This is a genomic window from Marisediminitalea oceani, from assembly GCF_003731635.1.
Lineage (GTDB): Bacteria > Pseudomonadota > Gammaproteobacteria > Enterobacterales > Alteromonadaceae > Alteromonas > Alteromonas oceani.
The window spans coordinates 59,733-170,210 of sequence record NZ_RCUA01000078.1 but is presented as its reverse complement, the minus strand read 5'-3'; the positions used below and the strand labels follow the sequence as shown (position 1 = coordinate 170,210).

The following is a 110,478-nucleotide window of genomic DNA, read 5'->3' as shown; positions in this document are numbered from 1 at the left end:
CCTAGCCAGAAAGCCTGACAGTCTTGCTGAGTGGGCAAACTTCTATGCGGATTGGTATGATTAACTGGCGCTGAATTCCACCTCGTAGCCTGCATATTTACGAATATTAATCACCCGGTCACCATCGAGCATCCAGTACTGGCCTTTGATGCCGGTTAATACGCCGCTGAATTCCGGGGTTTTATCCAGGTTTATGGATTTAATCTTAACCGGGTAGTCCTCAACCGGATAGCCGATTTCATGGCTTACATCATCCACTGTAGTTACTGCCTGAATCCCTTTATCGGCGGTTATCTGAGCTAAATCATCGGCCAGTTTTTCGAGCATCTGATGTTTCAGAGCAATCAGATCCTGTTGGTCTGGTTGCCCCTTCAGCATGGTCCGCCAGTTGGTTTTATCACCAATATACTGCGTACATAATTGTTCAACCTTGCCGCTGGTGAGCCGGTCGGGCACTCTGAGCATAACGGTTGCCTGGCTGGCACCCTGATCGATCCAGCGGCTGGATATGCCGTCGGTGACGTGGCGGGTAATACCCACTTTCAGGTTACCGGTATTGGCCAGATAAACAAAGTGGTCGGAAAAACAGTTTTCTTCTCCCCACTCGGGCTCGCGGCAGGTGCCTTCGTGGTAGTGGCACTTTTCTGGTTTGATGATACAGGTATCGCACTGAGCCAGTGAGATCACGCAGGGATAACAATAGCCCTGATTAAAACTTTTTTTGGTTTTGCGCTGGCAATGGGTGCAATAAATGTTGCCCGTGTGCACTATGCTGACCGACTTGCCGATCAGCGGATTCATGGCCACTGAATCGTCACCTACCGGCAATTCGTAGTGAGCAACATGATCGGCATCGGTGCTGACGCGCATTTTTCTGAGAGTTCCTGAATACTGCATGTTTGTGTGTTCCTGTTAATTACTCAGTTCACCCTGCAAGCTCTGGCCAAGCTGGCCTTTAAGCTCGTCGAATGACAGTGACTGGCTGAGCAGGTAATGTAATTTTGCTAACGTGGCCTCCGGCGTCATGTCAAAACCGGAAACTACCCCAGCCTGAGAGAGGCCGTGCCCGGTTTTATAACCACCCATATTAACCCGGCCTTTAAAGCACTGGGTGCAGTTAACTACCACAATTTCTCTGGTCGCAGCGGTTTCCAGCTGGGTTAGCAGTTGTTTGTTCTGGGGGGCGTTACCCACGCCATAGCTAAGTAAAATGAGCGCATTGACCGGCTGTTGCAAGGTATTCTCAATCACCATAGGCGAGATCCCCGGATACAGACTCACTAAACCAATTGGTTGGGCGGTTACCTTGCTTACCTTCAGTTCGGTGTTGTCAGGCTCGGCAATTTTGCCAGCTTTAACCCGGATATTAATACCCGCTTCAAGCAGAGGCGGGAAGTTGGGAGAGTCGAAAGCATCGAAGCCATCCGCATCAACCTTGCGGCTGCGGTTACCGCGAAACAGCTTGTTATTAAAAAACAGGCTGACTTCAGCGATAGGATAATTGGCGGCAATGTACAGTGCATTTAATAAATTCACCTGACCATCAGAGCGCAGTTCCGCCAGCGGAATTTGCGAGCCGGTTACAATCACCGGTTTACTCAGTCCCTGCAGCATAAAGCTTAGTGCTGAAGCGGTATACGCCATGGTGTCGGTGCCGTGAAGGATGATAAAGCCATCAAACTTGTGATAATTCGCTGCGATATCATCGGCGATAAATTGCCAGTCGGCCGGGCTCATGTCTGATGAGTCCATCAGCTCGTCATATTCACGTAGCGTGAACTGCGGCATCTCCGGGCGATGAAATTCCGGCATCGAGGCCAGAGTTTTGGCCAGGAAGCCAGCCGCAGGCACGTAGCCCTGGGATGAAGGCCGCATTCCGATAGTACCGCCGGTATAGGCGATGTAAATCTGTTTACGCATGGTTTTACCATAAAGTACTGTTATTGGCGTGATTGTAACAAGGGATTGGTGGTTGGCTAAATGCTTAATGTCGCTATTAGTCAATTGATGAGTTCACAATGGTGAAAAGTTAACTGATAATAAACACAATTTTTGCAGTAATAGCAGGGGAGAGGATGAATAATAACGGATCTTTGGTGTGTGTCGGGCCCGGCATGATACTCGGAGCACATATGACAGAGCGTTGTAAAAATCATATCCAGCAGGCCGATGTGGTGTTTACCAGTTGTCATCCGGTTATTGAGAAATGGCTGGCGACGCTCAATCCCTGTACCCATTCGTTACAGCATTTGTATGCCGACAATAAAGATCGTCGCAATACCTACCGCCAGATGCAGGACACCTTGCTCAAAGAAGTCCGTAACAAGAAAAAAGTCGTTGGTGTTTTTTATGGTCACCCGGGAGTGTTTGCTCAGGTGCCTCACCGTGCTATTCAACAGGCTATTGATGAAGGTTATCAGGCGTGGATGGAGCCGGGGATTTCAGCCGACGCCTGCTTGTATGCTGATATGGGCATCGACCCCGGGGCTTATGGTTGCCAGCAGTTTGAGGCAAGTCAATTTATGTTTTATCAACGCCAGCTCGATCCCAGTGCCTATGTTATATTGTGGCAGTTGGGTCATGCAGGCGACTTATCTCTCACGCCGCGTCTGACCGGCGCGCCGGAAAGACAGGTATTGGTGGATATGCTGTTTAAGTATTATGCGCCTTCACATCAGGTGGCGATATATGAGTCGCCTTTTCTGCCCACTCAGCAACCGCGGATCATCTGGCAACGCCTGGATGGACTGCCTGAGGCGGATATATCTTTAATATCGACGCTGGTGATCCCGCCCGGGCGACGGTTAATCCCGAATGATGAAATTGTCACACGATTAAAGTCGATTTATCCGCCGTCACATGATAAAAATACAGCTAAAGCAGAAGGCTTATAATAAGGAGCAAAATATGGGTGCAATCTCTCTGTTAGAAAAATTAGGTGCCGACCCGAGCCTGAATATCAATGATCTATCGCCAGCAGAGCGCACCGAAGTGGAGCAGTTGTTAGCCACCTTAGCGCAGGAAAAAAACAACCCTACGCTTTCTATTAATGAGCCGACCGACCCGGATGATGACGATAACGTGCCATCCGAAGAGCCAGCTAAAAACGCTTAAACTGATTTTCCAATAACAGTAAGGTAAGAACGGTACAGATGCGACGTTTTTTTTGGTTCGGTTTTCTTCTGTGCGTGAGTTGGCCTGTATTGAGTTCAGAGCATATTGATAAGCTGCGGCATATCGATAGTGTTCGCCTCTCCGATCACCAAACGGCGAAAGCCGAACTGGCGAGTATTCCGGTGTCGGCTCTGGATACTGATGAAGTGCACTACTACCGCTATCTGCAATGTTTAATCCTAACCGTAGATAGTGAACTCACCGATATTATCGCCCGTTACGATAGCCTGCTGGAAGAATCGGTGCAGCCGGAGTTACGGATCCGCGTGCTGGGCTCGCTGATTAATTTACTTGGCGTAAAGCGCGACTGGAAAAGTGGCTTACAACGGGTTGAGGAGTTGTTGGCCCTGTTGCAGGAAATCCCGGATTCCACCTACAAGCCGGATGCCTATCTGAACCTCGCACACTTTCACCTGAATATTGGCCAACCCGAAACCGCCTTGCACTTTGCTGAAAGAGCATTCTCCAGTGAAACCTTAGTGCCACGTATTCGCTGCGGTTTGCACTTGGTGGTTATTTCAACCAAGTCCAAATTGCAACTCGATTCACTTAACCTTGCTGAGTTCACTGAGGCAGACCGGGTTTGTAATAATGCCGGTCAGAATTACACCATAGTCAATATCAACATTTGGAAAGCCAAGTGGTTGTTACAACAGAACCGTCTGGATGAAGCGCAGACCGTGCTAACGACCACGTTGATGAAAGCCGAAAACTTTCCTGCCAGCGGGCAGTTGATCGAAATTTACAGCTTATTTGCAATGGTTTACTGGGCCAATGAGGAGTATGACAATGCTAATGTTTACGCCGATAAAGTCATGGCAGTGGAATTTAAGGAAGATTTCCCGCAGCCGCTCATTGACACCTATGACATAAAACGGCAACTGGCCGAACGCAATGGCAATTACCAACAGGCCTACCAGTATCTGACAACCCGCCAGCAACTGGAACAGAATATGTACGAACGGCAACTGGCGGATGAAATTGCTATCCAGCAGGCACGTTTTGACATTGATGCCAAACAAAGTGAAATAGAGTTACTGGATAAACAGAATGAATTGCTAAAAGCCGAATCTATGCTTATTAACGAGCGTTTGGAAAATTCATTACTGGCACTGGCGTTGGTATCGATTCTGTTGTCATCGTTGTTATTCTGGTCGTACCGCAGCCGTAAAGTGCAGTCAAAATTAAAGATGTTTGCACAAACTGACGCGCTTACCCAGATTGCTAATCGTGGACACTTTACCGATTGTCTGACCGAAAGGTTAACTCAGGCGCAGAAAAACGGCAGCCTGGTTGGTTTGATCCTGCTCGACCTTGACCATTTTAAAAATATTAATGACACCTATGGCCACCAGGTCGGAGACTGGGCATTAATTCAAACCGCTAAAGCCATTAAAGAAAGTGTTGGCGACGATAACATTGTGGGCAGGTTAGGCGGCGAGGAGTTCGGTGCGGTGATTACCGGTAAGCTGGAGGGCGAAATTATGCACATTGCCGAACGTTGCCGGGTGGCGATTGAGAACATTCAGTCAACCATGAGTGAGTATCAATTTAAGTTAACCGTGAGTGCCGGCGTAAGTAATTCCTCTCAGGCAGGTTATAAGCTTGAAAACCTTTATGCTGCAGCCGATTTAGCACTCTATCAGTCCAAACATTATGGTCGCAACCGGGTTTACGAATACTCGTCAACATTGGTAGGTTAATTCTTTACATTTACTGCTATATTTACCCCTGCGAGCGTGCCTGGCAAGCATCGTAAACTGCGCGGGGATTTATCCTTAATTGTCCGTGCAATGATTAATAAGTCCGTCTGTCTGAAGTTAAGGCAAGTTATTTGGTATTGCGAGTAATTCCCGGGCCGTTATGGCAGCTATCCGGTGTCATTGGATTGCTGATAGTAATGCTTTCGTTGCCGGTCAGCGCAACAGAAACCCCAGCACAGTTGTTGGCGCAAGCCGACACGCTGCGAGTCAGCGATCCCGCCAGGTCACGGCAGATTTTACAGGCACTAAACAACCAGTCTTTAACGCCGGATGAGCAGGATTACCGAGATTATCTGTTCGGATTTCATGCTGCAATAGCCAGTGATTCTGACGGCGCAGTTAGCATTATAGAGCCTATAAGTCGCAGACACCCGGCTGATGAGCTTGGCTTACGCGCCAGAGCTACATTACTCAGTATTTACTATGGTTATCGGGAATGGTCAGAGGGTTTGCTGCTTTCTGTCGAACTAAAGGCACTGTTAGGCCAATTGCCGCGGAACAATACCTGGTATACAGCGAACATTAGTGTGGTGAATTACTATATCAACCTGCAGATGTACGACGAAGCGCTGCAGTTACTTGAACGGGTTACTGGCTCTGAACTAGCACAGGTGAGTGGCGTGATGCGATGCCGTTATATTGGGCAGGAATTTAGAGCTCAGAAAGGGCTTGATGTTAATGCAATTACGCCTCGCTGGCTGGCAACGCTGGAAGCTGCTTGTCTGTCATTGCCAAAAACACTTTATACCATTGAGCCCTTTTTGAACTGGACGCGGTATTTACTCGATTCCGGGCAGCATGAGGCCGTTTTAGCTGCAGTCAGGCGTCATGAACAGGCCGTTAAAGCACTCAACTATTTTTACTATTGGGTTGTGCTTAAAAACATTGAAGCACAGGCTCTCTATGCATTAGGCCAATACGATAAAGCCGAAGCTAAAATAGACCCAATACTGGCACGGCCGGAGATGGCAGACTATTCAGAAGGGCTGGTCACCGCAGCTGCGCTAAAAGCGAATATCCGTAGACAACAGAACGATTACCAGCAGGCCTACTACTGGCAGCAAATCGCCATCGACAGTAAGAGTAGTCAAAACCGCCTGGCAGCTACCAAACAGCTGGCGGTGAATAATGCCCAGGCGACGCTGCGCCAGGCAGATGAGGATCTTCGCCTGCTATCCAGTAAACAGGCATTGCTGGCTAATCAGCTTGCCCGGGCTGAACAAAACGTTATCGGCACTTATTTACTCATTGCGCTGGCAGCTTCGCTGGTGTTTATCACGGTTTTCAGTATTCGTAAGTTGCAAAGTCAGCAGCAACTACTGGCCAGACTCGCCTCAAAGGATTCGCTCACCGGGCTCGATAACCGGCGTGAATTTATGCAGGTCACGCAACAGGCACTGCGCAGCAATGACACTGAAGAGCCGCTCAGCCTGATCATGTTTGATCTGGATAACCTGAAGTGGATTAACGATAACTATGGTCATCAGGCCGGCGATTGGGTGCTAACTGAAGTTGGCAATATCCTCATTGCGCGCCTGGCAGAGAACACGGTCAGTTGTGCGCGAGTCGGCGGCGAAGAATTTGTACTGTGTTTAAAGGGTAAGGATGTCGAGCAGGCATTGGCCTACTGTAATGACATTCAAAGCTGGCTGGCCGGTATTGATACTAAAGTGAAACTGGATGGTTTGCAGCTCAGTGCCAGTTTTGGGGTGTGCGATACCAATCAGGTAGGTAAACAACTGGACTCGCTTATCAGCGGCGCCGACCTCGCTATGTACAAAGCGAAAAAAGCCGGACGCCGCCAGGCCGTTAAATACCCGATGGAGCAGGGCAGTAAAGAAGAGGCTACTTAACCTCTTCTCCGGCCGCCTGACGGTCGGCATGGTAACTCGAACGTACCATTGGGCCACACGCGGCATGGGTAAAGCCTAACGCCTTAGCGGTATCGCCAAGCGCATTAAATTCATCCGGGTGTACATAGCGTTTTACCGGGAAGTGGTGACGGCTCGGCTGCAGGTACTGACCCAGTGTCAGCATCTCCACATCGTGCGCACGCAGGTCTTTAAGAACCTCAGCAATTTCTTCCTGACTCTCACCCATGCCCATCATCAAGCCAGATTTGGTTGGCACGTCGGGGTGTTGAGCCTTGAATTTTTTGAGTAAGTCGAGCGACCACTGGTAATTGGCACCTGGTCGACATTCGCGATACAGACGCGGAATGGTTTCCAGGTTATGGTTAAACACATCCGGTGGCGCATCTTTAAAGATCTCCAGCGCACGGTCCATACGGCCACGGAAGTCCGGAACCAGCACTTCAATCTTGGTCGCCGGGCTGTGTTCACGAATAGCTTTAATACAATCCACAAAGTGCTGAGCACCGCCATCACGCAAGTCATCGCGGTCTACCGAGGTGATCACCACGTATTTCAGCGCCATTTCTTTAATGGTGGTGGCCAGTTTAAGCGGCTCTTCGGCGCTTGGTGGCAGCGGTTTACCATGGGCAACATCACAGAACGGGCAACGGCGGGTACAGATATCCCCCAGAATCATAAACGTGGCGGTACCATGGTTGAAACATTCCGCCAGGTTAGGGCAGCTTGCTTCTTCACAGACCGAGTGCAGATTATTTTTGCGCAGGGTCTGTTTAATGTGATCAATCCGGTCAGTAGTGCGAGGCAGCTTTATTTTGATCCATTCCGGCTTACGGAGCATTTCCTCTTTCTCAGTCGGAACGATGGTAACCGGAATGTGCCTGACCTTTTCATCATCGCGGAGTTTTACTCCGGCTTTTGCCTTTACGTTACTCATTAAAGCCTTCTATTGTTTGCAAATTGGGCAGAGCGAGTTTGGCCTGTAAATGGCCTAGCATCAGCTCTGTCGCTTCTTGAATGTTATCCGGCCCGCCTAGACGGGCGCAGTCTGTCATGGCCATACCCTGGTAGCCGCAGGGATTGATTCGCTCAAAAGGCGTCAGGTCCATATTAACGTTGAGCGCCAGACCATGAAAAGAGCAGCCTTTACGGATGCGCAAGCCCAGAGAACATATTTTCTCACCATTAACGTATACGCCAGGTGCATCGGGCCGGGCATTAGCGGTAATGTTGCGGTCTGCCAACGTGGCTATTACTGCGTCTTCCATCGCGCTTACCAGCTCGCGAACGCCCATTTTACGGCGTCTGACATTGAGCATCAGATAGATAACTAACTGGCCTGGTCCGTGATAGGTGACCTGTCCGCCACGGTCAACCTGCACTACCGGGATATCACCGGGCATCAGAATGTGTTCAGCTTTACCGGCCTGACCCTGGGTAAACACCGGCTCGTGTTCAACCAGCCATATTTCGTCGGCGTCTTCAGCGGTACGCTGATCAGTGAAGGTTTGCATGGCCTGCCAGACCGGCTCATAAGTTCGCTTGCCTAACTGCCTGACAATCACCTTATCCTGATCGTCCTTATTAACGGCGTCTGTCACTTAAAGTACAACTCTCACTAATTCGATTTTGGCCAGTTCGGTGTAAATTAATTCCATATGTTCTTTGCTGGTTACCGTTACGGCAACCGATACAGAGTGGTAATTCCCTTTAGCGCTTGGCTTTACCGCGGGCGCATAGTCGCCCGGTGCATGTTCCTGCAGGCAGGATACCACATGTAACGGTAAATCTTCGTGGGCGATGCCCATCACTTTAAAGGTTTGAACCGTGGGGAAGTCCAGCAGTTCGTCAAACCGAGTGTCTAATTTAGTCACTTTTGCTTACCTCTCAAAATAGCACGGCACGAATTCTACCAATTCGTGCCGTACACCACCAGACGCATGTAGGTTCCAGGCGATTATCTGGTATTAATCATTCAGACCTAACTGTAAAGTTACATAATCAAGCAGCCGGTCGAAAAGGCCACCTTCCTTAACTTCCTGTAAGGTTACTAACGGGTACTGCGCTACGTCTTCCCCTTCTAACTGGATATACAGGGTGCCAACCACTTCGCCTTTAGCCAGCGGTGCTTCCAGACTTTTATCCAGTTCAAAGTTCGCTTCCAGGTTAGCCACCTGACCACGGGGAATGGTAATTGGCGTAGACTGGTTAATACCTAAATCCACGGTATCCCGATCACCCATGTAAATACGGTGCGAAACAAAGCTGTCACCGGCTTTGTAAGGGGTAACAGTTTCGTAAAAACGGAAGCCATAGCGCAGTAGCTTTTTATTCTCTACTTTACGTGCTCGTTCGCTGTCTGTGCCCATTACTACCGATACCAGGCGCATATCACCCTGGGTAGCAGAGGTAATCAGCGAGTACCCGGCATCCGAGGTATGGCCGGTTTTAATGCCGTCTACGTTAAGGCTTTGATCCCACAGCAGGCTGTTGCGGTTATACTGCTTGATGCCGTTGTAAGTGAATTCTTTTTCACTGTAGATTTTGTACATGTCCGGCGTCTCTTTTACGAGCGCGCGCGACAGCGTTGCCATGTCACGTGGCGAGGTGTAGTGATCCGGGTCGTGCAGGCCATGAGAGTTAACAAAATTACTGGCATTCATTCCCAGGTTGGCAGCATGGGCATTCATCATGCTGGCAAACGCACTTTCAGAACCGGCAATGTGTTCGGCCATGGCCACACAGGCGTCGTTACCAGATTGTACAATAATACCGCGTAACAGGTCGTGTACGGTAACGGTAGTACCTACTTCGATAAACATCTTCGAAGAATCCGGGAAATTCTTCGCCCAGGCATTTTCAGAAATTTTCACTTCGTCATCTAACGAAATGTTACCGGCCTGCAACTCTTTACCAATCACGTAAACCGTCATGATTTTGGTCAGACTGGCAGGCGCCAGCTGCATGTCGGCGTTTTGTTCGGCAATACTGGTGCCGGTTTCATAATCAAGTAACACGAAGCCGGCAGCGGCAACGGTAGGTGGCGGTGGAATAACGACCGCAGCTCTGGCAGTTTGCCAGTAAGCACTGAGTAACAGGGTAATGCTTAGTAGCAAGGCAGACAGGAAAGACGGTTTAGCGCGCTTTATTTTATTATGCATGGTTTTACCGTTTGAGTTGAAAGCGAAAATCTGTTGTATCGACAGCATTTTAACGTATGCCGTAGGCTTGGACTAGAGTCGGGGCAAAAAGTTTAATTTCAATGTGGCTGCGGGATATTTTCTGCGATTTTTATTACTGCAGACTCGCCGCTACTTTATATGCCCCCGGGTAGCCATTTTGTTTGAGCTCATCGAGTAACATATTGAGCTTAAAGCGGTCGGTCAGTGGCCCCAGTCGCAGCCGGTAAATATCATCAATGAGGGGAAACTCGGCAGGGACCTGATACAGCGACGATAACCCGTCAGACAGCTTTTTAGCGCGCTCGGCATCAGATAACGCAGCCACCTGGATGTAATATCCCTGACTGCCGGCTATCTCATTCAGGCCAGCACTGTCACTTTGTTCGGTGGCCAGTGGATCCGGGCTTGTTTCTGCGACAGTCTGACTGGCAGTTTGCAGATCGTCTTCGGCAGGTAATTCGCCAGCATAAAGCGCGTAAGGCACCGGTGGTTCATTGCCAACGGTGACCATATCGTCACTGTCGACGTGGATAACCTCAAGCTTTACCCGGGTGGTGCCATGCTGATGAAAGCCCAGTTTTTTGGCTGCCGCGTAAGATAAGTCGATGATCCGTTCAGAGTGAAACGGGCCACGGTCATTTACCCGCACAATCGCCTGTTGCTGGTTATCAAGGTTAGTTACTCTTACGTAGGAGGGCAGTGGCAGGGTTTTATGTGCAGCTGTCATACCGAACATGTCATACACTTCACCGTTAGAGGTGAGGTGGCCATGAAATTTTTGCCCATACCACGAGGCATTCCCCATGGCAATATAGCCTCTGCCGGTTTTCAGCGGACGATAGTATTTGCCGAGCACCTCATAGGGTAGGCTGTTTTGTTCCCGGTAGGGTTCATACTTAGGCTCCGCATCTTCCATGGGCGGCTCAGGATAAACAAAATCCGGAGCAGAATCGGTGGTCTGAGAATAGCGTGACGGCGCCTGACAGGCGCTCAGCAACAGGGTTGCAGTAAGGCTGAGTAAGAGTGTATACCGGGTCATTAGCGCGACAATAATCGTTTTTGTGTGCCGATGCCCATAAGCATGCCAAATCCGGCTAATAAAGTCACCATTGATGTGCCGCCGTAACTTACCAGCGGTAAAGGTACCCCAACCACCGGCAAAATTCCCGAAACCATGCCCATATTCACAAACACGTATACAAAGAAGGTTAGTGTAATACTGCCGGCCAGTAATTTGCTGTAAGCGTTCTGGGCACGTACCGCCAGCATCAGGCCGCGGACAATAATAAACAGGTAAATAGCCAGTAACAGTAACACGCCGGTCAGGCCAAACTCTTCACTGAACACGGCAAAAATAAAATCGGTGTGGCGCTCGGGTAAGAACTCCAGCTGTGACTGAGTGCCCTGTAACCAGCCTTTGCCCTCAAGCCCGCCAGAGCCGATGGCAATTTTAGACTGGATAATGTGATAGCCGGCACCCAGCGGATCACTCTCCGGGTTCACAAAGGTGATCACCCGCTGCTTCTGATAATCCTGCATCAGGAAGAACCACATAATTGGCAGAAACGCTCCGCCGAGCCCGGCCACTATCGTGATCAGTCGCCAGCTCATGCCGGCCAGAAAAATAGCAAATACACCGGAGCTGGCAATCAGCAGGGAGGTGCCGAGATCAGGCTGTTTGGCAATTAGGATAGTGGGGATCACCACCAGCATAAAACCAATTATAATTTGCGGCAGCCGTGGTGGCAGTGTGAATTTACTGATATACCAGGCCACCATCATGGGAACCGCCAGTTTCATCGCCTCGGACGGCTGAAAGCGAATAAATCCAAGGTCAAGCCAGCGCTGCGCGCCTTTACCGATGTCACCAAATACCAGCACCGCTATCAGCATCAGTATACCGGCACCGTATGCGTAAATGCTTAAGCGCCTGAACGCCATGGGCGGTACCTGAGCGAGCACAACCATTACGCCAATGGCAATACCGAGGCGCACAACCTGGCGTTCAATCAGCGCCATGTCCTGGCCACCCGCGGAGTAGATGGTTACCAGACCCACTCCCATTAGTACCAGCAGACCTAGCAGTAACGGCAGGTCGATGTGGATCCGATCCCAAAAGCTGATGTGATTTTCTCTTAACGTGCTGCGCTTCACTGGGATAACTCTCCGTTGGTCTGTTGCCCGGCGGCGAAGAGTTCCGGCTGATAAAGTTTAAAATAGGCGTCCATCATCAGTCGCGCCATTGGTGCTGCATTTTTACTACCGCCACCGGCGTTTTCCAGCACCACTGCAACGGTGATCTCCGGTTTATCGTAAGGTGCGTAGCCAATATACATAGCGTTGTCACGCAGGCGCTCGTCGACTTTTTCTTCTTCATATTCCTCGCCCTGAGCGACCGAGAATAACTGGGCGGTACCGGTTTTACCGGCTGAAATATACGGGGTATCGGCAAAGGCAAAGCGAGCACCGCCAACTTCGCCGTTGACCACCTGATACATAGCGTCCTGGATCACATCCCAGTTCTCGCGGTTAACAATATCGATGGGGCGCAGAAATTTAAGCGGCTCAGGTTGCATGGTGCCGTCGGCCTCGCGATAGCCCTGCAGGATCTGCGGCACAAACCGGGCACCGTAATTAACCAGCGCATTGGTGGCATGAACCAGCTGGATGGGAGTCGTTGTCCAGTATCCCTGGCCTATGCCTACTGCAATGGTATCGCCGATGTACCAGGGCTGATTAAAGCGCGCGCGTTTCCAGCCACGACTGGGCATATTGGCGTCGCTTTCTTCGTATAGGTCGATACCGGTATAGTCACCAAAGCCGAACTCCGACATATAATCACTGATGCTATCAATACCCATTTCGTAGGCCAGATCATAAAAATAGGTATCGCAGGACACCTCCACCGCGCGTGTCAGGTTTACCTCACCGTGGCCCCATTTACGCCAGTCGCGCCACACATGGGAGACATTGGGCAGGCGGTACTGTCCGGTATCGGTAATCGAGTATTCGGGCGTTACCGTATCGGTTTCCAGACCCAGTAATCCCAGTAGCGGCTTAACCGTTGAAGCCGGTGGGTATTGCCCTTGCGTAGCGCGATTAATTAACGGCCGGTCTGGCGAATTAAGTAATGCCGAGTAATTTTTACTGCTGATCCCATGAACAAATAAATTGGGGTCGTAACCGGGGTTAGAATACATCGCCAGGATACCGCCGGTATGTGCGGAGGAAATAATGATGGTGCCGCGCTGATCCTTGAGCGCTTCCTGCGCAGCCTGCTGCAGGCGAATATCAATATTCAGAACAATATCGCGACCCGGTGTGGGAGGCTGCACATCAAGGGTGCGAATAATCCGGCCCTGACTATTTACTTCTACCTGCTGATAACCGACTTCGCCGTGGAGAATGTCTTCGTGATATTTTTCAATACCGAGTTTGCCAATGTCGTAGGTGGCCGCGTAGTTGGCCTCCTCACCGGCTTCCTGGATTTTTTGCAGGTCCTTTTTATTAATTTTAGACACGTAGCCAAGAGCATGGGTGAGGGTTTCTTTGTACGGATAGTAACGGGCCAGGCGCGCCTCGATGGAAACGCCGGGAAAACGGTGGCTGCGGCTGGCAAAGCGAGCCACTTCTTCTTCCGTTAGCCGGGTGCGAAGCGCTACAGGCTTAAAACGGCGCTGTCCGCGCAGGGACTGTTTGAAATCTTCCACCTCATCATCGGTGATCCCCATCAGCGCCTGCAAAAATATCAGGGTATGCTCGAGGTTATCAACTTTCTCGGGGATAATTTCGAGGCTGTATACCGGCCGGTTTTCTGCCAGTAACACGCCGTTACGATCGTAGACGAGTCCGCGATTAGGGGCAATGGGCAATACTTTAATCCGATTGCCGTTTGAGCGGGTCTGGTAATCCTCAAAGTGCTCTACCTGCAAAAAGTAGAGGTTACTCACAACCATTGCCAGCAGGGCAAATACCACCAACCCGGCAATCACTGCCCGGCGGGCAAACAGATTTGCCTCTGCCGTGTGGTCGCGAATGGTCTGACGCTTAATCGGCATGCATTATTCTCTGTGGTAGGGGTGGTTCTGGGTAACAGACCAGGCCCGGTACAGAGATTCGGCGACGATGATTCGTACCAGTGGATGCGGCAGAGTAAGAGGGGAGAGTGACCAGCGTTGTTCGGCCAGCTCACAGCATACCGGGGCAAGGCCTTCTGGCCCACCGATGAGTAAACTGATATCGCGACCATCCATTTTCCAGCTGTCTAACTGGCGGGCGAGCGCTGGAGTGTCCCAGGGGCGGCCGGTGACTTCCAGCGTGACCACTTTATCGGACTTACCAATGGCCGCAATCATGGCTTCGCCTTCCTTTTGCAGGATGCGTTTGATATCTGCGTTTTTGCCGCGTTTACCTGGCGGGATCTCAGTAAACGTCACCGGCATATCTGCCGGAAACCTGCGCAGAAATTCATTGGTGCCGGTGCTCACCCAGTCTGGCATTTTATTACCAACCGCAATTACCTGTATGCGCACAGTTTACTAACTCCGTGTCGGCCGGGGAGTTAACCCCAAAGCTTTTCCAGCTGATAAAAATCCCGGGCTTCATCCTGCATGATATGCACAATGATATCGCCTAAGTCGACCAGTACCCAGTCGCCGGTTTCCTTGCCTTCAACATTTAGTGGGGCATGACCGGCGTGCTTGGCCTCTACCTGCACGTGTTCGGCAATCGAACTGACATGGCGTTTGGAGTTACCCGAACAGATAACCATGGTATCAGTGACGGTTGATTTTCCTTTTACATTTAATTCAACGATATCCCGTCCTTTCATATCGTCAATTTTGTCTAAGACAAACGCTTTGAGTTGCTCGTGTTGCAAAAGTTCTCCTCACTGACACCTTAAATGGCGCCGTATAACTTATGTTGTTTAATATAGTGCAGAACTGCCGGGCTAAGCCAGTCAGTCACCACACGGTCAGTTGTTTGTCCGGCAGTCAGCGCATCGCGTAATTGTGTGGAAGACACGGCATAGTCCTGACTGTCGGTATAATACACCAGCCCGGCAGGCTGGTGATAAAACGTTTCTAATTGCGTGCACTGACGCTCGGTGAGCCATTCGCGCAGTGTTTCATCCGGTTCGCCAGGCGAAGCAGGTCGCCGCATAACCACAATATGACAATAGTCTGTCAGTGATTGCCATTGATACCAGCTCGGCAGATTATACAGTGAATCTTCACCCAACAGAAAAAACAATGGTTCATTGCCCAGCGTGCGGCGTAAATGCTGTAGCGTCTTTACCGTGTAAGAGGGCGCTGGTAAGGATAATTCCAGTGGCTCAACATATAACGCGGGCTCATCCTCACAGGCCAGTTCAAGCATTTTTAAGCGGTGGGCAGTAGCTGTTTCTGGTGCCGTTTTATGCGGTGGCAATTTGCACGGTAATAAAGCCAGCCGCTCAACGCCAATCTCATTAATGGCTTCCAGTCCCGCTTTTATATGGCCCTGATGCGGCGGGTTAAAGGTCCCCCCTAATAACGCTCGCATCAGAGTGTATCTGCACTTTCAGCAAATGCCATATGCGCCAGCGGCACGCCGGTGAACAGCAGGCATAAATGACAAAGTTTGATATATGGCCTGACCACAGAGGTTTGCTTAAACAACTGGTCGGCTTCGGTGAGCTGCTCACCAATCAGCGTCAGGTCTTGTTTGGACAACCGTTGCATTGCCTGCTGGTAATAGCCCTGGCGGTTTTTCCAGATCCCCAGCTTCGGCCAGGTGATTGTCTGACCGCTGTTTTGCAGATGATTCAGCTTCCACAGCGTCTGCCATTCCCGCACCAGTGCCCAGATGATAATGTTGGGTTCAATGCCTTCACTTTCCAGTCGTTGGAGGATTTTAACGCAGCGGGTGCGATCGCCCTGGAGCATGATATCCACCAGCTGGAAAACGTTGAAACGCGACTGATCCACCAGGGCGCTGGCCAGTTTTTCTTCGTCCAGCTGTTTATCCGGGTAGGCCAGGGTGAGTTTTTCAATTTCCTGGGCGGCAGCCATCAGGTTGCCCTCACTGAAGTCAGCAATGAGTTTCACACAGGCGGGGGTAAACTGAAAAGACTCGGATTGCAGGCGTTGCTGGATCCATTTGTGTAGCTGCGCGCCTTCCAGCGGGTAGCAGATGGTGAAAACACCGATGGCGTCGAGGGCTTTAAACCATTTGGTTCGCTGCACGTCCTTGCCAATTCTGCCGCCATGGATGATGAGCAGGGTATCGCTCGATAAGTTACCTGCCAGGTCAGTCAGGATACCAGCACCTTCGGTGCCAGGCTTACCCGTAGGTAATTCCAGCTCGATTAACTGGCGTGCCGCAAACAGCGACATACTCTGGGTCGCATCGATTAAACGTGACCAGCTAAATTCGCCGTCAGCTACCAGCACCGTGCGCTCATCGAAGCCTTGCTGTTTAGCCGTTGCTCTTAATGCCTGCAGAATTTCAAACTTTTGCTGAGGCTCATCACCAAAGACCAGATAGCAGCCCTTAAGACCCTCTTTTAAGGTTTGCCTGAAGCGATCGGGATAAACCTGCACCTGATTAAAGCCCCGCGTACTGACTGGATAACAAGCGAATGATACGGTCGGCTGCTTCCAGGCGCATTTCACTGAGCACCAGATTCAGCTCGCGCGATTTTGCCAGCACCTGATCGGGGTCATCCTGATATTCCCGCAGTACTTCAAAAGAGGTTTTCAGTTCCTCGCCATTGGGAAACAGTACGGTATAACGAACACCATAAATCAGCTCATATTCTGCTACCTGACCGGTAGCAAATACTGACAGTAGCCGTCGGTCCAGTGACTCAGGCTGCAGGCGCAGGGTAATGGTTGTGTCTTCCAGACCGGGGGCCGCCTCGGGGCCGCCCTTGATTTGATACACATTCATGCGATTTTCTAGCGCTCGCACCAGGGGCGCATTCTGACTAGTCGCCTGCACGTACAGGTAGTCGGTGTTGCTTGGCAGGGTTTTATCGCTACGCAAATGAAAACCACAGCTGGCGAGAGCCAGTGTGGTTATCATCAGGATCAGACTTTTACTGATAACAGTTAATCTGCGCATTAGTTAGCCACGATATTCACCAGCTTACCGGGTACCACAATGACCTTACGGATGGTCTTGCCTTCGGTAAACTGCTGTACATTGGGCTGGTCTTTAGCCAGTTGTTCCAGCTCTTCTTTGCTGGCACTGGCTGAAACGGTAATTTTAGCCCGTAGTTTACCGTTAACCTGAACAATAATTAGCTTTTCGTCTTCAACCAATGCATCCTTATCAGCCACCGGCCATGGCGCTGTTTCGATACTGTTGGTATGGCCAAGCTTTGCCCACAGGTGATGACAGATATGCGGAGTGATTGGATTCAACAGCAACACAATGCTGTTAACCGCTTCACGCATTAAGGCGATATCCTGGCTACTCTCCTGCGGTGCTTTTTGCAGGTGGTTAAGCAATTCCATGATTGCCGCTACCGCCGTGTTGAACGTCTGACGACGGCCCAAATCATCACTGACTTTTTCGATGGTTTTGTGCAGCTCACGGCGCAGTGCCTGCTGAGATTTATCCAGCGCTTTAACGTCCAGCTCCCCGGGGGTGCCGGCAGCCAGATGATCATTCACCAGTTTCCATACTCGACGCAGGAAGCGGTTAGCGCCTTCTACCCCTGAGTCTACCCATTCCAGCGTTTGCTCTGGTGGCGCTGCAAACATGGTAAATAAACGTACCGTATCGGCACCGTACTGATCGATAACCTGTTGCGGGTCGATACCATTATTTTTCGACTTCGACATTTTGGTCATACCGCCATGCTGCACCGGCGTATTATCAGCAGTTAGCCAGGCTTTGATGATCCGGCCCTTGTCATCTTTTTCGGTAGATACTTCAGTGGGCGAGTACCAGGTTTTCTTCCCTTTATCGTCTTCACTGTAGTAGGAGTCAGCCAGCACCATGCCCTGACACAACAAACGCTTGTAAGGCTCGTCAGATTCAACCAGGCCTTCATCACGTAATAATTTGTGATAGAAGCGGGAATACAACAGGTGCAGGATAGCGTGTTCGATACCGCCTACATATTGATCCACCGGCAGCCAGTAGTTAGCTTTAGCCGGATCCAGCATGGCATCATCGGTAGTCGCACAGCTGTAGCGCGCGTAGTACCAGGAAGACTCCATAAAGGTGTCAAAGGTGTCGGTTTCGCGCAGCGCAGCTTCACCGTTGTAAGTCGTTTTGGCCCATTGTGGATCGGCTTTAATTGGCGAGGTCACCCCGTCCATTTCCACATCTTCAGGTAATACTACCGGCAGCTCATCAGCTGGTACTGGCACAGATTCACCGTTTTCCAGATTAAGCATTGGGATAGGCGCACCCCAGTAACGCTGACGGCTCACGCCCCAGTCACGCAGGCGGTAATTTACTTTGCGCTGACCACAGCCCAGCTCCACCAGTTTGTCGGCAATACCATTAAAAGCCGCGTCAAATTCCAGTCCGTCAAAGTTATTGGAATTAATCAGTACGCCTTTTTCGGTGAAGGCTGACGCGCTCAGGTCGCACTCGACATTGCTGCCTTGTTGTGGCTCGATCACCTGCTTGATGGGTAAATCGTAGCGGGTGGCAAATTCCCAGTCACGTTGATCGTGCCCCGGCACTGCCATTACTGCGCCTGAGCCGTAATCCATCAATACGAAGTTTGCTACCCATACTGGTAATTGCTCGCCGGTTAACGGATGAACCACGTAAAAGCCGGTGGAACAGCCTTTTTTCTCCATGGTGGCCAGTTCTGCTTCGGCGACCTTGGTGTTTTTACATTCATCGATGAATTTAGCAACGTCGGCATTGTTCTGTGCGGCGGCCTCGGCCAGCGGATGTTGTGCAGCCACGGCAACATAGGTGACACCCATAAAGGTATCCGGGCGCGTGGTGTAAACGGTTAAATCGCTGACCTCATTAACCTGCTCAGCCATTTTAAAGGTAATTTCAACACCCTCGGAGCGACCAATCCAGTTAGCCTGCATGGCCCGAACCTGTTCCGGCCAGTCTTCCAGTTGTTCGAGATCCTGTAACAGCTCTTCGGCGTAATCGGTGATTTTAATAAACCACTGCGGGATTTCTTTTTGCTCAACTACAGCGCCTGAACGCCAGCCACGGCCATCGATAACCTGTTCGTTGGCGAGTACGGTTTGGTCTACCGGATCCCAGTTAACCGTTGAATTCTTTTTGTAAACCAGGCCTTTTTCATACAGGCGCGTAAAAAACCACTGCTCCCAACGATAGTAGTCTGCTTTACAGGTGGCGACTTCGCGGTCCCAGTCGTAGCCGAAGCCCAGCGACTTAAGCTGGTTTTTCATGTAGTCGATATTCGAGTAGGTCCACTTTGCCGGCGCGGTGTTGTTATTAATTGCCGCGTTTTCTGCTGGCAGACCAAAGGCATCCCATCCCATGGGTTGCAGTACATTTTTGCCCTGCATACGCTGAAAACGGCTGATTACGTCACCGATGGTATAATTACGCACGTGTCCCATGTGGAGGCGGCCACTGGGGTAGGGGAACATAGACAGGCAGTAAAACTTCTCTTTACCCGGCTCTTCTGTCACCTTAAAGGCATTGGTGTCTTGCCAGTGCTGCTGCACCGCACTTTCGATTTCTTGTGGGTTGTACTGATTTTCGGCCATTTACCTGAGGCTTCCGCTTTATTTAACTTTAACAACTGTACCGGCAGCGGGTGTGAAAAGGAGTCTAAACACTACCACCAGTAGATTATGGGTATAATAACCCCATAGAATAACTTAGCGGTGGCGTATGTCACAATAGGCTGAACCTAATGAAGCGGAATATTTGGCTTAATTGACCGTAATTTAATCGCTCCTAAGGTAATTTGCCAGGCCCTGCAACTGCAACCCCTGTACCTCGGCAACCACTGGCGCCAGTTTGCTAAAGCCATCGGGTGTAAAACCCTGTACACGGTAGGTCAGCGTAATTTGAGTGCCACCGGGCACTGATTCAAATACCCAGTCCAGCGAGCCAAACACGCCCATCCCCTGCAAGGGGCCAAGGCCGCCGGTCATTCTCAGCATTTTTTGCGGTTCGACAAATACGACCTGCATGTGTTGCGCGGAGCGACTTCCTGCCGTTTCACAAAAACATCCACCGGCTTTTGCCTGCAGGGTGAATTTCCCTTCTTCGCCCCACCAGCTGTGGCTTTTCGGCCACCATTTATCGATATCATTGATAAGGGCAGTCCACACCACATCGGTCGGTGCATCAATGTGGACCTTATTCTCGACAATAAAGCCACTGTCACTGACGGCAATGACTTCTGGTTTGGCCAAACAGGCGCTACTCAGCAGCAGGGTAAATAAGGCTATTAACTTCATTATGGTGGTTCCGAACACGGGGCTACGAATCAATCGGTCAGGCTAGTATGGAAATTGAGCAAACACAAGTTTAGGGTTTGACAGGCAAGGGGATTCAGGATTCACTGTAGTGAGAGTAAATAAAGAAGAATATAGCTATGACCTGGGAGCGGTTACCTGCCACACAGCTCACCCCTAATATAAATCGTCGGGCCATCAATCAGGCACTAAAAGAAGACGCGGCGTTAAATTCGACCTTTATAGGTCAGGAACGGGCCCGCGAGGCGCTGACGTTTGGTTTAAATATCGATTCTACCGGTTACAACCTGTATGTGATGGGTGAGCACGCTACCGGCCGCTTCACTCTGGTTAAGGAATACATCGAACGGCATGTGAGTAAACTGGCCACGCCCGATGACTGGTGTTTTATCAACAATTTCGAGGAAGAACGCGAGCCTCTGGTGCTGCGCATGCATCCTGGCGGTGCGCGGGAATTTGCCCGGGATATGGCGAATCTGGTGGACGAGTTACTCGATACCTTCCCGGCGGCCTTTGATAACCCGGGGTATCAGCGTAAAAAAGCGGCAATTTCCAGACACTTTGAACAAAAATACGATGAAGCCATTAATAGTGTTGAACGCTTTGCCCAGGCCAATTCAGTGGCCATGCATGAAGAGCAGGGTACCGTTAGCTTTGCTCCCATTGTAAATAATAAACCCATTGATGACAGTGAATTTGCTCAGCTCACCGAGCAGCAGCGCGAAGGCTTTTACAAATTAATTGATGAGCTGGAAAACCGGCTCAGTGAAAGTCTGCTTTCGTTACCCGTGTGGAAGCGGGAAAATTCTGAGCAGTTACGCAAGTTGAACCGGGACACTGCAGAGCACGGCATCAGGCCACTGCTTAAGGAACTGGAGCATAAGTATTCTGGTGACCTCGGGGTGCTTAAACACCTGCGCCAGTTAAAGTCGCACCTGATTGAAGCGGTGATTGCTTTTCTGACCGAAGAGCCTAAAGCTGAAAAGTTGGATGAACGTGACCGCCGGGAGATCCTCGAAGAGCATTTTTTGCCAAATGTTATCTGTGCGCATAGCCTGGAAGGCGGTGCGCCGGTTGTTTATGAGCCCAATCCAACTTACCAGAACCTGTTTGGCTTAATTGAGTACACCCATTTAGGCGGGGCAATGTACACCAACTATAAGATGATCCGCCCGGGCGCGCTGCACAAGGCCAACGGTGGGTATCTGCTGCTCGACGCGGATCAACTGCTACATCAGCCTTATGTATGGGAAGCACTTAAACTGGCGGTCAAGTTTGGTAAGTTAAAAATGGATTTGCCGCAACAGGATGTGGGTATGGCCAGTGCGATGACACTGATGCCCCAGGCCATCGACCTGAAAGTGAAGGTTATCCTGATGGGGTCCCGCGATCTGTACTATACCTTGCAGGATTACGACTCAGAGTTTAATGAGCTGTTTCGGGTACTGGTTGATTTTGACCATGAAATCAGTGCAACCCGGCAAAACCTGTTTGATTTTGTTGGCCGGGTGCGCAAGAAAATCATTCAGCTTGGCCTGACAGGCATTACCCAGCCTGCCATGTACCGCCTGGTTGAGTATTCTTTGCGCATGGCGGAACATCAGGAAAAGCTGTCGGCACATTTTGCCGATGTCATCGAGTTGCTCAATGAGGCCCATTATTTCTGCATGAAAGTGGGTGATACGCAAATAGATTTAAGTCATCTGAACTCGGCTCTGATGGCTAAAAAACGCCGCACCGGCCGTGTTAGTACCTCGTTGTTAAACGATATAAAAGAAGGCCAGGTGCTCATTGCAACTGAGGGTAAAGCTATCGGTAAGGTAAATGGCCTGACGGTAATGGATATTGGTGATACGGCGTTTGGCACGCCGGCACGGATCACTGCAACGGTTTATGCCGGTGCCAGTGGGGTGGTGGATATTGAGAGGGAAGTCGAACTGGGACAGCCGATCCACTCGAAAGGGGTAATGCTACTCACCGGTTATCTCGGTAACAAATACGCGCAGGCCTTTCCGTTAACCGTATCCGCGAATATTGCCCTGGAGCAATCTTACGGCCATATCGACGGCGACAGCGCTTCTTTAGGCGAACTGGTGGCGCTTATTTCAGCTATTACTGATATTCCTGCCCGGCAGTCGTTGGCGGTCACCGGCTCCATTAACCAGTACGGTGAAGTGCAGGCAGTGGGCGGCGTTAATGAAAAAATTGAAGGCTTCTTCGATGTTTGCCAGCACCGCGGTTTAAATGGTGAGCAGGGCGTGATTATCCCCAAATCCAATGTTCGTCACCTGGTGCTCGATAAAGCTGTAGTGGATGCGGTGAAAAAAGGTCAGTTTGCTATCTACAGTGTGGAAACCGTGGATGATGCGCTTGAACTGCTGATGGAGAAAGAAGCCGGAGTCCTGTCAAGTCGTGGCCGGTATCCGAAAAATACCGTAAATGACCTGGCCGTTAAGCGCTTGTATCAGATTGCCTGTACAGTGAATGGCGCAGAAGAATAAAGCCGGCATATTACATAGCGGGCTGGCCTGCAGCCCGATTTTTCAGCTTCAACCTTGGGTTACTTTGGTTGCATGCGTAATGCACCGTCCAGACGAATGGTTTCGCCGTTAATATAGCTATTCTGGCAAATATGCTGGGCAAGGTGGGCAAATTCTTCCGGGCTACCAAGGCGGGCCGGAAAAGGCACGTTTGCACCCAGCGCGTCCTGCACCTGTTGCGGCATAGCTGTGAGTAGTGGTGTGCCCATCACGCCCGGCGCAATGCTGTTCACCCGAATTCCCAGGTTCGACAGATCCCTTGCCATTGGCAGTGTTAAGCCAATAATTGCTGCTTTACTTGCTGCGTAAGCGGTTTGGCCAATCTGGCCTTCGTAACCGGCGATGGACGCTGTGTTGATGATCACGCCGCGTTCGCCCGTGTCTGGGTGGGGAGCATTTTCTGCCATCTTCGCCGCGGCCAGCCGCGCCACGTTATAGGTGCCACTGAGGTTAATTGACAGAGTCTGATTAAAACGCGTCAGACTGGCGGGCTCGCCCTGTTTATTGAGTAAACGCTCCGCCGGGGCGATACCGGCACAATTTACGCAAAAATGAATTGCACCAAAGCGCTCCACGGCACTATCCAGCGCTTTACTGATGGCTTGTTCACTGGTGACATCGGCATTGATAAACAGCGTGTTGTCAGCACCTAACTCAGATTGCTGTCTGGCGCCGGCTTCACTGTTGATATCGATAAGAACAACATTGGCGCCCATTGACACCAGCTGTTTGGCAACCGCCAGGCCCAGCCCTGAACACCCGCCGGTGATCACAGCTGTATGGTTGGCTATCTGCATTGCAACTCCGTTTATTGTTAGTAAAATGTTAAACTTATTTTACCTAACGTTTACGGAAAGGGAATGTGCAGGAAGTGATGGGATAACTTATTTTGGCAACTGAATTTTACACTCTTCGCTGGGGCGATACAGAATCAGCGTGTGGCCAATTACCTGTAATTTCTCACTGGCGGTTTCGCGAATAATGGCGTCCATAATCAGCGCCTTTTCTTCACGGTCATCCGAAGGCACTTTTACCTTGATTAATTCGTGGTGGTTCAGGGCGTTGTCGATTTCGGCCAGAACACCTTCGGTCAAACCATTGCCGCCAAGCTGAACAACGGGTTTTAACGGGTGGGCGAGGCCTTTAAGGAATTGCTTTTGTTTATTTGAAAGTTTCATTATTTAAGTTTTTCTTACAATTTAAGTGCAAAGTCTGTCTTGAAAAAGCGTATTCTAACGCCATCTCGACTACAATCCTAATGAGATCGTACGGTAAAGACAAAAAAGACGCAGTAAGTCAGGGCTAACCGTTGATTAATTGAACATTTCAATCAGTTGTTGGTTAATTTGCTTAACCGGCAAGGTGCAATTGGCGAAATACTTTTAGTCTTTGGATTGAACAGATTGATTGCTTGAACCGTAGAAAAGTAAAACAGCTCGGTTGTGAAACGACTGCTGTGAAATGTTAGCGGGCAAGATCCCTCAGGGGATTGCGTTTCACGATAACGAAGGATTTGCGCGGTAAATGACTGGAACCTGGCAACAGATTTGCAGTCTTACAGCGTAACCGTGCAGGAAGTGTTCAGGTGATTTTTTCAGCGTTAGTAAAAACACCGCCTGAACCAGTAAATTACGCGCATCGGATCTGCCCGGAGCGCGTTACAGAGAAGCGTATTAGGTAGCAAGCGGTTATAAAGTATAGTAGGCTTAGTTATCGCGTTTTTGAGACACTCACCGGTCGTTTTTAGTGGCGCAATTTAGCGTCACATTGAGACCGGATGATTTTTACAGAGGTTAGTAGCATTGAGCGACATGGCAAAAAACTTAATCTTGTGGTTGGTGATCGCAGTAGTTTTAATGGCGGTTTTCCAAAGTTTTTCTCCCAGCGAATCTGGCCGGGCACAAACTGACTACACCACATTTCTTAAAGAAGTGAAGCAAGGCACAATTCGCGAAGTGCGGATTAGCAGCGACACAAACGAAATTCGTGGTGTTAAGCGCTCAGGCGAGACATTTAAAACGTTCATCCCGTATTTTGATGATCAGCTAATCTCTGATCTGGTCAAGCAGGACGTTCGCGTGTTGGGTGAGCCGCCGGAGCAGCCGTCGATTCTGACGTCAATTTTCATTTCCTGGTTCCCAATGTTACTGCTTATCGCCGTATGGATATTCTTCATGCGACAAATGCAGGGCGGCGGCGGCCGTGGTGCAATGTCATTTGGTAAGAGCAAAGCGCGCTTACTGAGTGAAGATCAAATCAAAACGACCTTTGCCGACGTTGCTGGTTGTGACGAAGCCAAAGAAGATGTCGCTGAGCTGGTAGACTTCCTGCGCGACCCTTCCAAGTTCCAGAAACTGGGCGGTAAGATTCCGAAGGGCGTCCTGATGGTAGGCCCTCCTGGTACGGGTAAAACCTTGCTGGCAAAAGCGATTGCCGGTGAAGCCAAAGTACCGTTTTTTACCATTTCCGGTTCTGACTTCGTAGAAATGTTTGTCGGTGTGGGTGCCTCACGGGTTCGCGATATGTTTGAACAGGCCCGTAAAGCGGCACCTTGTATTATCTTTATCGACGAAATCGATGCCGTTGGCCGTCAGCGTGGTGCCGGTTTAGGTGGTGGTCACGACGAGCGTGAGCAAACCCTTAACCAGATGCTGGTAGAAATGGACGGCTTTGAAGGTCACGAAGGTATTATTGTCATCGCCGCGACTAACCGTCCGGATGTGCTCGACCCGGCTCTGTTGCGTCCTGGTCGCTTCGACCGTCAGGTGGTTGTTGGTCTGCCGGATATTCGTGGTCGTGAACAGATCCTTAAAGTACACGTACGTAAGGTACCGGTTGCAGACGATGTTGAACCATCGGTGATTGCCCGCGGTACACCAGGTTTCTCTGGTGCCGATCTGGCTAACCTGGTAAACGAAGCGGCGTTGTTTGCTGCGCGAGCTAACCGTCGACTGGTATCGATGGAAGAGTTTGAGAAAGCCAAAGACAAAATTATGATGGGTTCTGAGCGTAAGTCCATGGTGATGTCTGAAGAAGAGAAAACCATGACGGCTTATCACGAGGCGGGCCACGCCATTGTGGGTCGTTTAGTGCCAGAGCATGATCCGGTATACAAAGTGTCTATCATTCCACGCGGTCGCGCGTTGGGTGTTACTATGTATCTGCCGGAGCAGGATCGGGTAAGCCACACCAAGCAACACCTGGAGAGTATGATTTCCAGCTTGTTTGGCGGCCGTCTTGCTGAGCAAATCATTTATGGTAACGATAAAGTGACTACCGGCGCCTCGAATGATATCGAGCGAGCCACCGATATTGCCCGTAAGATGGTTACCCAATGGGGTCTGTCAGACAAAATGGGACCAATGCTGTACGCCGAAGAAGAAGGCGAGGTGTTCCTGGGTAAATCCATGTCAAAGGCATCAAACATGTCTGATGACACCGCCCGTGCCATTGATGCGGAGATCAAGTCTGTGATCGACCGCAACTATGACCGTGCTCAGCAAATTCTCGAAGAAAACATCGACATTCTGCACTCAATGAAAGACGCGCTGATGAAGTACGAAACCATTGATGCCAAGCAGATAGATGACCTGATGGCGCGTCGCGATGTGCGGCCACCAGCCGGTTGGGACGACCGTCCGTCAAGTGGCGATAAGCCAAGCGGTGGCGCACCCAGCAAAGAAGGCGAGATTACCGATGATGGTGTTGATAAGCCGTCTGTAGGTAAACCTGGTGATCTGCCGGGCTAAGCTCAGGCCAATTAATTAAAAGCGCCGGTAACCCCGGCGCTTTTTTGTATTTACAGTAAGCTATTATCCGTTATGCAAATCAGATCGATAACCTTATCTACTTCTCAGCCCCAGGTGATGGGGATCTTAAACGTTACCCCCGATTCCTTTTCGGATGGTGGTCAGCACAATACCCTGCAAGCTGCGCTGGAGCAGGCCAGGGCGATGGAAGCGGCCGGCGCGACAATAATTGACATTGGCGGAGAGTCCACCCGGCCGGGTGCCCCGGATGTCAGCCTCGATGAAGAACTCGAACGGGTGGTACCGGTGGTAGAAGCCCTACGGGCCCAATCTGATATCGTTATCTCCATCGATACCAGTAAAGCGCCGGTGATGCGCGAAGCGCTTGCCGCGGGAGGAGATCTCATTAATGATGTTCGGGCGTTACAGGAGCCCGGTTGTCGTGAGGTGGTGGCAGAATATGGCGTACCGGTGTGCCTGATGCACATGCAGGGGCAGCCGAGAACCATGCAGGCCAATCCGCATTATGAGGATTTGTTTACTGACATCGAGAACTTTTTCACTCAGCAAATCGCAGCTTGCGAGGCGGCCGGCATTAGTCGGGATAAAATCCTGCTTGACCCGGGGTTTGGCTTCGGTAAGACTCTTGAGCATAACTATCAGTTATTAAATGAACTTGAGCGATTTCACCGGTTTAAGATGCCGTTACTGGTGGGCATGTCGCGCAAATCCATGATAGGGAATTTAACCGGTCAGCCGGTGGATAAAAGGCTGGCAGGCAGTTTAGCAGTGGCAACTATTGCGGCGCTGAAAGGTGCACAAATAATAAGAGTACACGACGTCGAGGAAACTGCTGATGTTGTGAAAGTTGCCAGCTATATGAATACATTATAATTAGGAAATACGTTATGGGCGCTAGAAAATATTTTGGTACTGATGGTATCCGCGGCAAAGTGGGCGAGAGTGCCATTAATCCGGAATTTGTTATTAAGCTGGGTTGGGCGGCAGGTAAGGTGCTTGCCGGTCATGGTACTAATAAAGTTCTGATAGGGAAGGACACCAGGATCTCCGGTTACATGCTGGAGTCAGCCCTGGAAGCCGGCTTGTCGGCGGCTGGGATCAACAGTGGCTTACTCGGCCCTATGCCAACCCCGGCGATTGCCTATCTGACCAAAACGTTTCGCTCTGAAGCAGGCATTGTGATCAGTGCCTCGCACAATCCTTATTATGATAACGGTATTAAGTTTTTCTCTTCTGATGGCTTTAAGCTTGATGATGACATTGAAATTGCCATTGAAGAGATGATGGACAAACCGATGACCTGTGTTGCATCGAATAAACTGGGTAAAGCCACCCGGATTAACGATGCGGCAGGGCGTTATATCGAATACTGCAAAGGGACGTTTCCGTCTGAGTTATCCCTGCAGGGGCTCAAAGTAGTGGTAGATTGTGCTCATGGTGCTACTTATCACATCGCACCAAATGTACTGGCTGAGCTGGGTGCTGAGGTTATTGAACTGGGCACTAAACCCAATGGCCTGAATATCAATGAAGGCGTTGGTGCCACCAGTATGCGCTCAACGGTAGAAGCGGTGCTGGAACACAAAGCCGATTTAGGCTTTGCCCTGGATGGCGATGGTGACCGCATTATGATGGTGGACCATCTGGGCAACGTGATTGATGGAGACCAGGTGTTATTCATTATTGCCCGTGATGCGTTAAAAGGCGGTCGCCTCAATGGCGGTGGCGTGGTGGGTACTCTGATGAGTAACCTCGGCCTTGAGATAGCGCTCAACAAGCTGGGCGTGCCCTTTGTGCGTTCCAAAGTTGGTGACCGTTATGTGATGGAATTACTGCAACAGAAAAACTGGACCATCGGCGGCGAAAACTCAGGACACGTACTGAATCTTAATCTGGCTTCGACCGGCGACGGTATTATTGCTGGCCTGCAGGTGATTTCTGCCATGCTGCGCGCCAATATGACATTGCACGATTTAGCCAGTGGTTTTGAAAAATTCCCGCAAACACTGGTTAATGTCCGGTTTGAAAATGCCGATAGCGATCCGCTAAACAGTGACGAAGTGCTAACGGCCAAAGCAGAAGCCGAGAGCGCACTGGGTAAACAGGGCCGCGTGTTGTTACGCAAGAGTGGTACTGAACCCTTGATTCGGGTTATGGTTGAGTCAGATGATGAACTGGCTTCTACGACATGGGCGGAGAAAATCGCCGATGCTGTTCGTAATGTGTCCAGTTAGTCTGTTTTAGCTCAATATTTTGCGGTTTTTTACTTGTATAATCGTAAGGGAATAGTTAATATCACGCCCGCTTTGACGCCGGGATGAAGTCAAACACAGTTGGAAGACGATACATGAGAAAGCCAATCGTAGCTGGAAACTGGAAGATGAACGGCAGCCGTTCATTGGTTAAAGAATTTTCTACACTAATGGATGGTGTTGATAGCGCAGCGGTAGAGGTAATAATATGCCCACCAGCGTGCTATCTTGGTGACTTTGCCGGCGCTGACTTCGCCCTGGGCGGACAAACGGTAAGTGAGCTGGATAACGGCGCACATACCGGTGATATCTCAGCGCAGATGCTGATTGAGTTAGGTTGCAACTATGTGATTGTGGGCCACTCAGAACGACGTGATGACCATGGCGAGTCGAGCGAACTGGTTGCTGCGAAAGCCTTAAAGGCAATCAGCAGTGGCCTGACACCGATTATTTGTATCGGTGAATCGCTGCAAACCCGCGAAGCGGGTAAGCTGGAAAGCTTTTTAGCTGCTCAGCTTGATGCATTAACAACCTTGATGACGGCAGAGCAATTAAGCAAAGCGGTTATTGCCTATGAGCCTATCTGGGCCATCGGTACCGGTGTAACAGCCACGCCTGAACAGGCTCAGGAAGTTCATGCGTTTATACGCGGGCATTTGGCCAGCTTCAGTGAGGACCTGGCATCAGGGATGCAAATCCTTTATGGTGGCAGCGTTAAAGCATCGAATGCGAAAGAATTATTTGCTCAGCCGGATATTGACGGTGGTCTGATAGGCGGAGCAAGCCTGAAAGTAGAAGAATTTAGACAAGTTTGCCAGGCGGCAGGCTAACGAGGATAGAAAATGATTTATCAAGTGCTTTTGGTTGCATACCTGATTGTAGCACTGCTGTTAATTGGCTTTGTGCTGATTCAACAGGGTAAAGGTGCCGATATGGGTGCATCTTTTGGTGCCGGCGGTTCTAATACCGTGTTTGGTTCAAGTGGTTCAGGTAACTTTATGACTCGAGCCACGGGTATTCTGGCTACGGCATTTTTTGTGATTAGCCTGTTACTGGGTAATATTACTGCCCGTCAGGAAAAAGCACCTGATGAGTGGGAAAACCTGGAAGTACCGGTAACTCAGCAGGCCGCGCCAGCTGATACCGACGTACCAGCGGTACCGGTTGAAGATAACACCGGTGATACGCCTAACTAAGGCATATAGAAACGATTTTGCGGAAGTGGTGGAATTGGTAGACACGCCATCTTGAGGGGGTGGTGGCTTCGGCCGTGCGGGTTCAAGTCCCGCTTTCCGCACCAAATAAAAAACCACCCATCAGGGTGGTTTTTTTATGCCTGACACATTCTCAGGCTAGAGGGTGAAACTGATGAATATTTATCTTATGGCCTTGCTGGCTGTATTGCTGCCACCGCTGGCCGTTTATCTGAACGCAGGGATGACCCGTCAGTTCTGGATAAACTTGCTCCTTACCATGCTTGGCTTTGTGCCGGGGCGGTGCATGCGCTCTATGTTGTAATATCGAATCATCGGACACGGTAGCTCCCCGCGCGGTTAGGCTGAGTCACTGTGGTCCTGCCACACGAATCGCGTAAGTGTAATCAACAGGCAGATAAGAATAAGAAGCAGAAGCAGGCCTGCCATCATCAGGCCATAGCTGTTCTTTTGCAGTGGTGAAAGCAACAAAAACAGCTGCGTTACCACTGGTACGCCAAGCATCAGATAAATCGCCAGCTTCAGCATATTCATCATCTTTGTCCTGTTAGGCCAGTTCGCTCATTTCGTCACGATAAGCCTCACCGAGCGCTTTTTTCTGCTTCTCGTTAAGGATGCGACCGGCAATCTGGAAAAATTCCTGCTCTTCGTCGTCCAGGTGATGCTCAACCTGCTCCTTAAGCTGTTTAAGAAAACGTAACCAGGCGGGAGAGCTAAACTCTGTGCCATCGAGCTTTTCCACTAATTCATCAATCTCGTGGTGCTCTGCGATACCATGACGAGACAGCTCAACCGCGTTGTCATCATCCATAAGCGGTACGTAAAAGTGACGTTCTTCGGCTGTTGCGTGACGCTCCAGTTCGTCCTTCAGCTCATCAAAATATTCACGACGAGCGGCAGTGTCGCCATGTGTTTCTACTAAGATCTTTAGTAATAAACGTTGCTTTTCATGATCCTGACGTAATGCTTCAAAAATGTTCATAAGGTGCTCCTGACTAGTTGTTCAGATGGTAACCATAACGTGTTATGTGTGACTAATTGAGTCTTCCAGCGGGTTACCGTTTGTTACTCTCTGACTAGTAATTTAGCAATACGTGTGCCCGAAGATATGTGTATGATTTAAAATGGGTATTTCTGTTTTGGTGGGAGTTAAAGGGAAGGCCAAGGGTAATATTTACCCTTGGTAATGTAATCCGGAAACGTTAGTCACTCACCTCATAGCTTTCATCAAAGCGTTTGCTGTCGGCCAGAATATTGAGATTTCTGGCCTGACATTTAACGGTGATTTCGCTTGTAGTGTAGGTTTCACCATCAATTACGTAAGTTTGCTCCTCAGGCAGTTTTATACTGACCTGCTTAGCCCGTTTGTGATGAATGATTTGTGATGATTTCTTTGATTGCTCGTTGCCAAACACCAGTTCGGCCACGGTAAATAACGGCATGTCATCTTCTGTAGGGGTGAGCCAGGTGATATCCAGTTCACCATCTGTCATATCCGGCAGGTCGCCCCCCTGAGCGAGTGCAGTGCTAAGTGGCGCCGCATTCGCGATAACAAATGAAGGGGTATCGAGCTCAAAGCTTTCATCATCAAGGGTCACCTGAAGCTTTTGCGGGTTGCTGGTGTTCATTGCTTTCCACAGGCCCTCAAGATAAGCCATCTGACCACCGTTATTCTTTTCCTCTCGGTCGGCATGTTCAATCATCTGAGACTCAAAGCCAATGGCAGACACTAAAAGCATTAGTCTGCCATTACATTCTGCCGTATCCACCGGCGTATATTGCTGCTCACAAATCACTTCACAGGCACGTGTGATGGGCGCGAGCTTGCTACGCAGGCCATATACAATCTGACTTAGTGCATTGGCGGTGCCCAGAGGAATAATGCCCAGCACCTTCTGGTGTTCGCGGGTTACTGTGGCAACTTCTGTCACTGTACCATCGCCACCACAGGCGATTAATATTTCGTTACCGGCCTTTATTGCCTGATGTGCCTGCCAGGTGGCATCGAGCTCAGGTGTGGTCTCATATATGGTGACCCGGAACTGACTGTTTAAATGGGAAAGGATTTCTTCCTTGTACGTTTTCCATTTGCCGCCGCCTGCTACCGGGTTGGCAATGAGAGCCAGCTGCGTATTTAATTTTAAACGGCCACGTTGTTTCACCGCTGAAAGACTCTTAAGCTGGTGCTTATTAAGTCTGGCAGTAGCTCGTACTGACTGAATCTTATTCATCACATCAACCACTGACAGCGCATCGTTGCGGGCCAGCAGGTAGGCAGCCATTACCAGCACCGAGCGACCGCGCCCTAAAGCACAATGAACCAGTATTTTGCGACCATCGCGAATGTGTTGATCAATCCAGTTTAGTGCCAGGTGAAGCTGCTCATTGGTAGGACTGGCATGGTCGAGTACCGGAATATTCAGATAATCCACATCATAGCGGTAACTGGTCCAGTCGAGGCCGTCGAATTCTGCCGTTACATCCAGAATACAGTCGATCCCCTGGTTGCTGAGTTTTTCAATGTCGCTACCGACCAGTCGTGTACCCAGATACAGTTGTTCTTCGATTTTCTGAATATTGGGCACCTTATCGGTTTTGCGTTCATAATAGTTATAGAAACGGGCACCCAGCAGAAAAGGAATAAACAGCCAGCGAACGTAAACCGGGATCCGCCCGTCTTCGCGTTTTCTGAATAATTCGGGGTAATTAGTCAGATAAGCTACACACACGGCAAACAGCGATGCCGCAGTCCACAGAATGACCACATTTATCCACCAGTAGGGCACATAGGCCGCAATGACACAAAGTAAAATGCCAGCCAACAGATAATACTTAACCATCTTCATTGGTTATTCTCTCCCTCAGTGAACCCACAATCGTTAGCGCCGTATCAGTTACAGCAATCAGTTAAAACGTTAGTTTCGGTAATACTGGTAATACAAGTATTGTGCCGTGCGTATTATTTTAGTGGGGTGAAGGATTGTTTAAGTTAATCAATTTTATAGGTTTTCAGGCTAGTTGGTGGCTGCTTATCCTGTACCAGAATCAATACTGGTGGGTGGTTGCTGCACTGTTGATTGCCCATATTGTGCTGGTTAGGGAGTCACTCACAGAATTCGCCGTAGTGCTGGTTGCAGCAATCGCAGGCGTCATTACCGACAGTTTGCTGGCGATGTTTGGTGTGTACATTTTTTCTGGTTCCGGGCAATTCTTACCGATCCCTTTTTGGCTTATTTTACTATGGTTCGCCTTTGCCTCTACGCTGAGGCACAGTCTGGCATATCTCAGCACACACTACTGGTTAGCTGCCGGACTTGGTGCGGTTGGCGGTACGCTTAGCTATGTGGCGGGTATGCAGTTACAGGCAGTTACTTTCGGCTTAGCTTTTTATCCTACCGTATTTTTACTTGCCGCCATCTGGGCATGCCTTATGCCTGTGATCTTTTTGCTAAGCCAACGCGTTGAAGCCGTAGCACAACGTGTTAATGGCAGTGACACATTCCAAACCACAAAGGAGAAGTTATGACACCCTTGTCGATGGTAACGGGAGGTAACCGTGGGATCGGTTTTGCAATAGCAGAAGGCTTGCTGAAGCTGGGACACAAGGTATTACTGGTAGCCCGTGACGAAGAGGAAGCTGAACAGGCCTGTGCAGATCTCAATGGCGATGTACATCCAATTGTAATGGACATCACTGCACAGGGTGCAATGGAAGACGCTCTCACGCGAGCAGTGGCGGTGTTTGGCGATATCGATATATTGATCAATAACGCCGGGGTGATGCACAGTGACGAACTTGCTGAGCTGAGTGCAGGCGACCTGCAGTCATCGTTTGATGTGCATGTGAAAGGTCCGGCGATGCTGACTAAAGCCGTGCTGCCTGCCATGCTGGATAACAATTTTGGTCGTATTATTAATGTTTCAAGCGGATACGGCAGCTTTGCCGAGAAACTCGGCGGACCTCCGGCTTATGCGGTAACGAAAGCAGCGCTGAATGCGCTGACAGTGAAAACGGCGGCGTCAGTGCCGGCCGGTAAAAACGTTAAGGTAAATGCTATGTGCCCAGGCTGGGTTCATACCCGTATGGGCGGCTCAAGTGCGCCGTTAACGCCGGAGGAGGGCGCAGACACAGCTATCTGGCTGGCCAGTCTCGATGAAGACAGTCCTAACGGGATGTTCTTCCGCAAACGCAAACCCATCAGCTGGTAGATTGGTATTACCGCCGGTGTGAATATTTTTCACACCGGCGGGCATTTCTGGGGGCCTTTATTGACGGCTTCTTCTATTTTTTGGTGTCTAAAAATCTATCTTATTGAAAGTTAAAGGCTATTTTTCTTTTTTGAATTGGCGTCGACTTTGCAAGTTTAGTTGTAATAACTGATGCAGAGCGACAGGTGCGAAACCATCAGCCGTTTTCGGAAGGAGAATATTCAGTGAGTGAGTCTTTAGCGATGTCGGCGGGTTATGACACCCAGGAAAGGGTGATTATAACTCAGGATCATTATCAACCAGCAGTGGTATCTGTTGGGGTTGTGTTGTATGAGTGGAACGAGGCTATTCGCCAGCGAGTGCAACGCCTCGGCTCCCAGTTTGGTAACAGCGGCATAAAATTACAGTTACTCACTCATTCTGATTTGGTCAGACAGGACGACAAAGCCAAACACCTTCAGGGCGTTATATTTCAATTACCTTCAGATGGTGACAGCCCGCTGGCAAGGCGTTTTGAGTTAATTTTTCGTCAGAGCCATCAGGCTTTGCTGGCCGATTGTGATGTAGCTGCAGCGTTTACCGTAGCTGAAGACGATAACCTTTCGAATATCGAGCTGGCGATGCAGGTGAGTTTTGCATCACACGGTGCAGATTGTCATTGGTTAGGGCTTGATTACTCTGCGGCAGACTCCGTGGCGTTTCAATCCTGGTGCGAAGGGATAGCCATGTCAGTACGTCAGTCTGTAAGTAAACCGGCAACGCTGGCGGCTTAGATGAAAACGAACTCTAATATTTAGACCCGTAATAAAAATGTCACGAATTGAACAAAGATGGTAATTCAGTTCATTTTAGTAGGTTTTTAATGTTAAGCACGTATAACTACCAAGGTTGAAATAAAAAGCTATGCTAATCAGCTTTTTATAGCTTTACTTCGGTAACTTGAGATAACTGTCAACAGTAAGGGTGAAAGACGTTTATACGGTTTGTAGATGGCTGTTTTAATGGATTTTACGCCTCCCCCTCGTAGTCTTCGCCCTTGTAATAAATGTTTATGCGCGTATAATTAGACCTCTAATTAATATTGATAATCAGTTAACGACAAAAATACAAAGGCAATATTTTTCTATGGCGTTTGAAAGTTACATCTCACTAGCGATTTACTTTGCAGTTATGCTGGGCATTGGGTTGTTCGCATATAAGCAATCAACCAGTGACATTTCCGGCTACATACTGGGCGGTCGCCAGGTTAGCCCACACGTAACTGCATTATCCGCTGGCGCATCTGATATGAGCGGATGGATGCTGATGGGATTACCCGGCGCGATGTTCTTAACTGGTTTTGATGCCATGTACATTGCAATTGGTCTGGTGGCCGGTGCGTTGGCTAATTATTTTCTGGTCGCTCCCAAGCTGCGCGTTTATACCGAAGTCGCCGATGACTCGCTGACTATTCCAGAGTTTTTCGCAAAGCGTTTTGGTCAGTCTAATGCCAGTGTGAGAATGGTCTCAGCCGGCATTATTGTTATGTTCTTTACATTATATACGTCGGCCGGTTTAGTGGCTGGCGGTAAGCTTTTTGAAAGCGCGTTTGGCATGGGTTACCAGACAGGTCTGATTATTACGCTGGCGGTGGTGGTGTCGTACACACTGTTGGGGGGGTTCCTGGCGGTAAGCATGACGGACTTTGTGCAGGGCTGCATCATGTTTGTGGCGCTGGTATTAGTACCAATTGTTGCGTTTACCGAGTTTGACAGCCTGGCGCAAATGAACAGCGCGGCACTGGAATCAGTACCGTCGTTAAGCGAATCATGGCAGGAGCTAACATTGCTTGGTCTGGTATCCAGCCTGGCATGGGGTTTAGGTTATTTCGGACAGCCGCATATTATTGTCCGCTTTATGGCCATTCGTTCAGTAAAGGCTATTGCGACAGCTCGTAATATTGGTATGTCGTGGATGTTGGTAACCATTATCGGTGCATTGGGTACCGGTTTTGTAGGGATTGCTTATGCAAACCAGTTCGGCTTGCAGGTGGCAGATGCAGAGACTATTTTTATTATATTCTCCGAGATTCTGTTTCATCCGTTGATCAGCGGGTTCCTGATGGCTGCAATTCTGGCTGCCATTATGAGCACAATCTCATCGCAGCTATTAGTGTCGGCCAGCTCGCTGACAGAAGACATTTATCGTGTAGTGAGCAAAAAAGAAGCCTCCCAGGAGCAAACCGTAGCCATAGGCCGCTATGGTGTAGCGGGTGTAGCACTTGCAGCATTGCTGCTGGCATGGGATTCATCGAACAGCATCTTGTCTCTGGTCAGTAACGCCTGGGCAGGCTTTGGTGCAGCGTTTGGTCCGCTGGTGCTGTTTTGTTTGTACAAGAAAAATTTAACTCATAAAGCCGCTCTGGCAGGCATTTTGAGTGGTGCCGTAACGGTACTGTTCTGGATCTATGCGCCGGTCCTTGAAGGCGGTGCAACACTAAGTAGTGTGGTTTATGAGATTGTCCCCGGCTTTATCATTAGTTCACTGACTATCTGGGGCGTGATTATCTTCAGTGAAGAGCCGCACGAGGAAGTGCAGGCGAAATTTACCGAAACAAATAAAGTTTTAGCAGAATTATCTTAAGGTGATAGGAAATATGAATCGTTCAAATTGGAAACGCATTGTAGTTAAGGTTGGGAGTGCATTGATTGCCCCTAACCGTCAGGGATGTAGTAGTCATTATCTTCTGAGTATTGCGCAATTTATTGTACGTTGCCGGATGCAGGGCATTCAGGTAGTGCTGGTCTCCTCAGGCTCGGTAGCTGCGGGGGCACACATATTCCCGGAAGAAACGAAAAAGAACATTGCTATCAAAAAAGCGATGGCCGCAGCTGGTCAGACCGAAATGATGGCAACCTGGGATAAACTGTTCGACTTTCCGTCGGCCCAGGTGTTACTGACTCACGCTGACTTACGTGACCGTGAGCGCTATGTAAGTATTCGTGAAACACTGGACAGCTTGCTTGATCACGGTGTATTACCCATCGTTAATGAGAACGACACGGTAACTACCGACAAGCTTAAAGTAGGTGATAACGATAACCTGTCTGCCATGGTAGCGGCAGCTGCCGATGCGGATGCGCTGGTTATCTGTTCTGATGTAGACGGGTTGTATGATAAAAACCCCCACAAACATGACGACGCAAAATTGTTATCGTGGGTAGATAAGATTGATGAGAGTATCTACGCCATGGCGGGCGGCGCCGCCGAAGATGGTGTTGGTACCGGTGGTATGCGCACCAAGGTAGAAGCAGCTGAAAAAGCGGTTTCACACGGTATTGATACCTTTATCATTAACGGCTTTACCGAGCTTTCATTTAACCTGATGCTCGAAGGACAAAACCCTGGCACGCACTTCCAGGCGCATGAAAAGCCGATGAAAGAAAATGTGCACTGGATGACCCACACCTCGAATGCGCAGGGTGAGGTCGTGATTAAAGAAGCGTTTAGCGATCCTCTGGATGAGGGCGTTGAGTCACTCACTAGTAGTGAAATTCTTGACGTTAAAGGCGAGTTTTCGGTAGGCGATACCATTTTAGTCCGTCGTGAAGATGGCGTAAAACTGGCCAAGGCTAAATCAAATTACAGTAGCTGTTTGTTAAACTTCATTGCCAACGAAGGTAATCAGAAGTTTGCATCGGAATTCGAAGAGAAAACCGGTCCGATTATTTCAGAACAGCACATTGCAGTATTGGAGAACAAATGAGTTTAATTACACAAATTGCCAACGACACAGCTAACGCTGCGAAAACGTTAGCGATTTTAGATGAAGCAACGAAAAACAAAGTACTGGCTGCCATGGCTGCAGCTATTCGTGATAACCAGGACGAGATTGTTAAGGTCAACACGAAAGAAGTTGCTGAGGGTAAACAAGCGGGTCTGGATGACGCCATGTTAGACCGCCTTACCCTGACGCCTGCGCGTATCGAAGATATGGCCGCAGGCATCGAAACCATTATTGAGCTGGCTGATCCGGTAGGGCAGGAGCGTTCGATTATGGAACGTCCTAACGGCCTGCAAATTAACAAAATGCGTGTGCCCCTTGGTGTGGTTTGTATGATTTACGAAGCACGTCCTAATGTTACCGCTGATGCAGGTGCTTTATGTTTTAAATCGGGTAACGGCGTAATTCTGCGTGGTGGTAAAGAAGCCTTGCAAACCAGCATGGCGATTGCCGGCTTGTTGCAGCAGGTTCTGCGTGAGCACGATTTACCTGAAGCGTTAATCAGCGTGATCCCGGATCCGGACCGCGCCCTGATGCAGGAACTGATGGAGCAGGTTGATACTATCGACGTGATTATTCCACGTGGTGGTGAAGGCCTTATCCGCTATGTAACAGATAACAGTAAGGTTCCGGTAATTCAGCACTTCAAAGGTGTATGCCACTTATACGTCGATAAGGACGCAGATCTGGACATGGGCCTGGAGCTTCTTATTAATGGTAAAACTCAGCGTACCGGTGTGTGTAACGCACTGGAGGGTCTGGTAGTGCATCAGGCGATTGCTGGTGATTTTCTGCCACGAGTCAGTAAGATGTGTCAGGAGAAAGGTGTTACGGTGCATGCTAACAAAGCGGCAGCCAGCTATTTCGACGATGCCGATGTGATTGGCGATGACGAATTTGGCGAAGAGTACCTTGGCCTTGAAATCGCTATCCGCGTAGTTAAAGACTACGACGAAGCACTGTCGCACATCCATAAATTTGGTAGTCACCATACAGAAGTGATCTGTACTCAGAACATGGATACAGCAAAGCACTTCCAGCGTGCTGTGGATGCCTCGGCGGTAATGATTAATGCGTCTTCACGCTTTAATGATGGTAGCCAGCTTGGCCTTGGCGCAGAGATTGGTATCGCCACCACTAAACTGCATGCTTACGGACCTATGGGGCTGGAGTCGCTGACCACTGAGAAATACGTAGTCACCGGCACCGGACAAATCCGCGAATAATAGCGACGGATAACCGATGGTCGGCGTGGTAAGGTTGAGTTTTTTACTATAACCTGCCACGCTTTGCTACGAATATGTAAAGTCCACCTATAAGGTGGGCTTTTTTGTTGGAGGAACTTGAGTTCATGGCGATGCCTGACGTAATCGACCAAGCCTGGCGCGTTTTTCTGGATTACACCCAGTCCTATAAATTACTAACCTCACTGTTACTTATAATGGTGTTTCTTGGTTGCAAGCGCATCATTATCAGGTTGCTCAGACGACAAAGTAAAAAAAGCGGCGATGACCGCCGTCACTCCATTAATATTATCGACCAGTTAGGCAATGCCATCCTGCTGGTGTTGCTGCTGATGCTCTGGTCAACCGAAGTGCAGAGTCTGGCCCTGTCCATTGCGGCATTTATGGTGGCTATCGTCTTTGCCACCCGCGAGATGATCCAGTGCTTTATGGGCTTTATCTACTACATGACAACGCGTCCGTTCAGGGTCGGCGACTGGGTTCAGTTAGGCGATAATGTGGGCGAAGTGGTAGAAATGGACTGGGCCAAAACCACACTGCTTGAAGTGGATGCGGAACACTATGGCTATACCGGTAAACACGTGTACGTGCCGAATAATCAATTGATGATTCAGGTAGTTAAAAACCTTAACTTCCTGCGCCGCTATCGATTGCATGAATTTTCCTTAACGCTGGAGCCGCTGGTCAATCCCTATAGGTTATTGGATGACTTCAGAGCGAAAGCTATTGAACATTGCAGTCACTTCCGCGATGTAGCCGAGCGCTATAAGAGCTGGATTGAGCGTAACCTGGATGCTGAGTTCATTAGCATCGATCCGGTTATCGACATTGAAACCAATAATTTTGCCAAGTTTGTGGTGAAAGTGGGGCTGTTTTGTCCATCTGACGAGTCGCTGTTATTGGAAGAGAAAATTCGCGCAGACTGGCTGTCTTTATGGTTTGATACCATTAAAGCGGAACAGAAAAAGGGCGGTTTGCCACCAGTAGGTTCAGATCAGGCTTAGAGTATACCAATCCGCATAGAGGTTTACCCTCTCAGAGTGAGTCAAAACGACTTAGATCACGACGCGTGCTCTGCGGCATAGTCATTCTATGTCCAGAGGACGCAACACAGATGTAAGTCGTTTTGGCCACTCCCTTTGGGCAAGGCTGTCAGACCTTCTGGCGTTGTTACGCTTGCTTGATTTGGAACCACCAAACCTGTGCAATCAAGCCTAGCCAGAAAGCCTGACAGTCTTGCTGAGTGGGCAAACCTCTATGTGGATTGGTATTATAGCCAGGCGCGTCGCTGGCTGAAATGGTGGCTTAAAAAGTCCATTTGATCGGCCAGAATACGCCGGTTCATCAGGTAAAAGCGTTCGTACAAATTGGGCGCGAAGGGCACAGCCAGTAATGGCATATTCGCCTCTTCGGGTGTTCTGGCACCTTTTTGATGGTTACAGCGGGCACAGGCAGTGGCGACATTTTGCCAGTTGTTTTTACCGCCTCTTGAGCGCGGGATAATGTGGTCACGGGTGAGCTGGCCGGAACGAAACTGATTGCCGCAATATAAACACAAATAGTTGTCGCGACGGAACAAATAGCGGTTAGTCAGAGCAATTTTGCCGTTTTGTACCACCTTACCATCGCAGGCGATAATCGAACTGATGCGCAGCTGACTTTGCTGGCCTTCACGGTTCCAGCCGCCGAGCAGGGTGCGGTGCTGATTACCCAGTTCAAACAGTACTTTATTCTGGGCGTAGTAACGGGCGGCCTGATAAATGTCGAGCCAGTCTTGTGGCGCACCTGCTTTATTGAGACGTAATATTAACATGTCCGGCCCTCAATCCTTTAGAGGTCTTGTCGACCTGGCAAACAGTACTGTTACGAATCAGTATGACAGATTGATGAAAAGACGCCACAGGGTGTGTTAAAAATGCGCAAATTGCCCGTAAGACTTAATTTTTTGGCTTATCGGTGATTAGTTATTGGTAAACGCACCTTGACGCCGCTATACTAACGGCCGCGTTTAATAGCGAAGAATTTTAAAGAAAGATTTAAAGGACAAATAGTGACTCCTATTACAAAAACATTCCAGTATGGACAGCATACTGTAACTTTAGAAACGGGTGTGATTGCCCGTCAGGCAACCGCTGCAGTATTAGCCAGCATGGACGATACTTCTGTACTGGTTACCGTAGTTGGTAAAAAAGAAGCCAAAGCCGATCAGGATTTCTTCCCTCTGACCGTTAACTATCAGGAAAAAACTTACGCTGCGGGTAAAATCCCAGGCGGTTTTTTCAAGCGTGAAGGTCGTCCTTCTGAAGGTGAAACCCTGACTGCGCGTCTGATTGACCGTCCAATCCGTCCATTATTCCCTGAAGGCTTCAAAAATGAAGTTCAGGTAGTAGTGACCGTGGTTTCTGCCAACCCTGAAATCCCAACTGATATTATTTCAATGATCGGTACCTCAGCGGCACTGGCTATCTCTGGTATTCCTTTCAACGGCCCGATTGGTGCGGCGCGTGTAGGTTACACCGATGGCGAATACGTACTGAATACCCGTAACAGCGAACAGGAAGCCAGCCAACTGGATTTAGTTGTTGCCGGTACTGAAGGTGCGGTACTGATGGTTGAATCAGAAGCCAGCGTGCTGTCTGAAGAAGTTATGCTTGGCGCGGTAATGTACGGTCACGAGCAATTACAAACTGTTGTTTCTGCGGTAAATGAGTTTGCTGCTGAAGTGAACACGCCGAAGTGGGACTGGGTTGCTCCGCAGGAAAACACCAGCCTGAAAGACAAAATCAAAGCCCTTGCGCTTGAAGGTATGACCGCCGCTTATCAGATTTCTGACAAGCTGGAGCGTAAAGACGCAGTGACTGCAGTAACCGAAAAAGCGGCTGCTGAAATCTTAGCGGCTGATGAAGAGCAAGATCAGAAAGAAGTTTTCGACCTTCTGCATGAACTGGAAAGTGACGTAGTACGTTCACGTATCCTGGCAGGTGAGCCACGTATCGATGGCCGTGATCCAACTATGGTTCGTGCCCTTAACGTATCTACTGGTGTACTGCCGCGTACTCACGGTTCTGCGGTATTTACCCGTGGTGAAACTCAGGCACTGGTTGTTGCTACCCTTGGTACTGAGCGTGATGCGCAGATGATCGATGAGTTAGCCGGTAAGCGTGACAGCAAGTTTATGCTGCACTACAACTTCCCTCCGTACTGCGTAGGTGAAACCGGAATGATTGGCTCGCCTAAGCGTCGTGAAATTGGTCACGGTCGTCTGGCTAAGCGTGGTATTCAGGCAGTTATGCCTTCTGATGAAGAATTTCCGTACGTAGTACGTGTGGTATCAGAAATCACTGAATCAAACGGTTCATCTTCAATGGCTTCTGTATGTGGTACCTCACTGGCGTTAATGGATGCTGGTGTACCAATTAAAGCCTCTGTTGCTGGTATCGCTATGGGTCTGGTTAAGAGCGACGATAACTTCGTAGTTCTGTCTGATATCTTAGGTGATGAAGATCACTTAGGTGACATGGACTTTAAAGTGGCCGGTACTACCGAAGGTGTTACGGCGCTGCAGATGGATATCAAGATTGAAGGTATCACTAAAGAAATCATGCAGATTGCTCTTAAACAGGCAAAAGAAGCCCGTTTACACATTCTTGGCGTAATGGATTCTGCTCTGGGCGGTCACCGTGAAGAAATGAGCGAATTTGCACCGCGCATTTACACGCTGAAGATTGATCAGGACAAGATCCGTGACGTTATCGGTAAAGGCGGCGCGATGATTCGTTCAATCACCGAAGAATCTGACACCAATATCGAAATCGAAGATGACGGTACAGTGAAGATCTTCGCAACCGAGCGTGCTAAAGCGGAAATCGCCATTGCTAAGATTGAACAGGTGACTGCTGAAATCGAAGTAGGTAAGACCTACAACGGTAAAGTAACCCGTATCGTAGACTTTGGTGCTTTCGTTGAAGTACTGCCTGGCAAAGAAGGTCTGGTTCACATTTCACAAATCGCTCACGAGCGTGTGAACAAAGTGACTGACTACCTGTCTGAAGGTCAGATGGTTGACGTAAAAGTAATGGAAATCGACCGTCAGAACCGTGTACGTTTAAGCATTAAAGAGTTGTTAGAAAAGCCAGCTAAGCCTGAGTCTTCTGACGACGCTTAATCTCAAAGCGATATTCGTATGTATAAAGGGGCTATAAGCCCCTTTTTTCATGCATGAACAGGCCTTAAGGAAAAGTAACATGGATAAATCCGTACAAACTGAAATCGAAGCAGCGGTATTCCGCCGCTTAATCACTCATCTGGATGAACATAAAGACGTGCAGAATATCGAACTGATGATTCTGGCTGACTTTTGTCGTAACTGTCTGGCTAAATGGTACAGCAAAGCCGCCGAAGAGCGCGGCGAAGAGGTGGATTATGATGAAGCCAGACGCGTGGTTTATAAAATGCCTTACAGCGAGTGGAAGGAAAAACACCAGCTGCCCGCCACAGAAGAGCAGCTGGCAGCTTTTAATGCCAAGCAGGAAGCCAAAAAGGCTTAACCGCGGTTTTGCTCCTCCGGCAAACTATAAGTGTGGGGGAGCAGTTCACTGACGGTGGTTTCGGTGCATTCGCCACTAGCGGTAAGCATAAACACTGGTGTATCTGCACTGGCAAACTCGGCGATTTTCTGGCGACAGCCACCGCAGGGATAGCAATAATCATCATTGGGACTGGCTACCAGAATTTGTTTAATCTGTGTGGCGCCAGCGGTGATCATAGTACCGATGGCCGAGGCTTCGGCGCACTGTCCTTGTGGGAACGCGGCGTTTTCAACGTTGCAGCCGTAATATACATTGCCGTCCTCGGCGACGATAGCCGCGCCAACCCGAAACTTAGAGTAGGGGGCGTAGGCGTTTTTCTGGGCCTTTAGTGCGGCATCTTTTAACTGTTGTAACAATTTACTGCTTCCTTAACTGTCGTTATTTTTGTCTACTATCCGGTGAGAACTGATATAGTCTCACTCATCAATACGTGTTAGCGTCTGACTTCTGTTATAGTTGTATCAAACGCGGCGAATAGGAAAGAATTATATTTACCATGCTTAGTCGATTGAGTCTTATCTTTTTTGTTTTAGTGGTTACCGGTTGCGCACAAACTGCACCAAAACAACAGCAAACCGAAATGGGGAACCTGTTAGTGCCGGAACCTGCTCCCCTGAGTATTCGTTCGCAGGTGGCTATCGCCCGATTCGGCCAAATCCTCTCCAATGCCGAGCTAACCGACGAAGATAAAGCCCAGTTACATTTCCAGCGTGGCATGTTATACGACAGCGTAGGCCTGGGTGGACTGGCGCAATTTGATTATAACCGGGCAATTAACTTTAAACCGGATATGGCTGAAGCGTACAACTCACTCGGTGTACACATGGTACAGCAGGAAGAGTTTAGTCGCGCCTATGAAGCCTTTGATTCAACCCTGGATATCGATCCGGGCTATGATTTCGCCTTTTTAAACCGCGGTATTGCGTTATATTACGGCGGCCGGGCCGATTTAGCCGTGTCTGATTTAGCGACCTTTGCTAACAAAGCGCCTGATGATCCCTTCCGGGTGTTATGGGCCTATTTTGCAGAGTCAGAGTACGCGCCGCAAACGGCTCAGCAACAACTCAGTCAGCGCCGGGAAAACCTGCCCGACAGCCATTGGGCTACCGGTCTGGTAGATTTGTTTTTGGGTCAGCAAACCGAAAAACAATTGCTCGACTCCCTGTTAAACGGCATTACCAGTGAGAAAGAACTGACCGACAGGTTGTGTGAAGCTTACTTTTATCTGGGTAAGTACCACGAGGAAAACAACCAGCCTGGCGTGGCTTCCAATTATTTTAAGTTTGCCCTCAGCACCAATGTGTATGAGTACGTTGAACACCGTTATGCCCGCTTGGAGCTGCAACGCTTGAGGCAAAACACGGTTACCGACTAAGTCATGATGTTCTTCAGAGCAACCTGTCTGGCGGTGTTTACTTCATTAACCATCGCCGCAGACAGCGGTCATTTGCCCTCCCAATTGCTCAATAACGCCGAGCAGGCCGATAAGCCTGCGCCGCTGTTATGGGTAGCTGTGCAGCAAAATAGTCTGGCGGCTAAGCAGCGTCTGCTTGAATTTGCTGAGGCGAACCGCAACCAGTACTGGTTGGAAATGCTTATTAAGTCCGGTTATTCCCCGGCAGCACTGACACTGTCCAGAATAGAGGACAATCCGAGGATCACTCAGCGACTGGTGCGTCTGGCGGCGCGCGGCGGGGTGGCCGAAGCACAATACGAATATGCCCTCACACGGGATGATTTTGCTCATCGTGAAACCTGGTTAAAAGCAGCTGCTGAGCAGGATTATTTTGTGGCGCAAACAGCCCTTGCTGACTGGTATCTGCTACACGAACAACAAAGTGAAGCCGAGCCCTGGCTGCAAAAAACCGCTAGCCGGGACAGTCAGAGCGCATTTCAGCTGGCTTATATTCGCTGGCAGCAGGGCCGCGAAGACGAAGGGTACGAATTATTTAAGCAGGCGGCAGAGCAACAACACGAGCAGGCCGAGAATGTGTTAGCCGTGCTGCAACAGTACCAGCCTGAGTCAATCGCTGGCTTGTCGGCTAAGCCCGCCAGTGGTAATTCACCGCAATGCCGGCAGCAAATCCAGCCTTTTGCTACCGGTCTGGCGGAGATGGTGCAGGCGAATCGTATTTACCAGCAGTTTTTAGCTGATAAACGGCTTAAATCCTTACCCTTGTGCGTTAACAAGCCAATTTGGCTGGCCCGCGAGTCACTGAAATGTGATGCAAACTGGCAGGGCCAGGGACGCCTCGGTTGTAACATTGAAGCGCTTGAGCCGGTAGTCAGGCAACGCGGCTTTACCCATGCGGTGGTACTCGCCAAATCGGGCAAGGCGAATGTGAATAATGGCGTGATGTATCTCGATGTTGGCGATACCTACAGCGTATTTGTTCACGAGCTGGCGCACTTCGTCGGGTTTGTTGACGAGTATCCGTTAACACGCAGTTTTGCTAAAGAGTACTGCGCCCGCCAATCGGCGCCTAATCTGGTGTTTTTGGGCGCGCTGACTTATGCCCCGCTGAGTAACATTGAATATTGGCAGTCTATCGAGTTCCCGGTCACCCTTTATCCGTCGCGTACCTGTAATAACATTGGGGTAGCGAGCTTTAAACCCAGCGATCGGATCACCTTTATGGAAAATCACGACGCTAAATATATTCCGCCTATCTACCTATCGATCTGGAATTCATTACTGAACAACCCCAGGGCACAGCGTCCTATCGCCATGAATCTGTTTCAGCATTATGAGCAGGCAGGCAATACTCAGAAAGCGTCTTACTGGCTGGATGTATTCCGCCAGCAGCGGACCGGTTTAACAACCGACCCGGCGGCAGATGCTACGACAGAAAATATCAGCGCCGACTGAGGACGTCTGAGCGATATTCGTTGACCCACATGGCAGTGGCACCGCAGATTGCCACCGGCATCACCAGAAAATTCACAATCGGTATCATCGCCATCACGTTTACGGCAATCCCAAACGAGTAGCTGAGGCCCTTGCGATCGCCCAGCCTTTGGCGCATTTCGCCAAACGGCACTTTGTGGTTATCAAAAGGGTAGTCGCAATACTGAATGGCCATCATCCAGGCGCCGAATAAAAACCACAATATCTGGCCAATCACCGGCAGAAAGAAAAATAACAGTAAAAAGCCGATGGCGCGGGGCAGGTAATACACCAGTTTGGTGATCTCCCGGCCCAGCGTACGGGGAATATCTTTAATGATGGCCATTACGCCGTCATCGCCGAGTGATTGTCCGGTAAGATGGCGTTCCACTTTTTCGGCCAGCAAGCCGTTAAAAGGGGCGGCTATCCAGTTGGCCAGGGTACCAAACATCAGTGCAAAGCTGAGTAAAATACTTATCACCGCCAACGGCCAGAGTAAAAAAGTGATGGACGTCTTCAACCAGCCCAGCCAGTCAGGAATAAACCCGATGAGGTAGTCCACACCGGTCTGAATTTCGCCGAGCAGAAAATAAAAGGCCACTGAAAATAGCACCAGATTGATCATCAAAGGAATAAACACAAAGCGCTTTAAGCCTTTTGTGGTAATTAAATCAAACCCTTGCCCGAAATAACCGATACCGCTGCGTTGTGCCATTAAAACTCCTGCTGTCTGGTGAAAAGAAAATGTCATTATCTGAAAAGGGGGTGATAAAAAATGACATACTTTCAAACACCCACAGTATAAAACTCCGGGATCTCACTGTGAATTCATAATTGTTACAGTTCATGAACTTTGTTACATTCAACTTATAATAACAACCACAACAACGCGTGCGCATATTGAGAATTCCCGGTTCAACGCTATCGACAGGATCAGCGGGTATCGCTATCAATAACGCTCTTTTAACAGAGTGGTGGTGTTGTGCGTCTTAAGAAAATCCGCCTGGCCGGTTTTAAATCCTTCGTTGATCCCACCACGATCCCCTTTCCCGGCGATATGACAGCCATTGTAGGCCCGAATGGTTGTGGTAAGTCTAACGTAATTGATGCGGTGCGCTGGGTGCTGGGGGAAAGCTCAGCCAAAAACCTGCGTGGTGATGCCATGACCGACGTAATATTTAACGGTTCGTCGGCCCGTAAGCCCGTAGGGCAGTGCAGTGTTGAGCTGGTGTTTGATAACTCCAGTGGCCGGATCGCCGGTGAATATGCCAAATATAACGAATTGTCGATTAAGCGCGTTGTTACCCGTGACGCCATCTCCACATATTTTTTAAATGGCAGTAAATGCCGTCGCCGCGATGTCACCGATCTGTTTTTAGGGACGGGATTGGGCCCGCGCAGTTACGCCATTATCGAGCAGGGCATGATATCCCGGCTAATCGAGTCGAAGCCCCAGGAATTGCGGGTGTTCATCGAAGAAGCGGCTGGTATCTCTAAATATAAGGAGCGTAGGCGGGAAACGGAAAACCGTATTCGCCATACCCAGGATAACCTCGAACGTCTGGAAGATGTGCGCGGAGAGCTTGGCAGGCAGCTTGAAAAGTTACAGCGTCAGGCAGCAGCAGCCAAACGCTATACTACGCTTAAAGCGCAGGAACGTACGTTAAAAAGTGAGCTTGCCGCTATTCGCTGGCTCAAACATGATGACCATTTGCAAAAACTGCAACAAACGCAGCAGCAACTGGATACCGATATTGAAGCGCTCAGAGCGAGGCAACGGGGCGATGAGGCCGGTATCGAGAAATACCGTGACACGCAGCAAACCTGTAAGCAAAAGCTTGATCACCTGCAGCAGAATTTATTTACGGTGAGTGCCACGATTTCCCGGCTGGAGCAGTCAGCCCTGCATAATCAGCAACGTCTCAAGCAAATCGACAGCGAACTGGACGATATTCAGACCCAACAAGCGGCCCTGAATGAAGAACAAGAGTTACTGACAGTACAGGCTGAAGAACACGCGGCACTGGTTGTGGAATTAGAGCCCAGTTACGAGATTCAGCAAGCAGCCTGTGAGCAGTTAGAGGTTACGCGTGACCAGGCTGAGGCTGCATTACATCAGCATCAGCGCGATTTTCAGCAAACCGACCAGCAGTATCATCAGCTAAAGCAGCAAGTGCATTCTCACCACAGTAAAGTGCAGTCGTTGTTGCAGATGCAGATGCGTACCCAGCAACGAATTGGTGAGCTGGAGCGCGAAATACAGGAATTTTCCCAGGCTGACCATCAGCAGGCCATCGACGATTTGCAGCTTGAGCTGGAAATGCTGGCAGAGCAAATCCTTGAACAGCAGGATAAGGTTCAAAGCGCCAGGCAGACCCTGGAGCAATCCCAGCGCCATTATGAACAGGCGCGGCAACACACGCAGTCAATGCGTGCTGAGTTACAGCAAAATCAATCCCGGCTCGCAGCGTTTGAGACCCTGCAACAAGCAGCCAGTCCCACGGGGCCGCAACCTGAAGGTGTGGTGCCACTGTGGCAGCAGTTAACGCCAAAGCCGGGCGCTGCGGCCATTATTGAACATGTGCTCAGTGAGCTTGGTGATGCGCAACTGGCGACCGGCGAGAGCCTCGCAACACTAACGGAAAATCAGGCAAATTTAAGCGCAGGCCTTAAGTATTTTAGCCAGCCAGCCTTAACGCGGGATAAACAACCCGGCAGTGTGGCAGCCTTGTTGGAAGATGAATGGGTACCCCATCAGTTTAATCAGATACTGGTGGCAGAAGATGCCGAAAAGGCTCTGGCGATGCGCCAACAGGCTGGTGACAGTGAGCTTATTGTTACCCATGATGGCCAGTGGTTCGGCCCTGATTGGTTTCGCTATGGTGAGCAGGATACCGAGCAGGGCGTGTTACAGCGTGCCGAACAAATCGAGGAACTCAACGATACTATCGCCGCTCAGGAAGCACAGCTAGCTTCGCTTGAAGAACAGGAAAGCGAGGCGCAAAACAATATAGAGCGGGCGCGGGAGCAGGTGAGTGCCAGTGAGGGCGGATTGAATGAACGCAATAATCAGCGCCAGCAACTGACTCAGCGTTTAAGCTGGTTGAGCGAACAACAACGCCAGGAAGCGCAAAAGCGTGAACGCCTGGACGATGAGCTGAGTCGCCAGCAAGAGCAGCTTGAAGAAGAGGCCACCGAACTGGCTATGCTCAATGAAGGGCTGGAAACTTATGAAATGGAGTTGGCAGAGCAGGCAGAGCGCCAGGCGCGGCTGCAGGATCAGCAACAAGCTCTCCAGCAGCAGCTTAGCAGTCAGCGTAGCCAGTATGAGCAAAATACCCGTGAACTGCATCAGATGGCCCTCAAACTGCAGGAGAGCCGTAATAAGCAGCAATCGTTAAATTCACAACAGCAGCGGATTAGTCAGCAACTTACCAGTCTCGGGCAGCGCGCCGCCCAGTTAGAGCAAGAACAACAATCGCTCAATCAACCACAAACCGAACAAGCTGCGCAACTGCAGGATTTGTTGGCCGAAAAAGCGGCGCTTGAAGAACAGCGCTACAGCTTACAGCAGGATCTGGAACATGCAGAAGAGTTGCTCAATCAGGCGATGCAGGGCCAGCAGGCAATTGTTGGTGATATTGCCAAACGGCAGGAGCAGCTCGACAGCCTGAAAATCGAGGCGGAAGGTTACCGCGTGCGGGGCACGGCCATTCTGGAACAACTCAGCGAAATTGGTGTCACACTTAAAGCGGTACTGGAAACCCTGCCGGCCGAAACCAGCGAGACCACCTGGCAACGGGATCTGGAACAGACTACCGCGGCCATTAGCCGGCTCGGTGCTGTTAACCTGGCGGCAGTGGAAGAATACGACGTTCAGGCAGAACGCAAGGCACACCTGGACACGCAATTTGACGACCTTAATGACGCCCTTGAAACATTACAAAACGCTATACGTAAAATTGATCGTGAAACCCGCTCCCGATTCAGCCAGACGTTTGAGCAGGTGAATGAAGATCTTAAAATGCTCTTTCCCAAGGTATTTGGCGGGGGCTCGGCTTATCTTGCCTTAACCGATGATGATTTACTGGAGACCGGCGTGACCATAATGGCCCGTCCGCCGGGCAAGAAAAATAGTACAATTCATCTGCTTAGCGGTGGAGAAAAAGCCTTAACCGCATTATCATTGGTGTTTGCAATTTTCAGGCTTAATCCGGCGCCATTTTGCCTGTTGGATGAAGTGGATGCGCCACTGGATGATGCTAACGTCGGACGCTTCTGTAACCTGGTTTCTGAAATGTCGAAATCGGTACAGTTTATATACATATCACATAATAAAATTGCGATGGAGATGGCGAGCCACCTGACAGGTGTCACCATGGCTGAACCGGGCGTATCACGCATGGTAGCCGTGGATGTCGATGAAGCCGTCTCCATGGTAGACGCATAAATTTAAAGGCGAAAGAAGTCGATGGAAGAAGAATTACGTTTGTCATTGTTGCTACTGGGTGGGTTCTTTATCCTTGGTGTGCTGGCACATGGCTTATGGAATATCCGCAAAAACAGTCAGGCCAAAAAGCCCCAACGGCGGATTGAGCCGGAGGGCTGGCAGGAAGAAGAGCGTGACGACGAACAAAGCAACCTGAAATCTGCTGACGAGTTTGATGAGTACGGCATTGGCGAAGTGCGGGTGGTTCGTCATTCGACAACCGACGCTGACGAGTCAGAGTACGATGCCGTCAACGTCAAAGAAGAAACCTCAACTGAAACTGAAAAGGACGACACCGTTGAGCCTTCCGCTTCAACTGATAATGACGACACTGATACCACTGAAAGTGAGCCCGCTAACAAGCCTGCTGAAGCACCTAAAGAACAGCTCTATGCTTCGGTAGTGACCAATCCGAAACCACAGTATCAGCACGATAACGTGGTCGAGCTACCGGATTCAGTGCCGGCACCGCCGTCATTCTTGTTAAAGGAAGAGGAAAGTGCTCAGCCTGAGGCAAAACCAGAGTCTGCACCGCATGACGAGCAGGACGACTTTTCTCTGGATACCCAGCCTGCGCCGCCAGAATCCAAAACCGCGGCAGCCGAAGATCAAACTGAAAAAGCGCCGGAAGCAGCGCCTGCTACACCTAAAAAACGTAGCCGCCCGGCCAGCCGCAAGCGCCAGGAACCGCGTTTTGGTGATGAAGATCAGATGCAAATTGATTTTGATGACTCGGTTAAGGCTGCCGAGGCTCAGGCAGCTCAGCCTGCTACCCAGGTTGAGCCGGAAGTGCTGATCCTCAACGTACGGGCTCCGGAAGATGCACCCATCAGTGGTGCGGCGTTACTTCCGATGCTGTTAACCCTGGGCTTTAAGTTTGGCGATCAGGACATTTTCCATCGCCATGTAAATTCTAATGGCAAAGGCCCGGTGCTGTTTAGCTTAGCTAACATGTTCAAACCGGGTAATTTTGATATTGATAACCTGGAAACTTTCACAACACGCGGCGTTTCACTGTTTATGCTATTGCCAATAGAAGGCGACCCGCACCAGGTATTTAATATGATGCATAATGCCGCCCGTAAGATTGCCGATGAGTTTAATGCTCAGGTGCTCGACGGTCGCCGCAGTGTGTTATCCAAACAGGGCTTACAGCAGTACGTTGAAAAGATCCGCGACTTTGAACGCAAACGTATGATAGCCCGTCACTAAGTTTACTATCCTGAATTCGTTGTACTACTGTTAGAAGGCAGTAGTACAACATCAAATGAGCAATTCCCATGAGTGATCAAACCGTCATCGCGCAACTCGAAGCATTGCGCGAGAAAATTAATGACTATAACTATCAGTACTACGTGCTGGATGATCCCAGTGTGCCTGACAGCGAATACGATCGCCAGATTCAGGCATTACAGGCGCTGGAAGCTGAGCATCCTGAGCTTATTACCCCGGATTCACCCAGCCAGAAGGTAGGGGGAGAGCCGCTGGGGGCGTTTGAACAGGTAACCCACGAAGTGCCAATGTTGTCGCTGGATAATGCTTTTGAAGAAGCCGATCTGAAAGCTTTTGAAAAACGCCTGCTCGACCGCCTTAAAGCCGATAATAAGCTGGCCTACAGCTGTGAGCCAAAACTCGACGGACTGGCCGTTTCGATTTTATACGAGAACGGCGTGCTGGTGCGTGCTGCCACCCGCGGAGATGGTCAGGTAGGTGAAAATATCACCGCCAATGTTAGAACTATCGCCAACGTTCCACTGAAATTACGCGGCGCTGACTTACCCGAAAGAATTGAAGTGCGCGGTGAGGTGTTTATGCCTCGCGATGGGTTTGAAAAACTCAACGAAAACCAGCGTAATGCCGGGCTGAAGGTGTTTGCTAATCCGCGTAACGCGGCTGCCGGCAGCTTACGTCAACTGGACTCCCGGATTACCGCTAAACGCCCGTTAATGTTTTATGCATACTCACTGGGTGTTGTGGCACCGGACGATTTCACCTTACCGGACAGTCACCATGAGCGTCTTAGGCAGCTAGCAGAGTGGGGGATCCCCTTATGCCCGGATATCGGCATTACGGAAGGAGCCAGCGGTTGTTTAGCGTACTATGAGCAAATCCTGTCGCGCCGTGATGGCCTTGCTTACGACATCGATGGCGTAGTGTTTAAGGTGGATGATATCGCCTTGCAGCAACAACTGGGATTCGTTGCCCGGGCGCCACGCTGGGCTATTGCACAGAAGTTTCCGGCGCAGGAAGAGATGACCCGCTTACTCGACGTTGAGTTTCAGGTTGGACGCACAGGTGCGATCACGCCTGTTGCCCGCCTTGAACCGGTATTTGTTGGCGGCGTAACGGTATCAAACGCTACCTTACACAATCAGGATGAAGTAGAGCGACTGGGTGTATGTATCGGCGATACAGTGATTATTCGCCGGGCGGGGGATGTTATTCCTCAAGTTGTTTCAGTGGTAGCTGATAAGCGACCGGAAGACGCCCGGGAGATTCGATTTCCGGCTCAGTGCCCGGTGTGTGACTCTCAGGTAGAGAAATTAGCCGATGAAGCCGTGGCTCGCTGCACTGGTGGGTTAATTTGCCCGGCCCAACGCAAGCAGGCATTAAAGCATTTTGCATCACGCAAAGCGCTGGATATAGACGGGCTGGGTGACAAACTGATAGAGCAATTGGTAGACGCCGGGCTATTAAAAACACCAGTGGATATTTTTAACCTGACGTTCCCTGAGTTGATTCAACTGGAGCGGATGGGTGATAAGTCGGCGGCCAATTTATTGCAGGCAATTCACAATGCCAAGCAAACCACATTACCGAAATTTCTGTACGCTTTGGGTATCCGTGAAGTCGGTGAAACTACGGCAGCTAATCTGGCACTGCATTTTCAAACCTTAGAAGCGATCCAAAGCGCGAGCCTGGATGATTTACAGGCAGTGCAGGACGTGGGGATTGTAGTAGCTGAGCACGTGTTCAACTTCTTTAATGAGTCGCACAATACAGAGGTGCTAGAGGGCTTACTGAGTGCAGGATTAAACTGGCCGGAGATTGAAGCGCCGGACGAGGCGGATCTGGTACTCGATGGCAAAACCTGCGTAGTTACCGGCACGCTGAGCCAAATGTCCAGGAATGATGTGAAGGCATTGCTACAGCAGGCGGGCGCCAAGGTGGCAGGCAGTGTATCTGCAAAAACCGACTTCCTGGTGGCCGGCGAAAAAGCCGGATCCAAACTGGCCAAAGCCCAGGAGCTGGATGTGGAAGTGTGGGATGAAGAACGTTTAATGGCGTTTCTGACGGATAACGGTCTGGTATAAATAACATGCCGGACGCCGTCCGGCTGTTCTTTCTGGAACCATCTGAGCTATCTTAAGATCCTAAAACACGCTAAATCAGATTATGGCTCGTCAGGCAGACTATCTTTGTCAGCCACAGGGGTGTATTTGTATTCAGTTAATATCCAAAATCTATTCATATTGGTATAAGTCCACGTCCTGGTTCCATCGGCTCTGGTCTGTGTAACTGTTTGCTTATCACCTGCACCGGCACAGAAATGTATCTCACTCATCACAGTATAAGGTTCGTCAAGGTTGAACTCGTTAGAGCTAATTGCTTCATACATTGCATCAATAAGCTCTGAACTAAGAGTCGGTGGGTCTTCTTCCTTTACCATTTCATCAATGCAAACTGTTTTTGCCAAAGTCGAACTGGAAAATATAATTGTTGAAATCACAAAGAATGATGCATAAGTACCAATTTTGAACACATCAGAAAGCTTTGAATGTACTCGATGGATATTATTCGATAATACAAGATATTTAATAAATCTAAGCATCTTAATAAAAGGTCCCTTTAATTTAATTAGTCCGGCGAGTGACTGTTCCTTTTCTTTTATTTTTTAGTCTCTAAATTACATAGTTGAAATAAATAGTAAGGCAGATAAGAAACATTACTAAAGTTGATGGCAACGAAAGCATAGAGGACTTTGACTCTTTGACTGCTGCCATATGGTTCTCGACAACGTAGCTGTAGGCTGCGTGAACCAGCACCAGACCAATGAGAACAATCCCGAAAATAGTATGATTGAATATGAGGAAAGGGGGATTATCTATAAAACCTATTATTGTGAACAGCAGTAAGGGAAGAATAAAAAAATAAAAAGCAATTCTTTTCGATTTTACTATGAAGTAGTTCAATTTCATTGCCTTATGAACACTAGCGTAATTAGATATTTTATATTTACATTTCATAGCGTAAGCACAGCCTTTTATAAAAGCAAGTGTATTGCGCGACTGTAGCTCCGCTCTGTTATACTTAAAATAGTTAACTAAGTAACAGCATAGAGAGTGCCTGTCCTTTTAAACTCTCCAAAATAATCATGTTAAGGTCACTTTAGTGAGGGAGCACTTTTGTGCTGGCGTCCTATTACCCTGCCGCTCAACTTAATTAGTACTCAAGCTAACATGTCAGTTGGTTACCAGAAAAAATCAACAATGGCGATGGTGTCAACAAGCCTTTTACTGTATTTGCCGTACCCGCTCCATGGTTGGCGTAAAGCTTTTTTTCCGTTAATGCTCAGTTGGTTATTTGGACGTTTGACAAGACAGCTTCTACACTGTTCGAAATAATTATAGCGCGTTGCGATAACAATTTACGCATTACGTAGTGTTCGTTTTATTTTAAGGAATAGATGAAAGGAGATCTTATGCTGAAATCAGGCGTTATTTATATCGTGCTGCTTATATTTTTCAGCGTTAGCACTGTAGCAGCGAGTAATAACATCCCCCCTCCAGCAGGAAAACTGGACGACACCGCCACACCTTTGCACTACCAAATCCACCTGACTATTGACCCGGATGCCGATGATTTTCAGGGTAAAACCCAGATCACTGTGAAACTCAATCGCGATACCGATATGCTTTGGTTACATGGCAAAGACCTTGATGTTACCTCTGTTTCATTGACTACGGCAGGTGGCGAAAAAATACCTGTCTCCTACGAGCAAGTATTGGACTCAGGTGTGGCAAAAGTCACTTTTCCACAGACTTTGCAGTCAGGGGAGGTTACTCTAAGTTTCGTCTACACGGCAGAATATTCACCCCGTGGGGCGTTGTTTAAAATGCTCGGCAATGAACAAAATTACATAGTGTCACAGTTTCAGACGATTCTTGCCCGGGAAGTATTCCCCGGGTTCGACGAACCTCGTTTTAAATCGACGTATCAGGTAAACCTCACTACTCCCAAAGAATTAGCCGCGATTACTAACACCCCATTAGCGACCACCACTCGTGTCGACGAGGAATGGGTCAACCATGATTTTAAACAGTCTTTGCCAATGCCGACTTATCTTCTGGCGTTTATGGTCGGCCCGTTCGACATTGCAGATTACGGTACGTTACCCGTCAATAATATACGTGAGCGCCCTTTACCTCTACGAGCATTGGTTACCAAGGGCAAGAGGGCGAATGTGCAATATGCATTGGATAACACACAAGCCATACTTGATTGGTTAGAAGACTATTTTGGTTCGCAATACCCTTACCAAAAACTTGATTTGATTGCTCCTCCGGGTAGTTTAGGCTTCGCTATGGAAAACCCGGGTGCAGTACTGTATGACCAGTATCTGTTACTGCTGGATGAAAACTCTCCTGCGGAACAAAAACGTGCTTATACTCTGGTGCATAGTCATGAGTTAGCGCATATGTGGTTTGGCAACCTTGTTACACCAGAATGGTGGGATGATTTATGGTTGAACGAAAGCTTTGCAACTTGGATGGCCTACAAAGCCTCGCACGCATACTGGCCCGCGGGAGAGTTCGACCGCGGCATCACCAAAATGGCCTTACGTGCAATGAACAACGATGCACTGTCAGATACACAGAGTGTTAAGCAACCGGTCTCTCGCAATGAAGATATTGCTTACGCACTTGATGGTGAGATCACTTATGCGAAAGGCGCTGCAATTCTTACTATGATGGAGCGCTATATTGGTGCTGAGCAGTTTCAAAAAGGGATCAGACATCATATGCAACGATTTGCACACGGTGGCGCACATTCCGATGATTTTATTGCTTCACTCGCCAGCGTCAGCAATCAGAATGATTTAACAAGCATTTTTAATGACTTTATCCGTTTGCCCGGAGTTCCCCTCATTTCGGCCTCTCTGGATTGCTCAGAAGAAGGTAAGCCCAAGGTCCAGTTACATCAGTCGCGCTACGCTGCAATTGGCACTAAGTTTACTGATAAACAACAATGGACCGTTCCGGTTTGCGTAGCACATGGAAGCGGTGAAACCTGTCATGTAATGAAGCAAACAAAAGAACGTGTACCGCTAAAAACTAATCGGTGCCCAGCATTTATTCACCCGAATGCTCAAAGCGGTTACTATCGGTTTAGCTTGAATCAAGACGATTGGCAACACTTGATTCGTCATGGTAAGGCTCTTCCTTCTGAGCAGGCTTTAACCATGCTAGATAGTCTCGATGCAGGTCTACGCGCAGGGCATATCGATGCCAATATTTGGCTTGAAGGAATGCTAACTATGGCCAGGCACCCAGCCTGGGACGTCATTGCTCACACCAAACGTAAGTTTGAGGGCCTGGCCAATTCAGCATTGAGCGGCGATGCATTAGACACAGCTGCAGCCATAAGCCGAGCAATCTTTACTCCAATCTATGACCGAGTTAACCAGCAAACATCAGTGGGTGCTCAAATTCTTAGTAGCGAGTTGCAGAGCCATCTGCTTGAGTTTGCAAAGCTGCCAGAAATGCGTGCCCCATTGCGCGAGCAAGCGCAAGCATTCGTGGGAATTGATGGTGTCCCAGACTTTACGGCAATTCCTGCTGCGCAGCGCGCCACCGCATTGACTGTTGCGGTTAGAGATCTCGGCGAATCCTTTTTCACCGTACTTGAACAACGTTTCGCTGAAAGTGATGATCCTGCGCTCAGTGTTGCGATGATCCGTGGCCTATCCAGAACTACAGATCCTGAGTTAGGTCGCCGATTATTAGAAAGGAGCATTGGCGGGATCTATGATGACTACGCGCCAGATATCCTACGGGAGCAACTATCCCAAGCAGAAACTCAGGACAGTACCTTCCGGTGGCTCAAAAATAATACGCAGCGTATATTAGATCGAATACCCGATAATTTACGTGGCGCTGCATTTCCACCGCTAGCCGGTGAACTCTGTTCAATGAATAAAGCCGATGACTGGGAGAAGTTTATTGTTTCCAGGGCTGAGCAACTACCTGGTTATGAGCGCTCATTAGGTCAAACACTAGAAAAGATACGCCGTTGTGCGCGACTTAAAGACGCGGTGAGTGGTCCGCTGTCGATGGCGATACAAGAAGCCATTGCAATCTAATCAACGGCTACACATAAATAAGTAATTACACAAAACAAAACCGCCCAATGTAATCATTGGGCGTTTCTCATCGTTTTACTGAGTTAGTATTACCAGCGTAATCGCCAGGCTTTAATTGACCAGTGCACCATAGAAGGTTTCGAAAGCACGTTCAGTGCTGGTTTTGCTGTGCCTGACGACGTTTTTCTTTTCTCAACTGCCAGGCTTTGCGAACCGAGAAGCGCCATAGCCAGTTCAGCGTATAGTAGCCGGTTAAACCAAATACCACCGAACAGATCCCACAGCCAAGTAAGAAAGACGGCCCGATGGTCGACAACGAGCTGACAACCCAGTCCCAGGTGGGCTCAAAATGAAAAGCCTCAGACTTGGTCCCAAGGACAGTAGAGCCTACTAAATAGGCGCCGTAGAATATAGGAGGCATGGTAAAGGGATTAGTGATCCAGACTGTCGCTATAGACAATGGCAGGTTCACCCGGCAGGGGATTGCGGTGGCTGCCGATAACCACATTTGAAAAGGCACCGGCCAGAACGCAAAGAACAATCCGATACCGAAAGCACCGGAAGCGGATTTCCGGTTCAGATGCCATAAATTGGGCTCATGAAGAATGCTGCCAAAGATTTTTAAGGCCCGATTTTCCTTTATCGAATGCGGATCAGGCAAATAGCGTTTTATAAACTTCTTCGGCATAAATCTAACAATCTTTTCTCAAACAGAGTCACTGGTGAATACAAGCATGCTAACAACTGCGGCGACAGCATTTAGCGGCGCAGTGATTTCAGGTCGCTGGTGGTCAGAACTGCCCCACAGCGGGTTGCCGTTTGTGCTGGCATTTATTTCACTATCAACCACGGCGTTACTCATAGCTGGGTATTGTAACGCAAAACGATGGCAAAAACCGTTACGCTTTGCCTGGGTTGTGCTGGCTGCTGCAACTGCCGGCCTTTTTGTGGCAACGAGTGTAGGGCAATCATACCTCAAGTGGCAACAGCTTGGTGGTGAAATTCAACAAGATGTCATAATTGAGGGACGAGTTGTTGGTTATCAGCGTTTTGCCGACTACGACAGACTAATCCTGACCGATAATATCGTGGATCAGCATGTCTGGGAAAAGCAGTGGGTGATCCAGCTACACTACTACAGGCCGCAGGCAACTTTTACTACTGGCCAGCATATCCGCGCCGCTGCCAGAATCAAACCGGCCCGGGCCATTGCCAATCCAACTGGCTTTGATATGCAGCGCTGGTATGTGAGTCAACGAATAGTCAAAACCGGCTACGTGCGCGGTCATCGCATTGCACTTATTGAGCCTGATACATCTACCCGTAATCGCTTAAAGTCCAGACTAACCTCATTACAACTGCCGGGCGAGAAATGGCTGCTGGCTTTATTATTCGGTGAGCGCCAGGAATTTACAAAATCAGACTGGCAGTTGTTACAGCAAACGGGAACTGCCCATCTGTTTGCTATCTCTGGCTTGCACCTGATGATTGTGGCAGGCGCAATCCTTTTTGTTTTCAGAAGCTTTATTGCGGCGTCTGCCTGGTTAACCTTTTCCTTACCGAAAAGTCTGTATCTAACGGCTTTTATTTTGGTACTGGCTACCTGTGGCTTTTATGCCTATCTGGCTGACTGGCAAACCGCCGTTTTGCGAGCTTACTGTGCACTACTGATCATCGCTGTGCTGCATTTGCTTAAACTCCGTTTGTCGAGGCTAACTCTGGTGTTATCAACATTGTCTGTGAGCATTTTGCTCGACCCTATGGCAGTTTACGGCACGGCTCTGTATCTGAGTGTGGGGGCGGTGGCCATAATCATCTGGTTTCACTGGTGGTGGGAAAAGTCATCCCGCGGTGCTCATTGGATTAGGGGAGTGGTGCTGTTACAGGTCATGCTGAGTGTGCTTATGGCACCGCTAGTGGGCGCGCTGCTGGGGCAGGTTAGTTTGATTTCGCCGTTGATTAATTTACTGATCGTACCGGCGATGTCATTGCTGGTGATCCCTTTGTGTCTGCTGGGATTGTTAATGCTCATCGTTTTGCCGGTTGATCATCTCATCACTTCCTGGGTTTTGTATGGTTGCGGCAAGGTGCTCGAATGGCTGATGCAGCAGCTTGACCTGGTGGCTAGTTTTGTTGGTGACTATGCGGCTTTTCCGGTATTCATTTCTACCTGGTTGATGGCCAGTGTGATAGCGCTGTTACTTATTTTAGCCCCGCCTTTTAAAGGGCGATTGCTTTTGTTGATCGTTACGCTCTTGGCTTGTTCTGGCGGATACCTGCCGGTAGCAAGGAAGACGGAAGACTGGCATGTCCATGTGTTTGATGTGGGGCAGGGCAATGCCACACTTATTAGCCGCAACAGCAAGGCTATTTTGTTTGATACCGGCGCGTCCTTTGCCTCAGGGTTCAATTTTGTAGAGACTGTTATCCACCCCTTTCTGCAGATCCGCGGCTTGCAACTCCAACGGGTATTTATCAGCCATTTCGATAATGACCATGCCGGTGGGTTAGACTTTATTCGCAAAACGTATCCTGAGCTTGCCGTTGTCACCCCAAAAGATAACTGCCATGCAGGTGGTAAATGGCAGTGGCAGGGCTTAAACATGCAGGCTTTGTGGCCCCTACCTGATTCTAAAGAGGGCTGGTCTGATAACGATGGCTCCTGTGTGATTAAAATATCGGATGGCCGCTTCAGCATGTTACTGCCGGGCGATATTGAGCAGAAGGCGGAGCTCGCGCTGTTGAGCTTACCTGAAGTCAGTCAGGAGCTGACGTCAAACATCGTACTGGCGCCGCATCATGGCAGTAAAACCTCATCATCTATTGCCTTTATCGAACAGGTAAAGCCGCAATTTGTGGTGTTTTCTCAGGGCTGGCTTAATCGCTGGGGCTTTCCTCATCAGCAGGTTGTTGAACGTTACCGGAATGTGGGTAGTCAGGCATTGTTTGTTAGTGAGAGCGGTCATTTGCGCTTTGACATTACCGGCAACGGAATCAGTACTTATGCTTATCGGGAAAGTCAGCACAGCCGCTGGTATCATAAAACGTTTGTAAAGCAGTAAACTGCCCATAAATAAAGACATTCCGTGCAAACGGTTTTGACAACGTGAATCGATTATTTTGGTGTGTCATGAGTATAGCAGGTACAATGGCGCCGATTTTTATAGTAAACAGTGAACTATGCAACAGAATGACACTCAAGCATTGCCGGTAAAACGGTTTTTTAGCTACCTGAAAGCCTACAAACTTGCCTTTATTGTGGCATTTATCGGCATGGTGGGTTACTCGGCACTCGATACCTTTGTGATTTCGCAGGTTCAGCCTGTTATAGACCGGTCGCTGAACAACCAGGATTACGGTTATTTGCGTATGGCTGCCTACCTGGTGGTACCGGTTTTTATTCTGCGCGGCATATTTAACTTTATGGGCAGTTACGCACTGAGCTGGATTGGGGCTCAGGTGGTAATGACCATGCGTCAGCAACTGTTCAGTAAGTATATTCATCTGCCGGTCAGCTTTCACGACCAGCAGGCCAAAGGTAATCTGATTTCTAAAGTCATTTACGATACCGACCAGGTGGCCCGTGCGGCGGGTAAATCACTGGCGATTCTGGTTCGTGAAGGCGCTCTGGTGATAGGGATCCTGGCCTGGATGTTTTATCTCTCCTGGCAGTTATCACTGGTATTTTTGTTTGTCGGGCCTGTGGTAGCAGTTATCGTCACTTTTGTTACCAAACGCTTCCGCACGGTTAGCCGCAATATCCAAAAGTCTATGGGCAACCTTACCAGTGCGGTTGAGCAGGTGGTTAAAGGCCATAAAGTGGTTTTAATGTTTGGTGGTCAGCAAAAAGAACAGGACCGCTTTGCTAAAAAGAATAACACCAATCGCCAGCAGACCATGAAGCTGGCCGTTACGCAAACCCTGAGTGTGTCGAGCATTCAGGTTATCGCTTCTGTTGCCCTGGCGGTGGTGCTGTATATTGCCAGTACGCCGGGTATGCTGGCCGAGCTCACCGCAGGTACCTTTGTTACCATCGTATTTTATATGGTGATGCTGCTTAAACCGCTAAAGCAGCTGACTACGGTTAACAGCGAGTTTCAAAAAGGCATGGCAGCTTGCCAGAGCATCTTTGCCGTGCTGGATGAGCAAATTGAAAAAGATATCGGTGTGCTTGATGCCAACGAAGTAAAAGGCAACATCCGCTTTAACAACGTAACATTTACTTATCCGGGTAAGCACACTCCTGCGATCGATAACATGAATCTCGATGCCCCCGCCGGCACCAGTATTGCGCTGGTGGGCCGTTCTGGTAGCGGTAAGTCAACCATGTCGAACTTACTCACCCGTTTCTATTTGCCCGAGCAAGGGCAGATCACTCTTGATAACACCGATATCAACGAGTTTAAGCTCACTGAACTACGCAAAAATATCGCGCTGGTATCCCAGCAGGTCACCTTGTTTAACGATACCATCGCTAATAATATTGCGTATGGCGTGGCTGGAAACGTCTCCCGTGAGGCCGTTGAAAAGGCGGCTAAACTGGCTCATGTAATGGAATTTGCAGAGTTGCTCGAAGATGGTCTTGATACCATGATTGGTGAGGATGGCTCTGCATTGTCTGGCGGACAGCGCCAGCGCGTGGCCATCGCCAGAGCATTGTTGTTGGATGCGCCGGTGTTAATTCTCGATGAGGCAACTTCGGCGCTGGATACCGAATCAGAACGGATGATCCAGGATGCCCTGGTAACACTGCAACAGGATCGAACCAGCATTATTATTGCCCACCGGTTATCCACTATCGAAAATGCCGACCAGATCCTGGTGATCGACCAGGGTAAGATTATTGAGCAGGGCAAGCATCAGGACTTACTCAACAAGGGCGGTGCTTATGCGCAGTTACATGCGCTGCAGTTTGGGGAGTAGCAATGTCGGCGCTTAACCGCATGTGGTATGAAGGGCGTTGGTATCAATGGTTGTTGTTGCCCTTTACGCTACTGTTTTTTCTGTTATCAGCGTTACGTCGATTACTGTTTCGGCTGGGCGTCAAAAAGACCGTAACACTGCCGGTGCCGGTTATAGTGGTAGGCAATCTTTCAGTCGGCGGTAACGGCAAAACACCATTGGTAGTGGCGCTTTGCGAGAGGCTTCAACAGGCCGGCTACAAAGTTGGTGTGGTAAGTCGTGGGTACGGTGCTAAAACCTCCGAGTTTCCTCATCAGGTTAGCGCAAACGATTCAGCACCCATGGTTGGTGACGAACCTCTATTGATAGCACGGCGCACAGGTGTGCCGGTGGTTATCGATCCCAACCGCCCCCGTGCAGCACAGCAACTGCTAGAACAAGGCTGTACAGTGATCATCAGTGACGATGGCTTGCAACATTACGCGCTGGGCCGGGATGTTGAGTGTGTGGTGGCTGACAGACGTTTGTTTGGTAACCGGCAGTTGCTACCGATGGGGCCGTTACGTGAAGGTCTCTGGCGACTTAAGACCATTGATTTCTTAATATTAAATCAGTCTGGTGAGGCGCTTGAGTTACCAAAGGTCAGCAATATGCCGACACCATTTCAAATGTCTTTGCAGCCCGGCAAACTGATTAATGTATTGCACCCCCAGTTACAGCGAGACCTTGTGGAGCTGGAACAGGAATCGCATATTACCGCCATGGCGGGCATTGGCGATCCGAGACGTTTCTTTAACCAGTTAAAAGAGATGGGCGTAAGGCTTGATCATTGCGTTGCGCTGGCCGATCATCATGCTATCGGTAAACAGGATATTGCAGACGGCTGTGTGATTATGACCGAAAAAGACGCAGTGAAGGCGGTGGCGCACGCCCATGATAACTGTTGGTACCAGCCGGTGGATGCGGTGCTGGCCGAAGATTTTTATACTCAGCTCATTCAGCGTATTGCACGCTGAACAAAAATAACAAAGGAAACACCATGGCATTTGATAAAAAGTTGCTGGAAATAATAGCCTGCCCAGTGTGCAAAGGAAAATTAATGTACACAGAGAGCAATAATGAGCCTGGTCTGGTATGTCGTTATGACCGTCTGGTTTACCCGATTAACGATGGTATTCCGGTATTACTGGAAGAGAAAGCCACGGCGATTTCTCTTGAAGAACTCGAAGCACTGAAAAAAGGATAATCTTGCCCATGGATTTTACGGTTGTCATTCCCGCCCGCTATCAGTCCAGCCGCTTTCCTGGTAAACCGCTGGCGAATATTCAGGGCAAGCCCATGGTTCAACATGTGGTTGACAGGGCTAATGAGGCAGGCGCCAGCAAGGTCATTGTCGCTACTGATGATGAACGCATTGCCAGTGTAGCCGCGCAGTTTGCTACCGTGGTGATGACCGCAACTACGCATACATCCGGCACCGAGCGTATTGCCGAAGTTATCCAGACTCAGCAGATTGCCGATGACACCATTATTGTTAACGTGCAGGGCGATGAGCCGTTTGTACCTGCCGATAATATTCGTCAGGTAGCGGCCAATCTGGCAGCCAATCCTGCTATGCAAATGGCAACGCTTTGCACACCAATTGCTCACGAAGATGATGTATTTAATCCCAACATCGTAAAAGTGGTCTTTTCGGCATCGGGTAAAGCGCTGTATTTTTCCCGCTCAGTGCTACCTTTTGCCCGCGATACCATGATGCAGCTACCGGTGAGCGCAGATCCCGGCTTGTATTATCGCCATATTGGTTTGTATGCTTATAGCGCAAGCTATGTTAATCAGTACGTAAGCTATAAGCCCTCTGCCTTAGAACAAATTGAGTCGCTCGAACAGTTAAGGGCCTTATGGTATGACGATGCTATCCATATAGAGGAAGCGCTGTCGGAGCCGCCGGTAGGTATAGATACACCGGATGATTTGACTAACTTGCTGGCCAGTCTGGCCGCGGATAACTAGGTACTAAGAGCTTATAGCTAGCGTAACGCGCATAAGGAGTCATCATGAATGTTGTTATTACCGGTGCCAATCGCGGCATCGGCCTTGCCTTGGTGAAGCAGTATCTGGCTGGTGGCCACTCGGTTTATGCCCTGTGCCGTAACAGCTCAGATGCGCTGAATGCTACCGGCGCTGAAGTAATCAGTGGTGTGGATGTGGGTGTGCCAGAAAGTTTACCGCAAGCGCTGGCACCGTTAGATGACGTAGATATTGATATTCTGATCAACAATGCTGGTGTGCTGGCTAATGAAGCCATTACTGACTGGCAGCCCAATACCATTGATTATCAGTTCAGAGTGAATGCTATGGGTCCGTTACTGGTTACCCAGTGTTTGTTAAAACAGCTTTCATCAGGTAGTAAGGTGGCCCTTATTACCAGCCGAATGGGCTCAATGGCCGATAATGGTTCTGGCGGTTACTACGGTTATCGGATGAGCAAGGCGGCGCTTAACGCAGCAGGCGTTTCCCTGGCTAATGATCTCAAAGCCGACGGTATTGCCGTAGGCCTGTTTCATCCTGGATTTGTGCAAACCGAGATGGTGGGAGGTAATGGAGATGTCGACGCCGACACCGCCGCGGCCAGCCTGGTTGCCCGAATTGGCGAACTGACCCTGGCTAATGCCGGGCGATTTATTCACGCTAAAGGTGATGAGCTACCCTGGTAACAGGGTTACCGAGGCGGATTACTCCGCCTCATCTTCTGTTTCGTCCTGTTCTTCAGACATTACGGCCCACATGTCATGCTCATCGGTATGGATGACTTCAGCCCAGACGTGCTGGCCGGGTTTAACATCATAAACCCCATTTAAGTGCACCACACCATCTACTTCCGGAGCATCAGCATAACAACGACCAACCGCGCCTTCAGCATCCACAGAGTCGATGACTACCTGATATTCCTGACCAATTCGCTGTTTCAGGCGCTCAGCGCTAATTTCACCCTGCACGGCCATAAAGCGCGCCAGACGCTCTTGTTTAACGTCTTCATCCACCGGGTCGGGCAGATCGTTAGCCACAGCGCCCTCAACCGGTGAGTAAGCAAAACAACCGACCCGGTCGAGCTGAGCTTCACGCATAAAGTCGAGTAATTCCTCAAACTCTTCTTCTGTTTCGCCCGGAAAACCAACGATAAACGTAGAGCGAATAATCAGCTGAGGACAGGCTTCACGCCATTGCTTGATTCGTTCCAGCGTGCGTTCTGAACTGCCCGGGCGCTTCATTAATTTGAGGATGCGTTTGTTGGCATGTTGGAAGGGGATATCCAGATAGGGCAGGATCTTACCTTCGTTCATCAGCGGGATAAGGTTGTCTACATGAGGGTAGGGATAAACATAGTGCAGTCTTACCCACATACCCATTTCGCCAAGCTTTTCACATAATTGTTGCAGGTGAGTTTTCACCGGCATACCGTTCCAGAACCCGGTGCGATGCTTCATATCCACGCCATAGGCACTGGTGTCCTGCGAAATCACCAGTAATTCGTTAACGCCGGCATTTTTTAAGCGCTGGGCTTCATCGAGAATTTCGCCAATAGGGCGGCTCACCAGATCGCCGCGCATTGATGGAATAATGCAGAAGGTGCAGCGATGGTTACAGCCTTCGGAAATCTTAAGGTAGGCAAAATGACGAGGCGTGAGTTTAATACCGTGATCCGGAATAAGGTGTTCAAACGGATTATGCTGAGGCTTGGGCAGGTGATCATGCACCTGATTAACCACTTCCTCATAGGCATGAGGGCCTGTTATCGCCAGTACATTGGGGTGTACTTCACGAATTTCATCTTCTTTAATGCCTAAGCAGCCGGTCACAATCACTTTGCCGTTTTCAGCCAGGGCTTCGCCAATGGTGTCCAGTGATTCCTGCACCGCTGCGTCAATAAATCCACAGGTATTCACGATAACCAGCGCGGCATCATTATAGGTAGGTACTACCTCGTACCCTTCTGTGCGAAGCTGAGTAAGAATTCGTTCTGAATCCACCAGGTTTTTCGGGCAGCCGAGGCTCACAAAACCGATTTTTGCTTTCGCAGTATCAGAGCTATTTGTCATTTCTGATTGCTGCTTTAACACCGCTTTAGGTCCTTCCAGTGTGGTGGTTTGTTTCGGGTCAAATTTTTCAACGGTCATAGTGAACTCTGATGGTGTGCGACGGCAGTTTCAAAAGGGCGCAGATTATACCCAAAAAGATTGTTAAGTTCACCCGGCGCCGTAGACGAATAACAAAAATTACCGGTGATTCGGATAACAATTGGCGTTACAACAGGGTTAGATTAAGGACATTCCGCCAATTAGTTAAATCCAAGGCTTAAATGCGAAAACCATGGGGCGGAGAAAAGCGGTTTGTTGAACCCGGCAATATTCATTCTTGCCCGCGATGCGGCTGTGTTAAACTGGCGCAAATGCCAGCCCGGGGATCTGCAAATGCAATCTGCCCGCGGTATAGTCAGGTTTGCTGTTACCCGCTGAAAGCCCAGGTATTAACGGCCAGTCATTTTTCTGAATTTTTAAGTAGTTTATGATCCCCTTACCACTCAAACATTACGACGAAGCCGGTACGGTACTGCCGCCTCGATGGTTTTACTGGATGTTGGCAATAGCCTGTCGCGATCTGCTGCTGGTGGCGGCGTTTACCGCTATTCCGGCTGAGTCTGACAGGCTCTATCGTATTTTCTTTCCGCACAGCGACGTTTTATGGTTGCAAATTGCGGTGACATTACCTTTTCTGCTGGTGATCGTACTGATGAGCTTCAGGGAACATTTGTGGAAGCGAGGGTATACAGGCTGGCGTTTACTGATAAAGCCACTTTGTACCCTTGGAAGTTTGTGTCAGTTGTTGCTGATTGGCAGCTTTCTGGAGCGCGCCGGCTGGCAGTTTAATGGTTATCTTGGTGCGGTAGCGTTGCTGATGATTGCGTTGATGTATATGGTTAACCGCAGCCACCATCTGGCCATCATGTTACATGACTGGCGTCAACCGCCAGCCAGGGAGCAGGCAGAAGAATAAATTACTGAGTGTTATTTGCCAGTGCCTGATCAAAGTAGGCCTTAACACTTACCTGGCTGTCATTAACCAGTCGCTCATAACAGATTCCGGCAAAGGCGTAAGAATACTCACCAACATCCAGTACCACATAAGGCGCGGTTTTATCTGACTCGTCATAACGCCAACTGCCGCCAATCAGGCTGCGCATTACTTCACCAATGTAAGCACCGTAAATATTACACAGCGTGAATACCGCGTTATCTTCCAGGGCCTGATCCTTAAAGCGGTCGATAAACGCCAGCAGCAGACTATCTATTAATTCGATGCTTTCAGCGCTGTAGTCTAACTCAATGTTAAACATATCCCGACTGGTACCTACAGCGTCTTTTGCGCTGTCTGCCATCAGTTGTTCTAGTTCGTGTTGTTGCATAATGGCTCTCCTTTTGCGGTATTGTGCGCGAGCCCGCGTGAAATGTCGAGCCGCGTTACAGTTAAATGCCAGTGAGCTTATTGATAAGCCTGGCGGCGGCAAACATACCAAAGGAAGCCGTTACCATAACTGACGCACCAAATCCGGAGGCACAATCAAGGCGGGTGCTGCCATCGGTGAGGGACTTGTTATGACAAACCGACCCATCGGGCTGTGGGTAGCGAAGTTGTTCAGTGGAATAGATACATTCAATGCCGAAGCGTCGTTTAGGATTTTTGGAAAATCCGTAGTTACGGCGTAATTCGTTGCGAAGTTTTGCTGCTAACGGATCCTGAATGGTTTTAGCCAGATCGGCGCAGGTTATCTGGGTTGGGTCAACCTGGCCGCCGGCTCCGCCTACGGTAACCACGGGTAATTTATTGCGTTTGCAGTAATATAAAATGCTGGCCTTAGCCCTGATGGAATCCGTTGCCTCTATAACGCCATCGTATCCACCGGCCAGATGTTCCATAACCGTGTCAGGCGTAACAAAATCTTCAATAACATTCACTTTGCATGCCGGGTTGATTTGACTGATACGCTGTGCCATTACCGTAACTTTGGCCTGGCCAACGGTATCATTTAAAGCATGGATCTGGCGGTTGGTATTGGTAACACAGATGTCATCCAGATCAATCAGGGTTATCTGACCTACGCCCGTTCTGGCCAGCGCCTCAGCACTCCACGAGCCAACACCGCCAATGCCAATTACGGCAATATGCAGCCCGGCAATGTGCGTGGTTTGTTGCTCTCCATATAACCGGGCAACACCGCCAAAGCGTTGTGAATCAAACATTTCAGACCCTTTTTGGTTGATGTTAATGATGGGACGGGTACTATCGGGGTGAGTTTAGCATTTTTCAATAGAATACCCATGACAGAATGTGATTTTGCCATCGTCGGTGCTGGTATTATTGGCGCTGCCGTGGCTTATAAGCTGAGTCAGCGTCAGCCCGATGCCCGCATCATGATGTTCGACAAAGAAACAGATTGCGCTGCCCATCAAACCGGGCGTAACTCCGGGGTGATACACGCCGGGGTTTATTATGCGCCGGGCAGTTATAAAGCCCGTTTTTGCCGCGCCGGATTGGAGCACACCTTTGAATTATGCAAGGAATTTGGTTTGCCCCATGAACAGTGCGGCAAACTGATTGTGGCAACGAGCGAAGATGAGTTACCCGCTCTGGAAGAACTGTACCATCGTTGCGAACAGAACGAACTCCAACCACAGCGGCTAACGGCTGCTGAAATTCAACGCCGTGAACCTGCCATCAATGCTGTGGGCGGTTTTTTTGTCGCGCAAACTGGCATCACCGATTACAAGGCTATCACGGGCTGCCTGTTACAGCAGGCAATCGCTCAGGGTCAGTGCCAGATCCATTATCAGCATAAGCTTGAGAGCATAGAGGACAGTAATAACGGCATGTTGTTACGATTTTCTCATCCACGGGGCGAAACCACAGTCAGGGCGGCTAAATTAATCAATTGCGCAGGTATTTATAGTGATGAACTGATCCGGATGCAGGGACTTGAGTGCGACTTCAGAATGTTGCCTTTTAAAGGTGAGTATTACCGTTTAAACAGTAAGTACGATGACATCTCCCGTCATCTGATTTATCCGGTGCCGGATCCGGCGATGCCATTTTTAGGAGTACATTTAACCCGAATGATAGGCGGGTACACTACTGTGGGGCCAAATGCTGTTCTGACCACAGGCCGTGAGGCATATAATAGTTTATTCAGCACTGATGCTGAATGGTTGCATCTGTTTGCCCACGGTGATGTGTGGAAATTGCTTTGGCGGTACAGGCGCGCTGCCGTTAAAGAGTTACATTCGTCCTTGTCTAAAACGCACTATGCCAGACTGGTGAGCCGCTATTGCCCCGGCATTACCGCAGCAGACTTTTTACCTTATCGCGCTGGGATCCGAGCACAGGCGGTAGACAAAAACGGCCTACTCGTGCACGACTTTAAGTTTGTGGAATCTACCCATGCGTTACACGTTGGGAATGCGCCATCACCGGCGGCAACCAGTGCCTTACCTATTGCTGATGAGATAATTAACCGACTGTTCTAAAACATAGAACAATCAATCCAAATGTTCCGTTAAGCCGTTTAGACAGATGTGTGTTCCACTTAGCACGCATTCATTTATCTTACACGGGAGAGCATCATGGGCTTGTTAATTGACGGCAAATGGCACGACAAATGGTATGACACCGATAAAAGCGGTGGTCGGTTTGAACGTCAGGATTCATTGTTCAGAAATACCATTGGTGAGAACAGTGAATTTAAAGCAGAAAGTGGCCGCTATCATTTGTATGTCTCTCTGGCTTGTCCGTGGGCACACCGTACCCTGATAATGCGAGAGCTTAAATCCTTAAATTCCCATATCGGAGTTTCGGTTGTAAATCCGGAAATGCTTGATAAAGGCTGGAGTTTTTTGCCGCATAAGGGCAGTACCGGGGATACGCTTTATGGCCATCAGTTTATGTATGAGATTTATCTCCGTCAGCAGGCAGATATTACTACTCGTGTTACGGTACCGGTACTGTGGGATAAAAAGACCGAAAAAATCGTCAATAACGAATCGGCTGAGATTATCCGCATCCTCAATACCAGCTTTAATGACATTACCGGTAACCACACCGATTATTACCCCGAGACGTTACAATCTGAGATAGATGAAGTGAATCAATGGGTGTACAACGATATTAATAATGGGGTATACAAGTCAGGGTTTGCTACTGAACAACAGGTTTATGAAGAAGCGGTTAATGCGTTATTTGCTGCTTTAGATAAGGTGGAAGCCCGCCTGGAAAAACAACCTTTCCTGGTAGGTGGCACGCTAACCGAGGCTGACATTCGTTTGTTTACCACGTTAGTACGCTTCGACGCTGTGTATCACGGCCATTTTAAGTGTAACCGTAAACAAATCAGTGACTATCCGGCCATGTTTAATTATATGAAGCGCATTTACCGGATGCCGGGCGTAGCCGATACAACGAATATGGAACATATTAAGCGTCACTACTATTACAGTCACACAATGATTAATCCTACACAGGTCGTTCCCGTAGGGCCCGATCTGTCTTTATGGAAGTAAACAACAATGACCAACCGAACTATTAAGCAACTTGTCAGTGGGATGCCAACCCAGGATGGTGCGGGGGTAAGCTTAACCCGGATTATCGGCCAGCGTTTATTACCCAATCTCGACCCGTTCCTGATGCTCGATTTCTTCGGCTCGGATAAACCCGATGAATATATTGCCGGCTTCCCGCCGCATCCGCACCGCGGTTTCCAGACGGTAACTTATATGCTGAAAGGGAAAATGCGCCATCGGGATTCGGTGGGCAACGAGGGAATTATTGAAGATGGCGGTATCCAGTGGATGAATGCTGGTAAGGGCATTATTCATGAAGAAATGCCTCAGCAAACCGACGGCCTGCTTAAGGGCTTTCAGCTGTGGGTGAATCTGCCGGCAAAAGATAAGATGTCGGCACCCGGTTACCAGGATATTCAGCCAGACGAGGTGAAAACAGTGTCCGTGGGGCAGAGTATAGAGGCAAAAGTGCTGGCCGGTACACTTAACGGTGTTAGTGGCCCGGTTAATACCGCCAGAGTAAAGCCACTTTTTACCGATCTGCACTGGCAGGCAGACGCGTCGGCAATCATCCCGGTAGCGGCAGGCCACAGCGCCTTTATTTATTGTTATGATGGCAGCCTCGACGTTAGCGGCGAAACCATTACCTGTGGCAAACTGGCAGTACTTAATGACGGTGATGAGCTCGACGTGGCCAGCAGCGAAGCCGGCAAGGCGATTTTAGTTGCTGCAGCCCCGATTGGTGAACCTGTGGTTCAGTATGGCCCCTTCGTGATGAATACTCAGGCCGAAATTCAACAGGCCATCACCGATTACCAACAAGGTAAATTAACTGTTTAAAAAATGCAGATACGATTAACTGGTTGACGGGAAATTAAACAAATTCCCGTCGACTAGTCGGTCCTGACAATTTATTTCGATAAATTACGTTGTGAATGTTGATTGCCCTGCAGTCCTTGATTAACATGGATTAAGGAATAAATAAGGGAATAAGCAGACAACTACTGCTTGTAATTCGCTCCCGCAATCAACAGGAACCAACATGAAACCAGTCGTATTAGCCGGTGGCTCTGGCAGCCGTTTATGGCCTAAATCCCGAGCAGCCCTGCCTAAGCAGTTTCTCGCTTTAACTTCAGAACAAACCATGTTGCAGGAAACACTGCAGCGCCTGGACGGCAGCAGTGCCGCTAACCCCATTGTGATTTGTAATGATGCACACCGCTTTTTAGTAGCTGAGCAGTTACGTCAGATGGGCGGCGACCATGGTGGTATAATCCTGGAGCCTGTTGGACGCAATACCGCACCCGCCATAGCACTGGCAGCACTGCATGCAATGCAAACTGATGATGACCCGGTGTTGCTGGTTCTGGCTGCCGATCACCTGATCAAAGATTCTGCTGGTTTCCAGGCGGCTGTTAGTAAGGCTAACGAGCTGGCGATGGATGGCAATCTGGTCACTTTTGGTATTGTGCCGGATCAGGCCCACACCGGTTATGGTTACATTAAGGGCGGTGAGGCCATTGGTGTTGGCATGAAGGTGGATGAATTTGTCGAGAAGCCAGACCTGGCTACGGCACAACAGTATGTCGATTCCGGTAACTACTTCTGGAACAGCGGTATGTTTATGTTTAAAGCCAGCGTCTATCTGGCTGAGCTGAAAAAGCATGCACCGGAAATGTACAGTATCTGTGAGCAGGCGATTGCTTCAGAGAGCAAAGATTTAGACTTTATCCGCATCGATCCTGAGATTTTCGCTACCTGTCCTGACGACTCTATCGATTATGCTGTAATGGAAAAAACCGCGCTGGCGGCCATGGTACCGCTGGATGCTGGCTGGTCTGATGTAGGTAGCTGGTCGTCACTGTGGGAAACCGCAGATAATAAAGACGAAAAAGGCAACGTGATTGTTGGTGATGCGATTCTTGAAGGCGTTAATAATAGCTATATCAACGCCGAGGAGCGTTTGATAGCCGTTGTTGGTCTGGATGATGTGGTCGTGGTAGAAACCAAAGATGCCGTAATGGTCGCCAATAAAAACAAAGTGCAGGACATTAAAAATGTCGTGAACAAGTTAAAGGCTGAACAACGCCCTGAATTCCAGTTCCATCGTGAAGTGTTCCGCCCGTGGGGTAGCTACGATTCTATCGATAATGGCAAGCGTTTCCAGGTTAAGCGCATTACCGTTAAGCCGGGTGAAAAGCTGTCGGTCCAGATGCATCACCACAGAGCAGAACACTGGATTGTGGTATCAGGTACTGCCAACGTGACCATCGGCGAGAAAACCCAGTTGGTGACCGAAAATGAATCGGTTTACATCCCGATTGGTGATGTACACGCGTTGGAAAACCCGGGCAAAATCCCGCTGGAACTTATTGAAGTGCAATCGGGTGCTTATCTGGGGGAAGACGACATTGTCCGTTTCTCTGATCGCTACGGCAGAACCGAGTCAAAATAAGCTGAGTAAAAACAACTATGACAACACCTATTACCTGTTTTAAAGCCTATGACATCCGTGGTGAGTTAAACACTCAGCTTAACGAAGAGGTCGCTTACCGGATTGGTTTTGCTTTTGCAGAAGAATTGTCAGCTAAATCTGTGGTAGTGGGAGGTGATGTTCGTCTCACTTCCACACCGCTGAAGCTGGCACTGAGTGCAGGCCTTGTTGATGGTGGCGCAGAAGTCACTGATATTGGTATGGCTGGTACCGAAGAAATCTACTTCGCGACCAAACACCTTGGCGTTGATGGCGGAATCGAAGTAACCGCCAGCCATAACCCGATTAATTACAATGGTATGAAATTGGTGAAGGCCGGTTCGGTGCCTATTAGTGGCGATACTGGTCTGAATGCTATTAAAGACCGCGCCGAAGCGCTCGACAGTGACTATGTGGCTGAGCGTCTGGATTTTTATGCTAAAGGCGCCAAAATCGACGCTGATGCGTTCTTTAATGGCAAAGCGCACATTGCTACAGACATCCTGGCAGAAAGCGGGAAATACCACCGTCACCTGAACATGGACGCTTACGTCTCGCACATTTTATCTTACGTTGATATCAATAACTTCACACCGCTGAAAATTGTAACCAACGCAGGTAACGGTGCTGCCGGACTGGCGCTGGATGCCATTGAGAAAAAACTGCACGAGAAAGACGTGCCGATTGAATTTGTCAAAGTGCATCATAATGCCGATGGTACGTTCCCGAATGGTATCCCTAATCCTTTATTACCAGAAAATCGCGCTGATACTGCTAATGCAGTAATCGAAAGTGGCGCTGACTTTGGTATTGCCTGGGATGGCGACTTCGATCGTTGTTTCCTGTTTGACGCTGACGGTAACTTTATTGAAGGCTATTACATTGTGGGTCTACTTGCTCAGGCGTTCCTTGATAAAGGACCAAGCAAAATTATTTATGACCCACGTGTGTACTGGAACAGTGAAGACATTATTAAGTCTGCTGGTGGTACGCCGATTAAATGTAAAACGGGTCATGCGTTTATTAAAGAACGGATGCGGCAGGAAGATGCCGTCTACGGTGGTGAAATGAGTGCTCACCATTACTTCAGGGATTTCGCTTATTGTGACTCGGGAATGATCCCATGGTTGCTGGTAGCAGAGCTTATCTGTACCCGTCAGAAGTCACTGGCGTCTATGGTGAAAGAGCGTATCGAAGCTTTCCCGTCGTCGGGCGAAATCAACAGCAAATTAAAGGATGCTGATGCAGCACTGGCGCGGGTACTTGAAAAATACCAGCCACTGGCTGAGGTGATTGACGAAACCGATGGGATTGGCCTGGAATTTGGTAACTGGCGGTTTAATTTACGTAAATCCAATACTGAGCCGGTGATCCGTCTGAATGTTGAATCTAAAGGTGATATTGCTTTGGTTGAAGAAAAAACCAAAGAATTGCTGGATTTGATCAGAGCGGAATAAGCCAGACCGACTTAATTATTCAATAAAAAACACCAGCTTCGGCTGGTGTTTTTATTTCAGAGACTTAATTGTTAGCACTTAGCGGCTGAAAATCATCAGAGCGTGAGATAACACAACTACTGTGGTTAACTGCATACGCAGTTTGGTATAAGCCACAACCATTTCTTTTGGCAGGGTAAGTACCTGTTTGTCGTAAAACATCATGAGCAGGTAACTAATACTCAACACCCCTAATACCCAGGGCGCGCCGGTTTGAGTTAAGCATATCCAGCCTACAATAGTCGGCAACATTGCCACGTACCTCTGATGGGCAGGCTTATTACTGCTAATGGCATCGTACCAGTGCACGCCACCAAAAAACGACAACAGCACGGCTGAATACTGCGTAAAGTAAAGGTATACCAGTGATTGTGGCAGGATATCGGTAAAAGTCAGCGCATTTAAACCAATAAAAGGCAGCAAACCGGCGTAACCTAATTGCTTTATGAGAGGTTGCATTGTTATTGAGTACCTTACTTATAATAAATATTTAAAATTTATTACGAAATTTTCTAATTGGTGGATTATTAAATCCGTCACATATTACCATTTCTAATTAATTTAAAATCGCGCACGCAATTAATGTTAATTAAAAGTAAAATTTAAAGTTAATATATTGTTAAGTTATTAATTGATAATAAAAAAGGCCCGCAATGCGAGCCTTTATTCTTTAACAATTAAATTAACGTTATTTAATTGGCGTATATTTACGCTGAGTGTGACCGGTGTATAACTGGCGAGGACGACCGATCTTTTGTGCAGGATCAGACATCATTTCGTGCCAGTGTGAAATCCAGCCAACAGTACGTGACAGGGCAAAGATACAGGTAAACATGTTAGTTGGAATACCAATTGCCTTCAGTACGATACCAGAGTAGAAATCAACGTTCGGGAACAGTTTCTTCTCGGCGAAGTACGGGTCTTCAAGGGCAATACGTTCCAGCTCCATTGCTACGTCCAGCAGCGGATCCTGAACATTAAGCTCTTTCAGTACTTCGTGACAGCTCTCGCGCATTACTGTAGCGCGTGGATCGTGGTTTTTGTACACACGGTGACCAAAGCCCATCAGACGGAACGGGTCGTTCTTATCTTTTGCACGATTAATGAACTCTGGAATACGGTCTACAGAACCGATTTCTTCCAGCATATTCAGACAAGCTTCGTTAGCACCACCGTGAGCAGGACCCCAAAGTGAAGCAACACCTGCAGCGATACAAGCATAAGGGTTTGCACCGGATGAACCTGCTAAACGTACGGTAGAGGTTGATGCATTTTGCTCGTGGTCGGCGTGCAGGGTAAAGATACGGTCCATAGCACGCTCTACCGCCGGGCTGATTTTGTAATCTTCAGCCGGAACAGAGAACATCATGTTCAGGAAGTTAGCCGCGTAGCTCAGGTCGTTACGAGGATAAACAAATGGCTGACCGATGTTGTATTTGTAACACATCGCTACCAGGGTAGGCATCTTTGCGATCAGACGGTGTGCACAACGTACACGCATGTCAAAATTAGAAACGTCCAGGTCGCTGTGATAGAACGAAGACATCGCACCAACAGTACCGTTCAGCATGGCCATAGGGTGGGCATCGTTACGGAAGCCATGGAAGAACATGTGAATTTGCTCATGTACCATGGTGTGGCGTTTGATAGTGTTTTCGAATTCTTCGTATTCTTCTTTATTCGGTGCATCACCGTGCAGCAGCATGTGACAAACTTCGAGATAGCTGGCATCACGCGCCAGTTCGTCGATTGGGAAGCCGCGGTGTAACAATACACCTTCTGCGCCGTCGATAAATGTGATGGAAGACTCGCAAGATCCAGTCGCCAGGAAACCAGGGTCATAGGTGAAATAGCCGTGTTTACCAAGGGCACGAATATCAATCACATCTTGTCCTGCTGTACCAGACAAGATAGGAAGTTCAATTTCCTTGTCGCCCGCTTTCAGAATGGCTTTTTGATCTGCCATAAGTTGCTCTCCTCAGAATTTTCTTTATCGGGATGTTACTCAATTTTGAGCAATCCGGTGGGAAAAGTGGCGTATTTGTACTTTATTATGCAGTAACAAGTCAATTTTATTACTTATATTACACATAAATATTCTAGATTGTTCCAGATTATACTGGTTATGTAGTACCCGGGATCAAGCATTTTTATCCTTTCTACGACCTAAGACTAATGTCCTAATACCACACAAAAAATTGTAATTATAATAGGTCGTGGATATACTCTGGCCTACTTAAATTGACTGAATATTTATTCTGTTAATTAAGTAATAAAATATTCACAAAATGTTAACACCTCATTGGATGAGAAAATTAACTTAGTAACAATCAGAATCACTCTGTCAGGACTCAACACGAGAGTGATTTGTCCCTACGGATAAAACAGGCAAAAATTGTGAAAAAGCAAAGACCAGTAAATTTAGACCTTAACACCATTAAATTTCCTCCCTCTGCTATTTCGTCAATTCTCCACCGCGTAACCGGCGTCGCAATGTTTTTTGCGCTGCTGTTTGTGATCTGGGCATGGGCCGTTTCGGTATCATCTCCAGAAGGCTTCGCCAACGTGCAGGCTTTAATGGATGGATTGATTGGAAAGATCATTGCAATCGGTACAGCTTCTGCGCTGACCTATCACATCCTTGGCGGTATCCGTCACGGCATAATGGATATGGGTCACTGGGAAGAGCTTGAGTCAGGTAACTTAAGTGCGCAAGTTGTTATTGGTTTGTGGGTGGTACTGACAGTAGTTATAGGGGTTGCGTTATGGTAACTAATCAGGCAAGCATCAAGCGTAATGGTGTACAGGATTACGTTTCTTTACGCGCTACTGCGGTAATTATCGCAGTCTACACATTCTTCATGGCTGGATTCTTTATCACGACTGAAGAAGTTACTTTCGACGTATGGCAGGGCTTGTTCTCTGGTATTGCGATGAAAGTATTCACCCTCGCTGCATTGGTTTCCATCATGATCCATGTTCGCATTGGTCTGTGGCAGGTGTTAACCGATTATGTTAAGCCAACCGGTCTGCGCGCTACCATTCAGTATGTTCTGAATATTATCGCGTTTGTATACGTGGCCGCTGGTTTGTTTGTTTTGTGGGGAGTGTAAAATGAGTTTACCCGTTCATGAGTTTGACGCCGTCGTAATTGGCGCCGGCGGTGCAGGTATGCGCGCAGCACTGCAAATCTCGCAGTCTGGCAAATCCTGTGCATTACTATCAAAAGTGTTTCCAACCCGTTCGCACACAGTATCCGCTCAGGGTGGTATTACTGTAGCGCTGGGTAATTCCCATGAAGATAACTGGGAATGGCACATGTACGATACCGTTAAAGGTTCCGATTATATCGGTGACCAGGACGCTATCGAATATATGTGTAAAACCGGACCTGAAGCCATTATCGAAATGGAAAATATGGGTCTGCCTTTCTCTCGTTTCGAGAACGGAAAAATCTATCAGCGTCCATTTGGCGGCCAGTCTAAGAACTTTGGTGGCGAGCAGGGCGCACGTACCGCGGCAGCGGCTGACCGTACTGGTCACGCGTTACTGCATTTGCTGTATCAACAAAACGTTAAAAACAAAACTAAAGTATTCAGCGAATGGTACGCACTGGATCTGGTTAAGAACCAGGATGGCGATGTAGTCGGTTGTACGGCTATCGACATCGAAACCGGTGAAGTGGTTTATTTCAAATCTAAAGCTGTTGTTCTGGCAACGGGTGGTGCAGGGCGTATTTACGCATCGACCACTAACGCACACATCAACACTGGTGATGGCGTGGGCATGGCCCTGCGTGCCGGCGTTTGCGTACAGGACATGGAAATGTGGCAGTTCCACCCAACCGGTATCGCCGGCGCGGGAACCCTGGTAACAGAAGGGTGTCGTGGTGAAGGTGGTTACCTGCTGAATAAAGACGGCGAGCGTTTCATGGAGCGTTATGCACCGAATGCTAAAGACTTAGCCGGCCGTGACGTAGTTGCCCGTTCAATGATGACCGAGATCCGTGAAGGTCGTGGTTGTGAAGGCCCATGGGGTACGCACATCAAACTTAAACTGGACCACCTGGGTAAAGATGTTCTTGAATCACGTCTGCCGGGTATTCTTGAACTTTCTCGTACCTTTGCGCACGTTGATCCGGTTAAAGAGCCGATTCCGGTTATTCCAACCTGTCACTATATGATGGGCGGTATTCCGACTAACGTTGATGGTCAGTGTCTGACGCTGGACGAAAACGGTAACGACAAAGTCGTTAACGGTCTGTTTGCCTGTGGTGAGATTGCCTGTGTATCTGTACACGGTGCGAACCGTTTAGGCGGTAACTCACTGCTTGACCTGGTGGTGTTTGGACGTGCAACAGGTTTACACCTGGGTGACAAACTGGACGAAATGACCCCAAGCCGCGAAGCTTCAGAATCTGATCTTGAAGGTGCTATGGCGCGTTTCAATCGTTGGGAAGGCTCAGAAAAAGGCAAAGGCGAAGATCCGGTTCAAATCAAGAAAGATTTGCAGGAATGTATGCAGCTTAACTTCTCGGTATTCCGTGAAGGTGATGCAATGGCCGAAGGTCTCAAGCAACTTAAAGAGATCCGTGAGCGTCTGCAAAGCGCACGTCTTGATGACAAGAGTGCCGACTTCAATACCCAGCGTATTGAGTGTTTAGAACTCGATAACCTGATGGAAACTGCGTACAGCACTGCTGTGGCAGCAAACTTCCGTACAGAAAGCCGTGGTGCACACAGCCGCTTTGACTACCCGGATCGTGATGACGAGAACTGGTTATGTCACAGTGTCTACAACCCGGCGACTGAAGATATGGTTAAACGTGATGTCAACATGGCGCCTAAGCTTCGCGAAGCCTTCCCGCCAAAAGTACGTTCATACTAAGAGGGGTTAGATCATGCAATTAACTTTTTCGGTATACCGTTATAATCCTGAGGTGGATAATGCACCTCGCATGCAGGATTACACCCTGGAAGTGGAAGAAGGCCAGGATATGATGGTGCTGGATGCACTGATTCTTTTAAAAGAACAGGATCCATCATTATCGTTCCGTCGCTCTTGTCGTGAAGGGGTTTGTGGTTCTGACGGCATGAACATGAACGGCAAAAATGGCCTGGCGTGTATCACTCCGTTGTCAGCACTGGGCTCAGGTAAAGTGGTTATTCGTCCGCTGCCTGGTTTGCCGGTAGTGCGTGACCTGGTGGTCGATATGACCCAGTTCTACACTCAGTACGAGAAGATTAAACCGTTCTTAATTAACGACAGCAAACAGCCGCCGGCAAGAGAGCATCTGCAGTCTCCTGAAGAGCGTGCTAAACTGGATGGACTCTATGAGTGTATACTGTGTGCATGTTGTTCAACATCTTGTCCATCATTCTGGTGGAATCCGGATAAGTTCATCGGACCAGCCGGCTTGTTGCACGCCTATCGATTCCTGATTGATAGCCGCGATACAGCAACAGACGAGCGACTGAACGATCTGGATGATGCTTTCAGCGTGTTCAGATGTCACGGTATCATGAACTGTGTAAGTGTATGTCCTAAGGGACTCAACCCTACAAAAGCAATTGGGCAGATTAAGTCCATGCTTTTACAACGGGCTGTTTAGCAATTAACTTGATTACTGCTTCAGTAACAAGTGAGTAATGCATAAATGGCCATCCTTATGGGGTGGCTATTTTTTTGTAAATGTGGTCGGGTAAGACGTCCGACCTGATAGTTTTATTGACAACCTAGCAAGGCACAATAATGCAAGAAAGCGTGATGAAAGCGTGGTGGGACTCATCGCACATGGCTGGAGCCAATGCTGCCTATGTGGAAGCATTGTACGAAGCCTACCTTGACGACCCGCAGAGTGTCTCTGATTCCTGGCGTGAAACCTTTGACGCTTTACCCAAAGTGGATGGGGTGGAATTAGAAAGTAACCATAGCCTTATCAAAGACCAGTTCCGCAAACTGGCGTCTCTGGGACCACTGGCCCGTTGTAGCAGTGGGTCTGCTACCACAGCGAGCAGTAATCAGTCTGACCAGAAACAGGTTAAGGTGTTGCAGTTAATTAACGCCTATCGATTCCGTGGGCACCAGCATGCCAACCTCGATCCGCTGGGATTGTGGAAACAGGAACGGGTCAGAGACCTGGAGTTGTCGCATCACAATCTATCCGAGACGGATTTTGATACGGTTTTCAACGTTGGCTCTTACGCCATCGGTAAAGAAACCATGCCATTAGGTGAACTGTTTAAATCATTAAACAGAACCTATTGCAGCTCCATCGGTGCAGAATATATGCACATTACCGATACCGAGCAAAAACGCTGGTTACAACAACGTATTGAATCGGTCGAAGCGCGTCCTGAATTAGACCGCGATTCGAAAATCGATATCCTCAAAGGCCTGGTTGCCGCTGACGGTATGGAAAAGTATCTGGGCTCAAAATTCCCGGGTGCCAAGCGCTTCTCACTGGAAGGTGGCGATGCGCTGATCCCGATGCTGAAAGGGCTGATTAAAGAGGCCGGTTCACAAGGCACCAAAGAAGTCGTTGTGGGCATGGCTCACCGTGGTCGTCTTAACGTGCTGGTTAACGTACTGGGTAAAAACCCGTCAGTACTGTTTGATGAATTTGGCGGCAAGCACGACGAGTCGTTGGGCGCTGGTGACGTAAAATACCACGCTGGTTACTCTTCAGACTTTGCTACGCCAGGCGGTAACGTTCACCTGGCGCTGGCCTTTAACCCGTCGCACCTGGAAATTGTTAACCCGGTGGTAATGGGCTCTGTTCGTGCCCGTCTTGACCGTCGCGAAAACAGCGCGCTTAAGGTTCTGCCGGTAACTATCCACGGTGACTCGGCAATTGCCGGTCAGGGTGTGGTTCAGGAAACCTTCAACATGTCGCAAACCCGCGGGTTTGCAGTAGGTGGTACGGTTCGAATCGTTATCAATAACCAGGTTGGTTTCACTACTTCGAAAATTGAAGACACCCGTTCTACCCAGTACTGTACTGACATCGCTAAAATGGTTCAGGCGCCGATTCTGCACGTTAATTCAGATGATCCTGAAGCTGTATTATTTGTTACCAAGCTGGCGCTTGATTTCCGTAACAAATTTAAGCGCGATGTAGTAATTGATCTGGTTTGTTATCGCCGTCACGGTCACAACGAGTCGGACGAGCCGAATGCCACACAGCCGGTGATGTATCAGAAGATTAAAAAGCATCCGGTACCACGTGAGCTTTATGCCGAACAGCTGATTGCCGAAGGTGTACTGGGCAAACAGGATGCCGATAAACTTATCGAAGACTATCGGGCTGCTATGGACCATGGCGCCTGCGTGGTTGAAGAATGGCGGCCAATGACCGAGCACAGTGTTGACTGGCACCCGTATCTCGGCCATGACTGGGATACGCCGTACGATGGCAGCATTAGTCTGGATGAACTTAAGTCACTGGGCGATCGCCTGGTGTCTTACCCGGAAGACGTAAAATTACAGTCACGGGTGAATAAGGTTTATAACGACCGTAAAGCCATGATTGCCGGTGAGCGTAACCTCGACTGGGGTATGGCCGAACTGCTGGCTTACGCATCCATTGTTAAGGGTGGCACCAGTATCCGTCTGACAGGTCAGGATTCAGGCCGTGGTACATTCTTCCATCGCCATGCGGTATTACATAATCAGGCTGATGCTTCGACTTATATGCCACTTCAGCATATCAGCGAAGATCAGGAAGCTATCGAGATTTATGACTCGGTTCTCTCTGAAGAAGCGGTTATGGCATTTGAATACGGTTACGCCACAGCTGAGCCAACTTGTCTGACTATCTGGGAAGCGCAGTTTGGTGACTTTGCCAACGGTGCCCAGGTGGTATTCGACCAGTTCTTAAGTTCAGGTGAAGCCAAGTGGGGTCGTTTATGCGGTCTGACAGTGCTGTTACCACATGGTTACGAAGGCCAGGGCCCTGAGCACAGCTCAGCACGTCTTGAGCGTTTCCTGCAACTGTGTGCCGATCACAACTGGCAGGTTTGTGTACCTTCAACGCCTGCTCAGGTGTTCAACATGATCCGCCGTCAGGTGATTCGCCCAATGCGTAAGCCATTGATTGTGATGTCACCTAAGTCATTGCTACGTCATCCTATGGCGGTTTCTTCACTGGAAGAACTGTCTGAAGGTGTATTCCACAACGTGATTGGCGAAGTGGATGAACTGCCAGCCAAAGACGTAAAACGTGTGGTGATGTGTTCTGGTAAGGTTTACTACGACCTGCTTGATCAACGCCGTAAGAATGAACAAACCGATGTCGCCATTATTCGTCTGGAACAGTTATATCCGTTCCCGCAGGAAGAATGCGCGAAGATCGTGGCTGAATACAGCCATGTTAAAGATTGGGTTTGGTGTCAGGAAGAGCCACAAAACCAGGGTGCCTGGTATTGTAGCCAACATCATTTCTGGCAGGTAATCCCAGATGGTGCCAAGTTAACATATGCGGGACGTGCGGCTTCAGCGTCGCCTGCCGTAGGTTATTTATCCGTTCACAACCAGCAACAGAAAGCCCTGGTTGAAGACGCTCTCACGATAAAATAAGGAACAGAGATGACAATTGAGATAAAAGTTCCGGTTCTACCCGAGTCAGTTGCCGACGCCACGATTGCAACCTGGCACGTAAAAGCCGGGGACAGTGTAAAACGCGACCAGAACCTGGTAGACATTGAAACAGACAAGGTGGTACTGGAAGTTGTTGCCCCTGCAGACGGTGTTATCGGTGAGATTATCGATGAAGAAGGTGCAACCGTGCTTGGTGAACAAGTGATTGCTAAACTGGAAGAGGGCGGTGCTGCACCGGCCAAATCTGAGAGCAAATCAGAGAGCAAAGCTGACGCTGAGCCTGCTAAAGCAGAAGCACCAGCGGCAGAGGAAGCAAGCGGCGAAACCGTAGACATCAAAGTACCGGTACTGCCTGAGTCAGTGGCTGATGCAACCATTGCTACCTGGCACGTTGCGCCAGGCGAAAAAGTAAGCCGCGACCAGAACCTGGTTGATATCGAAACCGATAAAGTGGTACTGGAAGTAGTTGCGCCGGCTGACGGCTCAATCGCCGAAGTACTGGCTGAAGAAGGCACCACGGTAACTGCCGAAGAAGTGATTGCCAAATTCACTGAAGGTGCAGGCTCTTCTGCGCCAACTGCCGCAGCCAGTGAAGAAAGCAGCAGCGATGACGGTGACAGCGATGCGCTGAGCCCGTCGGTACGTCGCCTGTTAGCAGAAAAAGGCGTTGACCCGGCTAAAGTAAAAGGTTCAGGCAAAAACGGCCGCATCACCAAAGAAGATGTTGAGCAGTACCTGAAGTCTGATAGCAAGCCGGCTGCAGCCAGCCCTGCGTCAGAAGAAGCACCTGCAGCGCCTGCCGGTGAGCGCAGTGAAAAACGTGTTCCTATGACACGCCTGCGTAAAACGATCGCTAACCGCCTGCTGGAAGCGAAAAACTCTACCGCAATGTTAACTACGTTCAACGAAGTTAACATGAAGCCTATAATGGACCTGCGTAAGCAGTATCAGGAAGGCTTTGAGAAGCGTCACGGTATCCGCTTAGGCTTCATGTCTTTCTACGTGAAAGCGGTTACTGAAGCGCTTAAGCGTTTCCCTGAAGTTAATGCTTCACTGGACGGTGATGATATCGTTTATCACAACTACTTTGATATCTCGATCGCGGTGTCAACGCCACGTGGCCTGGTTACCCCGGTACTGAAAGATTCAGATACTCTGGGCATGGCCGGTATCGAAAAAGGTATCAAGGAACTGGCTATCAAAGGCCGTGATGGCAAACTGTCTATGGCAGAGCTGCAAGGTGGTAACTTCACCATCACCAACGGTGGTGTATTTGGTTCACTGATGTCTACGCCAATCATTAACCCGCCACAAAGCGCTATCCTGGGTATGCATAAGATCCAGGATCGTCCAATGGCGGTTAATGGCAAAGTTGAAATTTTACCAATGATGTATCTTGCGTTGTCTTATGACCACCGGATCATCGATGGCAAAGAATCGGTCGGCTTCCTGGTCACCGTTAAAGAAATGCTGGAAGATCCAACACGTCTGCTTCTGGATGTGTAAGACTTTCGTAGCATAACTATATGTGAAGATGATACTCATGTATCATCTTCACATGCTGGTATTTGGGGACGGATACCAGTTGGGAATTAGTCGAGCCAGATATTGGCTTTCGTTTAAATAATAATCGGAAAGAAACACCATGAATTTGCATGAATACCAAGGTAAGCAGCTATTCAAAGAATACGGCTTACCTGTTTCTGAAGGATACGCATCAGATACCCCTCAAGGTGCAGTAGAAGCTGCTGACCGTATTGGCGGTAACGAATGGGTTGTTAAGTGTCAGGTCCACGCTGGTGGCCGTGGTAAAGCCGGCGGTGTTAAGCTGGTAAAAACCAAAGACGAAATTCGCGCTTTTGCTGAAAAGTGGTTAGGCAAAAACCTGGTGACATTTCAGACTGACGAGAACGGTCAGCCTGTAAGCAAGATCTTAGTAGAGTCTTGCACTGATATCGCAAACGAATTGTACTTAGGTGCTGTGGTAGACCGTGGCACTCGCCGCGTTGTCTTCATGGCGTCTACTGAAGGCGGTGTTGAAATTGAAACCGTTGCAGAAGAAACCCCGGAAAAAATCCTGAAAGCTGAAATCGACCCAATCGTTGGTCCTCAGCCTTATCAGGCGCGTGAAATGGCGTTTAAACTGGGTCTGCAAGGCGTACAGGTTAAGCAATTCGTACAGATCTTCTTAGGTCTGGCAAAAATGTTTGAAGACCTGGATCTGGCGTTAATTGAAATTAACCCGCTGGTAATCAAAGAAGACGGCAACCTGCACTGTCTGGACGCTAAACTGGGCGTAGACAGCAACGCAATGTACCGTCAGCCTAAGCTGAAGGACATGAAAGATCCTTCACAGGAAGATGCTCGTGAAGCACACGCTGCTCAGTGGGAACTGAACTACGTAGCACTGGACGGTAACGTTGGCTGTATGGTTAACGGTGCGGGTCTGGCCATGGGTACCATGGACATCGTAAACCTGCACGGCGGTAGCCCGGCTAACTTCCTCGATGTTGGTGGTGGCGCGACTAAAGAGCGTGTTGCTGAAGCATTCAAAATCATTCTGTCTGACGACAACGTGAAAGCCGTTCTGGTTAACATCTTCGGCGGTATCGTACGTTGTGACATGATCGCAGAAGGTATCATCGGCGCAGTTAAAGAAGTAGGCGTTGAAGTACCAGTTGTTGTACGTCTTGAAGGTACCAATGCAGAGCTTGGCCGTGAAGTGCTGGGTAACTCTGGCTTGGATATCATCGCTGCAGAATCATTAACTGATGCAGCAGAGAAAGTTGTTGCAGCTGCGGAGGGCAAATAATGTCAGTTTTGATCGGTAAAGACACTAAAGTTATCTGTCAGGGTTTCACTGGCGGTCAGGGTACTTTTCACTCTGAACAAGCGCTTGCCTACGGTACGCAAATGGTTGGTGGTGTAACGCCTGGTAAAGGTGGCACTGAGCACTTAGGTCTGCCTGTATTCAACACAGTTCGTGAAGCGGTTGAAGCAACTGGCGCCACAGCCTCTGTCATCTACGTTCCAGCTCCTTTCTGTAAAGACTCAATTGTTGAAGCAGTAGATGCAGGCATCGAATTAGTGGTTTGTATCACTGAAGGTATTCCTACGCTGGACATGCTTTACGTTAAAGAATACGTAAATGCTAAAGGCGCACGCATGATTGGTCCAAACTGTCCGGGTGTAATCACTCCGGGTGAGTGTAAGATTGGTATCATGCCTGGTCATATCCACAAGCCTGGTAAAGTTGGTATTGTTTCACGCTCTGGTACGCTTACGTACGAAGCAGTTAAACAAACTACTGACGAAGGTTTTGGTCAGTCTACCTGTGTTGGTATTGGTGGTGATCCAATCCCGGGTTCTAACTTCATCGATATCCTGAAGTTGTTCCAGGACGATCCTCAAACCGAAGCGATTGTTATGATCGGTGAGATCGGTGGTACTGCAGAAGAAGAAGCGGCAGCGTTTATCAAAGAAAACGTGACTAAGCCGGTTGTTTCTTACATCGCTGGTGTTACTGCTCCTCCGGGCAAACGTATGGGTCACGCTGGTGCGATTATCGCTGGCGGTAAAGGTACTGCAGACGAGAAATTTGCAGCCCTTGAAGCAGCAGGCGTGAAAACTGTTCGCTCACTGGCCGAAATCGGTAAAGCACTGCGCGAACAAACTGGTTGGTAAATACCTCTGGTTAAGCGCTGATGCGTTAACAATGTATTGTTTGGTAAAAGCCCGCTTTATGCGGGCTTTTTTATTATTTATCAAAAAGATAGGCAATTTAAGACGCTCTTAGGGATCTCCTCTTTTATTACTATAAATCGATTGTGAAAAATTTGTAAAAAAAGTTAACTGAATACGTATGCATGACATTTTCAGTTTTTCACCTAGCAATTAGTATGAAATTCGGTAATCAAACCGGCGAAATGTTGCACAGCATTTCTCAACATAACTAATAATGGGGAAAACATGAAAACGTTCAAACCCAGTGCTATCACTCTGGCACTATTAACCAGTGGGTTGGTTTTCACTAGTTATCCGCTTTTGGCGCAAGACTCAGCGCAAAACAGTGACCAGGGAAAACAGGAAGAAGCTATAGAGCGCATCGAGGTGCGCGGTTTTAGCAGCAGTCTTATTCAGTCACTCAACCAAAAGCGTTTTGGTGATACCGTTTCAGAACAACTCTCAGCCGACGACCTGGGCGGCTTGCCCGACGTCAGTATGGCCGATGCACTAACCCGCTTACCAGGGATATCCGCGGTACGAACCGGTGGTCAGGCTGCGGAAATCAATATTCGGGGCTTATCCGGAGACTTTGTCTTCTCGACACTGAACGGCCGGGAACAGGTATCTACCAGTGGCAGTCGTTCAATCGAATTTGATCAGTACCCGTCTGAATTAATCAATTCAGCAGCCGTCTATAAATCCCCCAAAGCATCGCTGATTGAGGGCGGGGTGGCTGGTACGGTTGAGTTACAAACCGCAAGTGCATTAGCTAAGGATGACAAACATACTTTTAATGCCAACGTGCGCGGTATGTTTAACGACCGGGCCAACGAAGTGGCCGACGCAGAAGAGTTTGGCCATCGCCTGAGCTTTTCCTATCAGGGCAAGTTCTTAGATGACACTCTGGGTGTTTCCCTTGGTTACGCCAGGTTATATCAACCCAGTGTTTCTACGCAGTTTATCGGCTTTGCTTACAATGCCGAAGTTGATGTCGATGGCCTGGCCGGTGATGAGGAGAATTATAACCCGAATTCAGATGTGCCCCGGGAAGATCAATGCCTGGAATGTGAACTCATTTCCGAAGGCTTTGAAATGCAGCACAAGGGTGGTGAGGAAACCCGAAACGGCTATGTCGCGGCGATCGAATGGGCACCACTGGATAACTTCACCTTAAAAGCTGATGCCTTCGTATCCAAATTTGATTCAGAAGCCTTTGCCCGCGGTTTCCGGGTAAAACTCGGTGGTGTTAATACCGAAATTTACAATCCGGTGGTGGTGAATAACAGTGTTGTTGGCGGCACTTTTGTGCGTTCCGATAGCAGTGAAACCCGTATCGAACTGGTTAATGACGATAATCAGGATTTCGATAAAGTAGAAAGCTACGGTATCAATGCTGACTGGCAGATCACCGATAATTTCGCCGCACAGTTTGATATTGCATTATCAAAAGCTAACAGTAATTTCCGCAATGGCTTGTTGTGGTCACTGGTTGGCGATGATGCCACCGCCGCCAGTCCGCGTTTTGATGAAAATATACAGATCTCGTATCTGCTCAATGGTATGGACTTACCAGACTTACAGTTCAATCAGGCCGATGCCTTTACCGATCTGGACCGGGTTATGGTCAGTAAGTATGGCATTTATCCCTATGTTAACAGTGATGAACTGGATGCCTACCGGGCTGATTTCCAGTATTTTATTGATACCGACTTCATATCATCAATCGAATTTGGTGGCCGCTACTCAGATCGCACCTACAGTAACGATCGCTCGGTGTTTGAATATGGTAACGACCAGGCATTTTCCTCGAGCCAGCCGCCGCTGCGTCTGACCGATGATTTAGCCGAAATGGTGAACTGGCAGGGCGACTTTGCTTACTTTCCCAATTACCTTTCCATTGATTTGGGCAAAGCGCTTCAAGCCTGGTTCCCTTCCGGGATACCGCAACCAGCGCAAACCTGGGGAGCAGGAGACCCGGGTGTAATTAATGGCCCTGACGATGCCACTGTGTCTACCGCATGGTCGGTCCTGGAAAGTGGAGACGTGTTTGAAACCGTCTCAGCTGCTTACCTGATGGCCAATATCGATACTGAAATCGGCGGGTTACCGATTACCGGTAATATCGGCGTTCGCTATGTAAAATCAAAACAGAGCTCTACCACACTGCAAAGAGCAACCATGTTTGTGGAGGACCCGGATACCGGTCAGGATGTAGAGGTCAGCGATCCCACTGCTGGCGCACAAAATATTGTCGATGAGCTTGGCTATATCAATAATTTCTATCGCCCGGCCATACTCACCTACGAGTACACCGATGTCCTGCCGTCGATTAACTTAAATTTCCAGATTACGGATAACTCGCAACTTCGTGTTGCTGCTGCGCGGGTTATGGGTCGGGCTCCGATCAATCGTTTTGCAGCCAATGCGTCCACCAATGTTGAGCTAATCAGTGCTACCCAGAACCGCGACTCCGGTGAGATTACCTTATCCAATCAGCAGGCGCGGATTTCGGGGTCATCGAATAACAGCCCTTATCTGGATCCGTTTTACGCTACTCAGTATGACATTTCCTATGAGCACTACTTTGATGACAGTGACGGCGCGATTGTCGTTGCAGGGTTTTATAAGAACATTGAGTCGTTTATCGAAAACATCGCCATCGAACCCTATGACTTTGAAGGCAACGGCTTTGTAGTGCCGGATTCAGTTACTGTACCGGTGTTTTACGAAGCCGATTATCCGGGCCAGGCGCCTGAGCCGGTTGTAGATAATACCGGAGCGCCGGTTACCGTTACGGTGCCTACCACTGATGGTCGCTATGAAACCGCTATTAATAATGCCCGCGGCGGTTACATTCGCGGTATAGAGCTGGCTTATACCCAGATATACAGTGACTTACCGGGTATGTGGTCGGGACTGGGCGTTAATGCCAGCTATTCGTATACCGAAAGTGAGATACAGCGCACCGTCGGCAATGGCGTGTATGCCAGCCAGCTACCGGGCTTGTCAGAAAACGTTGCCACTATGACCTTGTTCTGGGAATACGAAGGGTTTGAAACCCGGGTGTCTGGCCGCTACCGCGACGCGTTTGTTTCCAAGCAGGTCGCGGTCAACGATCAGACCGTCAATTTTGATTCCGAGTTAGTGGTGGACTATCAGGCATCATATGAAATCAACGACAACATAAGTGTGTTGTTCCAGATAAATAACCTGACCGATGAACCCACCAAAAGCTATTTCACCTCGCCTGAACAAACAGGAACCATTCAGTTCTTCGGAACCCAATACTTCCTGGGGATGACTTACTCGCTATGAATACTTTTACTCAACCCACAGCATCCACCGGCATGCTGTATAAAATACTGGCTGGCCTAATGGTGTTAGTGGTGCTCACCCTTACCGGGTGCGGCAGTTCTGGCACAGACTCTGGTTCCAATGACTTGTTGGTGTGTGATGCGCCTCTGGTGCCCGATGAAGCTGGCATGATGTGTGTAGAAAAACCGCCCATTGCTTGCGATCCACCCACGGTACCTAATGAAGACAACAGTGCCTGCGTGGTTGGTGCTGATCCAACGCTGGACGATCCGGTGTATTTCCCAACTGCTAATCAGGCCGTGTTGTACTACAACCGTGCTGGAGTAGGGGCCACAAATGATCCTGGCGACAGTGCCTATGACGGCTGGAAACTGCATACCTGGAATAACGATGCCTGTGACGCTTACGCCGATGGCGATACCGACTGGGCTAATGGCCGGGCGATTTCTGGTATCGATCCTAACTTCGGGGCGTACTGGATCCTGGAGCTTAAACCCGGTTTAGCCGGCACACCGGGCGCCTGTCATAACTTTATTATTCACAAAGGGACTGACGATGCAGGCAAAGAAATGGGCGGAGCCGATTTCCAGGCTCCACTGGATCAGGACGATGAAACCTTCACACGGATGAACTTTACGCTCTCCGGCGTGCCCACCGTTTTTGAATTTCCTTTATTATCACTTGGTCCGCAACCGGTAAAAATTGAAGGTGCAGCGGCGCACTGGCTGGATACCCAGGTTGTGTTATGGGACGTACCGGACGGTGTTGAAACGGTTAAACTGCATTATTCTGCCGCGGCCGATTTGGCCACCTCGGTGGAAAATGGTCTCAACGGTACCGCCGTCGAGCTCAGCGCGACCAGCCTTACCGAAGAGCAGGTTGCTATTGCCCCACATCTGGCTTCATTGCCGGCATTCGAAGGCCAATGGAGTAGCGATGAGGCCAAAGCAGTGCTGAAAACCCAGGTGGTTGTGGGCGGTTATGCAAGCGATGGTACTTTGCTGGCAGCCACACGCTTACAACATGCCAACGTACTCGACCAGTTATACACCCGCGGTGAAAATGATGCCGATGAAGCCATGCTCGGTGGGGTCTATAGCGATGAAGGCATTACAGCAGCAGTCTGGGCTCCTACGGCAACGGAAGTAAACTTGCTGGTATTCAATGATGATAAGACTCTGGCTAACCGTTACCCAATGGCCTTCGATGACACGTCTGGCGTCTGGTCCTATGCCGGTGATACCAGTCTCGACAGAAAGCTCTATCGTTATGAAGTCACCGTTTATTATCCATCGCTGGAGGAAATTACTACGCTCGAAGTAACCGACCCGTACTCGGTGTCGTTGTCGACCAACGGGCGCTTCTCACGCTTTGTGAATTTAAGTGATGAATTGCTGAAACCAGACGGTTGGGATACCCAGTGGATCCCGGAGATTGCGAATCCGGAAGATGCGGTGATTTACGAAGGGCACGTGCGCGACTTCAGTATTCGCGATATGTCTACCAGTGAAGCCAATCGTGGTAAATACCTGGCCTTTACCGAAACCGGCAGCGATCCGGTCAATCATTTACAGACCCTGGCCGATGCGGGATTAACCCATTTTCACATTCTGCCCAGCAATGACATTGCCACCATAGACGAAGACCCGGCCAATACCGTGGACATCTACGATACCGTAGGTCAGCTTTGTGTGAAAAAACCGGATGCTCAGGTGTGTAACGAAGAAGATCCGGGCAGCATTTTACTGGATGTTTACAACAGCTACGACCCGCTATCCCAGGCAGGCAGTGCCCAGGCGCTGACCCAGGATTTACGCAGTGTCGACAGCTTTAACTGGGGGTATGACCCGCATCATTTCAATGCGCCGGAAGGCAGTTATGCGTCCAGTGCTGAAGGAGTTGAGCGGATCATCGAAATGCGCGCCATGGTACAGGCACTGCACGAGATTGGCCTTCGCGTTGCCCTTGATGTGGTCTATAACCACACCAATGCATCAGGTATCTTTACTAAATCGGTACTCGATAAAGTGGTGCCCGGCTACTACCATCGTTATGAGACGGATAGCGGTGCTATTGTGCGGGAAACCTGTTGCGAGGACACCGAGCCGCGTAATGTGATGATGGAAAAGCTGATGCTGGACTCATTATCGATGTGGGCCAGTGAATACAAGTTTGACGCTTTCCGCTTTGACATAATGAGTCAGTCTACCAAAGACAGCATGGTGCGCTTACGTGAAGCTATTCAGGCTATCGATCCGGACAATTACTTTTACGGTGAAGGCTGGAACAAGATAGACCGTGGTTACGAGCAGGCTAACCAGCTGAATATGGCCGGTACCGAAATTGGTACCTATAACGACAGACTGCGTGATGCGATCCGCTATGGTCATATTTTTAACCCCGACAGTGATTCTGCACTGTATGAACAGGATAGGGTCAAAATGGGCATGGCCGGAACGCTGGCTGACTTTGTATTAAACACCTCGGGTGGACGCGCTACCACGGCCTCAGCACTTGGTGGTTATGCTAAGGATCCTGCCGACATTATCAATTATGTGTCCAAGCACGATAATGAAACCCTGTGGGATCAGCTTAACTACGTGTTACCAGAGTCGCTGACCCTCCACGAACGAGTGCGGGCGCAAAATGCCGGTATGGGAATTACTTTGTTATCCCAGGGTATTCCATTTTTACAGATGGGCGGTGATATGTTGCGCTCTAAATCCATGGATCGCGACAGCTACGACTCCGGTGACTGGTTTAACTACGTAGATTTCACCATGCAAACCAACAACTGGAATGTGGGTTTACCGCTGGCTGAGAAAAACGAGGCCAGCTGGTCAGAAATGGGCCAGTTTGTGTCATCGCCTGAACGGGCTGCCAGCATGACGGAAATTGAACTGGCGGCAGAAGTGTTTAAGGAATTTCTAACCATTCGCCAGACCAGTCCGTTATTCCGACTCACTACCGCTGAGGAAATCATGCAGCGAGTAGGTTTCCATAATCTGGGTAACCGCCAGCAGGTTGGCCTGATCGCCATGAGCATTGACGACGGCTATAACAGTGAGGCAGAAACCCTGCTTACTGATATCGATGTTAATTACGATGCCGTGATGGTAATGGTAAATACCGGTTATGAGGAAAAGACCCTGAGCGTCAATACCGCTAGTGGTTTTATGCTACACCCGGTTCAGCAAAGCTCTTACGACAGCACCGTACGCGGCGCTTATTTCACCGAAGATCAAGCGGGCAATGGCAGCTTTACCGTGCCAGCGCTAACCATCGCGGTATTTGTTAAGCCTCAGGCAGGGGCCCAGGGTTATGGTCTGGCGAGTTACGCCACCGCGGGAGCTCCTGATGTTGTGCCTTACGGTGATACGCCGGTTTATCTGCGCGGTAGCATGAATGGTTGGGGCACAGACGGTGATTTCAGTTATCAGGGTAACGGTATCTACACCGCAACAGCCCAGTTAACTGCGGGTAATCAGTATGAGTTTAAGTTTGCCTCCGAAGATTGGGCAACGGTTAACTTTGGTGCAGCCAATGCGTCTGAAGCAACCGTTACCGAGAGCGAACCCGTAGCGCTGGGCACTACGAACAACAATCTGTTCTTTACCCCCGCAATCGATGCTACCTATCTGTTTACCGTAGATGCCAGCGATCCGCAGGCACCGGTATTAACGATAGAAAACGAGGAGCCTTATGCGGGAACCGAGGTTTACCTGCGCGGCGGCTTTAACGGCTGGGGAACAGATACACCACTGCTGTATCAGGGTGGTCGTCAGTATCAGGTGGCCATGTCACTGGCTGCTGGCAGCTATGAGTTTAAGGTTGCATCTGAAGACTGGGCAACCGTAAATCTCGGGGCAATCTCAGGAGCTGATGACGATAAACAGGTAGTGCTAGGTGAGCCGGCATACCTGGCGGCGACCAATGACAACCTGGTACTGACCATTGAAGAAGACGGTGACTATGTGTTTGTGCTTGATGCTACCGATAAGGCCGAACCTGTACTCAAAGTCTTCAATGAGCAATTCTTTGGTAATACCCCGGTTTATCTGCGCGGTGGCATGAATGGCTGGGGCACCGATGATGAGCTTATCTATCAGGGCGCTGGTGTTTATGCCGTTGATATAACTCTGGGCGGTGGTGCTACCGAATTTAAGGTGGCCTCAGAAGACTGGGCGACTGTGAATCTGGGTAATCCGGACGATGCCCTGACCAATACCGTTGAAGAGGGTGTTGGTAAGGTTCTGGGCTCCAGTAATAATAATCTGATGATTGAACTGGCAGCCGGAACCTACGAGTTCAGGGTAACCGGTCCGGATGCTTCCCAACCCATCCTGACGGTTATTGCGAAATAACCCTGACTTGTTGTACCGTAAGAGCGCGCCAGGTTTCCGGCGCGCTTTTTTTTGGGGAAATGATAATGCGCAGGTTCGCACGTTTACTATTAGTTAGCTGGTGTTTGATGGCGTTTTGGCCGTCTTATGCTAATGAGCCCCAGATGGATCTGGCGCCCGCCTATACCTGGCTGGAATTACTGGATAACGGTCGCTACTACCAGACCTGGCAATATGCCAGTCAGGGTTTTAAACAACGTATTGACGCCTCGCAGTGGGATCAGGTACTAAAAGGAACCCGCAGCAAACTGGGAGATTTAACCAACCGTAATCTCACTGGTTACGGCAAACGCCAGAAGTTCAGCGGTTTGCCCGACGGGGAATACTGGGTACTAAAGTTTGCCAGTGAGTTTGAGAAAGCCAGTTCACTTAGCGAGATCCTGGTCCTGACAGAAGAGCAAGGACAGTTGAAAGTCACCGCCTACTTTATTCAGTAGGCGGGTTAATCTCAAAATCCACCTTAACTGCTAAATGATCAGAGTAGTGGCGATAGCTCTTACCTGTTAACCGGTCACAGTGGTTTACTCTGAGCTCAGGACTGGTCCATAACCGGTCCAGTTTGAACAGGGGCAGGTGGCTTGGGAAGCTTCTGCCCGTGCGAAGCTGATGGTAAGTATGATCAAGCCGTTTAAATAGCCGGGTGTTTAGCCACCACTCGTTCATATCACCACCCAGGCAGGCCGGCATCTGATTCCGCTCATTAATAGTTAGCATGATCTCGTGCAATCGTCTGGCCTGATAGGCGCGCTCTTTCTTTTTGAGTCCCAGATGGGCGTTCAGCAGACTAAGCGGCTGTTTGTCCAGCGTCACCACAACATGTTGCAGGGTGCGCGGTTCGCGACGGGGAACGCTGATATTAAACTGCTGGCGGTGCAAAACCGGATGGCGGGTGAGAATAGCATTGCCATACCAGCCATGTTGGGTAGTCACCGTTGGCGCAGGTATCAACATGTATTTACCGTCAGCACAAATTGCACTGATATCATCGTTTACGTCGCGCTCAGCAGCGCGGGTATCCATTTCCTGAAGTAATACAAAGTCGGGGTCCTGTTCAACCAGAAAGCGGCCGATGCGGGCATAATCCTGAATGCCGTCCCGGCCGACGCCGCTATGCAGATTATAGGTAATTAAGCGATACATTCTTCAGATTCTTCTTTTGCCTCTTCTTTTTTCGCCTGATACATTTTGGCCGCTTTCTGCGAGCCAATAATCATTGCCAGCCAGAACACCAGGCCACCTACCAGATAGCTTACAGTCTCGGCTGAAGGGTTTCTGAAAATCTGCATGATAGAGTCACCTACCAGGCCTTTCGCAACCATCTGGGGCGCCATGCCCAGAAAGGTGCCAATTAAGAATTGTATCAGTGTGATAGATGAAATACCGGCCACCAGGTTCACCAGACTGAAAGGAGCTACCGGCAGCATGCGAATGGCTGCAACGCCAATGATGCCGCTTTTTTTCAGCTTCTCATCAACCGCCTCAACTTTAGGGCCACCCAGCTTGCGTAGTCCGGCATTACCTAACAGTTTACCCAGCAGGAACGTTGTGCCGGCGCTCAGCAGGGCGCCCATGATGCCGTAGATCGGACCCCATATCGGGCCGAAAATGGCAGCCACCGCCAGAGATAGCACGGTAACCGGGAAGAACAGGAGACCACCCACCAGATACACCAGTAATACGGTCGGTAAGGCAAAGTACGTACCGCGACTTTCTTCCAGGAAGGCCTGAATACGGTCGCCATCGAGCCACGGGACGGTATTACTGATTAGGATCAGCGCACCGGCTATCAGCGCCAGAATGATAACTCCCAGGCTAATCATAATGGTCCGGCGACGAGGATTGGTAATGGCACTGAATTTACCATGAAAATCCGGTATTGCCGGACCAAGCGGCTCCTCCGGATCAGAAATACTCCGAAACACATTGGTTTCCGACGCGGTGGTAAATTCACTGTCATCAATTTCTGTGAGCACATAGCCGTGGGCTAACTGACCTTCCATAATGGCCGTTACCGGCGCATCACTGTCGATCAGTTCCTGCATCTGGTCGGTCTCCCGGCCGGTATGTTCTGCCAGCAGATCGTTGCGAACAAATTCGATGCAGCGCTGGTTCTCTTCCGTGCTGCCATGAAAGACCAGATCGACCTCGGTATCCAGTGTCATTGAGCGATTACTCAGGTTCGATGAGCCAATCACCAGATACTGGTTATCAATGGTCATTACCTTTGAATGCACACGTTTGTAAGCCATGCGGCCTTGTTGATCGCGGATAGACGAGTAGGTCATCATTACCCGATCGTCATCGATATCTTTTTCGATAATATTCTTAAACGTAATACGGCTCGCCCAGTAAGCTTCAGATTCAAACAAGCCTTTTGGATCGTAAGAGCTAACAATGACCACGTGCAGGTCAGGGCATTCTTTCATGCGCTTATTAATGGCGTAAGCAATCTCTTCACGGGTGGCAAACTGGTTTTCAATGTAGATAAATTTCTCTGCCTGACCAATGAGATTGATCAGCATGTGGCGCACTTCCTGAACCAGCTCGGTGTCTTCCATTTCCGGAATGGTCCGTGCGATAGCGCAATCGGCGTTGGTAAAGCAGGGCTTTACGCCGTCCGGCCAGCATCTGGGCAAATCATCCATGTCGGTGTCAGGAAACCCAATAGACTCGATGGGTTTTTCGGCAATGCGGTTCCAGCGCCAGTGTGCGAGCTCGGCAAAATGTTTTACCAACGGACCACTGGACACGATTTGCACGTCGTGAAACGGACCATATTCTCCGTCCGGACCGTTGCGACCTGGTTCATCAATTTTATGCTCACGGGTATCCCAACGGTGTAATGCCACATCCATACCACCGGAAAATACCACTTCGTTGTCGATGAGAACGATTTTCTGGTGTTGCGAGCCGCCCATGGGAATAGAGTCATCAAGGATAGCCTGAACGTTTTCTGGTGTTTTATCCTGCCAAACCTCCAGCGCCCACATTTCACGCTGATCGAAAAATGCAAAGGACGAGTCCCAGCGTAGCAGATAGATTTTGAGGTCAGGGTTCTGCTCGGCTTTCCACCTGATCAGGTCGCCAATCCGTGAAGGGGCTTCAGACTGTTCTTCCTCTTCCCCATGAAGCAGACGAATACGGCTGTCGATATCCCAGCCAACGATGATGATTTGCTTTTCAGCTTTACAAATACTTGAATGCAAGGCCCGGTAGTAGTTAGCACAGTCGATAAGCGGGCTGGAATAGCAGGCCTGAGTTTCCTGCCAACAATTCTTACCTGGTTCGAAAATATTTTGCTTGGTCATAGTAAGCCCCTGATTACCCTTATCCTTGATAAATCAGTGTCGCTGAAATTTTGTCAGTTAATATCAGGACCTGATGATAGTTAACCAAGAGTGGTTGCAGGAATTGTACCGTTTGATTGGTCGGAATTTTATTTGTAACTTATTGAAAATAGGGGGTATATGGAGTTTGAATGATGGCGTGTTGATGATGGTTTGGTACCGCGGGCAAATATTTCCCGACTGTCTGTAGGAATTGCCCGACCTCATAACTACGCTGATAAAGCGCTATTGGATTGTAATGGTTGTTGTGATTTTGTCTCAGCCGACTAAAATGCTTGCTTCTTCAGACAGGAGGTAAAGCGTGTATCGTGCCGTTTCTATAGGGTTACAAAACCCGAAATCAGCGACCAATGTTGCCAGTATTCTGCGAGCCGCCGGCTGCTTTGGTGTTAGCAGTGTGTTTTATACCGGCCAGCGTTTTCGTCACGCTAAGGAATTTAATGCTGATACCAAAGCCTATCATCGCGTGATCCCCACGGTTGGCGTTGACCATTTGGAAACAGTTATTCCGTCCGGCGCCACTGTTGTAGGGGTTGAGCTGGTGGAAGGCGCAACACCCTTACCCGAATTCGTTCACCCGGATAATGCTTTTTATCTGTTTGGTCCTGAAGACGGCAGTATGGAGCCTTCGCTCGTTGCGAAGTGTGACCACGTAGTGTACATCCCTACCTTTAACAGTCTTAATCTGGCCGCCACAGTCAATGTATTACTTTATGACAGACTGGCGAAAAGTGACTATGACAGCTCGCTGGAATTAATCCGGACCAGCCGGGACACCAATAATCGCTTACGCCTGGATCAGTGAGTCTCCGACACCTCGAGTGTGGTGGCCAGCAATTCATCGATGCGTGTTACCGATAAGGGGCGGTAAAAATGATAGCCCTGGAAGTTATCGCAGCCGTGGGTGGCCAGAAACTCAAACTGAGCGTGGTTTTCAACCCCTTCAGCGATGGTACTGAGCCCCAGGGTCGAAGCCAGTTCGATAATAGTAGAACAAATTTTGGCATCTTCCTTCTGGCTGGCACACTCCAATACAAAGGAGCGATCGATTTTCAGCACATCCACCGGCAGGTTTTTAAGGTAGTTTAACGAGGAGTAGCCGGTGCCAAAGTCATCAATGGAGATGGCAATTTCCATTCCCTGCAATACCTGTAACACTTGAATACAGCGTTCAATATCGTTAAGAAACACGCTTTCGGTGACTTCAAACTCAATCCAGGCGCCAGGAATGGCAAACTCTTCCATGCACTGATTCAAAAACGGCAGAAAGGTGTCTGACAGCAGGTGAATGCCTGACAGGTTAATCGAGACCCGTGGCGTCAGGGGATAAGTGTGATGCCAGCTGGCCAGTTGTGCAAAGACCAGTCGCAGGATCAGTTCTTCCAGGGCGATGATCTGGCCAGATTCTTCTGCTACCGGAATAAACTCAGCCGGTGAGGTGAATTTACCCGGGCTGAGTTCAAGCCGCACCAATGCTTCAAGGCCAACCAGTTCGCGATGCTGATTTACTTTAGGCTGATAAAACATGACAAACTGATGGGCTGATTGGATAGCCTGACGCAACGTTTGCTCGAAGTTAAACTGATCTGATGCATCCCGGGCCATGGTCAGCTCAAATATTTTAAAATTATCCCGCCCAGCCTGCTTGGCGTTGTACATAGCAATGTCGGCCTGCTGGATAAGCGTCATAGGCTGGCAATTAGCGTCGCTGGTGATGCTGATGCCGATGCTGGTAGGGATTTTGAGATCCCGGCCGCCCAGGTTTACCGCTTCACGCATAACCTGGAGTATTTTGGTGGCACTGGTAACCACCGTGGTTTCATCGTGATTACCCGTCATCATGATCACAAATTCATCACCGCCCCAGCGGCAAATGGTATCTCTTTCCCGGGTAACGTTAATTAAACGTGCGGCGACTTCGGTTAGCAGTTCATCACCGGCTTTATGGCCCAGCGTGTCGTTAATTTTTTTAAAGCGGTCCAGATCCAGAAAAAACACGGCTACGGAGTCAGAATCCTGATGAATGTTGCGCAGGGCAATCTGTAAGGCATCGAGGAAATAGGTGCGGTTGTATAATCCGGTGAGCGGGTCGCTGTAGGCCAGCTCGCGCAATTTTTCCTGCAATCGGCGTTGGCGCGTTACATCACGGATATGCAGGGTAAACTCATTGCTTATACTGCTGCCGAAAGTCGTACCGGTAATGGTAATCTCCGCCGGGAAGGTATCGCTGGTGGAACGGCGCAGTATCAGCGTATTGCGGCGGTTAATGAGCAGGCCACTGGAGGCAACAAATTTACTGTTGAGGCTTTCTGTCACCGAGGGGCGATCTTTTTCCAGAATAAACAGCTCAATAAAGTTGCGATTAATCACTTTGGCCTGTAAGCAACCAAAGGTGCGTTCTGCTGCCGGATTAAATTCTATAATTTTACCCTCAAGGTTGATGGTAACGATACTGTCCATCGAGGAATTGAGGATCGCGCTCTTACGCTTTTCGCTGCTTTTAAAATCGCTTAGCAGGGAGTCCCGCTGTGTCATTTCATGCTGAACGCGCTCAATAACCCGGTTGTACTGTCTGGCAATCTGGCCTACCTCGGTAAACGGCTCTTCCGGCACCCGCTGGTTAAAATTGGCCTGGCGTTCCTGAATGTGCATTGAGTTGAGTAAATCGAGCAATTCGGTAGTGGCATTGTGCTCAGTGACGTTCATACCCAGGTATTCCTGCTCAGCACTCACCCGCAGCGGTATAAAACGGTTAATTAAATTCAGTGCCAGCCAGGCGAGGGTAAAGCTGAACAGGCCGACTACCGTTATGCCGATGAGCTGACTGCTTAATTGCGCCCAGAAAGCGTCAGAAAATAGGGTTATAGACTGATGGAAAAACGCTAAGGCTAGCGTACCCCAAACACCGGCAAACAAGTGTGCTGGTACTACACCCAGAGCGTCATCGAGACGCATTTTTAGCATCAGGCGCTCGCCGCCGTACATCACCAGCCCGGCGATAATACCAATCAGTGCCGCTGAAGCCGGTTCAACAACATTGGCGCTGGCGGTGATTGCAACCAGGCCCGCTATGACGCCGTTGAGCATTATGCTCACGTCCAGGAACCGATGCCGGCTGACAAACAAAGCACTGGCACTAAGCCCGCCAAAAGCCGCTGCAAGACAGGTATTTACCAGAATGACTGGTACCTGCTCATTGAGAGTCAGGGTACTGCCTCCGTTGAAGCCAAACCAGCCAAGCCAGATGAGTAGGGTACCCAGTACGGAGAGGGGCAAATTACTACCAGCGGGGAATGTATGATTATCGTCGAAGCGCCCGGCTCGCGCTCCGAGCACGATGATGGCAGCCAGACTAACCCAGCCGCCCACCGAGTGCACTACGGTTGAGCCGGCAAAATCAAAGAAGCCCAGGCTTTCAAGCCAACCCGGATTTTGTGGAGAGTATAACGAGCTCCACGCCCAATGACCGACGAAGGGGTAAATAAGCGTGCACAACACTATGGTGATGATCAGATAGCCGCGATAGGACATCCGTTCGGCTACCGCGCCGGATACCAGCGTCGCGGTTGTGCCACAAAACATCAGCTGGAATAAAAAGAAACTGTACTGCCAGGGAGAGTGGTTTGCACCAAAAAGGAACTCAGATGTACCGAAATAACCCATGCTGGACTGACCAAACATGATGGCAAAACCAAACATCCAGAATAATATCGACGAGACGATAAAATCTGAAAGATTTTTCGCCGCCACATTAATGCTGTTTTTGCTACGTACTTTGCCCGTTTCCAGGCATAAAAAGCCCGCCTGCATGCAAAAAACTAAAATCGCAGCGAACAATAACCAGCCTGTATCCAAAATGTCACCCTTTAAAGCAGATTGTGTCAGGCAAATCTGCTCTACCAACCGCAGCAGTAAATTTAAAATTAACCTTTATTTAAACAATACTTAAGCAATATTCGTACCTTTGAAGATAAACATGTCCTTTTGCATTAATCCTGTGAATACGTATGCACAAAGTTGGCGTTCCGGCCAACTGCCGTTAGTATTTAAATCATTGTTAACAGGCTGTTACGCACCGCTATTGCGCGAAAAGGTGAGCAAGGTTACAGCCACATACTGCATACTTTTTCCAATGATGAGACGCTTCTCATTGTTATCGCCGGTACTCCGTTGCTAGCTGGGGTACTGGCGATGTTTTTAATTTCCGGATTCGGCGTCAGAACCACAGGATAATAGCTCTTATGAAATTGACTATACCCGCAGCATCAGTGCTGCTTGCTCTATCACTGACTGGCTGCAGCACCACTGATAAGGTAGTGCAGGAAGAAATTTATGGCACCAAAGAGCCATTTGCGGCGCAAGCCATTTATTTTGTTCTGACCGACCGTTTTGTGGATGGTGATCCTACCAACAATCATGAACAGCAAGGCGGCGAACACCCAACCTGGCAATTGCGCCTCGATGGCCCCGATGGCAAATTTGCCAACGTGGGCTACATGGGCGGCGATTTACAGGGCGTGCTAAATAACGCTGATTATATTGCCGATATGGGCTTTACGGCGGTATGGTTATCACCGGTACTGGATAATCCGGATGAAGCGTTCACCGGGGATGAGCAAATCACCTATGGCGGCCAGTTTAAAGACGGCGGTAAAACCGGCTATCACGGCTACTGGGCAACCAATTTTTATAAGCCCGACGAGCACCTGGTCAGCGATTCTTTGAGTTATGCTGACTTTACCGGTGCCATGCGCGCAAAGGGATTCAAAACCGTATTTGATATTGTTGCCAATCATGGCACCCCAAGCTGGACAATGCCCGTTGATCAGCCAGGCTACGGCGAGTTGTATAACGCAGAAGGCGAGCTGGTGGCCGATCACATGAATCTGGCCCCTGAGGAGCTGTCGCCCCAAACAGAACCATTGCATGCTTTCTTTCATCCGTACCCGGATCTGGTCAAACTATCCAATCTCAATGAGCATAACCCGGCAGTGCAGGATTACCTGATCAACAGTTATTTGTACTGGATAGAGCAGGGCGCTGACGCGTTCAGAATCGATACCATTCGTCATGTTTCGCATAGCTTCTGGCGAACTATGGCGGAGCGGATCCGCGCTGAGCATCCGGGCTTTTACATGTTTGGTGAAAGCTTTCAGTACGACGCAAATTTTATCGCTCAGCACACGCAGCCCAAAAATGGGGGCATAGCGGTGCTGGATTTCCCGCTACAAAAGGCAATGGTAAATGTGTTTGAAAAAGCTGACAGCAGCTTTGCCCAATTAGCTGAACACCTGTACCTGACCCACGGCCCGTACCATAACCCTTACGAGCTCACGACCTTTTATGACAACCATGATATGGCGCGAATGAATGCCAGTGATGAAGGGTTTATCGACGCCCATAACTGGCTGTTTACTGCCCGTGGGATCCCGGTGGTTTATCAGGGCTCTGAATTTGCCTTTATGCGCGGTACTGCTGAACACGCCGGTAACCGCAACTTTATTGGCCAGGCGCTACTCAACGAACAGCGTGAAAACCCTATTCGCCAGGCCTTAAAATCCATTGCAGAAGTACGCAAAACCACGCCAGCTTTACAACGGGGCCTGCAATACAATCTTGCGATGGAAGGCAACCAGGCCATGTTCTACCGGGTGCTGGTGGAGAATGATAAAACCCAGATTGCTCTGGTCATGCTGAATAAAGGCGATGCGCCGGTCACCATGACTGCCGATGAATTTGTTGAACAGGGCCAATGGCAGGAGCAATTAACCGGCAAGGTAGCGGAAGCACAAAATGGCACATTGGCCAGCACGGTACCGGCTCACTCAGTGCGGGTGTATGTGCGCAATCAGCCGATCAGTAACTCGGCATTTACCCGGGCTCTACTGAACCAGATGGGCCGTCAGTAGCGGTAAGGTGGCCGGCCTTATTTGATGTCGCAGCCGCAAGACTGACGAACCACCAGATTAGTTGGCAACAAATGGTCATCCGTTGGATGGCCATCAATCGCTAACAACAGATTTTCTACCAGTTTTTCGCCAGCCTGGGCGGTGTTTTGCTGCACGGTGGTCAGACCGGGGGTGGTAAACGCTGCTAACTGAATATTGTCAAAACCGACTACCGCAACATCCTCTGGTACTCGTATCCCGGCTTCTTTAAGCTGCTGCAACACTCCCACTGCAATAATATCTGCCGCACACACAATGGCATCGGGCAGTGCTGAAGTGGTTTCCAATAAATGCTTTGCCGCCTCAATACCAGCCTCCTCAGAAGAGATAGCATCGTACTGAAGATGAGTGTGATGTTTATCCAGCGCACTGAGAAAGCCTTCGTAACGACTCTGAAACTCAGGTGCTTTGTCGCCGATATCGCCAATAAACGCAAACGAGCGGTAATCGTGGGAGAGTAAATGACGGGTAACAGACTGCCCGCCACTAAAATTATCACAACCAATAGAGATCCCGGGCCATTGCTCAACGGGTGCTCCCCAGCGCATAACATGCGTATTGTGCTGGTGTAACTGACTGAGTTTACCGGCATAGGAGCGATAGTCTCCGTAACCGAGCAGGATCAGCCCGTCGGCCTTATGAGAGTCTTCGTACTCTGCCTGCCAGTTATTATCGAGGTTCTGAAACGACACCAGCAGGTCATATCCCTTAGCGGCGCAGGCTTTGGTAATACTGCCTAACATGGCCAGAAAGAAAGGGTTCACCAGCGAATCATCTGAAGTCGGATCCTCAAACAGCAATAACGCAATGGTGCTGCTGCGCTGACGGCGCAGATTACTGGCGTTTTTATCTACCTGATAATTAAGCTCGCGGGCGATTTCCTGCACTTTCTGGCGGGTTGCGATATTGACCAGCGGACTGTCATTCAATGCCCTGGATACCGTGGATTGCGACACGCCGGCGAGGTGGGCAATGTCAAAAGAGGTCGGTTTATGCTTCATGCGTCGTTATTATAGTTCATATTATTATTTAACCGATGAGTCCGCGTTGATTAATATCTGTGCGATACCCGTTTTATTGCACTGAATTGTAAGTAGTGTTGGTTAGCACCCCTAAGACAGTGATATACTTTTGTTAAACACGAAGTAGTATTAGCATAGCTTTTTTCTTCTGCTTCATCACGTATTTAACTTAAACATTATAATAAGAGGGCACCGCGAATGGCCGAGACTGAACACCGTCCGACCAACTTTATCCGTCAAATTATTGATAAAGACCTCGCTAACGGGGTACACACGAGCATCAAAACGCGCTTCCCTCCAGAGCCAAACGGCTTCCTGCACATTGGGCATGCTAAATCCATCTGTCTGAACTTTGGTATTGCCAGGGATTATCAGGGCAGCTGTAACCTGCGTTTTGACGATACCAATCCGGCCAAAGAAGACATCGAATTTGTTAATTCCATCCAGCAGGATGTGAAATGGCTCGGTTTTGAATGGGATGGTGAGGCGCGTTACTCTTCTGATTATTTCGATCAGTTACATGGTTTTGCCGTGGAGCTTATCGAAAAAGGCCTGGCCTATGTGGACTTCAGTACCCAGGAAGCTATGCGTGAAATGCGTGGCACGCTGACTGAGCCGGGTAAGAACAGCCCGTATCGTGACACCAGCATCGAGACCAACCTGCAGGAATTTGCTAAAATGACTGCCGGCGAGTACCCGGAAGGGCATTGTTCGCTGCGTGCTAAAATCGATATGACGTCGCCGTTTATGTGCATGCGTGACCCGGTTATTTACCGGATTAAGTTTGCCCATCATCATCAAACCGGCGAGAAGTGGTGCGTTTACCCGATGTACGACTTTACCCACTGTATCTCGGATGCCATTGAAGGGATCACTCATTCTTTGTGTACGCTGGAGTTTCAGGATAACCGTCGTTTATACGATTGGGTCATCGAAAATATCACCATCGACTGCACGCCGCATCAGTATGAGTTTTCCCGCTTAAACCTGGAATACACGGTATTAAGTAAGCGCCGTCTTATTCAACTGGTTGAAGAAAAGCATGTGGCTGGCTGGGATGACCCCCGTATGCCAACCATTGCCGGCCTGCGTCGCCGCGGTTATACACCGGGTTCTGTGCGCGAGTTTTGCTTGCGTATTGGTGTAACCAAGATGGACAACATGGTTGAAATGAGCATGTTGGAAGCCTGTATTCGCGACGACCTCAACGTCAATGCGCCCCGCGCTATGGCTGTACTCGAGCCAATTAAACTGGTTATTGAAAACTATCCGGAAGGTGAGTCTGAGACACTGACTGCCCCCAACCATCCTAATGATGAGTCTATGGGTACGCGTAACCTTAATTTTGGCCGCGAAGTCTGGATTGAGGCAGAAGATTTCCGCGAATCCGCCAATAAAAAATTCAAGCGTCTGGTGCTGGATAAAGAAGTCCGCTTACGTAACGCTTATGTGGTGAAAGCCAACCGCGTTGAAAAAGACGCAGAGGGTAATGTGACCACGGTTTACTGTACCTATGACCCGGACACGCTCGGTAAAGACCCGGCAGACGGTCGCAAGGTTAAAGGTGTTATCCACTGGGTAGATGTAGCCAGCGGTGAAGCTGCGCAGTTCAGATTATACGATCGTTTGTTCAACGTGCCTAACCCGGCTGCGGAAGATGATTTCGTTGACGCTATCAACCCGGACAGCCTGATTGTTAAATCAGGATGGGTAGAGCCTGGCCTGCCTGGTCGTGTACCGGAAGTAGGTAGCTGGCAGTTTGAGCGTACCGGTTACTTCTGTCTGGATAAAGACTCCACGTCTGAGCAACTGGTCTTTAACCAGACTGTTGGTTTGCGTGATACCTGGGCTAAGATTGGCGATTAAGCCAGTTATTTGCTGTAGGTTAGTTTTACTTATTAAAAAGCCCCGCATTGCGGGGCTTTTTGGTATTTGTAGTTAGTCACTTAAGTGAATAGCGGGTTATTTAGGCTGACAATCCAGTGACTGACCGTTTACCTCCTGGCTGTCTGAACCCATCAGGTATAAATACAGCGGCATAATATCGGCCGGGGTTTTCAGTGTCTCAGCATCTTCGGCCGGGAATGCTTTAGCCCGCATAGCTGTGCGTGTGGCGCCCGGATTAATACAGTTAAACCGCAGAGGTTTGTTCTTGTACTCATCGGCTAATACCTGCATCAGGCCTTCAGTGGCAAACTTCGATACCGAATAGGTGCCCCAGAACGCGCGGCCTTTGCGACCCACTGAGGAACTGGTAAAGATGACCGAAGCGGCCTCGGCCTTGAGTAATAGTGGAAGTAGTGGCTGCAGCATATACATGGCGCTGTTGAGGTTTACCTGCATGACCTGTTGCCACTCATCCACTGGTATCTGAGCGAAGGGACTTAAGTGACCAAGCTTGCCGGCATTAAATAATATGCCATCGAGCACACCAAACTGGTCGCTAATGGTATTTGCCATATCCTGATAATGTTTCGGGGTAGCGCCATTTAAATCCAGCGGTATAATCGCTGGCTCGGGATAACCGGCCGCGACAATCTCGTCGTACACTGCTTCCAGTTTGCTAACCGTTTTACCCAGCAGAATGCAGGTAGCGCCATGGGTAGCATAGCTGATTGCAGCTTGTCTTCCGATGCCGTCACCGGCGCCAGTAATGAGAATGGTTTTACCACTGAGTAAGTGGTCCGGTGCGATGTAGTCGTTCATAAATCAAGTTTCCTGCTAAACTTTCTCATCATACCCAGCATTTAGGGCGCAAAAGTGCTGTGATGATACAAATATCCTGTTTTATGTAAACCGATTCTTTTACGTAGTTGAAATAAGTTACTACGATAGGTGTATAAATTGACGTTTTTACAGTTATTTACAAGAATGGGTTACAAAAAGTTAACAATATTTTGCAAAATCATCGTAAAGAAAATAATATGTGTTTAGTAACTGGTCGTACTTGTTCGATATTTGCCCAGCGATCAAGGTATTTAGCCTTCACAAAAGCTGTCGGACTTATCATGAGCCAGAATAACAAAAATCCGTTTTGTAGGGAGATATAATGAAAAAACTAATCCTTAGCACCAGTGTGGCCTTGGCACTGGGGTTAGCCGGTTGCGGTGGCGGTGAGTCCATTGACGACATTAATAACGAAACCCAAGTCGACACGCCATTTTCTCGTATAGTATTTGACCCGGCCAACGGCGAGCTGAATATTCCAAACGATTTATTAATGTTACCTGGTGATGATGGCTTCTTTGACTACACACTGAACATTCCGGTAGCCGATCCAACAGATTTCGGCGACCCCCAGAATGCCCTGAATATTCTTGATGGCTGGTCTATTCAGCATCCTTTTGCCATTGATGTGCAAACCTCGGCAGGTGTGGCACTGGACGCTTCTACCTTGTCGGCCGGTATCCATTTATTTGAAGCAACTCTAGGCCTTGATCAGAGCGACCCTGAGTGTGCGGCGGCAGCCATCCCTTCATCTGGCTGTAAGCTGGGCGATCAGCTCACCTACGGCGTTGATTACGTATTGTCACTGGTTGATGACGACACCGTAAGTGTTGTGCCGCTTAAGCCGCTTAAACCAGCTTCTGGTTACATGCTGGTAATGACCACCGATCTAAAAGATACTTCAGGTAAAGCAGTGCAGGGGTCTACTACCTGGGATCTGGTGCGTCAGGATATCAACACTGCACCACTGGCTACCGAAGATCAGCTGACCTTACAAACACTGGTAAACTCCTATATCACCCCACTACTTGGTGCGGGTTATGAGCGTGAAGACATTACTTATGTGTCTGCGTTCACAACCCAGTCAACAGTAGATGTGATGGGCACGGTTAAGCAACTGCTGGTTGCCGATCTGGTACAAATTCTTACCACCGGTCAGGGCAATCCGGCTA

The 110,478-nt window shown here is 49.2% G+C and carries 88 protein-coding genes, 1 tRNA gene and 1 pseudogene (1 of these 90 cut by a window edge); 54 read left to right on the top strand and 36 right to left on the bottom strand.

Features of this window, described 5'->3' with window-relative positions:
• Positions 1–60: 60 nt before the first annotated feature.
• A complete protein-coding gene (locus tag D9T21_RS20135; RefSeq protein WP_241155769.1) occupies positions 61–897 on the bottom strand; it encodes a DUF2797 domain-containing protein in 837 nt (278 codons plus the stop codon).
• Positions 898–912: 15 nt separating this feature from the next.
• Positions 913–1,920 carry an asparaginase gene (gene ansA, locus D9T21_RS20130; RefSeq protein ID WP_123326968.1) on the bottom strand — a complete coding sequence of 336 codons (1,008 nt, stop codon included), beginning with the start codon at positions 1,918–1,920 and terminating at the stop codon, positions 913–915.
• 155 nt (positions 1,921–2,075) lie between these two features.
• Here ansA and D9T21_RS20125 point away from each other — a divergent pair, with 155 nt between their 5' ends.
• From D9T21_RS20125 to D9T21_RS20110, 4 genes are all read left to right on the top strand, one after another.
• The gene (locus D9T21_RS20125; protein ID WP_123326967.1) at positions 2,076–2,894 is read left to right on the top strand and encodes an SAM-dependent methyltransferase; all 819 of its coding nucleotides are present in this window, start codon (positions 2,076–2,078) and stop codon (positions 2,892–2,894) included.
• 13 nt (positions 2,895–2,907) lie between these two features.
• A complete protein-coding gene (locus tag D9T21_RS20120) occupies positions 2,908–3,114 on the top strand; it encodes a hypothetical protein (protein WP_123326966.1) in 207 nt (68 codons plus the stop codon).
• A gap of 89 nt (positions 3,115–3,203) precedes the next feature.
• Positions 3,204–4,877, top strand: a complete 1,674-nt coding sequence (locus tag D9T21_RS20115) for a GGDEF domain-containing protein (RefSeq protein ID WP_164464776.1) — start codon at positions 3,204–3,206, stop codon at positions 4,875–4,877.
• 131 nt (positions 4,878–5,008) lie between these two features.
• The gene (locus D9T21_RS20110; RefSeq protein WP_164464775.1) at positions 5,009–6,790 is read left to right on the top strand and encodes a GGDEF domain-containing protein; all 1,782 of its coding nucleotides are present in this window, start codon (positions 5,009–5,011) and stop codon (positions 6,788–6,790) included.
• On the opposite strand, the gene lipA is transcribed toward D9T21_RS20110, so the two are convergent.
• The 14 genes from lipA to D9T21_RS20040 form a co-directional block, all read right to left on the bottom strand.
• Positions 6,783–7,745, bottom strand: a complete 963-nt coding sequence (lipA, locus tag D9T21_RS20105; protein WP_105936800.1) for a lipoyl synthase — start codon at positions 7,743–7,745, stop codon at positions 6,783–6,785. The two genes, D9T21_RS20110 and lipA, sit on opposite strands and share 8 nt — an antisense overlap.
• Positions 7,738–8,322: a lipoyl(octanoyl) transferase LipB gene (gene lipB / locus D9T21_RS20100; RefSeq protein WP_241155773.1), complete on the bottom strand. Its 585-nt coding sequence runs from the start codon at positions 8,320–8,322 to the stop codon at positions 7,738–7,740. Before lipB ends, lipA begins: the two co-directional genes overlap by 8 nt.
• A gap of 87 nt (positions 8,323–8,409) precedes the next feature.
• Positions 8,410–8,682, bottom strand: coding sequence for a DUF493 family protein YbeD (gene ybeD, locus D9T21_RS20095; protein WP_123326962.1), 273 nt, complete (start codon positions 8,680–8,682; stop codon positions 8,410–8,412).
• A 93-nt stretch (positions 8,683–8,775) separates the two neighbouring features.
• Positions 8,776–9,969 (bottom strand): D-alanyl-D-alanine carboxypeptidase family protein, encoded by a 1,194-nt coding sequence (locus D9T21_RS20090; protein ID WP_123326984.1) that lies wholly within the window; start codon positions 9,967–9,969, stop codon positions 8,776–8,778.
• A 133-nt stretch (positions 9,970–10,102) separates the two neighbouring features.
• Complete coding sequence (locus D9T21_RS20085; RefSeq protein ID WP_123326961.1) at positions 10,103–11,029, bottom strand: septal ring lytic transglycosylase RlpA family protein; 927 nt, start codon at positions 11,027–11,029, stop codon at positions 10,103–10,105.
• A complete protein-coding gene (rodA, locus tag D9T21_RS20080; protein ID WP_123326960.1) occupies positions 11,029–12,144 on the bottom strand; it encodes a rod shape-determining protein RodA in 1,116 nt (371 codons plus the stop codon). Before rodA ends, D9T21_RS20085 begins: the two co-directional genes overlap by 1 nt.
• A complete protein-coding gene (gene mrdA, locus D9T21_RS20075) occupies positions 12,141–14,048 on the bottom strand; it encodes a penicillin-binding protein 2 (RefSeq protein WP_123326959.1) in 1,908 nt (635 codons plus the stop codon). The genes rodA and mrdA overlap by 4 nt, the downstream gene beginning before the upstream one ends.
• A gap of 3 nt (positions 14,049–14,051) precedes the next feature.
• Complete coding sequence (gene rlmH, locus D9T21_RS20070) at positions 14,052–14,522, bottom strand: 23S rRNA (pseudouridine(1915)-N(3))-methyltransferase RlmH (RefSeq protein WP_123326958.1); 471 nt, start codon at positions 14,520–14,522, stop codon at positions 14,052–14,054.
• 29 nt (positions 14,523–14,551) lie between these two features.
• Complete coding sequence (gene rsfS, locus D9T21_RS20065) at positions 14,552–14,869, bottom strand: ribosome silencing factor (protein ID WP_105936807.1); 318 nt, start codon at positions 14,867–14,869, stop codon at positions 14,552–14,554.
• 20 nt (positions 14,870–14,889) lie between these two features.
• Positions 14,890–15,534, bottom strand: a complete 645-nt coding sequence (gene nadD / locus D9T21_RS20060; RefSeq protein WP_123326957.1) for a nicotinate-nucleotide adenylyltransferase — start codon at positions 15,532–15,534, stop codon at positions 14,890–14,892.
• Positions 15,534–16,574 carry a DNA polymerase III subunit delta gene (gene holA / locus D9T21_RS20055; RefSeq protein ID WP_105936809.1) on the bottom strand — a complete coding sequence of 347 codons (1,041 nt, stop codon included), beginning with the start codon at positions 16,572–16,574 and terminating at the stop codon, positions 15,534–15,536. The genes nadD and holA overlap by 1 nt, the downstream gene beginning before the upstream one ends.
• A gap of 4 nt (positions 16,575–16,578) precedes the next feature.
• Entirely contained in the window at positions 16,579–17,097 is a 519-nt protein-coding gene (locus D9T21_RS20050; RefSeq protein ID WP_123326956.1) for an LPS-assembly lipoprotein LptE, read from the bottom strand.
• On the bottom strand, positions 17,097–19,700 hold the full coding sequence (gene leuS / locus D9T21_RS20045; RefSeq protein WP_123326955.1) for a leucine--tRNA ligase: 2,604 nt from the start codon (positions 19,698–19,700) through the stop codon (positions 17,097–17,099). The genes D9T21_RS20050 and leuS overlap by 1 nt, the downstream gene beginning before the upstream one ends.
• 183 nt (positions 19,701–19,883) lie before the next feature.
• The gene (locus D9T21_RS20040; RefSeq protein ID WP_123326954.1) at positions 19,884–20,402 is read right to left on the bottom strand and encodes an SRPBCC family protein; all 519 of its coding nucleotides are present in this window, start codon (positions 20,400–20,402) and stop codon (positions 19,884–19,886) included.
• 137 nt (positions 20,403–20,539) lie between these two features.
• Between D9T21_RS20040 and D9T21_RS20035 the strand changes: the two genes are divergently transcribed.
• The gene (locus tag D9T21_RS20035) at positions 20,540–22,921 is read left to right on the top strand and encodes a Lon protease family protein (protein WP_123326953.1); all 2,382 of its coding nucleotides are present in this window, start codon (positions 20,540–20,542) and stop codon (positions 22,919–22,921) included.
• Between the two features lie 59 nt (positions 22,922–22,980).
• Here D9T21_RS20035 and D9T21_RS20030 read toward each other — a convergent pair whose 3' ends face one another.
• Together D9T21_RS20030 and yhbY are read right to left on the bottom strand one after the other, a co-directional pair.
• Positions 22,981–23,757: an SDR family NAD(P)-dependent oxidoreductase gene (locus D9T21_RS20030; RefSeq protein ID WP_123326952.1), complete on the bottom strand. Its 777-nt coding sequence runs from the start codon at positions 23,755–23,757 to the stop codon at positions 22,981–22,983.
• 87 nt (positions 23,758–23,844) lie between these two features.
• Positions 23,845–24,138, bottom strand: coding sequence for a ribosome assembly RNA-binding protein YhbY (yhbY, locus tag D9T21_RS20025; protein WP_105936815.1), 294 nt, complete (start codon positions 24,136–24,138; stop codon positions 23,845–23,847).
• 624 nt (positions 24,139–24,762) lie between these two features.
• On the opposite strand from yhbY, the gene ftsH reads away from it, so the two are divergent.
• The 7 genes and pseudogenes from ftsH to D9T21_RS19990 all read left to right on the top strand — a co-directional run bounded on the left by ftsH (position 24,763) and on the right by D9T21_RS19990 (position 30,523).
• Positions 24,763–26,709, top strand: coding sequence for an ATP-dependent zinc metalloprotease FtsH (gene ftsH, locus D9T21_RS20020; protein ID WP_123326951.1), 1,947 nt, complete (start codon positions 24,763–24,765; stop codon positions 26,707–26,709).
• A 72-nt stretch (positions 26,710–26,781) separates the two neighbouring features.
• Positions 26,782–27,603 (top strand): dihydropteroate synthase, encoded by an 822-nt coding sequence (gene folP / locus D9T21_RS20015; RefSeq protein WP_123326950.1) that lies wholly within the window; start codon positions 26,782–26,784, stop codon positions 27,601–27,603.
• A 14-nt stretch (positions 27,604–27,617) separates the two neighbouring features.
• Positions 27,618–28,964 (top strand): phosphoglucosamine mutase, encoded by a 1,347-nt coding sequence (glmM, locus tag D9T21_RS20010; RefSeq protein WP_123326949.1) that lies wholly within the window; start codon positions 27,618–27,620, stop codon positions 28,962–28,964.
• 113 nt (positions 28,965–29,077) lie between these two features.
• Complete coding sequence (tpiA, locus tag D9T21_RS20005) at positions 29,078–29,812, top strand: triose-phosphate isomerase (protein ID WP_241155768.1); 735 nt, start codon at positions 29,078–29,080, stop codon at positions 29,810–29,812.
• 12 nt (positions 29,813–29,824) lie between these two features.
• A complete protein-coding gene (gene secG, locus D9T21_RS20000) occupies positions 29,825–30,178 on the top strand; it encodes a preprotein translocase subunit SecG (RefSeq protein WP_123326947.1) in 354 nt (117 codons plus the stop codon).
• A gap of 19 nt (positions 30,179–30,197) precedes the next feature.
• Positions 30,198–30,282 (top strand) — tRNA-Leu (locus D9T21_RS19995).
• 68 nt (positions 30,283–30,350) lie between these two features.
• Positions 30,351–30,523 (top strand): annotated as a pseudogene (locus D9T21_RS19990) (YqaE/Pmp3 family membrane protein).
• Between the two features lie 12 nt (positions 30,524–30,535).
• Here the strand turns inward: D9T21_RS19990 and D9T21_RS19985 are convergent.
• The 3 genes from D9T21_RS19985 to D9T21_RS19975 form a co-directional block, all read right to left on the bottom strand.
• On the bottom strand, positions 30,536–30,733 hold the full coding sequence (locus D9T21_RS19985; RefSeq protein WP_164464774.1) for a hypothetical protein: 198 nt from the start codon (positions 30,731–30,733) through the stop codon (positions 30,536–30,538).
• A gap of 10 nt (positions 30,734–30,743) precedes the next feature.
• A complete protein-coding gene (locus tag D9T21_RS19980) occupies positions 30,744–31,178 on the bottom strand; it encodes a hemerythrin domain-containing protein (protein ID WP_105936823.1) in 435 nt (144 codons plus the stop codon).
• Positions 31,179–31,398: 220 nt separating this feature from the next.
• The gene (locus tag D9T21_RS19975) at positions 31,399–33,042 is read right to left on the bottom strand and encodes a diacylglycerol kinase family protein (RefSeq protein WP_123326945.1); all 1,644 of its coding nucleotides are present in this window, start codon (positions 33,040–33,042) and stop codon (positions 31,399–31,401) included.
• Positions 33,043–33,176: 134 nt separating this feature from the next.
• Between D9T21_RS19975 and D9T21_RS19970 the strand changes: the two genes are divergently transcribed.
• From D9T21_RS19970 to D9T21_RS19940, 7 genes are all read left to right on the top strand, one after another.
• The gene (locus D9T21_RS19970; protein WP_123326944.1) at positions 33,177–33,722 is read left to right on the top strand and encodes a DUF2878 domain-containing protein; all 546 of its coding nucleotides are present in this window, start codon (positions 33,177–33,179) and stop codon (positions 33,720–33,722) included.
• Positions 33,719–34,405, top strand: coding sequence for an SDR family NAD(P)-dependent oxidoreductase (locus D9T21_RS19965; protein WP_123326943.1), 687 nt, complete (start codon positions 33,719–33,721; stop codon positions 34,403–34,405). Before D9T21_RS19970 ends, D9T21_RS19965 begins: the two co-directional genes overlap by 4 nt.
• Positions 34,406–34,629: 224 nt before the next feature.
• Positions 34,630–35,178: a hypothetical protein gene (locus D9T21_RS19960; protein WP_164464773.1), complete on the top strand. Its 549-nt coding sequence runs from the start codon at positions 34,630–34,632 to the stop codon at positions 35,176–35,178.
• Positions 35,179–35,530: 352 nt separating this feature from the next.
• On the top strand, positions 35,531–37,027 hold the full coding sequence (putP, locus tag D9T21_RS19955) for a sodium/proline symporter PutP (protein ID WP_123326941.1): 1,497 nt from the start codon (positions 35,531–35,533) through the stop codon (positions 37,025–37,027).
• Between the two features lie 13 nt (positions 37,028–37,040).
• Entirely contained in the window at positions 37,041–38,150 is a 1,110-nt protein-coding gene (gene proB / locus D9T21_RS19950; RefSeq protein WP_123326940.1) for a glutamate 5-kinase, read from the top strand.
• A complete protein-coding gene (locus D9T21_RS19945; RefSeq protein ID WP_123326939.1) occupies positions 38,147–39,394 on the top strand; it encodes a glutamate-5-semialdehyde dehydrogenase in 1,248 nt (415 codons plus the stop codon). The genes proB and D9T21_RS19945 overlap by 4 nt, the downstream gene beginning before the upstream one ends.
• Before the next feature lie 104 nt (positions 39,395–39,498).
• Positions 39,499–40,416 (top strand): mechanosensitive ion channel family protein, encoded by a 918-nt coding sequence (locus tag D9T21_RS19940; RefSeq protein ID WP_338134025.1) that lies wholly within the window; start codon positions 39,499–39,501, stop codon positions 40,414–40,416.
• Between the two features lie 266 nt (positions 40,417–40,682).
• Here the strand turns inward: D9T21_RS19940 and D9T21_RS19935 are convergent, their stop codons facing one another.
• A complete protein-coding gene (locus D9T21_RS19935) occupies positions 40,683–41,225 on the bottom strand; it encodes an HNH endonuclease (RefSeq protein ID WP_123326938.1) in 543 nt (180 codons plus the stop codon).
• Between the two features lie 237 nt (positions 41,226–41,462).
• Between D9T21_RS19935 and pnp the strand changes: the two genes are divergently transcribed.
• Both pnp and D9T21_RS19925 read left to right on the top strand, forming a co-directional pair.
• Positions 41,463–43,577, top strand: a complete 2,115-nt coding sequence (gene pnp, locus D9T21_RS19930; RefSeq protein ID WP_123326937.1) for a polyribonucleotide nucleotidyltransferase — start codon at positions 41,463–41,465, stop codon at positions 43,575–43,577.
• Between the two features lie 79 nt (positions 43,578–43,656).
• Positions 43,657–43,959 (top strand): DUF1244 domain-containing protein, encoded by a 303-nt coding sequence (locus D9T21_RS19925; protein ID WP_123326936.1) that lies wholly within the window; start codon positions 43,657–43,659, stop codon positions 43,957–43,959.
• Here the strand turns inward: D9T21_RS19925 and cdd are convergent.
• Positions 43,956–44,357 (bottom strand): cytidine deaminase, encoded by a 402-nt coding sequence (gene cdd, locus D9T21_RS19920; RefSeq protein ID WP_123326935.1) that lies wholly within the window; start codon positions 44,355–44,357, stop codon positions 43,956–43,958. The two genes, D9T21_RS19925 and cdd, sit on opposite strands and share 4 nt — an antisense overlap.
• A 140-nt stretch (positions 44,358–44,497) precedes the next feature.
• On the opposite strand from cdd, the gene nlpI reads away from it, so the two are divergent.
• Together nlpI and D9T21_RS19910 are read left to right on the top strand one after the other, a co-directional pair.
• Entirely contained in the window at positions 44,498–45,376 is an 879-nt protein-coding gene (gene nlpI, locus D9T21_RS19915; RefSeq protein ID WP_123326934.1) for a lipoprotein NlpI, read from the top strand.
• Between the two features lie 3 nt (positions 45,377–45,379).
• Positions 45,380–46,870, top strand: coding sequence for a tetratricopeptide repeat protein (locus D9T21_RS19910; RefSeq protein ID WP_123326933.1), 1,491 nt, complete (start codon positions 45,380–45,382; stop codon positions 46,868–46,870).
• Here D9T21_RS19910 and cysZ read toward each other — a convergent pair.
• Positions 46,857–47,603, bottom strand: a complete 747-nt coding sequence (cysZ, locus tag D9T21_RS19905; RefSeq protein ID WP_206427310.1) for a sulfate transporter CysZ — start codon at positions 47,601–47,603, stop codon at positions 46,857–46,859. The genes D9T21_RS19910 and cysZ overlap by 14 nt on opposite strands.
• Before the next feature lie 267 nt (positions 47,604–47,870).
• On the opposite strand from cysZ, the gene smc reads away from it, so the two are divergent.
• From smc to ligA, 3 genes are all read left to right on the top strand, one after another.
• The gene (gene smc / locus D9T21_RS19900) at positions 47,871–51,338 is read left to right on the top strand and encodes a chromosome segregation protein SMC (protein ID WP_123326932.1); all 3,468 of its coding nucleotides are present in this window, start codon (positions 47,871–47,873) and stop codon (positions 51,336–51,338) included.
• A gap of 21 nt (positions 51,339–51,359) precedes the next feature.
• The gene (zipA, locus tag D9T21_RS19895; RefSeq protein ID WP_123326931.1) at positions 51,360–52,589 is read left to right on the top strand and encodes a cell division protein ZipA; all 1,230 of its coding nucleotides are present in this window, start codon (positions 51,360–51,362) and stop codon (positions 52,587–52,589) included.
• A gap of 68 nt (positions 52,590–52,657) precedes the next feature.
• Positions 52,658–54,691 carry an NAD-dependent DNA ligase LigA gene (ligA, locus tag D9T21_RS19890; RefSeq protein WP_123326930.1) on the top strand — a complete coding sequence of 678 codons (2,034 nt, stop codon included), beginning with the start codon at positions 52,658–52,660 and terminating at the stop codon, positions 54,689–54,691.
• 80 nt (positions 54,692–54,771) lie between these two features.
• Here the strand turns inward: ligA and D9T21_RS19885 are convergent, their stop codons facing one another.
• The gene (locus tag D9T21_RS19885) at positions 54,772–55,209 is read right to left on the bottom strand and encodes a hypothetical protein (RefSeq protein WP_123326929.1); all 438 of its coding nucleotides are present in this window, start codon (positions 55,207–55,209) and stop codon (positions 54,772–54,774) included.
• A gap of 870 nt (positions 55,210–56,079) precedes the next feature.
• On the opposite strand from D9T21_RS19885, the gene D9T21_RS19875 reads away from it, so the two are divergent.
• On the top strand, positions 56,080–58,740 hold the full coding sequence (locus D9T21_RS19875) for a M1 family metallopeptidase (RefSeq protein ID WP_164464772.1): 2,661 nt from the start codon (positions 56,080–56,082) through the stop codon (positions 58,738–58,740).
• 151 nt (positions 58,741–58,891) lie between these two features.
• Here the strand turns inward: D9T21_RS19875 and D9T21_RS19870 are convergent, their stop codons facing one another.
• A complete protein-coding gene (locus D9T21_RS19870) occupies positions 58,892–59,428 on the bottom strand; it encodes a DUF2062 domain-containing protein (RefSeq protein WP_123326926.1) in 537 nt (178 codons plus the stop codon).
• 46 nt (positions 59,429–59,474) lie between these two features.
• Between D9T21_RS19870 and D9T21_RS19865 the strand changes: the two genes are divergently transcribed.
• From D9T21_RS19865 to D9T21_RS19840, 6 genes are all read left to right on the top strand, one after another.
• A complete protein-coding gene (locus D9T21_RS19865; RefSeq protein ID WP_123326925.1) occupies positions 59,475–61,802 on the top strand; it encodes a DNA internalization-related competence protein ComEC/Rec2 in 2,328 nt (775 codons plus the stop codon).
• Positions 61,803–61,920: 118 nt separating this feature from the next.
• Positions 61,921–63,663 (top strand): lipid A export permease/ATP-binding protein MsbA, encoded by a 1,743-nt coding sequence (msbA, locus tag D9T21_RS19860; RefSeq protein ID WP_123326924.1) that lies wholly within the window; start codon positions 61,921–61,923, stop codon positions 63,661–63,663.
• Between the two features lie 2 nt (positions 63,664–63,665).
• A complete protein-coding gene (gene lpxK / locus D9T21_RS19855; RefSeq protein ID WP_123326923.1) occupies positions 63,666–64,658 on the top strand; it encodes a tetraacyldisaccharide 4'-kinase in 993 nt (330 codons plus the stop codon).
• A gap of 23 nt (positions 64,659–64,681) precedes the next feature.
• On the top strand, positions 64,682–64,888 hold the full coding sequence (locus D9T21_RS19850; RefSeq protein ID WP_123326922.1) for a Trm112 family protein: 207 nt from the start codon (positions 64,682–64,684) through the stop codon (positions 64,886–64,888).
• Positions 64,889–64,896: 8 nt separating this feature from the next.
• On the top strand, positions 64,897–65,655 hold the full coding sequence (gene kdsB / locus D9T21_RS19845; protein ID WP_123326921.1) for a 3-deoxy-manno-octulosonate cytidylyltransferase: 759 nt from the start codon (positions 64,897–64,899) through the stop codon (positions 65,653–65,655).
• Positions 65,656–65,699: 44 nt separating this feature from the next.
• Complete coding sequence (locus tag D9T21_RS19840) at positions 65,700–66,359, top strand: SDR family oxidoreductase (protein ID WP_123326920.1); 660 nt, start codon at positions 65,700–65,702, stop codon at positions 66,357–66,359.
• An 18-nt stretch (positions 66,360–66,377) separates the two neighbouring features.
• On the opposite strand, the gene rimO is transcribed toward D9T21_RS19840, so the two are convergent.
• Positions 66,378–67,820 carry a 30S ribosomal protein S12 methylthiotransferase RimO gene (rimO, locus tag D9T21_RS19835; protein WP_123326919.1) on the bottom strand — a complete coding sequence of 481 codons (1,443 nt, stop codon included), beginning with the start codon at positions 67,818–67,820 and terminating at the stop codon, positions 66,378–66,380.
• A 388-nt stretch (positions 67,821–68,208) separates the two neighbouring features.
• Between rimO and D9T21_RS19830 the strand changes: the two genes are divergently transcribed.
• Positions 68,209–68,697: a DUF2919 family protein gene (locus tag D9T21_RS19830; RefSeq protein WP_123326918.1), complete on the top strand. Its 489-nt coding sequence runs from the start codon at positions 68,209–68,211 to the stop codon at positions 68,695–68,697.
• A 1-nt stretch (position 68,698) separates the two neighbouring features.
• Here the strand turns inward: D9T21_RS19830 and D9T21_RS19825 are convergent, their stop codons facing one another.
• Positions 68,699–69,106, bottom strand: coding sequence for a hypothetical protein (locus D9T21_RS19825; protein ID WP_123326917.1), 408 nt, complete (start codon positions 69,104–69,106; stop codon positions 68,699–68,701).
• Between the two features lie 61 nt (positions 69,107–69,167).
• Positions 69,168–69,941 carry a tRNA cyclic N6-threonylcarbamoyladenosine(37) synthase TcdA gene (gene tcdA, locus D9T21_RS19820; RefSeq protein WP_123326916.1) on the bottom strand — a complete coding sequence of 258 codons (774 nt, stop codon included), beginning with the start codon at positions 69,939–69,941 and terminating at the stop codon, positions 69,168–69,170.
• A gap of 78 nt (positions 69,942–70,019) precedes the next feature.
• Between tcdA and lhgO the strand changes: the two genes are divergently transcribed.
• The 5 genes from lhgO to D9T21_RS19795 all read left to right on the top strand — a co-directional run bounded on the left by lhgO (position 70,020) and on the right by D9T21_RS19795 (position 76,181).
• Positions 70,020–71,222, top strand: coding sequence for an L-2-hydroxyglutarate oxidase (gene lhgO / locus D9T21_RS19815; RefSeq protein ID WP_123326915.1), 1,203 nt, complete (start codon positions 70,020–70,022; stop codon positions 71,220–71,222).
• A gap of 96 nt (positions 71,223–71,318) precedes the next feature.
• Positions 71,319–72,251, top strand: a complete 933-nt coding sequence (locus tag D9T21_RS19810) for a glutathione S-transferase family protein (protein ID WP_123326914.1) — start codon at positions 71,319–71,321, stop codon at positions 72,249–72,251.
• A 6-nt stretch (positions 72,252–72,257) separates the two neighbouring features.
• The gene (locus D9T21_RS19805) at positions 72,258–73,091 is read left to right on the top strand and encodes a pirin family protein (protein WP_123326913.1); all 834 of its coding nucleotides are present in this window, start codon (positions 72,258–72,260) and stop codon (positions 73,089–73,091) included.
• A 202-nt stretch (positions 73,092–73,293) separates the two neighbouring features.
• A complete protein-coding gene (locus D9T21_RS19800) occupies positions 73,294–74,706 on the top strand; it encodes a mannose-1-phosphate guanylyltransferase/mannose-6-phosphate isomerase (RefSeq protein ID WP_123326912.1) in 1,413 nt (470 codons plus the stop codon).
• 17 nt (positions 74,707–74,723) lie between these two features.
• Positions 74,724–76,181 carry a phosphohexomutase domain-containing protein gene (locus tag D9T21_RS19795; RefSeq protein WP_123326911.1) on the top strand — a complete coding sequence of 486 codons (1,458 nt, stop codon included), beginning with the start codon at positions 74,724–74,726 and terminating at the stop codon, positions 76,179–76,181.
• A gap of 78 nt (positions 76,182–76,259) precedes the next feature.
• On the opposite strand, the gene D9T21_RS19790 is transcribed toward D9T21_RS19795, so the two are convergent.
• Together D9T21_RS19790 and gltA are read right to left on the bottom strand one after the other, a co-directional pair.
• A complete protein-coding gene (locus D9T21_RS19790) occupies positions 76,260–76,679 on the bottom strand; it encodes a DUF3429 domain-containing protein (protein WP_123326910.1) in 420 nt (139 codons plus the stop codon).
• A gap of 229 nt (positions 76,680–76,908) precedes the next feature.
• Positions 76,909–78,186: a citrate synthase gene (gene gltA, locus D9T21_RS19785; protein ID WP_123326909.1), complete on the bottom strand. Its 1,278-nt coding sequence runs from the start codon at positions 78,184–78,186 to the stop codon at positions 76,909–76,911.
• Between the two features lie 431 nt (positions 78,187–78,617).
• Between gltA and sdhC the strand changes: the two genes are divergently transcribed.
• From sdhC to D9T21_RS19730, 11 genes are all read left to right on the top strand, one after another.
• Positions 78,618–78,992, top strand: coding sequence for a succinate dehydrogenase, cytochrome b556 subunit (sdhC, locus tag D9T21_RS19780; protein ID WP_105934121.1), 375 nt, complete (start codon positions 78,618–78,620; stop codon positions 78,990–78,992).
• Entirely contained in the window at positions 78,986–79,333 is a 348-nt protein-coding gene (sdhD, locus tag D9T21_RS19775; protein ID WP_105934120.1) for a succinate dehydrogenase, hydrophobic membrane anchor protein, read from the top strand. The genes sdhC and sdhD overlap by 7 nt, the downstream gene beginning before the upstream one ends.
• Before the next feature lies 1 nt (position 79,334).
• Positions 79,335–81,107, top strand: a complete 1,773-nt coding sequence (sdhA, locus tag D9T21_RS19770) for a succinate dehydrogenase flavoprotein subunit (protein ID WP_105934119.1) — start codon at positions 79,335–79,337, stop codon at positions 81,105–81,107.
• Positions 81,108–81,120: 13 nt separating this feature from the next.
• The gene (locus tag D9T21_RS19765; RefSeq protein WP_123326908.1) at positions 81,121–81,831 is read left to right on the top strand and encodes a succinate dehydrogenase iron-sulfur subunit; all 711 of its coding nucleotides are present in this window, start codon (positions 81,121–81,123) and stop codon (positions 81,829–81,831) included.
• Between the two features lie 140 nt (positions 81,832–81,971).
• Complete coding sequence (locus D9T21_RS19760; RefSeq protein WP_123326907.1) at positions 81,972–84,797, top strand: 2-oxoglutarate dehydrogenase E1 component; 2,826 nt, start codon at positions 81,972–81,974, stop codon at positions 84,795–84,797.
• 9 nt (positions 84,798–84,806) lie between these two features.
• Positions 84,807–86,324 (top strand): 2-oxoglutarate dehydrogenase complex dihydrolipoyllysine-residue succinyltransferase, encoded by a 1,518-nt coding sequence (gene odhB, locus D9T21_RS19755; RefSeq protein WP_123326906.1) that lies wholly within the window; start codon positions 84,807–84,809, stop codon positions 86,322–86,324.
• Between the two features lie 139 nt (positions 86,325–86,463).
• The gene (gene sucC, locus D9T21_RS19750) at positions 86,464–87,630 is read left to right on the top strand and encodes an ADP-forming succinate--CoA ligase subunit beta (RefSeq protein ID WP_123326905.1); all 1,167 of its coding nucleotides are present in this window, start codon (positions 86,464–86,466) and stop codon (positions 87,628–87,630) included.
• Positions 87,630–88,502, top strand: coding sequence for a succinate--CoA ligase subunit alpha (gene sucD / locus D9T21_RS19745; RefSeq protein ID WP_123326904.1), 873 nt, complete (start codon positions 87,630–87,632; stop codon positions 88,500–88,502). Before sucC ends, sucD begins: the two co-directional genes overlap by 1 nt.
• Before the next feature lie 285 nt (positions 88,503–88,787).
• On the top strand, positions 88,788–91,859 hold the full coding sequence (locus tag D9T21_RS19740) for a TonB-dependent receptor (RefSeq protein WP_123326903.1): 3,072 nt from the start codon (positions 88,788–88,790) through the stop codon (positions 91,857–91,859).
• Between the two features lie 32 nt (positions 91,860–91,891).
• Complete coding sequence (locus D9T21_RS19735) at positions 91,892–96,223, top strand: alpha-1,6-glucosidase domain-containing protein (RefSeq protein WP_123326981.1); 4,332 nt, start codon at positions 91,892–91,894, stop codon at positions 96,221–96,223.
• Between the two features lie 65 nt (positions 96,224–96,288).
• Positions 96,289–96,699 (top strand): DUF4019 domain-containing protein, encoded by a 411-nt coding sequence (locus D9T21_RS19730; protein ID WP_164464771.1) that lies wholly within the window; start codon positions 96,289–96,291, stop codon positions 96,697–96,699.
• On the opposite strand, the gene D9T21_RS19725 is transcribed toward D9T21_RS19730, so the two are convergent.
• Both D9T21_RS19725 and D9T21_RS19720 read right to left on the bottom strand, forming a co-directional pair.
• Positions 96,689–97,402 (bottom strand): endonuclease/exonuclease/phosphatase family protein, encoded by a 714-nt coding sequence (locus D9T21_RS19725; protein WP_123326901.1) that lies wholly within the window; start codon positions 97,400–97,402, stop codon positions 96,689–96,691. The genes D9T21_RS19730 and D9T21_RS19725 overlap by 11 nt on opposite strands.
• A complete protein-coding gene (locus D9T21_RS19720) occupies positions 97,390–99,570 on the bottom strand; it encodes a VTT domain-containing protein (protein WP_123326900.1) in 2,181 nt (726 codons plus the stop codon). Before D9T21_RS19720 ends, D9T21_RS19725 begins: the two co-directional genes overlap by 13 nt.
• A 340-nt stretch (positions 99,571–99,910) precedes the next feature.
• On the opposite strand from D9T21_RS19720, the gene D9T21_RS19715 reads away from it, so the two are divergent.
• A complete protein-coding gene (locus tag D9T21_RS19715; RefSeq protein ID WP_123326899.1) occupies positions 99,911–100,414 on the top strand; it encodes an RNA methyltransferase in 504 nt (167 codons plus the stop codon).
• On the opposite strand, the gene amt is transcribed toward D9T21_RS19715, so the two are convergent.
• The gene (amt, locus tag D9T21_RS19710) at positions 100,408–103,464 is read right to left on the bottom strand and encodes an ammonium transporter (RefSeq protein WP_123326898.1); all 3,057 of its coding nucleotides are present in this window, start codon (positions 103,462–103,464) and stop codon (positions 100,408–100,410) included. The genes D9T21_RS19715 and amt overlap by 7 nt on opposite strands.
• Before the next feature lie 386 nt (positions 103,465–103,850).
• Here amt and D9T21_RS19705 point away from each other — a divergent pair, with 386 nt between their 5' ends.
• A complete protein-coding gene (locus tag D9T21_RS19705; RefSeq protein WP_123326897.1) occupies positions 103,851–105,518 on the top strand; it encodes an alpha-amylase family glycosyl hydrolase in 1,668 nt (555 codons plus the stop codon).
• A gap of 17 nt (positions 105,519–105,535) precedes the next feature.
• On the opposite strand, the gene D9T21_RS19700 is transcribed toward D9T21_RS19705, so the two are convergent.
• Positions 105,536–106,558 (bottom strand): LacI family DNA-binding transcriptional regulator, encoded by a 1,023-nt coding sequence (locus D9T21_RS19700; protein WP_123326896.1) that lies wholly within the window; start codon positions 106,556–106,558, stop codon positions 105,536–105,538.
• 219 nt (positions 106,559–106,777) lie between these two features.
• Between D9T21_RS19700 and glnS the strand changes: the two genes are divergently transcribed.
• A complete protein-coding gene (glnS, locus tag D9T21_RS19695) occupies positions 106,778–108,445 on the top strand; it encodes a glutamine--tRNA ligase (protein WP_123326895.1) in 1,668 nt (555 codons plus the stop codon).
• Between the two features lie 96 nt (positions 108,446–108,541).
• On the opposite strand, the gene D9T21_RS19690 is transcribed toward glnS, so the two are convergent.
• Positions 108,542–109,285 carry a YciK family oxidoreductase gene (locus D9T21_RS19690; protein ID WP_123326894.1) on the bottom strand — a complete coding sequence of 248 codons (744 nt, stop codon included), beginning with the start codon at positions 109,283–109,285 and terminating at the stop codon, positions 108,542–108,544.
• Positions 109,286–109,628: 343 nt separating this feature from the next.
• Between D9T21_RS19690 and D9T21_RS19685 the strand changes: the two genes are divergently transcribed.
• On the top strand, positions 109,629–110,478 hold the start of the coding sequence (locus D9T21_RS19685) for a VolA/Pla-1 family phospholipase (protein WP_123326893.1). It continues 1,724 nt past the right edge of the window; the window shows 850 of its 2,574 coding nt (coding positions 1–850); its start codon is at positions 109,629–109,631; its stop codon lies beyond the right edge, outside the window.

Coding starts and splice junctions, on each gene's coding strand:
- D9T21_RS20135 (WP_241155769.1), bottom strand. CDS start 897: ATGCAGTATTCAGGAACTCTCAGAAAAATGCGCGTCAGCACCGATGCC.
- ansA (WP_123326968.1), bottom strand. CDS start 1,920: ATGCGTAAACAGATTTACATCGCCTATACCGGCGGTACTATCGGAATG.
- D9T21_RS20125 (WP_123326967.1), top strand. CDS start 2,076: ATGAATAATAACGGATCTTTGGTGTGTGTCGGGCCCGGCATGATACTC.
- D9T21_RS20120 (WP_123326966.1), top strand. CDS start 2,908: ATGGGTGCAATCTCTCTGTTAGAAAAATTAGGTGCCGACCCGAGCCTG.
- lipA (WP_105936800.1), bottom strand. CDS start 7,745: ATGAGTAACGTAAAGGCAAAAGCCGGAGTAAAACTCCGCGATGATGAA.
- lipB (WP_241155773.1), bottom strand. CDS start 8,322: ATGCAAACCTTCACTGATCAGCGTACCGCTGAAGACGCCGACGAAATA.
- D9T21_RS20090 (WP_123326984.1), bottom strand. CDS start 9,969: ATGCATAATAAAATAAAGCGCGCTAAACCGTCTTTCCTGTCTGCCTTG.
- D9T21_RS20085 (WP_123326961.1), bottom strand. CDS start 11,029: ATGACCCGGTATACACTCTTACTCAGCCTTACTGCAACCCTGTTGCTG.
- mrdA (WP_123326959.1), bottom strand. CDS start 14,048: ATGCCGATTAAGCGTCAGACCATTCGCGACCACACGGCAGAGGCAAAT.
- nadD (WP_123326957.1), bottom strand. CDS start 15,534: ATGCGAGCGTTATTAGGGGGGACCTTTAACCCGCCGCATCAGGGCCAT.
- D9T21_RS20050 (WP_123326956.1), bottom strand. CDS start 17,097: ATGCGCAGATTAACTGTTATCAGTAAAAGTCTGATCCTGATGATAACC.
- leuS (WP_123326955.1), bottom strand. CDS start 19,700: ATGGCCGAAAATCAGTACAACCCACAAGAAATCGAAAGTGCGGTGCAG.
- D9T21_RS20040 (WP_123326954.1), bottom strand. CDS start 20,402: ATGAAGTTAATAGCCTTATTTACCCTGCTGCTGAGTAGCGCCTGTTTG.
- D9T21_RS20035 (WP_123326953.1), top strand. CDS start 20,540: ATGACCTGGGAGCGGTTACCTGCCACACAGCTCACCCCTAATATAAAT.
- D9T21_RS20030 (WP_123326952.1), bottom strand. CDS start 23,757: ATGCAGATAGCCAACCATACAGCTGTGATCACCGGCGGGTGTTCAGGG.
- yhbY (WP_105936815.1), bottom strand. CDS start 24,138: ATGAAACTTTCAAATAAACAAAAGCAATTCCTTAAAGGCCTCGCCCAC.
- folP (WP_123326950.1), top strand. CDS start 26,782: ATGCAAATCAGATCGATAACCTTATCTACTTCTCAGCCCCAGGTGATG.
- glmM (WP_123326949.1), top strand. CDS start 27,618: ATGGGCGCTAGAAAATATTTTGGTACTGATGGTATCCGCGGCAAAGTG.
- tpiA (WP_241155768.1), top strand. CDS start 29,078: ATGAGAAAGCCAATCGTAGCTGGAAACTGGAAGATGAACGGCAGCCGT.
- secG (WP_123326947.1), top strand. CDS start 29,825: ATGATTTATCAAGTGCTTTTGGTTGCATACCTGATTGTAGCACTGCTG.
- D9T21_RS19985 (WP_164464774.1), bottom strand. CDS start 30,733: ATGATGAATATGCTGAAGCTGGCGATTTATCTGATGCTTGGCGTACCA.
- D9T21_RS19980 (WP_105936823.1), bottom strand. CDS start 31,178: ATGAACATTTTTGAAGCATTACGTCAGGATCATGAAAAGCAACGTTTA.
- D9T21_RS19975 (WP_123326945.1), bottom strand. CDS start 33,042: ATGAAGATGGTTAAGTATTATCTGTTGGCTGGCATTTTACTTTGTGTC.
- D9T21_RS19965 (WP_123326943.1), top strand. CDS start 33,719: ATGACACCCTTGTCGATGGTAACGGGAGGTAACCGTGGGATCGGTTTT.
- putP (WP_123326941.1), top strand. CDS start 35,531: ATGGCGTTTGAAAGTTACATCTCACTAGCGATTTACTTTGCAGTTATG.
- proB (WP_123326940.1), top strand. CDS start 37,041: ATGAATCGTTCAAATTGGAAACGCATTGTAGTTAAGGTTGGGAGTGCA.
- D9T21_RS19945 (WP_123326939.1), top strand. CDS start 38,147: ATGAGTTTAATTACACAAATTGCCAACGACACAGCTAACGCTGCGAAA.
- D9T21_RS19935 (WP_123326938.1), bottom strand. CDS start 41,225: ATGTTAATATTACGTCTCAATAAAGCAGGTGCGCCACAAGACTGGCTC.
- D9T21_RS19925 (WP_123326936.1), top strand. CDS start 43,657: ATGGATAAATCCGTACAAACTGAAATCGAAGCAGCGGTATTCCGCCGC.
- nlpI (WP_123326934.1), top strand. CDS start 44,498: ATGCTTAGTCGATTGAGTCTTATCTTTTTTGTTTTAGTGGTTACCGGT.
- D9T21_RS19910 (WP_123326933.1), top strand. CDS start 45,380: ATGATGTTCTTCAGAGCAACCTGTCTGGCGGTGTTTACTTCATTAACC.
- cysZ (WP_206427310.1), bottom strand. CDS start 47,603: ATGGCACAACGCAGCGGTATCGGTTATTTCGGGCAAGGGTTTGATTTA.
- zipA (WP_123326931.1), top strand. CDS start 51,360: ATGGAAGAAGAATTACGTTTGTCATTGTTGCTACTGGGTGGGTTCTTT.
- ligA (WP_123326930.1), top strand. CDS start 52,658: ATGAGTGATCAAACCGTCATCGCGCAACTCGAAGCATTGCGCGAGAAA.
- D9T21_RS19885 (WP_123326929.1), bottom strand. CDS start 55,209: ATGCTTAGATTTATTAAATATCTTGTATTATCGAATAATATCCATCGA.
- D9T21_RS19875 (WP_164464772.1), top strand. CDS start 56,080: ATGCTGAAATCAGGCGTTATTTATATCGTGCTGCTTATATTTTTCAGC.
- D9T21_RS19870 (WP_123326926.1), bottom strand. CDS start 59,428: ATGCCGAAGAAGTTTATAAAACGCTATTTGCCTGATCCGCATTCGATA.
- D9T21_RS19865 (WP_123326925.1), top strand. CDS start 59,475: ATGCTAACAACTGCGGCGACAGCATTTAGCGGCGCAGTGATTTCAGGT.
- msbA (WP_123326924.1), top strand. CDS start 61,921: ATGCAACAGAATGACACTCAAGCATTGCCGGTAAAACGGTTTTTTAGC.
- lpxK (WP_123326923.1), top strand. CDS start 63,666: ATGTCGGCGCTTAACCGCATGTGGTATGAAGGGCGTTGGTATCAATGG.
- D9T21_RS19850 (WP_123326922.1), top strand. CDS start 64,682: ATGGCATTTGATAAAAAGTTGCTGGAAATAATAGCCTGCCCAGTGTGC.
- kdsB (WP_123326921.1), top strand. CDS start 64,897: ATGGATTTTACGGTTGTCATTCCCGCCCGCTATCAGTCCAGCCGCTTT.
- D9T21_RS19840 (WP_123326920.1), top strand. CDS start 65,700: ATGAATGTTGTTATTACCGGTGCCAATCGCGGCATCGGCCTTGCCTTG.
- rimO (WP_123326919.1), bottom strand. CDS start 67,820: ATGACCGTTGAAAAATTTGACCCGAAACAAACCACCACACTGGAAGGA.
- D9T21_RS19830 (WP_123326918.1), top strand. CDS start 68,209: ATGATCCCCTTACCACTCAAACATTACGACGAAGCCGGTACGGTACTG.
- D9T21_RS19825 (WP_123326917.1), bottom strand. CDS start 69,106: ATGCAACAACACGAACTAGAACAACTGATGGCAGACAGCGCAAAAGAC.
- tcdA (WP_123326916.1), bottom strand. CDS start 69,941: ATGTTTGATTCACAACGCTTTGGCGGTGTTGCCCGGTTATATGGAGAG.
- lhgO (WP_123326915.1), top strand. CDS start 70,020: ATGACAGAATGTGATTTTGCCATCGTCGGTGCTGGTATTATTGGCGCT.
- D9T21_RS19810 (WP_123326914.1), top strand. CDS start 71,319: ATGGGCTTGTTAATTGACGGCAAATGGCACGACAAATGGTATGACACC.
- D9T21_RS19805 (WP_123326913.1), top strand. CDS start 72,258: ATGACCAACCGAACTATTAAGCAACTTGTCAGTGGGATGCCAACCCAG.
- D9T21_RS19800 (WP_123326912.1), top strand. CDS start 73,294: ATGAAACCAGTCGTATTAGCCGGTGGCTCTGGCAGCCGTTTATGGCCT.
- D9T21_RS19795 (WP_123326911.1), top strand. CDS start 74,724: ATGACAACACCTATTACCTGTTTTAAAGCCTATGACATCCGTGGTGAG.
- D9T21_RS19790 (WP_123326910.1), bottom strand. CDS start 76,679: ATGCAACCTCTCATAAAGCAATTAGGTTACGCCGGTTTGCTGCCTTTT.
- gltA (WP_123326909.1), bottom strand. CDS start 78,186: ATGGCAGATCAAAAAGCCATTCTGAAAGCGGGCGACAAGGAAATTGAA.
- sdhD (WP_105934120.1), top strand. CDS start 78,986: ATGGTAACTAATCAGGCAAGCATCAAGCGTAATGGTGTACAGGATTAC.
- sdhA (WP_105934119.1), top strand. CDS start 79,335: ATGAGTTTACCCGTTCATGAGTTTGACGCCGTCGTAATTGGCGCCGGC.
- D9T21_RS19765 (WP_123326908.1), top strand. CDS start 81,121: ATGCAATTAACTTTTTCGGTATACCGTTATAATCCTGAGGTGGATAAT.
- D9T21_RS19760 (WP_123326907.1), top strand. CDS start 81,972: ATGCAAGAAAGCGTGATGAAAGCGTGGTGGGACTCATCGCACATGGCT.
- odhB (WP_123326906.1), top strand. CDS start 84,807: ATGACAATTGAGATAAAAGTTCCGGTTCTACCCGAGTCAGTTGCCGAC.
- sucC (WP_123326905.1), top strand. CDS start 86,464: ATGAATTTGCATGAATACCAAGGTAAGCAGCTATTCAAAGAATACGGC.
- sucD (WP_123326904.1), top strand. CDS start 87,630: ATGTCAGTTTTGATCGGTAAAGACACTAAAGTTATCTGTCAGGGTTTC.
- D9T21_RS19740 (WP_123326903.1), top strand. CDS start 88,788: ATGAAAACGTTCAAACCCAGTGCTATCACTCTGGCACTATTAACCAGT.
- D9T21_RS19735 (WP_123326981.1), top strand. CDS start 91,892: ATGCTGTATAAAATACTGGCTGGCCTAATGGTGTTAGTGGTGCTCACC.
- D9T21_RS19730 (WP_164464771.1), top strand. CDS start 96,289: ATGCGCAGGTTCGCACGTTTACTATTAGTTAGCTGGTGTTTGATGGCG.
- D9T21_RS19725 (WP_123326901.1), bottom strand. CDS start 97,402: ATGTATCGCTTAATTACCTATAATCTGCATAGCGGCGTCGGCCGGGAC.
- D9T21_RS19720 (WP_123326900.1), bottom strand. CDS start 99,570: ATGACCAAGCAAAATATTTTCGAACCAGGTAAGAATTGTTGGCAGGAA.
- D9T21_RS19705 (WP_123326897.1), top strand. CDS start 103,851: ATGAAATTGACTATACCCGCAGCATCAGTGCTGCTTGCTCTATCACTG.
- D9T21_RS19700 (WP_123326896.1), bottom strand. CDS start 106,558: ATGAAGCATAAACCGACCTCTTTTGACATTGCCCACCTCGCCGGCGTG.
- glnS (WP_123326895.1), top strand. CDS start 106,778: ATGGCCGAGACTGAACACCGTCCGACCAACTTTATCCGTCAAATTATT.
- D9T21_RS19690 (WP_123326894.1), bottom strand. CDS start 109,285: ATGAACGACTACATCGCACCGGACCACTTACTCAGTGGTAAAACCATT.